This is a genomic window from Niastella yeongjuensis, assembly GCF_900110245.1.
GTDB classification, from domain to species: Bacteria; Bacteroidota; Bacteroidia; order Chitinophagales; family Chitinophagaceae; genus Niastella; species Niastella yeongjuensis.
The window spans coordinates 120,675-236,017 of the sequence record NZ_FOCZ01000006.1 but is presented as its reverse complement, the minus strand read 5'-3'; the positions used below and the strand labels follow the sequence as shown (position 1 = coordinate 236,017).

Sequence of the window (115,343 nt, the reverse complement as noted above, 5' to 3'; positions counted from 1 at the left end):
CATCCCGGAACTTTCATCCTTGTTGATTGTCCAGTAACGGCCAAACAGGATCTCGCTTTCCGCGCTTTTGTCAACGTCAGCGCTTTTACTACCGCCACCCATAGCCAGTGACACGTAATTCCTTTTGCCATCAGCGGCCGATACCGGCGCTGTGAGGTTCAACTTATATCCTTTTAATGGATTAGCATCCATCAGTGCTTTAGCGGCGTTCTTGGCGGCTGTCCACCGGGCAATGCGGTCGCCACCCGTATAGCCCAGTAATTCAGGCTTGGCATAACCACTGATTACCGCTGATTTTGACCTGGCGGTGGGCATATCGTGCAGGTCGCTGGCAGTGTATAACAACATGCGCGATTTCAATGCCATGGCGGCCAAATCACTGGCTCTTCCTAAAGCCACTGTTTTCCCTTTTAACAACAGGATGGCGCTATCACATTCCCTGAGTACAAAATTGACACACTCTTCCCATGTATTACGGGTTACACTATAGTCTTCACCAAGACCATAAGACCTGTCAATAATAGGTACCCCGCCGTAATAACGGATCAGCTGCTGATAAAAAAAAGCCCGCATAAAATGCGCTTCACCCTGTAACCGGTCGTTGAGGGTCTTATCTTCAAATGTAGCTATGCGCAAATTCTCCAATGCCAGGTTAGCCTGCCTGATCTTGGCATACATATCATTATTGCTGGCATCCTTTCCCCAACGATAGTTTACATTTACCCACCCTATATTCGATGGGTTCAATGTGCCTTCATTTACGATATTGATGCCGCGCCCCGGATGGGTAAAAACAGCTTCGTCTGACAGCACCGCCAGCATCTGCTCATCAAATCCGCCCTGCCCAAGACCGGCATATATCCCGGTGATAAATGATTCTGCCAGGGCACCGTCTTTCCACGCATCTGTTGAGGATACTTTATCGAGCGGTTTGGTATTAAGGAAATCTCGTTTGCAAGCTCCCGCTATCGCCAGGAGGAGAACACAAAACAGGATCTTTTTCATCTACTAATTATTTTATTGTTAGAAGGATACTCTGGCACCTACATTTAATATTCTTGATTGTGGATAGTATTGTCCATTGCCGCTGGTTGATTCCGGGTCCCAGATTTTCATTTTATCCAGCGTAACCAGATTAATACCATTTACATATAATCGAAAATTGTTAATACCTGCCTTCTGGCCAATTTTTGCCGGCAGGTTATAACCGAATTCAATATTCTTTAACCGCAGGTAATTGCTACTTCTTAACCAATAGGTATTGGTACCAAATGATCCGCCATTAAAATAAGTATTGCCCCGGTTGGCCAAACGGGGATCCGTAGCGCTGGGGTTTTCCACCGTCCAGCGATGATCGTATGAGTATTTTAGAAAGTTACCTATGGTGCCAGATTCGGTCCCTATAAAAAGTAACCCGCCTGTAGCACCCTGTACTAAAATGGAACAATCAAAATTCTTGTATTGCAGATTTATATTCATACCACCGGTAAACCAGGGGTCGCGGTTCTTTTCGAGGCGCACCCGGTCATCGGCATCTATCTTGCCATCGCCGCTTACATCTTTTAATTTCATGTCACCCGGAAGCAGCTTGTTGGTTGCGGCACTATAATCGATGGTGTTTTTGTTGATATCATCCTGGTCAACAAAAACACCATCGTATTCATATACCAGGAATGCAGCACCATCGGTTCCAAACGTATGTCCCTTTGAATACTGATAGGGTTTTAAGCCCGGCGTTTCTGGCAGGTTGATCACCTCATTTTTAGCATAGCCGCCATTTACACTCACCCTGAACTGGAAATCGCCAAAATGATCGCTGTACCCTATATTGAATTCAAATCCCCTGTTCTTTACTTTTCCCAAATTCTCGGGCGGCAGGGTCATGCCGGCAGAAGCGGGTGTTACAGCTGAGTTCTGCATCAATATTTTGGTGCGGATATTATTGAATACATCCAGTTCAAATGAAAGCCGGCTGTTTAATGCGGAACCCTCCAGTCCAATGTTGGCGTTGTTAGCCACCTCCCAGGTATAACCGGGGTTGGGCAAACCTGTTTCGGTAAGCGTTTTTACCAGGTTGCCATTCACTATATAAGTATTGAAACCGTAGGTAGACAGATACCGGTATTCCTGCAGTACGTTATTAAATAGGATGTTGTCATTACCCATTTGTCCCCAGGAAGCGCGTAGTTTCAGGTTATTGATGAAAGCTACCGGCTTAAAGAATTTTTCTTCCGATAAACGCCAGCCTAACAATATACCAGGAAAGAACCCAAAGCGATCATTTTCCGGAAACATGTAGGAGCCATCATAACGCCACAGGAATTCGGCCATATACCGTTCCTTGTAGTTATAGTTTGCCCGGCCAAAATAACTTAACCTTGCCCGGGTATAGGCGCTTCCGTTATTGTCTTTCTGCGACTCGCCACCGGCAAACAATTGATCAAGTGCCGTGGAAATATAATTGCGGCGGAAAGCATTGAAGTTCTGATTATCTATCGTTTCCCGGGTAACGGCAGCCATCAGGTTCAGGGTATGATCGCCAAACGTTCTGTCATAATTGATAAAGCCCGACAGGTTTATATTCAATTGGTTTTCCTGCGATTCGGTCAGGCGTGGATCGGTAAAAGTAGAACGCACCGATTTGGTTAGTTTGGGAGTAACCCCATCAGCTTCGTAGCTGCTTTTATCCCAGAAGTACAGATACCAGGGTGTTTCCCATCGTTTGGTACGGCGAAAGTATTTGTCAACGGCTGCAAAACCTGCAATCTTCAATCCTTCTACAAACGGTACCTGCAGATCAATTCTGCCATTGGTTTGAAAATAATCACGCCAGTCCTTATCGTAACCTGTTTGATTGGTGGTGATCACGATCGGGTTTTGGCCGTTCTCTATATCTGGCCCGGGTAAACCATTGGGCCATACTTCCTGTTCTGTGGGTTTACCACGCATAAGCATCCGGAATATTGGCCCGGCACCTACGGTTGGGAAAAACCGGGATTCTTCCCTGGCAGTTAATCCAAGGCTGGTATTTACATATTTGTTCACCTTTGCGTCCAGGTTAAACCGCATGTCATACTGCTTGTAACCGGTGGCCGAATTCTTATAGTAACCATCCTGGTTTTCATAACCCAGGGAGGCGAGGTATTTTGTATTGTCGGAACCGCCAGACAATTGCACATTATGGCTCGACTGTGGCGACCATGTTTTTAGTGTAGTACCAAACCAGTCGGTATTGGGATGACCCCAGGGATCGGAGCCATTGCTGAATTTGTTGATGTCTGTGGGTGAGTAAATGGCATCTACCTTTACGCCATTATCGGTTCGGGTATAGGTGCCGTTTTGTTTAAAGGCATTCCAGCCTGCGCTCCATTGATCAGCCGGCAAACCATCGAATAGCGTAAGCTCATTGATAATGGTCGCATATTCGATTGCATCAGACATTTCCGGGATGCGGGTTGGCTGAGCCCAGCCCTGATTGAAATCGTACGACAATTGCGACTTGCCGCTTTTGCCGCGTTTGGTGGTGATAAGTATAACGCCATTTGCAGCACGCGAACCATAAATGGCTGCTGCTGCATCTTTCAATATCGACATGCTTTCTATATCCTGTGGGTTCAGTCGTTCCAATCCACCGGCTCTGTCGGGAACCCCGTCAATAACAATTAATGCGCCACTGTTGTTGGGCGTATTGGAACCACGTATGCGGATGGTTGAACCGTCATACCCCGGCTCACCACTCGATTGAATTGCTGTAACCCCCGGCAACCTGCCTGCTAATGCATTGGATAGATTTACCGAAGGGGATTTTGCCAGTTCTGCACCCTTTACCTGGGCTACAGCACCGGTAACCGTTACTTTCTTCTGCGTGCCATAACCAACCACTACAATATCGCTTAGCTGTCCGGCTACACCAGTTACCATAACAATCGCCAGTGAAGTTTTTCCGGCAACATTCACTTCCTGCGTTTGAAAACCAACAGAAGATACAACCAGTATTGTTTTCCCTTCCGGAACGGTAATGGTAAAATTGCCATTCATATCTGTGTTGGTACCCGTTGCCGTGCCCTTTACAACAATGCTTACGCCGGCCAGCGGATTACCTTTATCATCTGATACCTGGCCTTTAATTTCCAGTGCCGTAACAGCTGATAATTGCAGGGTTAACTCATTTGTATTGATTGTATAATTAAAGGCATTCGGTTCTGTTTTGTATAATACAATCCGGTCCTTAATTAATTTAAAGGTGATCCCAAATGGGGCAAGCAGTTCTTCCAGCACCTCACCCAGCTTTTTCTGACTTGCTTTAATGGAAACCTTGCGCCCGGCTTCTATGGTCTTTGAACTGTATACAAAACGCGCCCCGGTTTGATTTTTTAGCACGTTGAATACATCTTTTAGCTGGCCTTTTTCTACAGAGACCGATACTATTTTATCAAGGATGCCTTGTGCTTCTGCATTGTTGTAATACGCGTAAGAGCCAAGGTAAACAATGAGTAGTGTTGGTAGTAATATTAACCGAATGGCAATAGAAATGATTGTAACCAATCGTTGATGTTTCATAAATAGAATTGAGGTGAATGGTTAATCCGTCCGTTTCCGCTGGCTGGCAGAACAGACGAGGTCAGTGGTAAAAAGGGGGCCTGAACAGGCAATAAATTCCCTGTTTCCCGATTTTCATCGAAAATTCATACGCCCCCGGCGTTCATTAAACAATATGCAGGTAATGGAATACCCGAAGCGGGTTTACGTGATGTAGGTTTTTATTCTCATGCGACAATCGTTTTGGATGTTTGAAAATGGTTGGGTATTATAGTGATGCTGATCTCTTGTTGGTTACTCGCAACCGGAACCTTTAATGAGAATGCGGGTACCGCGGATCTCATAGGTGGCCTGCACCGACTCACATATAATTTCCAGTTGGTCGTACAGATTTTGTCCTTTTATATCACCTGTAAACAAACATTTCGCCAGACTTTCATTCTCCATCACCATTTCAATGTGATAAGCCTGCTCCAGGTAATTCAGGACTTTCGCAATGGACGCCTCATCAAAAACAAAATTCAGTTCCGTTATTTTTTCTTCTGCGTTCTTATTGGCCAGTACCGGCAATGGTATTTCTACCAGGGTTGTTCTGAAATGGTGATCGATGCCGCTGTAGATCACCTTTTGGTTAGGTTTCAATATCACACCACTCGATTCTTCGATTTTCCTTTCCTGTACGGTTTCCCGGCCGGCTTCATAAACAGCCACTTTACCCGTTTGAACAGACACCTCGATGTTTTTGGTGAGGGCGTTCGTCTTTACAAAAAAGCTGGTACCCAATACCTGGGTCACAATATTTTTACTGTATACATAGAAAGGCGATTTGGGGTTACGGGTCACTTTAAAAAAAGCATTGCCTTCCAGGTATACTTCCCGTTTAGGTCCTTTAAACTGATCGTGATAACGAACCAGCGCCTTTGGTTCCAGCATAACCAGTGAACCATCGGGCAAGTGCACTGTATCTGTAGAGATCTTGTCATTTCTGACCTGGTGCAGCCCGGCCATTTCTTTTTCCTGCGGTGCTGTATAAGGCCTTTTATTATCCAGGTACCACCAGGCCGCTGTAATAATGCTCCCCGTAATCACAGCGGCGCTCAACCAGCGTATCCACACTGGTATGAACTTCGCCGGTGGTGATGCCTGCTCCCTGTTTTCTGTAAGCAGGGTTTGTTGATGAATTTTCGGCCAAAGGCGTTCCAGGGTTTCTTTTATTTCACCGGGTGGCAGGGTAGGGTCAATGCCTTCCTCATCACCCAATAATTCATACCATTGTTCAACCAGTTTTCTTTCCTCCTCAGTGCAATCGTTTTCTACATACCGTTTCAGCAAATGATAAAAGGCCTTTCGATTCATGTAGTTTTGTTTGGTGCTGATTTAATTATAAGTCGGATGTGCGGGATGGACCCCTAAAAAGAATTAAAAGAAGTTGCAGGGTACCGGTTGCCGGTTACCAGTTACCGGGAAAGCCGGATCTTAGTAATGTTGAAAATATTTATTATGCTTTTATATCAGCCCGGAAACCGGAGACTGGTAACCGGTAACAGCATGTGAAGGGTTTCTGCCTTCATCAAAGGTTCAACAGGAATAATTCAACAATAATGAAATCTTTCAAATGCAACCGCATAAACTTAAGCGATTGCGTTACATGGTATTCAACGGCTTTTTCTGAAAGATTCATGTATTGGGCGATCTCTTTGACAGAACGTTTTTCATACCGGCTTAACCGGAAAATTTCCTGTGTTTTCTGTGGCAGTTTTTTGATGGTATTATCAATGGCAATAGTTAATTCATGCAACAGTAACCTTGATTCTGAGAGATTTTCCTGCACAGTCATTTGCGCGGAGGCCGACTGGTAATATTTTTCGCGAATGAGTTGTGAACGAATGTAGTCGATGACCTGGTAACGAACGGCCGATTGCAGATATGCCTGCAGTTGTTGTATCTGGGCTGTTTCCCGCTTCACCCATAAACTGATAAAAATGTTTTGCACCAGTTCTTCGGCTATGGCTTTTGCTTTAACCTTTTTCAATGCAGCCAGAAATACCATTTCACTATAACGCGCATAAATCTCTTCCAAAGCAGATCCATCACCGGCTTTGAGTAGTTTTAGAAGTATCGCATCGTCAAATACCTTGTAATTCATATGGTGGCTATACAAATATAACTAAATAGAACGTGTGAAAATGTACATAGTTAAATTGTATGGTGAACACTAATTTTCGGTTGTACTAACAAGCTAATTGCCGATGCAAAATTGTTAATATAAGCTAAAGGTTCCGGCTGCCTTATTTTGCCAGCCTTTTAAAATTCAGACTACTTATTATAAATTTTATTAATTTTGAATCCTCCCTATAATGTCCCGCTCTGTAAAAACAAGCTAAACAAGTACCCTGGCTTTGTTAACCCATAAAACGATTGTATATGAAAAAAATGTTCTTATTGGCATCGTCCATACTGATGCTTTCCTTTCTGGTGTCAGATAACACCATTAGCAAAAAGGAAAGGAATTATGCCAGCAAATTGCTTAAAGACACTGAAAAAGGTGTTTTTGAACAGGTAAAAGGTTTGACCGAGGCCCAATTGACGTTTAAACCCGCACCCGACCGGTGGAGTGTTGAAGAATGTGTAAAGCATATTGCCGCCAGCGAAGAAATGATGTGGCAAATGGTGGATGGCACATTAAAACAACCAGCCAACCCCGAAAAGAAAACGGAAATAAAGTTTACCGATGAACAACTGGTTCAAAAAATTGAAGACCGCAGTAACAAAGTTAAGACCGTTGAAAAGCTGCAGCCGGAAAATATTCCTTTGAAAAATACAGAAGAGGCGCTGGATGCTTTTAAAAAGAACCGGGAAAAACTGATAGACTATGTAAAATCAACCAATGAAGACCTGCGTGCGCATATTGCCACCATGCCTTTTGGCTCCGCTGATAGTTATCAGTTATTGTTATTTATAGGCGCACATAGTAACCGGCATACACAACAGATCATGGAAGTAAAAGCTGATCCGAATTTTCCAAAATGATACCAGTTTTTAGTATAACAAAAGCCCCGACAGCTTAGGATCGTCGGGGCTTTTTATTATTGCACCGGTACAAGCTGTGCAATCTATCTCCGGTTTTTCACTGATTTAATTTTTAGTAATGCCAGTGTTGGCTTTTTCTAAAAGGTCATTCACTTTATATTTATTGGTATACCTGTCATAGTGCGCCAATTCTGCATCACTGCGGAATTGGGCATCCAGATAAATATGAAACAGGTCGTTATTGGGGAACGATCGTTTCAGGTTATGAACCGTTAAAGGCAGAATTTCTCCTTTTCCATAAGTAGAATAGAAATACTTCCGCACCCGTTGTGTTCCTTTTGGCTGAGAAACGTACACATCTCTGTAATAGATCCAGATATGTCCTTTTCCCAGGAAATAATACGGGGTGAAATTCCAGGTGCGAACAACGTCTTTCTTGTTCTTATAGGCATAAATCTCATCTTTAAACACATGCACCTTCTCGCCATTGTGTTTAACAATTAAATAGGGCTTTGCAATAAATTCATTAAACCTGATTTTGTTATCGGCCGATGGTTCATCGGTGGCATAAGTAAGCCGGTTGTTTTCAAAATCGTCGTACGTAAAATATACCCCGCTTTGTGCATTAACCATTATTCCGGCTACTAAAAAAGATAATGCCATAAATATCGTTCTCATGATCTTATGTTTTAATGGTGATTCTATAAAGCCGCAGGAACAGGTTATAGGAATCGGCAACAGTAAATGAAAACAGGAACAGCGTGATGCTATTCAGTAGGGGAGAAGAGAATTAAATCCGGTGAACGCAATTAAGTATAAAGAGAGGTATAGCTGCCTGTTGTGGCGGCGCATTGTTTATAGGATATGCTTCCGTTATGGTGGCAATGGCATGAAACGAATAAGCGGGGAAATCAGAAGCTAAGGTTGCAGGGCAGCTTTTCGCAACCCGGAAATGAGTATCGTTATGTTTTTGCTCGTGGCCTTGTTTCGCCTGATTGTGCTCGTCTTTGCAATCCTTGTTTTCAGTACTCCAGATCCCGGAGTGCTCGTTTGCGCTAAAACCCGTTGCAACCAGGTTTTCCAGGCAACAATCCAGTCGCAGCGTAGCACCCACCGTACTGGTGAGATAAACAAAGGCTAATATGGTAACCAAAAATTGCTTCATGTGTCCCTGCCGCAAAAATAACAATAGTTAGCCTGTATATGCCCTTCTGGATCAATTAGTTTTTAGGTTTTAATATCCTATTAACAAGGCGCAAATCAGTGCATTATATAAGTAAAATTGACTGTGAGAATTGGGAGTGAATTGATCGCAAATGGGGGCAGCAGGTTAATGAACCGCAATTGCTCACTTAGGCAGTGGCAATGATTTATTCATAAATGAAACTTTACTTAGGCCAATTTTTGATCTTTTTAAGATCCTTGTTTATTTCTTCCATTATTTTAGGTGGCCATGACATATCCTTAAATTTTTCAAGTTCAGGGTCATGAGTTAGGGTACATTCCTTTTTAAATAAATCACTATATACTTTTATCACTTTCTTTTCCATATGAAAAACTATTTAGGTAATGGCGTTTTTAGCTTTCTGAGCAACTTATTAGCTTCTTCCAGCTTTTTAGGTGCCAGTATCCTGCCTCTTAGCTTATCGAGTTCCTTATTATAATTATAGGTAACTTTTTGATCGAAAAAATCACTCGTTATCTTTAATTCTTTCATAAACATAAAATTAAACATTTTTACTAAATGCTAAATATATTAGTTGTCTAATTATCTGCCCTATCACCATAAACGCAATTGCGTGTAAGACTGCTTGATGCGTGACGGAGAGTTCTCTTTTTTAGGAAGGGAGATCGAATCTGTGGTTTGTTCCGCCGTTACCTGATAAACGGCCGTTTCTTCGAATCGGGAAGCTACAATGATCTGCGTATTGCCCGCATGTTCATTGAATAATTGTTTAACCAACTGAGGAGAATTATTATCTCTTGACAGGTGTGCCAAAAAGAGATGGCTCATATAAGAAGGCCGGTGTTTGGTAAATACTTCCAGTGCCTGTTTGTTGGAAAGATGCCCATGACCACCGCGGATGCGATTCTTTAAATGCCGTGGATAATTTCCTGTCTCCAGCATTTCTTCATCATAATTCGCTTCCAGGAAGGCGGCATGACAATGTTTAAAATGTAAGGCCAGATGATCGCAGGGCGAACCAATGTCTGTGAAGATGCCGATGTTCACATTGTTGCCGTTCACGATAAAACTATGCGGTTCAGCCGCATCATGAAATTTAGGAAAAGCCTGAATGGCCAGCCCGCCGATCTGAACGGGTTCATACGGTTTGAAAGCAACAACCTGTTCCTTTTTTATATCGATGTTTCCGTTGTACAAAGTAGCATCGGTGATATAAACCGGCAACTGGTATTTTTTAGCGAGTACCGGAATGCCGCTGATGTGATCCGTATGTTCGTGTGAAACAAAAATAGCTTTTACTGTTTGCATCGATAAGCCAATGCGGGCCATGCGTCGTTCAGTTTCGCGGCAGGAGATGCCCGCATCCACCAGGATGGCTTCCTGGCCGTTGCCCACATAATAACAGTTTCCATTACTTCCCGAGTTCAGCGATGCAATATAGAGCGACATGTTGCGTGCAAATATAGGTTATAATTCGTGATTGGCAGACTTGCTGAAAATCGATGCTATCGGTCTGCTGGTCTGCTATTTTATCCACAACAGCGAAAAATCAATTCTATATAGCGGATAAATGGTGAAATTGCCATGCATAACGGTTCGATGCTCCTATTATAATTTATCAGCATTTGTAATACACCTCGCCCGTAACCATCGAAATGATCAATATCCCGGTTAATAACCTTTGATACAAGAAAGCGAAAAGCTGTAAGTAATTCACCCTGTAACCTGTCCGCCGCTGCGGATGTAACCAGTAAGTCTTTATTGGCTCAGTCATCATATTTTATGAATAGATTATTCGTATTGCTATTATGTTTCACACTGTCCTCCTGTTCAAAGAGTAATTCATTTGCTCATTGTACAGACTGGGTAGGCGATTATTCTTATCACGAACTACCGGTGCCCACCGCTACCGGCATCAACAAGATCATGGAGTGGGAGTTGTCTGTTACACAACAACACGATACCTGCTTTGGCACATTGGAAATTACCGGATTAACTACTTACATAAAATTACTCACTACCTTATCGGGCGATTCATCACAGGTAGAGGTAGCCTACTATAAATACCTAGATGGGTCACAGGATTTCAAACCAGGTGAAGTATTGTTCAGTTTGAACAAAGACGGTGAGACATTGCTCACTGACTGGAAAACGTTGCAGCCCATGTTAGTAGAGTTTCCGGCAATGGAAGGGATTTGTTTCAATAAATTGAAGAAAAGAAAACCAAACGACCTCTAGGCAGGATGGGGTTAAAAAAAGCAGCATCCGTTTACGTTAATAAAAATCTTTTCCTATTTTAGTGTCGGAACACTGCCTGTTTAACCCAACCAACGACTGCTGCCATAATGAGATACGTGGAATTTACCAGTGAAGAGCTGTGGAAACAGTTTCTGCCCGGCGATCACCTCGCGTTCGATGCCATCGTAAAAAGGCATTACAATTTACTTTATCAATACGGCTGTAAATTTACCCGCGATGCGGCCCTGGTAAAGGATTGCATTCAGGATCTGTTTCTATACCTGTGGTATAAACGGAATACCATTAATGAAACCGCCTCGGTTGAACATTACCTCATGAAATCTTTGCGGCGCCGGTTGGCAAGGGCACTTACAAAAGCCGGTTCAACAGATGGCCTCAGCTTTCTGGAAGTGAAAGACACCAACGCTACGCCAGATGAACAGATCATTCAGCAGGAACAAAAAGCAGTCCTGGCCGAAAGAATAAAGAAATGCATTCTGCAACTCTCCAGGCGCCAGCAGGAGATCATATATTTGCGCTTCTACCTCAATGCCAGCGCAGCCGACATTGCCGACATTATGCAACTTAACCGCCAGTCGGTGTACAATCTGTTGAACGACGCACTCAATAAACTTCGCCAGCACACGGGTATTTATTTCAACCCCACGCAGGCCATTTCTATTATTTTGTTACTGGTGATCTGTCACCTGTAAAAAAGATCGTGGACTACTTCATTTTCCGTCCGTGGACTACAACGATGACTATAGTCAATATAATTTTGCGCGCAATTCCAATTCACAGTTGCCGTAAATTTTAAATATGAGTCATCCGCAAGCCTTAAAGTTTAATAACAAGAACAGCACATTTTACACCCTGCTGAAAAGCAGGGTAGATGGTTATTTCCGCGATAACCAGTTAAGCAAGAAGGGAAACGTTACCATGTATACAAAAACCTTATTTATGTTCCTGCTTTATTTTCTTGCTTTTACACTTTTGGCAACCCATACTTTTAATAGTAAATGGGTGTGGCTGATGTTATGTGTAGTGATGGGGTTTGCCATGTCGGGCATTGGCCTTTGTGTAATGCATGATGTGAATCATGGGTGCTTTAGCAAGAATAAGTTTTTAAATACGGTCCTCTGTTATTTTTCGATGCACCTGTTAGGCGGACATTCGTTAAACTGGCGCATACAGCATAATCATATACATCATAATTATACAAACGTTCACAATCATGATGAGGACATTGACACGCCGGGATTCCTGCGGTTTGAGCCGCATGTAACCAGAAGACCCATTCACCGGTTACAATATTTGTATGCCTGGTTCTTTTATGGACTGATGACAATAAACTGGTGTACAGTAAAGGATTTTAAGCAGATCTTTCATTACAATAAAAAGAACCTGTTAGGCGCCAAGACTAATATTTATAAAGAGCTGTTGGTGATCTTACTCTCAAAAGCTGCCTACTTTGGCTATATGCTGTTGCCATATTTCCTGATTAAGGAAATGAGTTTTCTGAATTGGGTACTGGGCTTTTTAGTAATTCACTATATCTGTGGATTTGGCCTGGCGGTTGTATTTCAGGTTGCGCATGTGGTAGAGGAAACACAATTTCCTTTACCAGATGAAGGGGGGCGCTTAAAAGACCATTGGGCCGAACTGCAATTGAAAACAACTATGAATTTTTCCATGAATAATAAATGGTTCTCCTGGCTCATCGGAGGGCTGAATTTTCAGGTAGAACACCACCTTTTCCCTACAATCTGCCATGTCCACTATCCAGCCATTTCGGGCATTGTAGAAAAAACTGCAAAAGAATTTGATCTTCCCTATAATTCGAAAAAGACATTTGTAGGGGCAATCAGGTCTCATGCGAAACTGCTTTACAAATTGGGGAGGGTCTGAATGATACCTGCAAGACTTACCACATTCTTCATAAAGTTTTCATTATTAACTGTTTTAAGATTTATTGATATTATTTTTCAAAATGTACAGTAGATATTCTTCATCGGTGTGTATTGGTTTTACAGGGAGTATAAAACCAGATGAAAAACCCGGATATCAAAAGCATAGATGACTTACTGGCCAACGAATTGTTCAGAAAATGGATCATTGAAAAAGACGAAGCCGCCGCCGTGTTCTGGAGTAAATGGATAGAACAGAACCCGGCCCGGCTGGAATGGGTAGCTGCAGCCAAAGCTATTATAGAAACGCTTACGGAAAACAACCATCAACTTACTAACCAGGAGATAAACCGGGAAGCCGATCTTATTCAGCAAAAGCTATTATCCCTAAACCCGGCAATATACAACGATGAAGAACCCGACGGATACCTGGAGAACAGAAACGACAACGGTAAGGAGCAGGGTTCAACAGGTATCCCTTTTTTCCGCACCCGGCACCTGGTGGGCATTGCCGCTTCATTGCTGATGATCGCGTGTGTGTACTTGTATTATACCAACAAGCCACGCCCATTGGCCTCCAATAATGCTTATAAAGCCTTTATGCAGGAAGCAAAGCATAAAAGCTTTGACTACAATAACAATTCAGATGGTGAGCAACACATTGTGTTGTCAGATGGAAGTGAAGTCGTATTGGAAAAGAACAGCCGGCTTACCTATTCCGCTAATTTTTCATCGGGAAAAAGAGAAGTATATCTCGAAGGTAATGCCTTCTTCAGCATAACCCGTAATCCCGAGCGGCCATTCATTGTATATACACAAACAATAGTAACCAAAGTACTGGGTACCAGCTTTTATGTAAAAGCCATGAGCAGTGCCGAAACAGCCAGCGTAGTAGTAAAAACAGGAAAAGTATCGGTTTTTAAGCGGGAGAACTTTACCAGTACCGATGCCGGCTCTGCTACTTTAAAAGGTATGGTAGTGACGCCCAACCAACAGGTGGTGTATGATATTTCAAATGCACAGATGAATAAATCGCTGGTGGAAAAACCGGTGATCCCCAACCAGGCAACTTACAATTTCGATTTTGATGATACCCCGGCCACAGAAGTATTCAGTCGCTTACAAACTGCTTATGGCGTGCCGGTACTGATTGATGAAGAAGTGCTGAAAACCTGCACCATTTCCGCCTCATTGGGCAATGAACCGTTCTATGAAAAACTGCGCATTATCTGTAAGATCATAAATGCCACTTACGAAGTGATTGATGGAACTGTGGTGATCAGTACGAAAGGATGTAAATAAAAAACAGCTTTACACTGTAAGCCGAAAAGCCGAAAGCAAATACACCCCGGCGCGGCAACCTGAACCTGGAACGCTGAACCTATTAGCAACCAATACTAACTGTTATGCTACGATCACTTGCCACACTCTCTGGTTCCTCCGCCGGCTGGCGGAGGCCAGGGGGTATTATGAAACTGTCTGCCATCCCGATACTGCTGCTGTTGACCTCATTTTGTAGCCTTGCCAAAGTCACCACGGGCCAGGAGATCCCGGCCAAAAATGTAACTATTTCGGTATCGAATAAAGAATTGAAAGCGGTACTGAAAGAGGTGAGTAAAATGACCGGCGCCCGGTTCCTGTACAGCCGGGAGATCATTCAGAGTGACCGCCGTGTCACCATTAGTGTAAAAGACAAACCATTGTCGGATTTTCTTTCCCTGGTGCTAACTCCTTTGCACATTAGTTTTGAAGTAGACAGGAACGGGTATATCTTTTTAAATACCATTGCTGCTTCCGGCGTGTTGCCAGGCAGCGATGGCAACGCCCTGGAGGATAATTCCGGAGAGGAAGTATTGCCGGTAATGCTGCCGGGAAAGATCACCGGGAAGATTGTGACCGAAGAAGGAAATGCCGTAGTAAGTGCCAATATCCAGATAAAAGGTACCAGCCGCGGCACCACCTCCAATAAGGAGGGTGTATTTGAACTGAATACAATAGAAGAAGACAAAGTATTGATCATTTCTGCAGTAGGCTATGAAAAGCAGGAAATAGTAATAGCCAAAGAAACCCGTTTCCTCATCATTCTGAAAGCACAGATCGTGAACCTCGATGATGTGGTGGTAATTGGTTACGGTACCCAGAAACGGAAAGACGTAAACAGTTCCATTGTATCTATAAAAGCCGAAGACTTAAAGAACCTGCCCCAAACAGGTATCGATCAAATGCTGCAAGGCAAAGCTTCGGGTGTAACGGTAACCCAAAACTCCGGTGCGCCCGGCGGTGGTGTATCGGTAAAGATCCGCGGTATCAGCACATTCGGCGGCACCGAGCCCTTGTATGTTATCGATGGCGTACCCCTGGAAGGTAATAATAACAAAGACGCTATTTCTTTTGTAGGCGATGGTGAAAGCAACATGAGTGCCCTGGCCTTTTTAAACCCCAACGACATTTTATCGGTAGACATTTTAAAAGATGCTTCCGCTACTTCTATTTATGGTAATCGTGGCGCAAATGGCGTAATCATCATCACCACCAAAAAAGGAAAAGCCGGCGATGGCAAAATAGCCTTCGACGCCTATTACGGCATTTCAAAGGTTAGCAGGTATCTCGATCTGATGGACCTGAAAGGCTATGCCGCCTACAAGAACAGTATTGCCGATTTCACCGGTACAGAACGGGCGCCCCAATTCGCCAATGCCGATCTGCTGGGGGCAGGCACCGACTGGCAACGCGAGATCTTTAAATCTGCAGCCATTCAAAACTACCAGCTGGCATTGTCGGGTGGTAAACTGGGCACTACTTATTATATCTCCGGAAATTATTTTAACCAGGAAGGCACCATCATAGGCTCGGGATTAAAACGTAAAACCATTCGCATCAACCTCGATAACCAGGTAAAGCCCTGGTTAAAACTAGGTATCAATGGCAGCTATAGCAGCACCGGCCAAACCATTACATTGACCAACAACAGCAATAACAATTATGGAAATGTGATTGCTATGGCTATTCAACAGTCACCCGATGTGCCTGTCTATAATGTCAACGGTACCTTTGGCGGCCCAAGCGATATAGAAGGCCTGGGTGCAGTGAGTGGCGGTAACCCGGTTGCCCAGGCAACAACCTGGCACACCCTGCTTAATAAAAACAAACTGCAGAGCAACCTGTATGTGCAAACTACATTCCTGAAAGACTTCACTTTCCGCTCCGATTTCGGCAGTGATCTTAACTGGAACAACAGCGATGCCTGGATGCCAACGTTTGCCTGGGGCCGCAGTATCAACAACCTGAACAGTTATAAAGTACAAACCAATAAAACAACTTTCTGGAACTGGCGTAATGTACTCACCTGGCAAAAAAGAATAAAAGAACATGACCTCACCGTAATGCTGGGACAGGAATCGCAGAAGTATGAATCGAACAGTATAACAGCTTCCCGGTCGAAATTTGTTTCCAACGACCTGTATTCGCTGAACCTGGGAGATCCATCAACGGCCAGTTCTACCCAAAATCTGGGACAAAGCACGCAGGAGTCTTACTTCAGCCGGATCATTTATTCATTCGATAACCGCTATTCTTTCACCGCCAATATCAGAAGGGACCGTACCAGCAAATTTGCGCCTGGTAAACAAATAGGCTGGTTTCCCGGTATCTCCGCTTCCTGGACGATTTCGAATGAGGAGTTTTTCAAATCATTTTCATCTGTCAATCACCTGAAGTTAAGAGTAGGGTATGGCGAAATAGGCAACCAGAATGTACCTAACTATGTATACGGTTCAGCCCTGAGCCCGGTGTTCATCAATTCATCGGCCTTTGGCAGCGGGTTAGGGCAATACATCAGTAATTATGCAAACCCCGATGTAACCTGGGAACACCAGGCGCAAACCAACCTGGGCATCGATCTGGGTATTGCACGCAGATGGGATGTTACCATCGATCTGTACAACAAGCTTTCCGACAAATTCCTGTTCTCTGCCACTTACCCCGCGTTTACAGGAATCGGTATACCCAATAGCGGCACCCTTGGAATGGCTGCCCCCTATGTGAACTATGGTAAAATGCAAAACAAGGGCTACGACATTTCCCTTGTATACCACTCTGGCAAGAATCCAAAAGTAGACTGGAAGAGTACCCTGATCTTCTCCCATTACCGAAATACGGTAAAAGAACTGAACAGCCAAACCAGTAACATTATACAAACCCTTTCGGTGAATGGTAACCCGCCAATCACTAAAACACTGGTAGGGCAACCCGTAGGATTATTTTATGGGTATGAAACGGTTGGACTGTTCCAGAATATAGATCAGCTGAATGCCGCCGCCATTCGGGCCGGTAACGACAGGAATCCTAAGAACGGTACTTATCTGGGCGATATTCAGTTCAGGGACCAGGATAAAAGCGGTGCAATCGATGGCGATGACCGGGTGATCATCGGGAACCCCAACCCTAAATTCACCTTTGGTTTTACCAACAACCTCTCGTACGCGAATTTCGACGCCTCTATCTTCCTTACCGGTACCTATGGAAATGATATTTTCAACTATACCCGCGTATGGGGCGAAGGTATGACGGCCACCGCCGGCAACCAGATGGCCTCTGTAAGAGACCGCTGGACGTATGAGAATACCAATACGTCCATGCCCCGCTATGTGAATGGCGACCCTAACGAAAACTCAGGGATCTCTAACCGGTTTATTGAAGATGGCTCCTACCTGCGTATACAAAATATAACGCTGGGTTACAACTTCACTCCGTTATTGCAACGGCGCGTGAAAGCCATAACAGGAATACGGGCCTATATCTCCATACAAAACCTGTACACCTTTACCAACTATTCCGGTTATGATCCGGAAGTAGGGCCGGTAAATGGCAATGTATTCCTGAACGGGATCGATCTGGGCCGTTACCCGGTTCCCAGAACAGTGACCGGCGGTATAAACCTAGAGTTTTAAAATATCCTGAACCAGCCAAAATATTATAAACGATGAAGCCAATATGTAAAAATATAATAGGAATAATGGGGATGACCCTGGCGGTATCGGCTATGGTTGCCTGTAAAAAATCATTCTTCGACGGAACACCACCCGGACAATATACAGAAGTAACTTATTTCAAAACGCCCGCAGAAGTGCAGGCAGCTACCGCGGCCCTATATGGCGCACCCTGGTTTAATTTTAACTGTACCTATAGCATGAGTATTGGTGATGTGTACTCCGGCAATTCTACCGGCGATGCCAATCCTGCTATGGTACAGTTTCAAAACATGAATGTAACGCAGTCGAACGAATACCTGTACAAAGGCTGGGCTTCCCTGTACAGTGTGGTAGGGCAAACCAATGCCATCATGATGAATCTGGCCAATAACCCCCATGCAGTTAGCCTGGACGCAGGTACAGTTAATACAGCTATGGGTGAATGTTATTTTATGCGGGCCGCCGCTTATTTTTACCTGGTAAGAAATTATGGCGCAGTGCCCATTGTTACCGATACCAATAATTTCAAGGTAAATTACCAGTTACCCCGCCATATGGTTTCGGATGTTTACAAGTTCATCATCAATGACCTGAAACAGGCGGAAACCAGGCTGCCTGTTAAAGGTGCTACGCCTGGCCGCGTTTCAGCCGGCGCAGCCAAGGCCCTGCTGGCAAAAGTGTATCTGACTATTGATGATTTTGCCAGTGCCAAAACCAAGGCCTGGGAATTGATCAGTAATGAAAGCACGTACGGGTACGGGTTAATGGAAAAGTTTGAAGACTTGTTCTACACCCGCAATAACAATAATATGGAATCGGTCTGGGCCCTGCAATGGACGGCCAGCAATGCCGATGGCGCTTATGGTACCGGCAATGTTACCCAGGCTTATTGCGCCGCTTATGGACAGGAGCTCACTGGCGGAACCGATGGCTGGGGCAGCTTTAAACCAAGCATTGATCTGCAACGTGATTCTATTGCAGGTGACCTGCGTAGAAAGCCTACTTATATGCGGGCAAATGACCGCTATCCCGAATTATTACAGGCAAGGGGCGGTTATCTCTATCCCTCCTGTAAATCAAGAACAGGCGCTAATGTTAAAAAATACGTAGTGGGCAATTATGAAGACAATGCTTCTACCGGTGGCGCTTATAGTATGTCAACCGGTATCAACACTTATATGATCCGTTATGCCGATGTACTGCTTACTTATGTTGAAGCAGTAATGGGTAACAATACATCAACCAGCGATCCCATTGCCATTGCTGAGTTTTTACGGGTAAGGACCCGTGCCGGTTTGGCCGGCATTCCAATAACCAGTATTACAGCCGATGACCTGTTGCGCGAAAGACGGCTGGAGTTTGCCTTTGAAGGCCAGTACTGGTACGATATCCTTCGCCTGCCTCAGGACAAAGCCCTGCAGAAATTGACCAATACCGAAAGAGGCATGTTCGAAGGCTGGTGTGGTGAAGGCGCCGTTGTATCCAACAAAATTGCGGTTACTGCCAACATGCTGTTGTTCCCGTTGCCCCAATCGGAAATAGACATCGATCCCAAACTGGCAGAAACTCCGGTACCTTATTATTAAACACAAAATCTGGCCAACAAATGAAAATACAGATGTTGCGTTGTGCAGTGTTTTGTATACTGGCAACTACATTATATACAGGTTGCAAAAAAGACGATGTACATACACCCGGCAATTTATCGGTAAACCCGGCTGCTGCATTGCCTGAAACCTTTATTACCATCTCCGGCAACGATATGCAGGATATTGTATCAATAAAATTCGATACGGCTATCGCTTCCTTCAGTTCTGTGTTCAATACCGGGTCTGCCATTTTTACCAATGTGCCCACCAATCCTAAATTCGGGCCGCAGCAGATTGCCATTACCAACCGGGAAGGTAAAACCGCCATGGTTGACTTTACGGTATTACAACCTGCACCAGTGATCAACAGCTTTACCCCCGGTAACGCGCCGGTAGGCGATACAGTGACGATAACAGGTACCATGTTCACAAATATCAATGGAGTATATATCGGTAATGTAAAAGCCATTGTAGTGGATTCATCGAGCCGCACCCAACTGAAAGTAAAAGTGCCTGCAGGCGCCACCTCCGGATTACTTTCTGTAGTAACCTGGGGCGGTACAACGTATAGCACCGGCAATATTATAATAGGGGAGCGGGCCTTCCTGATTTCCGATTTTGATGGAGCCGGACCTGCCGCAGATGGTGATGGGTGGTACCTGATCGGTCAAATGACTTCGAAAACAATGACCAGGAGTGATCCTGATTCTATATCAGGCAGGTTTTTAAAAATTATCCCACAACAGCCGGCGACCAAAACATATGCCGGGGTTTCTACACCCGTTCTTGGTACTGCCAATCAAACTTTTGGCATGACCTCTACTACAGCCGCCACTACCTTAAAATTCGATGTAAACAACAATGGCAAAACCGCTACCGTGCTGCAGGTAATTGTGCAGGAAACCACTAATGATGTCGATGCTACCAATTATGCCATAGATATTTCCATAAATAATACCGGCTGGAATACAGTTGCGGTCCCTTTAACCCAATTATTCAATTTTTATGGCAGCGGTACGCAGAACCCTGACCCGGTAAAAATCACCAAAGTGAAATTCTTTTTTCAGAACTATCACTTAAATCCGATGGAAGCGAATATTGACAATGTGCGGTTTGCTTATTAGAACAACACAAACTAAACAACAATGAAACTTATCAATATATTGCCCGGCCTGTTAGCGCTTGTTTATTTAACCGGTTGTAATAAAAAGATCAACAACGATCCGGATGTACTTAAACCCGATCTGGAATTGTCGCTGAAAGACGCCGCCACCTTTCCAATAGGCGTGGGCGTAGATTATGATCCCTTCATGGCCAATGGCAACTATACCAATATTATTAAAGCACAATTTGACAATGCTACCGCCGGGTATGTAATGAAACATGGGGCTATCGTTCAGGGCAATGGCGCGTTAAACTTTAACAGGGCCGATGCCTTTGTAAATGCAGTTACAGGTGCAGGCATGAGTGTACACGGACATACACTGTGCTGGTACCAAAACAACAATGGCAACTATTTACGGGATCTGATAACGGTTCCCTCAAATCCCAACCTGGTCACAGATGGCTCTTTTGAAGTGGCAGGCAGCGGGTCGGCACCCTTTGCCAACTGGAGTGTTTATAATGGCCCTGCTTTGATCAGTGCTGGTAGTGGAACAAATGAGACCTATGGCGGCTCCCGTTCCCTCAAAGCAGCGCCTGTTACTGCCAGTGATGCCTGGAGGGTACAGATTGCGAGCAATCCCATGCCCCTTACTATTGGAGCTGGTTATAAGGTGCGCTTTTACGCTAAAGCAGCCACCGCAGGAGGGAAGTTCAGGTTGTCAAACAGCGGCGGTCAACAATTCGCACAGTATTCAAACGATTATCCCATAACAACAAGTTGGGCACCCTATGAATGGACGTTTACAACAAATGAAGCCAGCAAACAGATCCTGTTCGATATGGGGGCATCACCCAATACTTATTATGTTGACAGCGTGAGCGTAACACTGGCCGCTCAGACTAATTTTTCCGAATTACAACTCCGGGTAGATACAACGCTGAAGAATTTCATCACCAGCATGGTTACGCGGTATAAAGACAGGGTACATGCCTGGGATGTGATCAATGAACCCTTTGATGACAATGGTGTGGTTAGAAGCGGCACAAGCGTTAGCGATGCTTTCTATTGGGGCGATTACCTGGGCGACCGGGATGGCTCCAAAAAATTACTTACGAACGGGGATAGCATGATAGCAAAAGCTTTCCGGTATGCGCGTGCCGCCGACCCCACCGCCAAATTATTTTTGAACGATTATGCCCATGAGACCAATAATGTGAAGATGGACAGCCTTATTGCTCTTATAACGCGGTTAAAAGCAAAGGGCGTTCCTATTGACGGGGTAGGGCTGCAGTTTCACATGACCTACCTGGTGTCGAATACCGCCATCGACAATGCATTGATGAAAATGGCCAAACTGGGGCTATTGGTAAAGATCACCGAACTGGATATCAGTGTAAACCTCGGCGACCAGCAGAACCCGCAAACGGCCAATTTTGTATTGTCGCCCACTATGCTGCCGCAGCAGGCTGCCAAATACAGGTATGTCGCGGAATCGTATCTCCGCAATGTGCCCGAGGCGCAACGAGCCGGTATCACAATTTGGGGAGTAGGTGATGCAGACTCCTGGTTACGCAACCGCACGCCGTATCATACAAAAGATTATCCGCTGTTGTGGGATGACAATTATAACAGAAAAGAGGCCTTTAACGAATTCCTCACCGGCCTGCAACTAAAATAAATCAGTAGAGACCGCCTGTTAGGGCTGGGCGCTTAATCGTGCTCAGTTCTGACAGGTTTGGATCGTCTCACTAAGGCGAGATCCGCTTTTATATTGCTCTTTTTAAAACCTCCGGAAGGTAACTGATAAACCAATCCGGAAGTTTATCTTTTGATGCAAATAGCTCTAATTTGGAGTTTATCATTTTGGCCAGAAGAAATGGCGTAGTAGTAGAAGTGTCGAAAACTAATAAAGAATCTAAAAGATTGAGGTTCCGGTCAAGCTGTTTTAAATTTCCATAAAAGTTATTTTCAATCATCAAACGAGGAACGAAATGTCCTCCATCTTTAACTCTCTCCAGCACACGAAGTTCTGATTGGTCCGTGTTGCTTAAGCCAAAGAAGATCAAATGCACAGTATACCCGTCTTTTTTAAAAAATCTGGGTATATTCCAGGAACTATCCTCTGTAAAATGACCCTCGTATGCAAAATGCTTATTGGAGCCAATTGCTTTATCAACCAATTGGCTGAACGTTTCTACCACAAAATCATTTGCTACTTCTCTTATTTTCTTGTCAACTCGCGTTCCTGACTTCCAAAGCTCCAAATGTTTTTGCATGTAAAGCTTGTCACCATCAAAAAATGAGGAATCATCTAAAACATGTGCGGGAACGTAATCCTGGCCAATTGTAGATTTATCAGCTCCGTTTGATCCGGAAATTATATAAAGGTCAGGCATGGAAGGGTGTTAGACCTAATGCAACCCGAAGTTGAGCCGCCTCATCTAATGATAATTCGCGAATAGCTTTAAAATCATTGCCGGATTCGTTTATTTGTTCGATGGTGATTTTTCCGTCGGCATATTCCATATAGCATTGATAAGAAGGCAAATCCGGTGAATTAATCATAAAAGGTTTACCTCTTTTTAACTTATTCAATCGAACCTTCATTATGGCATTATGCCCAATTTGTTCTAATTTCTGCGCCTGTGTCACTGTATTGCATTTAAATACACGAATATAATAAGAAAAGTTTAAATAGGGCTGGGCGCTTAATCGTGCTCAGTTCTGACAGGTTTATTATTTAAACCTCGTTAATGACAAAACGAGATCAAATCAAGGTTATGGGCAACACAATAATTGATGTTCAGAATTAGCCCCTGCAGATTTTCATACCCGAATTCCCTATCATCCGGAATTCTGGCCAGTTCCTGAATTTTTTCGTCGGAGATTTGAACAGAAGACAGCTTGTCTTTAATAGCTGTTAGCTCTTCCTGTTTTATGACACCGGTACCGGGGTCAAGTGTCTTGGAAATTGGAAAAGTATGGCTATTCCTGAATAGTGTCCGCTCTGTATCAAAATCTTTAATGCCAAAATCATCAGACAGTATTTTATTTATCAAATTTGTGTCATTGCCAAGTTTAATATCCTGATGAAATGGAAGTTCTTTTCCTAACGATGCACAAATACACAGAAATGCATAGCCAAAGACGTCATCATTCTTAATGCTAACTGGCCGGCCTTCAATAATTTCAACTAAAGCGCTGGAAAGGCTGATTGAAGATCCATTTATTTCAGATTCGTAGTGCTTAAAAGTTTTATCTGATTGAACCTGATTCAATATTGCCTGATCTTTTGATCCAAATACCTTTTGTATTTCTACAGTGTTGATGCCGTACGAAAAAATGTAGTATCCCATAGAATCGAAACTTTTTCTTTATAAGAATCGCGGTTAAGACGGACAGAATGTGAAATGTATTGTGCCCTTAGTGAAAATATTCCTTATTTTAATTTCAGGCACCTATGCCGATCTCCCATTATCTCAACATACTTCTTTTTTGCCTCATTGCTTAAGAAGCTACGTTCCACTAACTCCATCGCTTTCAACGTGCCTTGCATTACCTCATCTACAACCTTACCCGCCAGGGTTGGGTTAATGCCAATCAATTCAGCAAATGCAATGAATGAGGTCTTTGTATACGTGCCAAAATTCAAATAAGACTTTTCATTATAGTCACCTTCATATAGTCCGCCATGTAACGCCAGCCGGCTATCGTCTATATGTAACGCAGTGCATAAGAGATCGTAAGCTGGTGACAAAATATAGTCGCCCTGTTCAGTTTCCATAAGGGAGAAATTTTTTAAATGGGCATCACCATTTGCAATAAGATAGTTGAATACAAGAATCCGGAAAAACTCAAGCATTACAACTGGTACCGCCGAAGCATATAGCTGAATTAACCTGGCTATATCAAGATAGGATCCATTGTACTTAAAATTTTCTCCTTCTATCTCTGGCGTTTTTTCAAGCAGTGTGGCAAAGTCTTCCAATTGATATTTGTTTACACCATCGGGTTTGTAATCAAAACGGCGGGCGATGTAGGCCGGGGAGCCATCTTCAAAGAAGATCATACCACAGGCAGTAGTTTTAATTCCCATTACCTGGCGGGCAATCAACATACTTACGTGTTCGTTGGCAGGCAAATCGTTGACCATAATAAGTCTCTCTGCCGGAACTGGTTTCAAAATATGCGATCCTTCTGTATCGGTAAGGAGTAGACTGTTTTTCTGAAGTCGCAGACTGTATTTTTCCTGTACACCACTTATGCTGAGACGCTTAAGTTTTTCCTTATATTCACGGCTTTGTTCATTGTATTTTCCTGGTGAAGCAAAAGGGAGGACATGGGATACCTTTTTTGAACGGCTGCCAAACAATGCTTGCTGTGCAACCGGACTATATGTATGATGTCCCGGTTGAAGTGTAGATGGGCAATAGTTAATTTCCTGTAGGCTCATGAATTTCTTTTATACTAAGGGGGCCGATTCTATCACCACCGGCAGTGGCGAGTAACAAACCGAAATAATCATTTTCGTCAATTTTTAATAAGCGGTTCTGCATCGCTTTATTAGATCCCTCACTTAATCCATTTACGAATGCCGGGAATAGAACATTACTCTCATAAGGAGCTTCTCTGAGCGGCAACGTAAGACTAACTGGTTGTGTGGCTGTGGTGAGATAGTTTTTGTCGTATACAAAACGGTAAATCCTTGCATCTTTAGATAAGATACCTGCAAGCTGACCATTGTAAAATATTTGAGCCGCTCTCATACATTACTATTTTGGAAGGGAGTTTTTAATACAAGTTCCAGATTCAATCCAAGCGGCTCAATCAACCGGAGAAGCGTTTCAAGCGAAGGATTTCCTTTTCCCTGTTCAACCAATTGGATTGTGCGTGTATTAACACCCGATAAATCAGCAAGTTTGGGCTGCACCAGGCCTAATAATTCCCGTCGTTGCCGGATCCTGTCTCCAATTTTGACCATTAAATCACGCATTATAATTCGCTTTTCAGTGTAAGTTACGAAAAAACAGGCCATATTAACGGCAAATAGCGTATTATAATTTGCTTTTTACTGTTATTTATTGAATACTTATGGTTTCAAAGGAAAGGGTGAAAAAATTGGGAATTAATAAATGATTTGGCTTTGTCCAACTGCATAAAACAAATTCCTCCAGTTTCCTGATTTGGTCATTGTCCAGCTCATGGTTTATGCTGTCTAAAAATGCTCTTAATATAGTATATCCAACAATCGTAGGATTTGTATCAGAAGTCAGGCCTTCTATTTTATTTATTTGTACCGTCGAATACCTGTCTACTAAGGAAAATCCATACTTCAAACCAGACCGTGCTCCAGCCTTCCAATCGTCATAGCCCTTTGCTGATACTTCTTCAATGTAGCCCTGACTGGTAAAGCCTATCCCGTTATAATGTTCATTTATTTCGTTGGTTCCCTCCAAATTTGGAAACACCTCAATGTTTACTATGGCAACATACCCAATGCCATTTTTTATTTTTGTCCACTTATAAGATTTTGGATCCTCTGTCATGTGCTTGAGGGATTGATATTGTCCATGCAAATCTCCAATTACATAGGTGCTCATAGGGTCTTAATTAGGCACTTACAACTTTATTGATTTTTACCAGCTTACCATCCTGACGAATGATTTTCACTTCCTTGTACTCCCTTAAATAAACAATATAATCATCAGGCTGAAAGAAACTCATTACGATTATATTTTCATAATAGGTTACGAATTGTTCATAATCACTCAGGTTAAAGCTGAAGGCCTTTCCCTTACTTAGAGATTCGCCAGAAATAAATAACACCTCTGTAGATTCAGCATACTCATTATTAAATACCAGGTCTCGAAAATCATTTTCATCAAAATCAATTCTGCCGAATTCGAAATCTTCCCATTTCTCAATTTTGTTGTCACTTATTGTACACTCAGATAGTAAAGCCCAGTCATATAATTCTTTTGGCAAAAAACGGAAGGGTTTATTCCATTTTGAAGTCAGGATTTCCTGTTCCAGGATGTTTTTTACTTCGGTAGGATCTATTGTTTTAATCATTTTGCAATAATATGAAATTGCGGATACTGTCCCATACCAGTTATACCCCATTCTCCCATCTTTTGTATATTTGACTAACAGCACCCAACCTGTACCTTCAACAAACGATGCACCAATGAGAAAATTAAAGATTCTTGCAGCAATTGCCTGCCTGTCCCTTATTAGCCATTTTTCCACCGCACAAACAGCCAAAGTAAACAATCCCATCCTGGCCGGTTTTTATCCCGATCCATCCATTTGCCGGGCCGGTAATGATTATTACCTGGTTAATTCCACTTTTGCCTATTATCCCGGATTGCCCATCTTCCACAGTACCGATCTCGCCAATTGGGAACAGATCGGTTTTGCCATGGACCGCCCCGAACAACTGAACCTGGACGGCACCCATGTGTCGGGCGGACTGTTTGCACCCACCATCCGTTTTTATAAGGGCACTTTCTATATAACCTGTACCAACACCAGCCATGGCGGCAACTTTATCATTACCGCAAAAAATCCCAGGGGCCCGTGGAGCAATCCTGTTTTCCTGCCGAATGTAAAAGACATCGACCCTTCGTTGTTTTTTGATGACAACGGAAAAGCCTACATCGTTTACAATAGTTATGCACCTGGAAACAAACCACAATATGATGGCCACCGTACCATCAGGATGTACGAAGTAGACCTCCCCACCCTGCAAACAAAAGGGGAGGAGATCACCCTGGTAAACGGCGGTTCCGATATTTCGCAAAAACCGGTTTGGATTGAAGGGCCGCATATTTTTAAATACAACAAAAGCTATTATTTAATGTGCGCAGAAGGCGGCACAGGGTACAATCATTCAGAAGTGATCTTTAGAAGTAAAAAAGCAGAAGGGCCTTATGAGCCATATGCAGGCAATCCGATCCTTACCCAACGGCAGCTGAATGTAAACAGAAAGAAATCAGTGACCTCAACCGGTCATGCAGACCTGGTAACGGCCCCCGATGGCAGCTGGTACGCTGTATTCCTGGGCTGCCGTCCGGTAAATGATGACAATTACAATACGGGCCGCGAAACTTTTATGGCCCCGGTGCAGTGGAAGGAAGACTGGCCAATCATTCTGCCGGCTAATGAACCGGTACCCGATAAAGTAAGCATCACCGGCGCTACCGCTAAAAATCCCCTGCCATTCAGCAGTGATTTTCTATTCCGGGATAACTTCAAAACCACCGCTTTGAATTACCGCTACCAATTTCTGCGAACCGTACGTGAACCCTGGTATCAGGTCAACAGTCTTACCGGAACGCTCACCATACAATTAAAACCGGCTACCATTGCCGAAAAGGTAAATCCGGCATTTATTGGATACCGCCAGGCGCACCAGCGGGGGTATGCGTCTACGGCGCTCACCTTTACACCAGCCAGTTCACAGGAGAAAGCCGGTTTGCTGGTCTTTCAAAACGAAACCCATTATTTCTATCTGTGCCAGTCGGTAGACAACAACCAGCCTGTGTTGCAATTGTACAGAGGACCTGGTCAAAATGGGGGCGAACCTTTACTGCTGAGCACGTTAAAAATTCAGTCAGATGGCCGGCAGCCGATTCAATTAAAAATACAAACCAACGGCAATGCCTATTCCTTCTACTATGCAGAAAAAGGCAGCAACAGCTGGCGCGCATTTAAAGAAGGCATCGATGCCAGCTTTTTAAGCACACATACCGCCGGCGGATTTGTAGGTTGTATGTATGCCATGTATGCCACCTCAAATGGAGCGCCTACTAACAACAAAGCGGTGTTCAATTATTTTGAAAGCAGGGGCAATGACGACTAGCTTACTGTGTCACATACATAATCTTAATATAAGTTAATAAAACACTATTTCTGGTAGTTATAGGGCGCTGGGTTTGTAAAACATGCGTATAGAACATACTTTTGATTTGTTAACCCAGCAACCCTTATGTACCCAGTATGGCCGGTCACCAGAACATGGCTGCTTATAGCAGTATGTTATTTTTTTTGTATACCAGCATTTGCCCAAAAGTCTAATATGATCAGGGGCAGGATCATAGACACCACTGAGAAAAAGGACCTCCATAATTCAATTGTTGCACTCATTGACCTGGCAGATACAACGCTGTACAGATCCGTGCGCACCAATGAATCCGGCTATTTTGAATTGACTCAAATACCGGCAGGCAGGTACACGCTGCTGATTGCCTATCCCAAAATGGCCGATTACCTGCAGGACTTAACCATCGCCGACACCTCTATTATAGACCTGAAAACCATTCCCATGGTTTCCAAGGCCGACCTGCTACAGGAAGTAGTGGTACGGGCCGGTTATGCAATACGTATGCGTGGCGACACGCTGGAGTATAATGCAGATAGTTTTGCCGTAAAACCAGGCGCCAATGTAGAAGAAATGCTGAAACGCCTGCCGGGTATCCTGATTGATAAAGATGGAAAGATCATTGCACAGGGCAAGGAGGTACAAAAGATATTGGTAGATGGTGATGAGTTCTTTTCTGCCGACCCTAAATTCGCTTCCCGGTATCTGCAAGCCGATGCTATTGACAAAGTACAGGTGTTCGACGACAAAAGCGAACGGGCCAAATTCACGGGTATCGACGATGGACAACGTACCAAAACCATAAACCTGAAACTGAAGAAAGACCGGAAGAATGGTGTTTTTGGCAAGCTGTCAACCGGCAGTAATGGTGATGATTACTACCAGCACGAAGCCATGGGCGCCTTGTTCAATGGCGCCCGTAAGATCTCGCTCTTTGGCCTGTCGTCAAAAACCGGTAAGCAGGACCTTAACTATGGCGACCTTAACCAGTATGTTACAGAAGACTACGAGATCATCAATGATGGCGTGGGCGGCTTCAGCGTCCAGGGCGGAGGAAGCAGGTTTGGCGGAGAAAATACAGCGAGTGGATTGCCTTCCGTTCAATCGGGTGGCGCCCATTATTCCGATAAATGGAACGAGGGGAAACAAAAACTAAATACCAATTACCGCGTTAAACAGGTAAACGCAACCGGGTGGAGCAATGGCACTTCTACCAATGTATTAGTAGATGGTACTTCTTTTACCAATAAAAATGAAAGCCAGGACAACTCCTACAGCTTTACGCAAAAGGGAAGCGGCAGTTTTATTTTTGCAGTAGACTCCTTTTCCACGGTAAAAGTTTCTGCCAATGGCAGCCTGGGCAACAACAACAGTTTCCAAAGCAATCTCACCAGTTCCACCAATGAAAAAGATATCCTGGTAAACAATACCGCACAAACCACCCGAAGCAACGGTACCAATAAAGCTTTTGGCAGTAACATCAGTTACCAGCGGAAATTCAGAAAGGAGGGGAGGACCCTTTCCTTTAACTTGCAGCAGGAATACAAAAACGCGCTGGGCGATGCCTATAATTTTTCAGCCAACAATTATTACGATCCTTCATCGGGTTTATTCAAAAATGCCGATACACTCGATCAGTTGCAACAAAGCAACAACCAAAACGAATCTTATGCAGGACGTTTGATCTATTCCGACGCCCTGAGCAATAAATTGCGCATGGGTGTTGAATACGGATTTAAAAATAATATTGCCAGCAATGTGTTCAGCACGCTGAATAAGACTAATGAAAAGTTCAGCGAACGCGTGGATTCACTCAGCAATAATTACATCTTTGGCGCCACTACCCACATTACCGGCGCCACGCTGGCATTTATACAAAAAAAGATAAACATTACATTGGGAGGAAGGGCCTTGTTTACCCATTATAACCAGGAAGACAATGACCTGCATAATCGAACTACCCGGCGTTTTATAAATCTGTCACCCCAGATGACGCTTTATTATAATCTCAAATCAAACCTGAATGTTGGGTTAAATTATAACGGACAAACGGTACAGCCAACGCTCGATCAATTGCAGCCCTTACAAAAAAGCAGCAACAAATTGAATGTAGTGGTGGGCAATCCTGATCTGCGTCCTGCCTTCCAGCACAATGCCAATGTAAACTTTTTTAGTGCCAATATGAAGAAGGGTAGCTTCCTCTCCACAAACTTCGGCGTTAATTATACCAGTAACAGTATCACCACCAGTATCCTTATCGATTCACAAAACCGTACCACTACCCGGTATATAAACATGAATAGTATTCCGGCGTTGAACATAAATACTGCTTACAACTGGATGTTAAAAAAGTATCATGTGAATGCATCGGTCAGTTTGGGGGCGAATAAAAATGCCAGCTATACTATTCAGAACGATCAAAAATTAAAGAATGAAAATCTTAATTTGAATGCAGGCCTTACGCTTAGTCATGAATGGAAAAATGTAATGTACTGGATATACCGCGGAAATGTAAATAAAAGTATTGGCTGGTCAGACATTGCCGGCAGTACCAATACCCGTACTCTGTTCCATACGCACACCATTAACGCAACCAATTATCTGCCCTGGCATATGGAGCTGGCCAATGAATGCACCTTCAACTTTCAGCCAAAGAACGGATCCTTCAACACCCATTTCAATACCATCCAATGGAATGCTTTTATAAGAAAGAAATTCCTGCGAAACGACCAGGCGGTCATTCAGCTGGCTGCAAACGATATCCTGAATAATAACACCGGTTATACCCGCAGTGTAACCGGCAGCAACGTTTCCGAATCGAACCGGTTTGTGATAAAACGGTACTGGCTGCTTTCGCTGACCTGGAATTTTTCAAAAAGCTTAAAACAATAAGGATGAAACAACTGCTAATATTATTGATTTGTGGCGTGGTGATAACGGAAGCAATGCATGCGCAGGACTTCATCACCCGGGGTAAAATTGAATTTGAAATAAAAAAGAATTATAAAAGAATGCTGATGGACCGCCACCCAGAAATGGAATGGAGTGGCGCCATGCCTGAGTTTGATATCGTTTACCGCGACCTGGTATTTTCGGGGAACCAGTTGTTGTATTCACCTGCCCGTAAAGGCACGGCTAAATCGCCAATCAATGAAACTACCCTGTACACCAACCTCGATACCCGGCAGATCGTTTCAAAACAGGGTTTCATGACTGAGGCATTTCTTCTGGAAGACAGTGTGCACCCCATAAAATGGAAAATGGAAAATGAAGTGAGAAAGATCGCCGGTTTTGAATGCCGCAAAGCAGTTGGCCGTTATCACGACAGTGTATACGTGGTAGCTTTTTATTGTCCGGAAATAGTGCCGCAGGGCGGTCCTGAATTCTTTGCCGGTTTGCCCGGCATGATCCTCGGTTTGGCCATTCCCCGTTTGTATACCACCTGGTTTGCCACGCACGTTGAACTGGCCACCTTCGATGAAGCCAGAATAGCGCCGCCCACTATAAAGAACAGCCAGCCCTATAAAAAACAGGAGCTGGCAACCATGCTTTATAAAAAGTACAAAGATTCAGCGTGGGGCGGGGAGCTTACCCTTGAAAAAGTATTATCGGCTCTGGATGCCTATACGTTTAACTAAAAGCAACTATAAGCTGTAAGCCCTAAGCTTTAAGACATCGCGCAGACAATTGCGTCCATATGCTATATGCTGGAGGTTATAAGCTTTCGCGGCAGCAAAATGCTGCATAAATATGTATTCGCTTACAGCTTACAGCTTGAGGCTTATAGCTGTATCCTATTTTTCGTTTAGCGTTTTTTTAATACATTCGCATAGTGAACTACAGCGTAAAAATATTCTACTCATACCTCGCCTTCCTGAGAAGCGCCTGCGCCAACGTGCCATAGTATTTGCCGCGTCTTCTACACACATCTTATTGTTTACTTTCTCAATCAAAATAAATTATGAAACATATTGCCGTTGTCGGACTGGGCAAGGTGGGTTCACTGGTAGCCACCTTGCTGAACGATATTTTTACTGTTACCGGAATTGATCAAAAGGCCCCTGCCGACGTACCATTTAAAGTAGTCACAGGAAACATTACCGATGCTAAATTTTTAGAAGATATATTATCAAAACAGGATGCTGTAGTGTCTTGTTTACCCTATAACCTGAATTTGCCGGTGGCCGAGGCTGCTTTCAAAACCGGTATTCATTATTTCGATCTCACGGAAGATGTGCCCACTACCAGCGCTATCCGTAAAATGGCTGAAACCTCCAAAGGAGTCATGGCGCCGCAATGCGGACTGGCACCCGGTTTTATTGGTATTGTTGGAGCCGATCTTTGTCACCGGTTCACCAAATTGCGCGATGTGGAGTTACGGGTAGGTGCCCTGCCCCGTTATCCTAACGGGTTGATGGCGTACTCTTTCACCTGGTCGCCGGCCGGGGTGATCAACGAATACATCAACGATGCGGAGGTAATTCATAACGGTGCCCGAAAAATGGTACCCTCATTAGATGGCATAGAACATATCAATATAGAAGGACAGGAGTTTGAAGCCTTCAGCACGAGCGGTGGTTTGGGTACTTTGTGTGAAACCCTGGAAGGAAAGGTTGATACCCTGAATTACAAAACCATCCGCTACCCGGGCCACGCAAAGCTGATGCGCTTTTTATTATATGAGCTGATCCTCAAAGATAAGCGCGAGTTAACTGAACAAATACTAACAGAAGCGAAACCCCCGGTACGGGAAGATGTGGTGTATGTATATGCCGTAGTGGAAGGCTGGAAAGGGCAGGAACTGGCCCGCGAAGAATTCTATCAGGCATACCATCCCATTACCATCAATGGAAAAGAATGGCGCGCCATCTCGTGGACAACAGCCGCCTCCGTAGCCGCCGTGGTGGAAATGGTCGCCAATAAAGAACTGCCCCAAAAAGGATTTATAAAGCAGGAAGAGATACCTTTCGAAAAGTTCCTGAAGACTAAGAATGGGTCTTTGTACGGAAAAAAACAATAAGTAATCTGTGTATAGTAACTGGTAACCTGCAATCAGTAATTATTAAATGAATTTTCTATTATGTCCACAATTCTCGATAAAGTTCTGAACGGCCTCATGTCCCGCTACAAACAACGCGTACCCGATGTATCGGCGATCATCGATGCTATGATAAAGGAAAATATCATACAACAGCCGGATAATATTGAAAATGACCATATTGCGTTTCGCACTATGGGTGTGCCACAGCTTGGCGTACAGTCGTTGGAGAAGATCTTTTTGCAGTACGGTTACGTAAAAAGGGACTTCTATCATTTCCCCGAAAAGAAGCTCGACGCATACTGGTATGCACCGCCATCACCGCAATACCCCCGGATTTTTATTAGTGAATTGCGCGTGAAAGACCTGTCGCCCGAAGCGCAACAGATCATCACCAGTTATACCAATGAGGTAACAGCCGATCCTGTTTCTACCTTGAACCTCGATGATGCGGGTGCGGTAGACCAGTTCCTGCACAGTGGTTTGTGGCGGCTGCCCACCTGGGCCGATTTTCAAACCCTGGCAGCCCAAAGCGAATATGCAGCCTGGGTTATTTACAACCGCTATTACCTTAACCATTTTACCATCAGCGTACATAACCTGAAAGATGGCTATAATACCATTGTCCAATTCAACGAGTTTCTGGAGCGCAATGGGTTTAAACTGAACAATGCCGGCGGCAAAATTAAGACCAGTCCCGATGGCGGTTTATTACAAAGCTCTACTGTGGCCGAAATGATCGATGCGGAGTTTGCCGGGGGCGAAGTACACGCCATTTCAGGTTCTTATATAGAATTTGCTGAAAGACGCGTATTGCCGCAATTTGCACATTTGCCTAAAGACCAGATCCAACGGATCCATCGCCGGGAAGGTTTTGAGGCAGGCAATGCGGATAAAATTTTTGAAAGCACTTACACTTCGCAAACGAATAGATAACTGTTGCCGGTTACCGGTTACCAGGTCCCGGAATCCGGAAACTGGTAACCGGTAACTTACTGTTCATGCAACTTTTCCAACACCATTAGCATCTTCTTTGTATCTTTCTATTATTGCATTCATATGCTATAAATTAATTACAACATGAAGAAAACGATAGCGCCTGCCCGCATGAAATTTGTATTGACCGCATTCTGTTTGTTATCCTTCACCATTGTTTCCCTGGCAAAAGACAAAATACTGGTATTTTCAAAAACAGCCGGTTATCACCACAAATCCATCGATGCAGGTATCAAAGCCATTCAGGAATTGGGCTTGAAATATCATTTTGAGGTAGATACCACTACCGATTCCACAAAGTTTGTATACGCCAACCTGAAGCAGTATACTACTATTGTTTTCTTAAGCACCACGGGCGATGTATTGAATGAGGAGCAGCAAAATGCTTTTCAGCAATACATCAAGGCCGGCGGTGGTTTTCTGGGCGTACATGCGGCTACCGATACCGAATACGGCTGGCCCTGGTATGGTAAACTGGTAGGTGCTTACTTTATAAAACATCCCAAGATCCAGGAAGCGGTGCTGATCATAAACGACAGCAACAACATTGCCACCAAACATTTACCCCGTCCCTGGAAACGTACCGACGAGTGGTATAATTTCAAAGACATTCAGCCCGATCTGCATGTGCTGGTATCCATCGACGAAAGTTCTTACCAGGGTGGAAGCAACGGCGCCAGTCACCCGATGGCCTGGTACCACAACTTCGAAGGCGGCCGTGCCTTTTACACCGAATTGGGGCATACCGACGAATCCTTTGCCGATCCTTTGTACCTGCAACATTTATGGGGCGGTTTACAATATACTATGGGCAAAGTGAAAATGAAGAAGTAGGGTAGTAGCAAGATATTTAAAAAGGCGGTCTGTTATCAGTCCGCCTTTTTTCTTTACTTATAGTATGTAATGAAGGTCATTCAGTACGCAATGATTTCACCGGATTGGCCATGGCCGCCTTCATCGCCTGTAAACCCACGGTAAGCAATCCTATTCCAATGGCCGCAGCGCCAGCAGCAATAAACATCAGAATACTCAATGGCGAACGGTAGGCATAATTTTCCAGCCAGTTATACATCAGGAACGAAGCCAGCGGTGTAACGATCAACAATGCGAGCACGATCAGCCGAACGATCTCCTTACAAAGCATCACCATAATATTCTGCACCGTAGCTCCTAACACCTTCCGAATGCCGATTTCCCGGCCTCTTCTTTCCGTAGACAAAATGGTAAGACCGAGCAGGCCTAAACAAGAGATAAGGACAGTTATGTACATCGCCACATTGATCACCCTTTCGGCCCTGAGATCGTCTGCATACATTCCGGCGACAATCTCGTCCAGGAAGGAATACTCAAACGGCTTCCCGGGGAAGACAGCCTTCCAGTCCTTTTCAAAATGGCCAATGAGGGTCTTCAATTCACCGGCGGTCATCTGTTGAGCGGCGATCTTCACCCCAAGGACCGTCTCCTGCTCGATATCGTGACGGATGATGATCGGCCTGGCCGCACGATGAAAAGAGCGATCATAAAAATCGGTTACCACACCGGCTACGGGACAGGCTACATTATCCCCTACGAGTACCTCCCGGCCAATGGCCTTGCTTACATCGGCAAAACCCAATGCATGGGCACATTGCTCACTGATCAGCACTTCCCTGCTGCTGTCGCCTGGGAGCAGGTTTCGCCCCGCGATCAGCTTCAGTCCATAAAAAGGAACATATGCTTCGTTGCTATAATGCAAGGATACCTCCATCTCCTCATAACTGTTTTTCAGCGCGAAGCCGAAAAAGCTCCGACGCATAAAACCAACTGGCGGCGCTCCCTCTTTGATCACCTGCACTACGCCGGTATGCTGCCTGATCTTATCAGCCAGTATCGCCATCTTACCCGGTATCGGGGAAGGCTCCCGCTTCGTTCCTGACGGATTCATAGTTATTCCGCCACGACCCTGGTTGAGCGGAAAAGTGATCGTAATGATCGCATCCGTTTTGATGCCTACGTTTTTATGCAGGATATACCGCATCTGCGAACCCATAACGAAGGACATGATGATAAATAACAGGGAGATGATAAATTGAAAGACGATCAATCCTTTGCGCAGTTCCCCTTTTCCGCCATCTGGCACTGCCGCGATCCCTTTCAGGGTCACTGTAGGTAGATATCTTCCCAGCACTTTCGCAGGATAAAACCCCGCCAGACCGGTAGTCGCCGCAACAACCAATAACAAAAACAACAACGTACCCCCATCCATCCGGAAATGGACACCCGCTGGTATCAAATCGGCAAACAGGAGGAATACCGGCCTTATCATCAACACTGCAAGCACCGCAGCTCCTATTGTCACCAACAGGGTTTCGGTAAAAAATTGAACCGCAATGCCCGACTTACTGCCGCCCAGCACCTTTCGAACGCCGATCTCTCTCGCTCTCCGCATGGATTGCGCGGTAGATAAATTGACAAAATTGATGATGGCAAGAATAAGGATAAAAAGGGCCGCGGCCAGCAACACTTTCAAAACCCCCATATTGGCCTTTCTAACCACCCAACCTCCATAATGCTCATAAAAATGGATGACCCATAAGGGTTTCAAAATGGCACTGAACTCCGTTCTTTTGCCTAAGTGTTGTTTAATCAGGGCATCCAATTGCGTATCGATCTGCGAGGGCGTTACGCCGGCTGCCAGTTTGACCATCATCTGGCTGGAACCGTCTATTTTATTCCAGTCATCTAATTTTATCTTACGATTCAGCCAACTTAAGGGGATCGTAGCATATGAGATCCATTGGCTAAAATTAAGATCCGTGTTACCTGCAACATCAGCAACAACACCTGTTACCCGCACCATCAGCGAATCCTGGTAAAAGATGGTGCGGCCAATGACCTTGTCCGGCTCAAGATTGCCGAAGTATTTTCTGGCCTTTTCCGCAGTAAGCACTACGGAATTAGGCAGGCTCAGGGACGTTGCGGCATTTCCGCTTAACCACTGGTATTGAAAGATGTCGAAATATTGTGGTTCCGCGATAACGAGGCTGCCGTCGTCGTTGAATTGCTGCGGTGCTTCATTCCGGTTACCTGGTACCGTCACATCGGCCGAATAGTTATAAAAAGCAGCCACTGTTTGAAGGCCGGTTATCTCCCGGCGCATGGCGGCCGGCATGGGGAGAGGTACCATTCTATAATGAGCTTCTTTTGCCAGTGCCCCGTAGTCCACGCAAAAGATGCGGTCATGGTCCGGATGAAAGGTATCAAAACTATATTCGTACCGGTTAATCAGAAAAATAACCAAACAGGCACAAATGCCGAATGCCAGACCCAGTACATTGACGATACTATAAACTCTATTGCGAACGAGGGTACGCCACGCAACCATCCAATAATTTTTAAACATAGCAATCATTTAGGTTAAGGGAGCCGGAAAGATCGAACAAATAAAGTACCGGGTTGAAACCAGATTAATAATTAATAGTTTATATATGACATTACGCCGATGACTGTCCGATTCCGATACAGGAAGTGTCTGAATTGTGACAGTGGATGCGTAATCATAATAATTAACATTGAATACCAATTCCTTATAATTCTTGTCCATACTTTATCTACGCTCATTTTTAGGCAGTAGGACTGGTTCTGAATTGTTTTGCAGCAAAATCGTCTTATGCGCTCAAAACTGTTACAAGCAGCGCTGATCCTGCTGCTTACCCTTTCTTTTCATTCAATGGCCCATGCTCAATGCACCTGGTTTACCAAATTAGCCGCCAGTGGTACAAGCTGGCATTCCCTGGGTATAAAAAACGATGGTACCCTATGGGCATGGGGCTACAATCTGTATGGAGAATTAGGCAATGGTACCAATACGAATAGTTCTACTCCCATTCAAATAGGAACGGCAGCCGATTGGGCATCGGTTGCTGCCGGCTGGACCTATAGTTTGGGTATAAAAAGCGATGGTACCTTATGGGCCTGGGGGGATAATTCCTCCGGACAATTGGGTATTAATTCATTGACCTCAAAAAATACGCCCACTCAAATAGGGACCGATAACAACTGGGTTTCGGTAACTGCCGGAAACGTATTCAGTCTGGGTATAAAAAGCGACGGCACCCTGTGGGCGTGGGGAGAAAATCTTGACGGGGAACTGGGTACGGGCACAAGTCCAAACAAATTGCTCGTTAATCCAACCCAGGTGGGTACTGCCAATAACTGGGTGTCGGTATCTGCCGGCTGGTATTTTAGTGTAGCCTTAAAAAACGATGGTACCATCTGGGGCTGGGGAAGTAACAGCAATGGACAACTGGGAGATGGCACAACTACCAAAAGAGCTCTGCCTGCTCAAATAGGCACTGCCAGCAATTGGGCTTCTATAACCGCAGGGTCCAGTCATTGTGTAGCCTTACAAAGTGATGGTACCATCTGGAACTGGGGAGGTGTTGTTACGATGCTGCTAACGCCCACTCAGGTGGGCACCGCCACCGATTGGGAATCGGCGATTGCCAGCGGTGGTACTGACCTGGCTATAAAAAAGGACGGCACCCGGTGGGCCTGGGGTGATAACAGCTATGGACAATTGGCCGATGGAACCAGGGTTGCCAAAGCAACCCCCATTCAAATAGGTACCGCCAATTGGGCCCTGGTAGGGTCAGGATCTGGTCATTTTATCCAGGTAAAATCTGATGGCCGCGTGTTTGCCTGGGGATTTGATACCTACGGACAACTCGGCGATGGCGGTACGGCCAATGTATATACAGGACCAAAACAAACACTCCCTTCCAGCTTTAATTTAACTTCGAACAACAACAGCAGTACACAAACACAAACCGGCTTTACCATTTACAATGCTAATTGTGAACTTATAGCCAGTGTAGTACAAACAGGCGGCAATACTGCCATAACGGGTACTACCACCGCCAAAGTATGGCCAACTCTTGCATCACCTGCTGGTTATGTAAAACGCCATTTTGAAATAAACCCTGTTACCAATGCGACTACCGCAACAGGCAGGGTAACCTTATATTTTACCCAACAGGATTTTACCGATTACAACCTCGTAAATCCGCAAAAGCTGCCCCTCGATGCTACTGATGCAGCCAATAATAAAAGGAATTTACGCATAGAAAAACGAAGCGGCACCAGCAGCGATGGCTTACCGGGTTCTTATAGTGGTGCTGTAACAATCATTGATCCCGACGATGCCAATATAATCTGGAACAGTGCCAACAGCCGTTGGGAAGTGACGTTTAAAACAACAGGTTTCGGTGGCTTTTTTGTTAAATCATCATTGAATATCCTGGATAAAGTGGACCTTACTGCTGCTTATGCTACCGCGGCGCCCGCCTGGTCATTGCGGTTATTAAGCAGTACTTATACCGGTTATGCCATCACGGTACGCCGCAGTAGCGATGATGCCATACAGGATATTGGATTTACCACCAGGGGCGACCTGGATACCACCGCCTTAAAAACATTCGTGGGCGCCGGTGATGGATATGTAACGCAGTGGTACGATCAAAGCGGTAATGCATTGAATGCTGTACAAACTACTGCCACCAGTCAGCCCTATATTGTAAAAGCAGGTGTTGTAGAACGAATAAACAACCGGCCTGCCATTTATTTTGGTGCTGCTAATCTGGCAACTGCCAGGCAAACGATCTTTACCAATGGCGCATCCATGGTTGGGGTGGCCTTGGGTAATAGCACAGTATCCTCCGCATTTATTACAAAAACAGGCTACTCAACCGGCCAAAACTTAAACTATCCCGGCCCCTTTGATTTTACTAATAACAGCGGGCAGTTTACTGTAGGTAGTGCGATCACCACCGCATTTAACCTGTTACAACCCGGTGCCGCTACACCAAGAGGTGATGTGAATGCCCTGACGCCCGAATCGGTCTATAGTTTTGTTATCCCGACTACAGGCACTTATTTTACTTATGCAAATAGCGTTGAAACAGGTACGCAAACTGTAACCGCTTTTTCCGATGGCGGCAATGCGATCAGGATCGGCAACCGGAACGATTTGGCCAGTTCTGGCAATTTATGGACACCGGAGATAATCCTCCTTGATGCGGTGCTGTCTGCCACTGCCCGTAATAGTGTAGAAGCTTCCCAAACCGCCTATTATTTATCCAGCTCGCCATTGCCATTAAACTGGCTGTCGGTAAAAGGGTACTTAACAAATGATAATACGGCCCGTATCACCTGGCAGGTAGACGAACACCAGGTTCAAAATTACCAGGTAGAAAAGAGTAAGGATGGCGTAACGTTCAACCCTATTGGTTATGTGTTTTCTGCAGGGGACGGCACACATACATATACATTTATAGAATCGCAAAAGTTGTCGGGCACCGGTTTTTACCGCCTCAAGCAAATCGATATCAATGGCCGGTTTACCTGGTCGCCGGTTATAAAGCTCATGAGCGAGGTTGTCAATATGGTTACAGTGTTCCCTAACCCGGCAGAAGAGCTTGTTACAGTAACAACAGGCAGTAATTTATTGAACACGAAAGCAACGCTATATGATGTAAACGGAAAAAGAATGCAGTCAATTACTATTACGGCAACAGCTTTTACCATTAATCTGGCGAATTACCCTGCCGGTATGTACTATTTAAAAACTGTAGATGGAAATGTAGCAACAATCATAAAGAAATAAGGAGTAGTCATAAAAACAACGGCCGTCCCGGAATTAATTTTGGGGCGGCTTTTTTATTCTAACGGTTTTACACAAGTTTATCATCAGCAGATCAGTATCTCTTGTTAAGTTAAGGGAACATCCTCCTTTTGGAAATCAATAAAATATAGTAAATTTGTTAAAAGTAAATGTATTTATGAATGCTGCAACTAAAATAGACAAGCAAATTAATGATTACCTGGTTCAGCTTAATGATAGGCAAAAAAAAGCGGTTTTGACGGTTGTAAAGACATTTGCTGAAGAGCAGGAGAGTGAAATATGGGGAGATGCCGCATTTATTGCTGAATTAGACCGTAGAACTGCTGAATATGAAAGTGGAAAAGCAAAGGTGCTTACATTAGACGAATTGGAAGCCAAAGTAAGAAAGGGGCATAAATCCAAAGGAAACTCTAAACGATGAGTTTTAGATTAGATTTCCATGAAGAAGTTGCCGGCGATTATCAGGAAGCATATACCTTTTATGAGAATGCTAAAGGAGGCTTAGGTGATCGATTTCTAAAAATGGTTAGAGTCAAATTAGAACAAATAGCAAAGAACCCTGAAGCATTTAGCCAGAAAACCAAAAGTGGCTACAGAGAAGCTGCAATAGAAATATTTCCCTATATTATAGTTTATAAGCTATATAAGAAGAAAAAGATTGTTTTTGTTAATTCTGTTATCCATCAAAAGAAACATCCTCGCAAAAGAACCCGTAAATAGCTTATTGAGAATACTCAAACAATGAGCGTTCCATATTCGTGTTGAAAAACTATATAGTCCGAAATTACCCCCTTTTTATAGGCATTTCGTTTACGCCCAGCCCTCCGGGGTAACCGGATATCGTTTTTTACAAAATTCACTTCTATTCTTTCGCCGGATTTGTTTAGACTCAAAGTGCAAGCGTCTGTTGTTAATGTGATATTTTCAATTACACTTCCTGAAATATACGTTGTCAGGTCGTCCCAGGTTTCGTTACCGCCGAAGTTAGACATCCAGGGTCTGGTTTTTTTATATAAATCCGTACTACACTCAACAACCCGGTCATTGATGATAACATAATTCCCCGCTCCCCAAACCGCATAGGTTAAAAATTCAGCATTACTAAGTAGCAGACCGAAAAATCCGGGTCCCCCCATTCCATACGTTCCTAAATAGGTTACAACATCTTTGACTTTAAGTCCAATTACCTGGTGAACTGGCGTGTCTCTTAACAAAATTGGCTTGTTAAAAATCAGCGTTTCATCTTCGTCCATCTCACCATAAACCAGGTCGGCTTCTTCGTCCCCTTCTGGCAAACCAACTTCGGTATAGGTCAGCCACCCCAGATTCTTCCAATTCCCCAGGTCATTCCTTTTTATAACCATTGAATATTGATCAATGATACCCATTTTCAAATCGAGGTATTCGTGTTTTTTCATTTGATTATCGATCAATGTTAGCTGTAAACGAAAAAAGGCCGTCTCATAAGACGGCCTTTGCTGGGATATTAAGTTAATATACCTATGGGGTAAATGAAAATATTCTCAAATGTCCGCTCGCAATGGCCGCTACAAAAAATCGTCCCCCATCATAAGCTGTTCTAAATTGGGGGACTCCCTCCTCCATTTCGAATTGCTTATCGCTGGGCTTACATCCTTTTATCGAAAAAGATTTATAAACCTGATTAGGGAAATCATTTTTCGAAACTAAATATATTACATTTCTGGCGACATAAGGAATGACAACAAAATACTTATCGGAAACATAAGATACAAATGGTTCCTTAACTGTTTTCATGTCTGCAACCGGTGCGTATCTATTTAAACTTATGCCATTTTTTTCTGTAGCCTCAAGCGCGCTAATGCTATCTTCAGCTATTGCATTGTAATGTAATCCATCTGTTGAAGGTATCCATCCATTACTGGAAGTCAAAGGAAACTGAAAGACAGACAGACTTTGCCCACTTTTAGAAATCAACTCTACAGAATCCTGTGTTGCCGCCAATAATTTATCATTGACAGGATTTAACGATAGAAAAAAACCATAGGTATGATATATGGGTTTAACAATACCTGTGTTGGAAATAAAATACAGGTCATTGAAAACAGTGGCAAAAAAACCATCATGAGAATAAATATATTGTTCAAAAATCAAAGCCTTCAGCTTTGAGCATTTAAATTATGTGTAAAATCCTGAATTTCCAACAAATCGCTTAACAGCAGGTTCGACATTTGTCCAGCCGGCCCCGACCAGAACAAAAAACCTTGAAATTGTTATTTCTGGTCAACTTTCCCACGCAATATGCACCAACTCGCCCAATTCATTTAATCGAACTACCAGCAGTTGCGAATGCAATTCAGTCAGTTTAATATAGTAATCAAATTGCGCAAAAGGGTCTTCGCTGTCGGGGAACAGACAGATCTCCATCAACTCTACTTTTTCCAGCAATTGCAACTCAATTGGTCTGCCATCATTGGGGTCAATAACTTCGCCCAACAGCTTCTTTGATATTTGTTTTGAAAAATATTGTATGTACTCAGCCGCATCTCCTGCATTCTCAAAATCACTTTTTATCAATGTGCTGTTTTGAGCTGCATACACAATCAGGTTATTCAGAAAGAAAATGATCTTTTCAGTAGTGCGCTCATCAACCGTATCGCCTTCAAAGCTGAGGTAAATACTCACGTCCTGGCCATCTAATTCGACTTCCGACTGGTAATAATCTTCCAGTTCAGCGGTGTTAATTTGACCAAAATAGGGCAATTGATAATTCATTGTTATTACTTAATGTGGATACAAATTACAATTATAGATTAACTTCCATATATTATCGCTACCAGCGTCCCTACAGAAACGATCAGCCACAATAATAATCCCTGTAACACAGGTTTCCAGCCTACCGACATAACCGTTTTGCCCGACAACCCGCATCCAATAAGAAAAAGCGTAACAGTAAGCGCGCCTTTTGATATATGTACAATGGTATTACTGAACGGCTGTATGCCCGGCACATAGGTATTTAAACAGATGGCCACCACAAACAACCCGATAAAATAAGGGATCTTGATCTTAGCGCCTTTGTTTCTAAAGATCAGCGTACTGAGAAACGCTACAGGAATGATCCATAAGGCCCGTACCAGTTTTACCGTAGTGGCTATTTCCAGGGCTTCGTTGCCATATTTACTGGCGGCGCCTACCACAGAACTGGTATCGTGGATGGCCAAAGCGCTCCAAAGTCCAAACCGGGTTTGATCGAGCTGTAAATAATGCCCTACCATGGGAAACAAAACCAGGGCACTGGCGTTTAAAATAAAGATGGTGCCCAGCGACACACTTATTTGTTTTTCTTCTGCTTTTATCACCGGTGAAATGGCTGCAATAGCACTGCCGCCGCAAATGGCCGTCCCGGCTGCAATAAGATAAGCTGTTTTTTTATTGATCCTGAAAAGCCGGCCGATAAGAGTGCCAAGGATCAGCGTGCCAATAATAGAGCCCACAGTAAGCCACAGCCCATCTTTTCCGGCATGAAGGGCTGTTGTTACGTTCATGTTGAAACCCAACCCAACAACGGAGGCCTGTAGTAAAATATGAGTAGCTTTATGGTTCAAATGCAGGTAGGGGTGGCCGATAAACTGGGCAATCACCAAACCCAGCAATAAAGCCACCGGCGGAGAAATAAGCGGGGATACACAAAATACCAGGGCCAGTAAAAAGATCAGTTCGCGGGTGCTGATCGTTCTGTCTAAAAAAGTTCTTTTTCGCTGCGGGGTCACATTATCTGTTTCCATTGTTCTGCTAGTTATTTGCAGAACAAAGGTCAATAACTATCTGCTGGCCGGGAAATGACTAGATGTAATGTCTTATAACTTTAAGTTATTAGAAGTAATGAATTTCATAAACAGCTCTGGCAGCGGCTGGTTGTCGCCCTGTTGTTTTACGAAGTAAAAATACCGTTCTATAGCCAGTTCTTTGATATCGATAATGGCCAGCTCATTGCTTTTTAATTCTTTCAGAATGGAGTGCACGGATAGGAAAGCAAAACTGTCTGAATTACCCAGGTACGATTTGATGCTTTCCGTACTTTCCAGCACCATCTCAATATTTAACTGGGCGATCTTTATACCTGCTTTTTTTAAAGCGGCAGCAATCACTTCCTGCGAACCGGAACCCTGCTCACGCATCAGCAAGGGCAGTTCCTTTAAGGCAGACAGAGAAATGGTTTGCTTTTTAATGGCCGGGTTGCCCGTGCGGGTACACAGTACCATTTCATCTTTCAGAAAGCTGGTGTATTTAAGCTGCGGACGTTTCGATTGTCCTTCAATAATACCAAAGTCGATCTTATTGGCAGTAAGGGCATTTTCAATATGTTCTGTATTGCTGGCCGTTAAGGCAATGTTGATGTCGGGAAATTTTTGTTTGAACAGGGCCAGGTATTTAGGCAATACATATTGCGCCACGGTAGTACTAGCGCCCAGGCGAATGGTACCCTGCACATGTTCATTCATGGCAGCCAGGTCAAACTCTATATTCCTGTATATGGTAAATAGCTGTTCAGCATGTTCAAGCAGAACGGCACCAGCCGGTGTTAACTTTATCCTGGTACCGTTCCGCTCAAACAACTGGGTTTTATAATAAGACTCAATTTCATGAATGTGTTTGGTTACCGCCGGCTGGGTAATAAACAATTCTTCCGCCGCTTTGGTGAAATTCAATCTGCGTGCAACGGTGTAAAATACTTTTAGTCTGAAGTCAAACATTTGTCAATGATACAGAAAATATGCCTATCTCACTGCTCAAATGCTTATTCAGCCCCAATTATCCGCGCTGCACCTACATATTTTACGGGTTCAATATAGGTGCCAATTTGGGTACCTACGGATATGCCCAGCGTAACCAGCCTGGTATAGCCATCACGCTTTTCTCCAGGCACATCTATGATGAGTTGTGTAGCTGCTGCACGGTTGTTTACCGGTAACCAGTCCGTGTCGGTAAAAGCTGTATAAGGTTCGCCTACAGGCTCGTACTTTTTCTTTAGCGTTTCATTATACATAACGTCAGGCACCATACTTGTTATAGCAATAAACTGGTAAAAAGGATAATTGTCTGGTGGCAAAAAGTTAATACCTGGGATCAGCTCTGGTATTTCAACAATCACTTGTTGATTCTGTATATTATATTTAACCGGTGTTCTTACAATAGATTCAAGCATCGAACGGCGGTTCAGTTGAAACCCTTCCAGGAGCTTTGGATACCTGGTAATTCGAACCTCTCTTTCCCCCTTTTCACTAACGGTATCCAGTTCCTGAATAGGTTTTAATAAAGCATTGAGTGGTCCTATAATATTATGATCTGCCAGATAACGCATCGGAAACATGGATGATTTAATCTGTTTTGCAGTCATGGACCTTCCGCCAAATTCCTTGTTATTGAGCCGCGTTTGTTCAAATTGATCTGAATTCTTTACCTGGTTCTTAGAAGGACCGCCTTTTCTGCGAACGATGATCTTGTCAGACCCACGCATTTTGTAATAGCTCAGGTTGTCCAGGGTGCCGGTGATCTGAAGAGTACTGATAAGTGTAGCCATACATAAGGTTTTAATAGTTAATTAATAGGAAGAAGCTGTGGGAACTTCCTTCATAATATAACAGCAACTTATAGGCCACTTTATTTTGTTCCAGAGATATTCCGCCTGTAAAAAGAGGTGAGATATCTATAACTCATCTTCAGAACATCTATGGAATATCTATGGGATATCTATTACAGTGGCCTGAATGTGAGATGCTTTTAACAGGGCTTTTAATAGGCAAAAAAAAGACCCTGACATACCGTTTAAGCGGTAGTCAGGGCCACACTTTATACTTGACCTCTGGAGTGTTAGAACTTATAGCTCAGTGTAGCAACGAATTGCGTAGGCGGAATAGGATTCACGCTGTAATTTTCGTGTACACTAACGTTATAGGTGTTGGTAAGGTTAGAAACCTTGGCCAGTAATGAAATTTTCTTTCTAAACGTATAACCGGCTGTTATATCGATTGTGGTATACCCACTTACCGCAATCAGGCGGTCGCGATAGGTAACGGGGCTGGTTTTTGTTACATCGGTGTTCCAGCCGCCAAAACGTTTGCCCAGGTATACGATAGTGGTGCCTATTTTGAAACCTTCGAGGCGGCCATTGCCAAACGTATAGAAAATGCTTCCGTTGGCTGTGTGCGCCGGGTTGTTTACCAGGCGTTCGCCGGTTTTAAAGCTGCCCACGGTGGTATCGGTTTTGGTATACCGCATGTAGTTGTAGCTATAACCGGCGGTGATGTTCAGTCCGGGAATGGGAGAGGCGGCCACGTCTACTTCCACACCATCGCTGGTGGTTTCGCCACTCAGCAGTTTGATGTTGGGGTTCACATTTATAGACCCGTCTCTTAAGTTAGAAGCCATCTGCGCCAGGTTATTGTTTATAATACGGTACAGCGTAACGTTAGTTGATAACAATCCATTCAGGAACTGGTTTTTAACCCCCACTTCGTATTGATCTATAATGGAAGGTTTTATGGCCTTGCCATCCAGGTCCTGGCCGGTATTGGTAGTGAACGAATTGGAATAACTTACAAAAAAGGATGTGGTCTGGAAGGGTTTATACACCAGGCCGAAGCGCGGTGAGAATGCATTGTCGTACCGGGTAGCGCCGGTTGTTTTTTTACCGTCGGTAAGACTGGTAGAATCAATACCGCGGGTTTCTACATACGCCCATCTTACGCCAGCCAGTACATTGAATTTGTCAGACAACTTTATCAGGTCCTGCACATACCCGCCGAAGCGGTTTACCGGTGCCAGTCTTTCCCTAATGCCGTTTGCTTCAGGTATATCAGTACGTTGTTTGTATTGTGAGGCATCCAGGATGTTAATGGTGTCGTACGTTTTACCATTAATGTCATAGTCCTTATTGTAAGTTTCCGTGCGGTCTGCATCTATACCTGTAAGCAAATTGTGCTCCAGTTTCGCTGTATTGAACTTGCCGATCAGGTTTATTTGACCTGCATAAAACTTTTCGTTTGAATTGATCCTGCCCAGCGGTCTGGCCCATTTGCCGGTAGCATCGGCCTGTACACGTTCTACGGAATAATAATCTCTTTTGTAATACTGGTCAGAGAAGGAAGCGTTGAGTTTCCAGTTAGTAGACAGCTGGTGCCTTACCGTAAGGGTAGTAGTGGTTTGCTGGGTTTTATTGTATTGCCAGGGCGTACCAAAAAAGGTAGAACGGCCCACATTGGGTATTTGTTTGCCATCGAGTGAACCGATGCCAAAATCAGGGGTGAAGTTATCGTTCAGATAATCGCCTTCAGCAATCAGCTCGGTACGTTTGCCCAGTTTGAACAACAGCGAAGGATTTACGTAGTACCGCTCGGAGCTTACCTGGTCGCGGAAGCTGTTGGCCTTCATATAAGTGCCATTAATGCGATAGGCAATTGATTTCGAAATGGGGCCGTATACATCGAAAGCGGGTTTAATTAAACCATAACTACCAGCTCCCAGCGATACTTCACCGCCGAAGTTGAATTTGGGTTGTTTGGTGACCATATTCACTACGCCGCCTGGTGCTACCTGTCCGTACAGGATGGCGCCGCTTCCTTTCAACACTTCTACTTTTTCGAGCGAGCTCATTTCGGGGATCACGCCGGAGTTGATGCGGAAACCGTTTTTAAACAGGTTGGTGCTGCCCAGGGCATATCCACGGGCACCAAAGCTTTCCTGCACATTACCGCGTGTTGTAGTGAGGTAAACACCGTTTACGTTCCTGATCACATCGCTCAATTTTAATGCCTGTTGTTCGCGGATCTGGCCCTGGCCGATTACGCTCAGCGCCTGGGGCACATCCATCGGGTTCAAACTGATCTTGCCCACATTGACCGGCTGATCGTTTAAAGTCTTGTGCTGGGTAACCACAATTTCTTCCAGTTGTTTGCGGTCTTCGGCCAGCTTAAAATCCAACACCGTGGTTTCGTTGGCTTTTACTACAATCGTTTCTTCTTTCGATTGCAAACCGGCCATGGTCACCTTCAGGACGTACTGACCGGGTTTTATGTTTTTTAAAGAGTAGGTACCATATTCGTCGGTAAAAGTGGCCCGGCCCGCATCTTTCAGGGTAACGGTAACATAGGCGGCGGGTTGGTTATCAGTGGTTTGAATGGTCCCTTTTACGATGCCCGTTTCTTTTTCCACGGGCGTTTCGGTGGTGTTGGCTGCGGGGGCGGCCAGGTTGGCCGTTTGGGCAGTCAGTTGGTTATTAATTAATAGTATGACAAGAGCCAGGGTGGTTAGTCGGTTCACTGTAAGGAATTTTTTGCAAAACAAAGAAAGATCGGCCACTGGCTTGTGCCGGATCAGGAAAACGGGTTACGCGATGCGGAAAAATACCAGTTACCGGATGCCAGGCAAGACCTGTAAGGTCCGCCATCTGAGTTTTGAAAATCAGGTGGCTAATGCGGCCCTGACAGGTTTTGTTCCCTTCGCTTTAAACACGACCTGTCAGGTGCAAATCAACACACTGTTAAGGCAAGCTCAAACGATGCACCTGACAGGTCATTCTGGCAAATGCCTGTCATAAACTGATCATAATTACTTACTTTTGTTTCAATATAATGGATCAGTATGCAGGAGAACATCATTGACCTACAGCACGTAAATATCTATCAGGGAAATAACCTGGTTTTACAGGATGTGAACTTCAGGGTTCAAAAGGGTGAATTTGTGTACCTGGTTGGTAAAACCGGCACCGGCAAAAGCAGCCTGTTAAAAACCATGTATGGCGATCTTCGCCTCAAAGAAGGGGATGGCACCGTGGTTGGTTTTAACCTGCGTGATATGGACTGGAAAAAGGTACCGTTCCTGCGTCGTAACCTGGGGGTGGTTTTCCAGGATTTCCAACTGCTTACCGACCGTAATGTAAACGACAACCTGCGTTTTGTACTTCGGGCCACCGGCTGGAAGGACGAAAAGCTGATGGATGAAAAGATCATCGACGTACTGGATAAAGTTGGCCTGAAAGCCAAAGGGTTTAAAATGCCTTTTGAGTTAAGCGGCGGCGAACAACAACGTATCGATATTGCCCGCGCCCTGCTCAATTCGCCCAAACTGATTTTGGCCGATGAGCCCACCGGGAACCTCGATCCCGAAACTTCCGATGAGATCATGCAGCTGCTGTTTCATATCTCGCGCGATTACGGTACTGCCATCGTAATGGCTACCCACGATTACATCGTGATCAATAAATACCCAGCCCGTACGGTTCGTACCGAAAGAGGCCGGGTTATAGACAACGCTAAAATATCCATTGAATAAGACGCTGGGCGTTTTGCTTATTATCGAATGTGGAAAGCAGTAATGACTTCCGCAAACGGATTTCTTCTTCTGCAAACGGCTGCCGGTACAATTGTACAATCTGGCTTTTAAATGCCGTGGCATTCGTCCCGATATGACACGCCGGTTCCAACCCGGTGCTTTGCACGGTGGCTTCATTTACCAGGCAATGCCGGCCATTGAACAGTGCGTTCAATAATTTCAGCTTTACACCAGTTACGTTAAATGAGGGGAGGATGTTTATCTGCGCTTTCCCGATCATGTCCTGCATTTCCTGTTCAGACGGGTCGGCCACCACGCAGGCATTCTTTGTTTTGCCGGCAATACGTTGCAAGCGGGATGAAGGAGACTTACCGGCAATTACCAATGGGATCCGCAGGTCGTTAAACACTTTTTTCATTAACCAGATGGCTGCGGCCTCGTTTTCCGGCACGGAGAGGTTTCCATGGTACAAACAAAAACAACCCACGCCTTCGGGGGCCGAAATTTGTGTATAGGGCAAAAACACCGGCAGGGTAGCTACCTGTTTGGCGCCAAATTCCTTACGGTAAGTATTGGTGTCCTGATCACTCAGGGTGAGGATCAGACTTTTGTTGGCGATGCTTTCTTCATACCGTTTCAACAGCCTGCTTTCGTTCAGGTAATACATTTTATGGAACAGGGAGTTGCTGGAATGGAATAACTGTTTATAATACTTGTACTCTACATTGAACAGCCGTAAGATCATTTTGCGGTTGTTGAACCGCTCGTCGTGTAACAGGTACGTACACTGTACGCCTTCCAGTAAAATAGGATGACTGTCCTTTAATAACCGGTCTTCGAGAGTGGCATTGGTACGGGAAGAAACTATGTAGGGTAGTTTATGCGAAAAGCCTTTGTGGCCGCACTGGCGTGGATAGTAATTTACTTCCACGCAATATTGTTCCAGTTCGGACTGCTGTGGCCGTTTGTGTTCAAAACAATGTAAATGGATACGGATTCCCTGCTGATGCAGTGCTACCAGTTTATAGAACAGGTCAAAATAGCCACCATGATCAACCGGGTAGGGTACGTCGAAACAAATGATATGTAAGTGTTTTTCCACTGGCTAGAAAATATTTTTATAGAACGCTAATAACTTTTTTTCTTCCTGCTGCCAGTTGATGGCCTCGCGTGCCTGTAAGCAATTTTGTTGCAATTGGTAGTATAAATTTTTGTTATTCAATAGTTCATTTAACCGCCCGGCCAGTGATTCCGACCGCAGGTCACTAGTTAAAACAGCAATATTGTACTTATTGTTTATTTCTTTATAAGCCGGGTAATCCACACACAATTGTGGCAATGCGGCATGTATATAATCAAAGAACCGATTGCCGAGGGAATGGTAGTTATTCATGCCATTGTTTTCAAACAGCGTAACTCCCACCCAGGCCTGCCGGGTGTACTCCCTGAGTGCTGCCGGCAGTATCCGGCCTTTAAAGATCACTTTATCGGTTAGGCCATGTTCTTTTACCAGCTGCCGGGCTGTTTGCATAAAGTTTCCATCGCCACAGATCACCAGCCGGGCGTTTACGTATTTCATAGCCGGGATCAGCGTTTCAAAACTGCGGCCTTCATTTACGGCACCCTGGTATAATATGTATTTTTCCGGTTTATCGGGTATGGTAATGGGATGTAATACCGGTACGTTGCGCACCACTTCATATGATACCTGGTACATGCGGTAAAACTCTGCGGCTATCGCATCGTTTACGGTATATCCCTTTGTAAAATGGGGCACGGTAAACCGTTCTATCCATTTCCACATTTTATATACCCGCGGGCGGGTAACCACCTCCTTCATTTCGCAAAACAGCTCATGGGCATCATAAACGCGGGGAATGCGTTTTAGTTTGGAAATAAAATAAAAGGGGAGAATGGTATCGAGGTCGATGGCGCAAACGGCATCGGCTTTTTTAAACAATAAGTAAAAAAACAGGCGCAGGTTGTATTCGACGTAGCTCAATTTACCGGTGCGAAAAAAGCAGCTCAATCTTTTTTGCTGAAAAGGGCGGGGTACCAGGGCAGGGGAGGCCGACCAGCGCCGGCCTATGAGGGTTATGGCATAACCGGCTTCGGCCAGGGATGTACAGATACGGATCATCCTTTGGTCGTAGTTTAAGTCATTGGTTACCGCGAAAACAAGTTTCTTCATGGGTAGCTGGGGTATATGCCGTTCTAAGTCAATTAATTATATGAGTTACCGGTTGCCGGGTGCCAGTTACCGGGAAAACCCGTAATATTACACCCGGAAACCGGAAACTGGTAACCGGTAACGGTTGCGCGTCAAAAATAGTTCTTTTGGCAAAAAAAATTTCCCCATACTATCCACTCAATTAGAATTTATTATATACCTTTGCCGCCAAATTAAGAAGATAATTTTTGGATGTTTTTAAAAAAATTGAGATGCCTTATTTAACAAAAGAGAAGATTTCAAACGTATTTGCTCAATATGGTGGTGCTGCAACAAACACTGGCTCCACTGAAGGTCAAATTGCTTTGATTACAGAGCGTATCAACAGCATTTCTGCACACCTGCAACAAAACAAAAAGGATTTCTCTACTCACCGTGGTTTGATGCAAATGGTGGGTAAACGTAAACGCCTGCTCACTTACCTGAGCAAACACAACCTGCAGGGTTACCGTGCTTTAATTGAAAAACTTGGTATCAGAAAATAAGTGTATATTATAATAACAAACTATTCCCAACTGTTTTTTCGGTTGGGAATAGTTGTTTTTACTATACTTTTTCAGACCATGTTGCTTTAATAACCGGTTGCTGATTACCTTCCGCTTTAATTCCCACCTACTTGCGGATGTGATAGTGGCCACTAAACTACATTTTAGACTATGCTCTCTCAACCAATTAGCGTAACTTTTGATATAGGGGGCGGACGCGAGGTTTCTATTGAAACCGGCCGCCTGGCCCGTCAGGCCGACGGAGCCGTTACGGTTCGCCAGGGCAATTGTATTATCCTGGCTACTGTTGTTGCCAATAAAGAGCCCAAAGAAGGACAAAGTTTCTTCCCACTGGTAGTAGATTACAACGAAAAATTTGCGGCTGCAGGCCGTATCCCCGGTTCATTCTTCAAACGCGAAGGTAAACTGAGCGATTATGAAGTACTGGTTAGCCGGTTGATCGACCGTGCGTTGCGCCCATTGTTCCCTGAAGATTACCTGTGTGATGTTCAGGTACTTATAACGCTTGTTTCAAGCGATAAAGAAGTGATGCCCGATGCGCTGGCCTGTTTGGCCGCATCAGCAGCCCTGGCTGTTTCTGATGTTCCCATCAAGGAAATCATTTCTGAAGTTCGTATTGGCCGTGTTGATGGTCAATTTATCGTAAACCCCAGCCGTACAGAACTGGCTAAGGCCGATCTGGATTTCATCATTGGTGCTACCGACAAGAACCTGATGATGGTGGAAGGGGAAGCAGATGAGTGCAGTGAAGAAGACATGGTGAAAGCCCTGGAAATTGCACACGAAGCGATTCGCCTGCAAATTAAAGCGCAGGAAGAACTGCGTGCGAAAAAGGGTGTTGCCGGCAAACGCGATTACACCAAACCAGTGCAAAACCCCGAGCTGCAACAAAAAGTGGCTGATTTTGCAAAAGATAAAATTTACCAGATCTCCCGTTCTGCTTCTGCTAAACACGACCGGTCTGATGCCATCGATACGTTGAAAGACGAGTTGATCACCAGCCTGGGCGAAGAAGCCGAAGACGACGTGAAAAAACTGGCTAAAAAATATTTCGACGACCTGCAATGGGAAGTGGTGCGTAATATGATCCTTGACGATCGTATCCGCCTCGATGGCCGCCAGCTCGACCAGGTTCGTCCGTTGAACATGGAGATCGATATTCTTCCTTCTCCCCACGGTTCAGCCCTGTTCACCCGTGGTGAAACGCAATCACTGACAACCGTTACTTTAGGTACGCCTTTAGATGAGCTGCTGGTAGAAAGCGCTGCTGTTTCCGATTACACCAAATTCATTTTACACTATAACTTCCCTCCGTTCTCAACCGGGGAAGTGAAAATGATGCGTGCCCCAGGCCGCCGCGAAGTTGGTCACGGTAACCTGGCCATGCGTTCGCTGAAAAAGATGATGCCGGGCAACGAATATCCTTACACCGTACGTATTGTAAGTGATATCCTGGAGTCGAATGGTTCTTCATCGATGGCTACCGTTTGTGCCGGTTCACTGGCATTAATGGATGCAGGTGTGCCATTTCCTAAACACGTAGGTGGTGTGGCCATGGGTTTAATTACCCGCGGCTCTGATGGTAAATACGCCATCCTTACCGACATCCTCGGTGATGAAGATCACCTGGGCGATATGGACTTTAAAGTAACCGGTACCCGCGATGGTATTTGCGGTGTACAAATGGATATCAAAATAGACGGTTTGGCGATGAGCACTATGCGCGAAGCACTGGAGCAAGCCCGCAAAGGCCGTTTACACATTTTGGATGCGATGTATGAGTGTACCGCAGAAGCCCGTTCTGAGGTGAAACCACACGCTCCAAGAATGGAGAAACTGTTCATCGACAAAGAATTCATTGGCGCAGTGATCGGGCCCCAGGGTAAGATCATTCAGGAAATTCAACGCGAAACCGGTACTACCATCAACATCGAAGAAGTTGGTAACTATGGTGAGGTTAGCGTGTTTAGTCCGGCCAAAGAAGGTTTGGAAAAAGCCGTTGCCTGGATCAAAGGTATCGTTGCTGTGCCTGAAGTAGGTTCAGTATACGAAGCCACTGTTAAAGGCATCAAAGAATTCGGCGCATTCGTTGAATTCTTACCTGGCAAACAAGGTTTGTTGCACATCAGTGAAATCAGCTGGAAACGTTTGGAAACTATGGAAGGCGTGCTGAAAGAAGGCGATGTGGTAAAAGTAAAACTCATCGGTATCGATCACAAAACCGGTAAGTTTAAACTGAGCCGCAAGATCCTGATGCCAAAACCAGAAGGTAAGCGTCCGGAAAATCCAGCATAAGATTTTTTAGTTTATACTATTAAAAGAGGGTCTGTAGCTACAATTACAGACCCTCTTTTTTAGTTAACCAGTCAACTTTTTCAACTACATGCAGAACTATATTCATATCAAATTTCAACCGGTATCAAAAGAACAACAGGAAATACTGGTAGCTCAATTAAATGAACTGGGTTTTGAAGGATTTGAAGAAGGGTTTAATTATATCTCCGCATACATACCCGAAGACCAATACCACGAAACCGACACCTACAATTTAACAGCAGGCACCGATACCGTCATTACCAAAGAAGTGATTGCGCCCCGTAACTGGAATGCAGAATGGGAGCAGAACTTTCAACCCGTTATCATCGATGGTTTTTGCGGCATAAGGGCGCATTTTCATGAACCATTAAAAAATGTACAGCACGAAATAATCATTACGCCTAAAATGAGTTTCGGCACCGGGCACCATGCTACTACACATTTGATGATCCAAAACATGCAGCAGCTATCCTTTGCCGGTAAAAAAGTGCTTGACTTTGGAACGGGCACCGGAGTGCTGGCGATATTGGCAGAGAAACTGGGCGCCGCTTCTGTTACGGCCATCGACAACGATGAATGGAGTATCAATAATGCGCAGGAGAACATTGCGCTTAATCACTGTTCGAACATTGCGCTTTCCCAGGCAGATTACTTACAAATGTCAACAGAATTCGACATTATTTTAGCAAATATCAATAAACATGTGCTTATTGCAAATATGGCTGGAATTAAACAACATTTAACATTGGGCGGCGTTGTAATAATGAGTGGGCTTTTAGGCGGGGACAGACCCGATATCGAGAAGTCTGCAACAAACAATGGATTATCAGTTGTTGATTGTAAAATGAGAGGAGATTGGATGTGTTTACTGTTTAAAAAATAATAACCACAAGAACCTCATAGTTATCAATTAATTAACTTTTTTTCCATATTTTCGTCATCTAACTTTCAACCAACTATTCAATGAAAGAGGCTTTACTCATTGTAATAGCATATTTGATCGGCTCTATTCCAACAGCTGTTTGGGTTAGTAAAGCTTTTTTTGGAATCGATATCCGTGATTACGGCAGTGGAAATGCCGGTGCTACCAATACTTTTCGGGTCTTAGGCTCCAAATGGGGCACTTTTGTCATGATTATTGACATGCTTAAAGGAGTGGCCGCCACCAGTTTGTACATTTTACTTCCTCATTATATGGGTGCAGCAAGCGAATTGGAACGTACCAACTTTATGGTTGGATTAGGTCTGGCTGCCGTTCTGGGTCATATTTTCCCGATCTGGGCCGATTTCAGGGGTGGGAAAGGGGTTGCCACTTTGTTTGGAATGATCCTCGCCATTCAACCCGTAGTAGCGGTTTTATGTGTAGGCATTTTTCTGTTGGTATTGTATCTGACACGTTTTGTATCTCTTAGTTCTATATTAGCCAGTGTAGCTTTTGCTGTCTTCATTCTGGTTATCTTCAACGAAAAAGAACTTTTATACCGCGGTTTTGCCATTGCGGTAGCGCTGCTGGTATTGTTGACACACCAAAAGAACATCACCCGTTTATTACGCGGCAGTGAAAGCAAAGTTCCCATCTTAAAATATCGCGACCGTCGTAAAGAACGCAGAAGAAGACAATAAGCCTCCCCCCGGCTCCGCCAGCTGGCGGAAGGGGGAGAAATACCACCTCGCGAAATTTATTCAACTTAAAAATATTACTAGTAAAGGGCAGGGTTAATCTCTGCCCTTTGCTTCGCCCGCCGAAGCATTAGCGAAGGAGGGCCTATGTGGTAATTTATTCCCACATGTGTCTATTACTTAATTTGATGGTGATGCGTTCATTTTATAAGTTTGTTGCTCAGGTTGGTATAAGGATTGTTTAATTAAACTGAAGTAAACACCCAAGAAATGAAACAAGTCATGCACAAAGCAATTATGGCTGCTGTTGTGGCAACAGGAATAACATCCTGCTCCCAGAATGCGATCACGGGCAGGAGCCAATTGTCCCTTTACAATGAAACGGATATTCAATCAATGGCAGCCCAGCAATACACCCAGTTTTTAACTGAGAACAAGGTGGTAAGCACCAGCGCCAATAAAGATGCTGAAATGGTGCGCAGGGTAGGCACCAGGCTTACCAATGCCATCAATCAATATTATACCCAAAAAGGCCTTACACAGGAACTGGAAGGCTATAAATGGGAATACAACCTGGTTGACTCCAAAGAAGTAAACGCCTGGTGTATGCCCGGTGGTAAAATAGTAGTGTATACCGGTTTATTGCCTATTAGTCAGAACGAAGCCGCGCTGGCGGTGGTATTGGGCCATGAAATTGCGCACGCACTGGCGCACCACGGTAACGAGCGGATGAGCCAGCAGGCCGTGGCAGGTATAGGACAACAGGCTTTACAGGTGGCCATTGCCAATAAAAGCGCTGCTGCCCAGAACATCTTCATGAGCGCTTATGGGATTGGTTCAAACGTTGGTGCGTTGTTGCCTTTCTCCCGCAAACAGGAGCTGGAAGCCGACCATTATGGATTGATCTTTGCCGCCATGGCCGGTTATAACCCACAGGAAGCAATTCCTTTATGGGAAAGAATGAAGGCCGCTTCCGGTGGCGCTGCACCTCCACAGATCTTAAGTACCCACCCGGCAGAAGATACCCGTATTGAAAAGCTGAAGGAATTGATGCCTGAAGCAATGCAGTATTATAAGCCAGTGAAGTAGTAAATAGTTGATCAATGATATTTGGAAAGGCTGTCTCATTAGGGGCAGCCTTTTTCTGTTTTGGTGATGAAGTAAGAATCCCGTTAAAAGTCTGCGCACCCAATGATTTTGAAGTATTATTACGATAAGCTACCGTAATAACCGAACAAATGTGTATAACCAGTGCTGGCATTAACGATTTTTATGATCTCCATCGTAAAAGTGGCACATAGCTTGTTTTTATACTGCGTGTAAAAAGCACCCCATCTCCCTAAAAATGCTATTATGCGGTAGCGTGGTTAAGGCCAACCCACTCGCCATTTCCGGTTTCTTCCCACTCCGGTTGTTTAGTATAGCAGGACCGTGTTAAATCCACTACCTATTCGTGATTATTTCGTCACGAAAATATCTTTTCATTTAACCCGGATAAATATGCGAAAGAGAAAATTGCTTGTCCTGATTGCCGTGGGAATATTGTGGCACCTTAACCTAAAGGCACAAACTATTCTAGGTTTGGAATCTTATTTTGAAGAAGCTTACTGGCGGTACCCGAATGTGCCACGTGGGTTGCTGGAAGCTACGGCTTACGCGGCCTCACATTTTAAGAACCTGCAACCTTCGCCCAGCGACGTCGATAACAGTGCCGGTAAACCGCAACGCTATGGGCTGTTTGCCCTGATAGCAAATAACAACGGCCATTATAAAAACAACCTGCAGCTGGTTTGCAACAGCAGCGGCATCACACCTGATCAATACAATAAAGATGTTCGGTTACAGATACTGTCTGTTGCCAAATTCCTGAGCCGGGAAGCCAGTTTTAAACAACTGGATGGTCGCATCAGCGCAGAAGGATTTGCGGAGATGCTGAATAAACTGGCGGCTGTTCCCGATGATAGTACTGACAATAGTCACTATGCCCTGGCCCTGTTCAAATATGAGATATATGATCAGCTACAAAAGGGGATCAATACCCCTTCGCTGAAAAGAGCGCCGGTAAATGTACAAATGGACCAACTATTTCCGGCGCCTTTATTACAACAATTACAATCGGAAAAACATACGGCGGATGTTGAAAGGGGCATAAACTTCATCACCATCGAAAATGGCGTTTACCGCATTACCAATGTGAACAGTAATAAGGTAATGAACACGCGCGATTGTTCGGGTAAATCACTGGCTGTTGTAACGCAGGGCACCTGGGCCGGAAAGGCCTGTCAGCGCTGGCGTTTTGAGTACGCAGGTGATGGCTGGTACAAGATCACCAGCCTGGTAAGCGGTCGTGCACTGGAAGTACCCGGCGGATCAAAAGATAATGTGCAGCTGCTTTTAAAAACAGCCAAAGAAAACGATAACCAACTCTGGCGGTTACTCGAAGCAGGTAGTAATAAGGAATTACGGCTGGTAAACAAAGCGAGTGAGAAAGTGGTGGACGTGTTTGCCGGTTCGGCCAATAATGGGGCAGCTGTGCTGCAAACCGCCTGGACGGGCAAAAACCGCCAAAAGTGGCTATTAACGGCGGAAAACGAATCGGCAGGGGATGAGGCAAATCGTTTTAGGAAGGTGCAATGGTGAGTAGTGAGTAGTGAGTGGGTTTACTATTCTAATTGACCTCCGTCAATTAGCGGGATGCTTGTTTTAAGGATCCCCTCCCGGGAGGGGTAGGGGTGGGTTTACAAAGTTGAGCGCGCCCGCTATTATTTCGAATTCCAAAATTTCGTGAACCCACTCACTACTCACTACTCACCACTCACAAGAACTTTCCAATTGACGGAGGTCAATAAGAATAGTGAACCAACTCACTACTGACTACTCACTACTGACTACTCACTACTCACAGGATTTGTCACGCCGACACATATTCATAATCTACTATATCAAGTGGTGAAAGCCTTGCCCGGAGCTGGTTTAACAAAATTTTACTATATGCTTACAGGCTGATGCTTACTGGCTTATAATACAAAATGAACAAAACGTTGCATGATCGTTAAATAATTTTTTCCCACGTGCATATCTTTTCATAACTTTGCAATCCCGTCTATTTTTTATAACCTGAAAAGCTTATTACAAAAACCTTCGGCATGTCGCAAAATTTGTTAGAAAAGCTTCAATTAGCGGAAGAGAAAAACGTTTTGATTCAGGGTTTACCTTCCTCAATTGAGAAGCAATTTGTCAAATTATCGTTTGCCAAAAATGTAACACCACTGTTAAAAACCCGAAAGATCGACTTTGCATTGGTGTTTGCAGTAAACGAAAATCAGTTAAACGGTATTTTAAGGGATGTACTTCCCTGCCTCAAGGAAGGCGGTAAATTCTGGATTGCTTATCCAAAAAGCACATCCAAAATAGCTACTGACCTGAACAGAGGTTGCAGCTGGGATGGCGTAAGAAACGCCGGTTTTGATAGTTCTGAAGAAGTGGCTTTAGACCATGTATGGACCGCCGTTCGGTTCGACAAGGCTGTAGCTCAAGTTAAAGCTGGTGGCAGAAAAAGAGTGGTTACTGCTCCTGCCCCTGCAATGGTAGACTAATTTCCCGTGCATTATTTCAACAGCATGTAACTGTCTCATCACGACAGCTAATTTATTTAAATTATTAAACCCCGATAGGATCAACTCCTCATCGGGGTTTATTCGTTTGGGGGAGGCTGCAAGAGAAGATGCTCATTAGTTACTGCTTTTTAATTACAATGCCTGTCATCTTTGCCAGCTCTATCTCCATGTCTTTAATATGCATATGTGGCGGCAACAGCTCCAATAATCGTTCGTAGGTATTATTGGTTTCCAGGTCAGCCTGGTTTTGCTCCATCAGCTGTTTTATCTTTTTTAGTTTCAGGAACTGGATCGTGGAAATCACATCATCCTTAAAGCCTTTTTCTTCCTTCATTATGGCTTTGTGTTTGTATTCGATGTTCATATACTTCCTGAAACCTTGTTCCAATACAGAGAATACCTGTTTCTCGGCTTCCCAGTGCGCACTCAATTCGTACGGCGTGTTGAGAATAGACACCACCAAAGTACTCACATCATTTTCCTGAGAGAATACAAAATCTTTATCGGTAGGTTCGTGATTTTCGGCCAGCATATCGCGGTACATGTGCAGCACCTTCACCACCGTTTGGTTCTCGATCATTTCTTCCACAATATCCTGTTCCAGGATATATTGCGCAATCTTCTGGGTACGGTCCCATTCTTTGGCGCCATGTTCCAGCAGCACCCTGATCAATTGTTTTTCCTGTAATTCATCTTTGAAGATCAGGTTAAAGGTATCTTCACTGTAACCTGATTCTTCCCCACGCATGGCATTATCATCATAAAACTGTGTAGGATCGATGCCCTGGGCGGCAGCCTGTTTGGCTTCTTCCTTGGCCAGTTTTTCGCGAATGTGTTTGTTCACCAGGTTTACCAAACCACCTTCTTCAATCTTCAGTAATTCAGCGCATTGTTTTATGTAATCCTGCTGTTTGGTAAAATCTTCCAGCTTGTTGATTTTGGCAATCGTTTCAGCCACCTGGTTTACGAGGCCAGCTTTTTTGGCCGAGTCGTTGCCCACATCTTTCATTTGCACTTCCAGCTGGAACAGGATGAAGTCTTTTTTATTTTGGTCGATGAACTCGCGGAAAGCGGTGGCGCCTATTTTATTTACGTAGCTATCCGGGTCTTCTTTATCGGGGATCAGCACCAGTTTTACGTTCAGTCCTTCTTCCAGCGCCATATCCAAACCACGCAGCGCGGCTTTTACCCCGGCCGAATCACCATCGTAAATGATAGTCAGGTTTTTGGTGTATTTCTTTATAAGCCGCAGCTGGTCCATAGTTAAGGATGTACCGCCCGAGGCCACTACGTTCTCGATACCGGCCTGATGCAGGGACACCACATCGGTATACCCTTCCACCAGTAAACATTCATCGAATTTATCGATGGCCTGCCGGGCAAAATAAGTACCGTACAGGATCTTGCTTTTGATGTATACTTCGTTCTCCGGTGTATTGATGTACTTGGGCGCTTTGTCGTTTTTACCAATAATACGGGCGCCAAAACCGATCACCTTACCGGATTGGTTGTGCACGGGGAATATGATACGGCCGCGGTAGTTGTCGAACGGTTTTTCATCGCGCACCACTACCAGACCGCTTTTTTGTAAATACTCCAGGCTGTAATGTGCCGCCAGGGCGGTTTGTGAAAATGAATCGCGGGTGGCGAGGCAATAACCCAGCTGAAAGCGGTTCATGATCTCTTCACGAAAACCGCGTTCTTTCAAATAGCTTAAACCGATGGCCTGGCCTTCTTCGCTTTCCATCAGGTTCTGGGAAAAATATTTCTGGGCAAAACCATTCAGGATAAATAAGCTGTCGGCGGTTTGTTGTTGCGCCAGCCTTTCGGGGCTCATCTGTGTTTCTTCTACCTCAACATTGTATTTGGCGGCGAGCCAGCGCAATGCTTCCACATAAGAATATTTCTCATGCTCCATAATGAAGCTGATGGTATTGCCACTGCGGCCACAGCCAAAACATTTATAAATTTCCTTGGCGGGTGAAACGGTAAAGGAAGGTGATTTTTCGCCATGGAACGGACAAAGCCCCAGGTAGTTGGCGCCTCGTTTTTTTAATTTTATAAAGCTGCCTACGATTTCAATAATGTCTATGCGGCTAAGTATCTGCTGTATCGATTGCTGACTGATCATTGCGGCAAATTTAGAGAATTAACGGGAACCGTAAAGGCCTGTTGATAACAAGCAAGTAGATGACTTACAATTTTTTGTACATATTCGATTCAATCATAGACCTAACATTGATCACATATATAAAGCATTATTTATTAACGAAAGGTTTATAATTTTTATCTTATTTATCCTGTTTTTCCGACAAATGTTTCTTAAATTAGATTAACTACTCACAACGCACCACATTAAGCCTTACTTCCAACTTAAGAAGCTCTTTATATTTCTTCATTTATAAATTTTCTCCCATGGTAACAACAGATATCGCACAGCTGTCAAGAGAATGCAATGCCTGGCGGGAGACATTGCGTTCTTACCGAGATGAGTTCGGTCAATTAAAAATCCGTCTCCAGGACCTTGCAGGACATCAAACAAACAGAGACGTACTTCTGGAGATAGAGCACCTCGACAATCAGTTCCACATTCAGCTTATTAACATTCACGACCTCAAGCAAGCCATCAAACTCCACGACCGTAAGCTTCACGACGAAATGGCTGAAACAAACAACGGGAACCTGACAGACGATACCACCACCGACCACGAAAGACTTTACAACGATTATCAGCAGTTGGAAAGCACCCTGACGGAAGTTAAACAGGAGTTTTCGCATTTTGCCAATCATATAGGTTAGCCATGAATGAATGTCTGCTTTTGTTACATCAGCAGACTTTTAAGTTTTTAAACGGTAGAAGCCGGAAGTAAGAAGTAGGAGGTAGGAAGCAGGAAGTAAGAAGCTCGCCAATTTTGAGCATTTTGAATAATTCTCATGAGTGCTGAAATTTCAGCCTCTTCATACTTCTTAATTCGAATTTCATACTTCTTACTTCATACTTCGGATTTCGTAAGCACCCCTCATGTCAAATGCTTATGGCAATTGACATTATCCTCCCTATATCAGCCGCATCCCTATCTATTCTTCACTTTAAAAAATTGTTTGCTATGGCTGAATTTGATACCTCACACGTAAAAAATGTAGTCTTGCTGGGCCATGCCGGCTGCGGTAAGACCACATTGGCGGAGTGCATGCTATTTGAAGCAGGCCTTATTACCCGCCGCGGCACCATTGCCGAAAAAAATACCATCGGTGATTACCATGAACTGGAACAGGAACGTGGTAATTCCATCTTCTCCAAATTAATGCATACCAAATGGCGGGGTTACAAGATCAACCTCATAGATACACCCGGTTACGACGATTTTGTGGGTGAAGTGATCTCCGCCCTGCGGGTAGCCGATACCGGTGTAATGTTGCTCAATGCCGTTATGGGCGTTGAAGTAGGCACCGATATCATCTGGGATTATACCGAGCAGTTTAAAACGCCTATGATCTTCGCCGTTAATAAGATCGACGAAGACAATGCGGATTTCGACAGAACCGTTCGCGAAGCAAAAGCCCACTTTGGCGCTAAAGTGGTTGTAGTGCAATATCCCCGGCAACAGGGCGCCGGCTTTCATGAGATCATCGACGTGCTGCGCATGACGATGTATAAATTTAAAGACACCGGCGGCAAACCCGAGAAACTGCCTATACCAGATGATGAACGCGCCCGGGCCGACGAATTACACAAAGAACTGATAGAGGCGGTGGCCAGCAATGATGAATCCATGATGGAAAAATACTTCGACAAGGGCGAGCTGGATGAAGATGAAATGAAGAACGGCCTGAAAAAGGCGATGATCAACCACGACATCTTTCCCTTATTCTGCCTCTCGGCCGAACGGAATATGGGCAGTGGCCGGTTGATGGGCTTCATTGATAATGTTTGTCCCAGTGCCAATGAAATGCCGCCACAGACCACCCGGAACGGACAATCATTGCCCTGTGAGGCCAGCGGTCCGGCCTGCATTTTTGTTTTTAAAACCATCAGCGAACCGCATGTAGGCGAAATGTCGTTCTTTAAAGTATATTCCGGTACCGTGCAAAGTGGTATGGAGCTGGAAAATGAGTCAACCGGCGTTACGGAAAAAATAAACCAGCTGTTTTTGGCAGAAGGGAATAAACGCACCAATACTACCGAACTGGTTGCAGGTGATATTGGCGCCACCCTGAAATTAAAGAACACACACGTTAATAATACCCTTCATGTAAGGGGAAGAAATTATGAACTGCAACCCATTGAATTTCCGCCGCCCAATATGACGGTGGCCATCGAAACCCTGAAAAAAGGGGAAGAGGAAAAACTATCGCAGGCATTGCACCAGCTGCGGGAAGAAGATCCCACCCTGATTGTGGAAGTTTCCCAGGAATTAAAACAAACGCTCCTCCATTGCCAGGGCGATATGCATTTGGCAGTGGCAAAATGGAAAATAGAACACCTGCATAAAGTTGACGTAAAATTCATCAAACCCCGCATTCCTTACCGCGAAACCATTCGCCGGATGGCCGAGGCCAATTACCGGCATAAAAAGCAGAGTGGGGGCGCCGGTCAGTTTGGAGAAGTTTTCTTACGCATTGAGCCCTGGTACGATGGCATGCCCGACCCCAATGGGCTGAACGTTCGTGGCCGGGATGTGCATGAACTGGACTGGGGCGGTAAACTGGTTTATTTTAACTGTATTGTGGGCGGCGCGATAGACACGCGCTTTCAACCCTCGATCTTAAAAGGTGTTATGGAAAAAATGCAAACAGGCCCGTTAACCGGGTCATATGTTCGTGATGTGCGGGTATCGGTTTATGACGGCAAAATGCACCCGGTGGACAGTAATGACATTTCCTTCAAGATAGCCGGTTTAATGGCCTTTAAACAGGCTTTCCAGCAGGCAGACCCACAGATACTGGAACCGGTGTACCAGGTAGATGTGTTGTGCCCCGATGATCTTACCGGTGCCGTTATGGGCGACCTGCAAAGCCGCCGGGCCGTAGTAGAGGGCATCGACACCCAGGGCCATTTTCAGAAAGTGATCGCCAAGGTGCCGCTGGCCGAAATGGACGGGTATTCTTCCTCGCTTCGTTCCATTACGCAGGGACGCGCTAAATTCACCATGAAGTTTTTTGACTATGTTCCGGTGCCTTTTGAGGAACAACGCCGGTTGATAGATGATTATTCGAAGACGGCGAAGGAGGAATTAGTGTAAACAAAGAACCAACTGGCCCTAGCATAAAGAATAGCTACCTACGGGTGGCTATTCTTCTTAATACCCGGTAAACTATGCACGTTCACCTAAAAATTTCATTCGAAGTCGTGAATATCAAATATTTTTAACAGGCACAACCAGTGTTCAAATTATCAGTATTGTATGGAGGTGAATGTCCTGGATAAAAAGGAGTTTGTATTCAACATTATTAGCCAATCACATGTTCCTATGTTCCTGGCCTGGGGAACTTCGGGAGTGCTGTACTATAACGACGCCTGTCAACCGCTTATAGGCCTGTCGCGCGGGGAAGCAAGCGGGTTGTCGCTGCAACAGGTATTTGCCGGCAACTGGCACAAACTGGGACCAGCCTTTGACCAGGTAATGCAGGGCGGTTCCCTGACCATTCCGGACATACAGCTTTTTATAAACCGGCAAAACCATTCCGAACCGGTGAGTTTTACGTTTTCCTGTATACCCATTCCATTGTCAACCGGCAAAACCGGGGGTATGCTGGTCACCGCCACCGAAAACGTAGCCATTCAACAGGCCACGCAAAAAAAGATCTACGAGATCTTATTACAGCTGCCTATAGGCATTTTAACGCTGCGGATGCCCGATTACCGCATCGAGCTCGCCAATCACTCCTTTTTACAGATCACCAGTAAAGATATCAGCGAAGTGACCGGCCGGTCGCTTTTTGAAGTGAACCCGGACCTGAAAGGGCAACGGGCCGAGGAACTGATCAACCAAGTGGTGCAAAGCAGAACGCCCCACATCGAAAACGGGATGCCCCTCCGTATAGAAAGAAATGGCGGACACGTAACGGCTTATTTCAATCTGCTTTTTTACCCACTGCTGGAACCGGGCGGCATTTGCAGCGGCATTATGCTGGTAGGCCGTGAGGTGACCGATATTGTGCTGGAAAGAAAGCGCATGGAAAACAGCGAGCATTATTTCCGTCGCCTGGCAGACACAGTGCCCGTTATGTTGTGGATCACCCGTCCTGACGGCAGTTGTACCTATGTAAACCAGAAGTGGTACGATTATACCGGTCAGCCGCCTGAAAACACCCTGGGGCAACGCTGGCTTTCCGTAGTGCACCCCGATGATCTGGAATTGATGACAACCTGTTTTGCTGAAGCCAATGCGCACCAGGTGCCTTTTAACTTCGAATACCGCATCCAGGGTGCCGATGGCAATTACCGCTGGATCCTCGATTCCGGTTCGCCCATGTTCGACAACAAAGGCGTATTTGAAGGGTTCATCGGTTCTGTAGTAGATATCGACAACCGCAAACTGGCTGAAGACGCCGTGCGCGAAAGCGAAGTAAGGTTCCGCCAGCTGGCCGATTCCATGCCACAGATCGTTTGGACGGCCAATGCCGATGGTTATGTTGATTACTACAACAAACAATGGTACCTGCTGATCAGTGATGAGGAACGGTTTGGCGATGAAAGCTTCCTGGTGCATGTTCATCCCGATGACCGGGAACGGTGTTTAGAGTCGTGGCATGATGTTGTACGAACAGGAGAACAGCTGGAAATTGAATTCCGTTTCTTTGTAAAATATCCGGTAGCCGGGTACCGGTGGTTCCTGGTGCGGGCCCGCCCCATCAAAAACGACGATGGACAGATCATCAAATGGTTTGGCACCTGTACAGATATCGATGAAGTGAAAAACATTCACCTCGACCTGGAGAACAGGGTAGCCGAACGCACGCATGAAATTTCACACAAGAACAACGCGCTGGAAGAAACAACCCGCGAATTAAAAGAGATCAATCAACAGCTGGAACTGCGGCATGAAGAATTACGCCAGAGTGAAGAACGCTATTTGCGCATGACCAACGAGGTGGAAGATTACTCCATTATTCTGCTGAGCAAAGATGGCTATATAGAAAACTGGAATAAAGGGGCGGAGAAAATAAAAGGATATACCGCTGACGAAATCATCGGGATGCACTTCCGGCTTTTTTATACCTATAGCGACCAGCAGCATGGCCTGGCGGAAAAGCTGTTAGAAGAAGCTAAACAGGACGGTAAGTCAACTTTTGAAGGTTTACGGGTACGTAAGGATGGTTCTACCTTTTGGGCTTATACCGTGCTTACTGCCCTGCACAATGATAAAAACGACATCATCGGTTTTTCAAAAGTAACCCGTGATCTCACCAAACAAAAACTGACCGAAGACCAGTTGAAAATGTATGCCGAACAACTGGAACAAAAGAACCGGGAGCTGGAACGCAGTAACAGTGAGTTGTCGTCGTTTAGTTATGTGGCCAGCCATGACCTGCAGGAACCGCTGCGCAAGATCCAGGCCTTTGGCAATCTGATACAGGCCCGTGATGTGGCTAACTTAAGCGATACCAGCAAAGATTACTTCGACCGGATGGTGAAAGCAGCGGTACGTATGCAAAACCTCATCGACTCCTTGCTGGAGTTCTCCCGTACCACTACCGCCCGTAAGAATTTTGAATCGACCGACCTGAACGCCCTGCTCGATGAAGTAAAAAAAGAACTGGCACACCGCATCGATGAAAAAAAAGCCACCATCATCTCCGCGCACCTGCCTACCATGACCATCATTCCCTTTCAGTTCAGGCAATTGCTGTCAAACCTGATCAGCAATTCACTGAAGTATTCGCGTGAGGACGTTACACCTGTAATTGAAATCACCTCAGCTTATGTAAAAGCAAGGCAGCTGCATGAAAAAGGGGCCATCCCGGGCAAGGACTATTTCCGTTTTACCATAAATGACAATGGAATTGGGTTTGAGCAGGAGTATGCCGAGAAAATATTTGAATTATTCCAACGGCTGCATGGCCGCAATGAATATACCGGTTCGGGTATTGGCCTGGCTATTTGTAAGAAAATAGTAGAGAACCATCATGGATTTATACGGGCAGAAAGTGAAGTAGGGGCGGGGGCTACGTTTTATATTTTTATTCCGGTTAAATAGTTCAAAGTTTCAAGTTTAAAGTTCAAAGTTTTAAGTTTAAGGTTTAAATACAAAGTCCGCAAATTGTGTAGTAACACAACTTGCGGACTTTTCTTATTTCTTAATTTCTATTTCTTACTTCCTACTGCTGATATCAGTATTTAGCGCACTCCTTCATTTCTTTCTCCGTGTATGCCAGTCCATATTGTTTCAGCACCTCATCGGGCACACCATTCCATTTATTAGGTGTATTACCGGCATAACCAAGGTCTTTTACACCGATCTCGCTGGTATAAAAACCGGAAGCGGTTAAATCGCGCATGAGGTTAAAGAAGGCAACGCCCTGCGCCATGTCGGGTTTGGCTTTATTGGGCCACGCAATTTCATCTACCATTGCCATGCGTTCCTTTTCAGTACCATCTACAAATGATTTATTGAAACGCTTCAGGCACTGTACATCCAGCCAGCGCAAACCACCCCGCATAGGGATCTGGTTTTCGGGTTTATCCTTTACAATGTATTCGATAAAATCAGGCACTTTAGCATCAGATGCACTGCCGCTTACTTCATCTTTAGGGATGATGATATCAGCCAGCACGGTGATGGTGGCCATTTCATGTGGCGTGAAAAACGTTTTTGACGTTATTTCCTTTTCCCGTTCCTGTTCTTCTACGGCACGGTCTAAGGTAAATTCGCCGGAAGCCTCTGCGCTTTTGGCGGCTTCTTTTTTATTATCTGTTTTGCAGGCATCCAGCAAGATACCGGCCGACAGGGTGCCTACTGCTATCGCTTTTAAGGATTTTCTTCTGTCCATTAGTTCTTAGTTTTTTGTTCTAAGTTCTTAGTTATAGGTTTTGTTGCCACGGAATTATATATTCCTCTTCTTCATTTCGTCTATAATATATTCCGAAGCACGCATTGAAAGCGCCAGGATGGTCCAGGTGATGTTTTTATCGGCCTGGGAAACAAATGGGCCGCCATCTACACAGAACAGGTTCTTTACATCATGGGCCTGGTTGTATTTGTTCAACACAGAGTTTTTAGGATCGCTGCCCATACGAACGGTACCGGCTTCGTGAATGATGTTACCGGGTGCATGCAGGCCATAATTATTTTCAGGACCGTCGTTATCACCATAGGTAATAACAGCGCCCATTTCATGCATGATCTCCTTGAAGGTTTCCTTCATGTGTTTGGCCTGTTTGATATCGTATTCGTGCGGTTTTACATCGAAACGTAAAACAGGGATACCATATTTATCAACCACCTTCGGATCTATTTCACACTTGTTTTCGCGAACAGCAAGGGCTTCCCCACGACCGGCCATACCCACGCGGGCACCATAAAAGTACCGGTAATCTTCTTTTAATGATTTACCATAACCACCGGCTTCTTTTTGTTGTCCTTTTACCTGGAACTTGCCATTCATATTCTGGATACCACCGCCAAAGCCATAAGCAGGCTGGCCAAAACCACCCCAGTATTCAATATGATAACCACGGGGGAAATCGAGTTTTTTGTTATCGCCCCACCAGGGTGAATATATATGTGCACCGCCTACGCCGTCTTCATTATAACGTTTGCGATCGAACAGTTCAGGGATTACACCACCCATATCGGCGCCTGTAGAGTCGTGCAGGTATTTACCTACCACATCACTGCTGTTGGCCAGTCCGTTAGGGAAGCGGGCCGATTTTGAGTTCAGCAGCAAACGCGCCGATTCGCAGGCGCTGGCAGCCAGGATCACTGTGCGGCCCATAACCTGGTATTCCTGCAGGTCCATTTTATTTACATATGACACACCTGTAGCCAATCCTTCTGTATTGGTGAGCACTTCCCGCGCCATGGCGTTGGTGATCACATCTACATTACCGGTTTCCATAGCAGGTTTTACCAGTACGGAAGATGAGGAGAAATCGGCATATGCTACAGAGCAGGCCCGGTTACACTGACCGCAAAAGATACATTCCCCGCGGGAGTCATTGAGCTTTTTGGTCAGAATGGAAAGGCGGGAAGGGATCACCGGAACGCCGATGCCGGTAGCTGCTTTTTTGATCATCAGCTCGTGCAAACGGGGTTTGGGGGGAGGCAGGAAGATACCATCGGGGTCATTTTCCAGGCCTTCATTACTGCCAAATACACCAATGAGCCGGTCAACTTTATCATAGAAAGGTTTTACGTCGTCATAACCAATCGGCCAGTCGTCGCCCATGCCATCGATACTGCGGCGTTTAAAGTCTTTAGGGCCGAAACGCAGGGAGATACGGCCCCAGTGATTGGTACGGCCGCCGATCATGCGGGCGCGCCACCATTCCCATTTGGTATTGTCGGCGTGAGTATAGGGTTCACCATCAATCTCCCAACCCCAGTAGCAGGCATCGAAATCACCAAATGGTCTGAATTTGGTGCTGGCGCCACGACGGGGAGAGTCCCATGGATTTTTGAACTGGGTAACATTTTTCCTCGGATCATACATTGGTCCGGCTTCAATCAAACAAACTTTCAAACCAGCATGTGACAGCACGTAAGCAGCCATGCCGCCACCGGCACCAGAGCCTACGATGATAGCATCGTATTGCTTGGCATTTTTTTTCACCTGAAGATCTCCCATTAGAGAAGTAAGTTTTATAAATGAAGAATCGTTGGTTTAGAATCATAAATGTAAAGTTTTAGCAATCCTTACCAATTATTTGCAATCTCTTTTTTATATGAGGCAGAAAACAGCTTTAAGCTGTAAGCAGTAAGCCTTAAGCAATACACCACTGCGCGGTTTGTTGAAAGGAGTTGTAGGGGCGAGGTGGTACAACCTGGCCTTGTCGGCTTACAACTTATGGCTCAGCGCTTAAAGCTATATTTTTAGCAACGCTATGATTTTTACCAAGTTACCCGTATTATTGTAATACCAACACTTTAAATGGTGTATTATTGAATATTATACAACATTATGTATGAGTTATTGAATAATATTCAAAGAACAGCCTTTTTATTTAAAATATTAGTATAGGATGGTATAGATAAACCCTTATTTGCGAAAAAATTGGTTTACGGGCTGCAGAATTTATGTTTTATTCACGCAATTTTACGTATCAAAATTCGTTAAACAGATGTCCATTATTTTTGAAAAAGCCTATAATCACATTACCCTATGACCCCATACATCCAAAATGAAACGGATTACCTGGCCGAGAAATTCATGATATTGGAATATCATATTGCCCATGCCAGCAAGATTGCCCTACTGAAGATTCAGAGTTGGAAATTTGCCGTTAAGAATCCAGAAGTAGGAACTCGTTATCAAATGGCAGCAGAGGATATGGTACGCCAGTCATTGATGAGTTTTGTACCCGCTTCTCATATTTTAAATGAAGAGGGTTTCTATTTCCGACCAATCCAGAATTAATTAGTTTTAAATAATCACAGCAAGTCGCTTCTTCACCGGAGCGACTTTTTTTTGGCCGGCCTCCCCCCAGCCCCCTCCGGTGGAGGGGGAGAAATGCGACCTCGTAATAAAACTCAGTCCGCTTAGCTTCTTAGACTCTATTTTGAGGTTTTACTTTTCCCTTATCAGCTCCATTAACCCAATCAACCCCATCAACTCCCTCCTTTATTTCGCCTTACCTATTTCTTTCTCGTTAACTTGTCAACTTGTTAACTTATTAACCTGTTAACTTATCAACCTGTCAACTAACCAACTCACCTTTACCATCTATCAATATTTATTTCCGGAATATATAACAGAAACCCATAAATGATAATTTCTTAAGAAATAGTTTATAATGCGGTAATAACAGCGGCGGCACCGATCTATCATTAATGGTTAACCTGTATAGTAATTCACTAACGGTGTCTAAATATTTTATTTTGAAAATAAATAGTCAAAAAGACCTCCTATCTTTGTTTCGGCAACACTAATCAGCGACGTGAGAAAGAAATGGTGAGACGAGTAATGTAGCCGATGCACAAACCTTATCTGATGGACCGGATTCAACTATTTACGCCACTTCTTTTCTTTTTATCTCTTTTAATTATCTCATATGCCTACGGGCATCTTTGGTGTGCCTTCACATACTTTTCAGATTCAGTCAATCCGTACAAAAGAAACATTTCAAAAAAACTGTTCAATCTGCCTCCCGGAGGAACAGCCTGCAAGCAGGTAAGCTGGCTGGGCTGGTACCGTGTGTGCAAACGGAGCACTGAATATGTACCGGAGTGGTTTCTTTCATCACGAAGGTGACAACTCAACAATAAAAGTGATCGATAGCAGATAGCCCGTCTCAATGAACACGCAATAAAACGGATAGCAACAACTCCAGGGTTTCAATCATGGGTCTACCGGTATACAGTAGATGCCATACAGTTAATTATTGTTTAATAGCAACACAGTAATCCAGGTGATTTCAGCAAGTCGCGTACCACTTGCTGAAACCTGCCCTTTATTTACGTGAGCAGTAAGTAAAGAGTTCATGTCAACTACTTTTGTTATTTGTTATAAACCTTTTCTTATGAAATTGAAAAAAGAGGACATTGAAAGGATCAGGCTCGCAAAAGATTTATTAACAAAAAACAGGCGTTATCATATTACCATCAATGATCTAAGTCAACAAACCCAACTCAACCGTACCAAATTGCAATTTGGATTTAAACAGCTGTTTGGGGTTAGCATAGATGATTACCGGATATTATTAAGAATGGAGAAAGCAAAGGAGTTGTTGGAGCAAACTGAGAAAAGTGTAAAAGAGATATCTGTACTGGTAGGATACAAAAGCATGGGGAGTTTCAGTACCATGTTTAAAAAAATATACAGCAAATCGCCCACCGAATGGCGGAACGGGCTTCATGGATAAACCGGCAATGACGATATGAAAACAACAGCACAGGGTGAACACCACCCTGAGACGCCTGTATTGCCATGCAATAATGGCAAATCAGTTCTTTATATAACTATAACAGTATGGCACATGTTATTTTGTGAATAAAAGATTTGAAATTGTGCAAATACAAGAAATTAATCTTCGTATATTGCATATAGATATTTGACAAGGACGGTTTTCAATACATACATAGTCAGCAGGCAGTAGCTGCGGTACAAAATTATTTCTTTGGAGCTCTATGATTAGCCCTCAAAGCACCTTTTGAAAACAAAGCTAAACGGCCATAGTACCGCACTACTTCTTCTGACGAGCTTTTACAACATTTGGCTATAGAATGATGATCCGGGTTGCCGGAAGCGTTTATGAATGTGGTGAAAGATATTTGCAGGAGGGTCAGTAAAAACACCCGCTCATAAATGCAGGGATGAAGGCCGAGTCGCTCCCGGGTTTCGCCCAATGACCAGGATATAACCCCGGCATAGCCGGCTCCCGGATTCATTTTACATATTTGGTTTCACTTTCTAATTGGCCTTTCTTGATCTATTATAGAAGGTTTTTAACAGTGGCTTGCTTGTACTGCCTTTTCTGTCCAGTAAGGGCACTATAGGTAAGCATTTTTAGGAGTAGGAGAAGGCTATTTACCCCGCACACCCTGCCTCATCTACGATTAATCAATAACACTTAAGCAATGAAAAAAACCTTCCTGTTCCATGCCACAAAGCATGCTGCCGCACAACTGCTGCTGGCCGTGCTTTTCGTTGTTATAGGACATGCCACTCCCAACTTATCACCCGTTCCCATTACCGGTAAAATAACCAATACAAAAGGAGAACCCTTATCGGGTGTAAGTATTGTAGTAAAAAATAAACCCGGTGGCACGGCTACCAATGCCAATGGCGTTTTTACCATCAATGCCGAAGATGGTGATGTACTGGTTATTTCCAACATTGGTTTTAAAAGCCAGGAAATAACAATAGGCGGCCAGCATGAGTTAACCATAAGACTCGAAGAAACAGTGGCCGAATTAACCACGGTAGTAATTGGCTCGCGTTCCTTACGGCCAAGAACCAATGTGGAGTCACCCGTTCCGGTTGATGTAATTTCATCCAAAGACCTGCTGGCAACCGGACAAATAGAACCTGCCCAACAGATCCAATATACCGCCCCCAGTTTTGTTTCGAACCGACAAACTATTGCCGATGGTACCGATCATATTGACCCTGCCAGTTTACGGGGTTTAGGCCCCGACCAGGTGCTGGTGTTGGTAAATGGTAAACGCCGTTATAATACAGCCCTGGTCAATATAAACGGTACGGTAGGCAAGGGGTCTGTTGGCACCGATATGAATGCCATTCCCGCCAGCAGCATCGAACGCATAGAAGTATTGCGTGATGGCGCTGCTTCCCAATACGGCTCTGATGCCATTGCCGGCGTTATCAATGTGGTACTGAAAAAGAAAACCGGCACACAGGTGTTTGCACATTCCGGTGCACAATATGCCGGCGATGGCGCCAATTTACAAGTAGGTATAAACGAAGGATTCAAGCTGGGTAAAAAAGGCGGTGTATTAAACCTTACCGGCGAGGTACGCCATCGCCAGCCCACCAACCGCGCCGGTGATTACCTGGGCACTGTTTATAATGCCAATGTTACCCAGGACGAGCTACTGATTGCCCAAAACGGCGGCTGGAACAGAAAGAACAATATGTATATCGGCAATTCAAAACAACTGAATGCATATGGTGAGGCCAACCTGGAACTGCCCATTTCTGACAAAAGCAAATTCTATGCAATGGGTATGTACAGTTACCGCAAAGGAAAAGCGGCTGGGTTTTACCGGTATCCCAAACAAACCACCCAGGTAGTGGCACAATTGTTTCCTCGTGGTTTTCTGCCCTATATTGGTTCCGAGATCAACGACCGGTCGGTAATGGCCGGCTTTAAAGGTAAAACTGCCAGCGCCTGGAACTGGGATGTAAGTTCTACATATGGCGGCAACCAGTTTCGTTTCGATGTAACCAATTCAAACAATGCCAGCATGGGCACGACAACTCCTACCTCCTTTTATTGCGGCAAACTGGGTTTTCAGCAAAGCACCACCAATGTAGATTTCTCAAAAGACCTGGGTTCAAAAATGAACCTGTCGTCGTTTAACGTAGCCCTTGGCGCAGAAATGCGCCTTGATTTCTTCAAAATAACACCCGGGCAGGAAGAATCGTGGAAGAACTATGACCCCAATGGTGGCAAAGCCGGTGGCGCCCAGGTTTTCCCGGGTTACCAGCCCGCCAATGCGGTCAATGAAAACCGCAGTGTGTTCAGCACTTATGTGGATGTGGAATCGGATATAACAGAAAAATTCCTGGTGAATGTAGCCGGCCGGTTTGAACATTACAGTGATTTTGGCAATGCCTTAGCCGGTAAGCTGGCCATGCGGTATAAACTACTCGATGCCTTATCTATTCGCGGAGCCATCAGCAATGGCTTTAGAGCACCTTCCATTCACCAGTATTTCTTTAACAATACCAGCACCCAGTTCCAGCTCGTAAATGGAACATTGTCGCCCAGCAATACGTTAACGGTACGCAACAGCGACCCCATTGCCAAAGCCCTTGGTATTCCTGATCTGAAAGAAGAAACTTCTGTAAACTATAGTTTGGGCATCACTGCCAAGCCGGGGCATAATACTTCCCTTACCATCGATGCCTATCGCATCGATATTAAAAACCGGATCTTACTGGCAGGTCCATTCAGGAGAACGGCGGCCGGTACTTCCATAGTAGACCAGGTGTTGAACAATGCCGGTATCGGCGCCGACGTGCAGGTGGTACAGGCGTTCAGCAATTTTGTAGATACCAAAACGCAGGGGATCGATATTATCTTTTCTGTTAGTCCGCAGCTGGGCAAAGGCAATCTCGACATTACCCTGGCAGCAAACTTCAATGAAACAAAAATTAAAAAGGTAAAGGGCACGGAGAAGATCCCTGCAGTGCCGGACTCCCTTGGCAATTACTTTTATTTTGACCGGGCCGAACAATCGCGTGTAGAGCTGGCCAATCCAAAGAATAAAGTATCGTTGTCGGCCAATTACCAGTATAAAAAAATAGGGTTGCTGGTGCGGGCAACGCGTTTTGGTAAAGTATCTTCCTGGAATGCCGATCCACGGCTCGATGAGACCTATGACCCCAAAGTAGTAACCGACGCCAGTATCAGTTACAGTATTATACCTCAGGTGCGGGTAACTATCGGCGCCAATAATTTATTTGATGTATATCCTGATAAACTAAAATGGTTTCAGGATGGCAATGGTGATAAATCGAATATTTATTACGGAAATACTTCCGATGGACGTTTTCAATACAGCCGTAATGCTACCCAGTTTGGAATGAACGGCGGTTATTACTACATCAGTTTGTCGGCCAATTTCTAATGCAGCGCACATGCACCATAAAAAAAAGGTCGTCCAGATTAACCGGACGACCTTTTATATCCCATCTAAATAATCTCTACATTATTTTGCAGTGGTACTTACAGGCAACATTGCGTTGTAAGTTTCATTTGCGCTGCCATATTTAATATCATCGAAATACAACACTCTCAGATTAGTTGAAGTGGTTTTTGTACCATTCCAGTCTGATTTGTAGATACCCATTTTCCAGTTAGGAAGGTGGAAATCGCCAGTGATTTTGTACATGCTGGCACCTTTACGGCTTACCAGTTTTTGACCATCTTTCCAGATCTCGATCAAACCATCAGAACCTGATGAGTGAATGATATGATATACATAAGTATGCCATCTGTCTTTTTCAATTGTGCCAAGGTCAGTCTTAGCGTTATCTGGTGTTCTCATAACCAGACGGCCATTTGTTACACGAATAGAAATAGCCGGGGTGATGCCACCGCCACCATGCCACTGGCTGATAACTTCATCAGCAGCTTCATCTTTATACTGAGCGCTGGGCATATATAACGAATAAGAATACCAGAAGTTGTTAGTAGTAGGCGTTGGGAAAGATATTTCAGCCCTTGTACCACTGTGACTTTCAGGGTCGGTATCTCTTAACTCGAAACGAGCTGATTTGGTGCCGCTGAAAGCATGGGTTGTAGACTGAGTAATACCATAGGAAGTAGCAGTTTGAATAGTACACAGGGAATTTAAAAAGCTGCTGCCATCTGCATTTTCAGACCAGATTATATTTCCGCCTGATGTTGACTCTGTTGACACGGCTTCATCGTTTGCATTTGCAGTAGGATCTACCGGCCTGTCAACGTTTTTTTGACAAGCAGCCAATGTTGCTAATACCAGGGAAACAGACAGCACGCGCTGATTTCTACGGAACCAATTACCTCTTTTGTGCATCGTTGTTTTCATTTTTACGTTGTTAATTTCTAGATTTTAAAAAAGTGTTTTCAATTGCCGGTAACGTCTTGCTTACGGCACAATTCTCCCCCGCATACATCACAGGTGCGTTTTTTTTACCTGTGATGCATAACATATCCTTCATGCCGCATTCTGCTGCATGTAAAAATTTTGTGCTGATGCGAATAGTACTATTTACAGATTGTCACATTGACTGCATTGCAAATAATTACTTATTCACTCAGATAATGAACCCTGAAGAACAGATTAAAACAGACCGCTTTTTGAGGCGATGACTGTTCTTCGTTCAAGCTGTGTAGTTGAGATTTTTACTGACCGCGCGTAGCTAAATTTCAGTACGCTTTTTGGAGCAATAGCACGGAGTATTTGTTTTCTTATTTCTGGTACGGATGAAAAGATGTTTGATACATCTTTGAGGAATTTTCTGATAGTGTTCATCATATGGATATTTTCGTTTTCAAAAAAGGTATTTGCACTATTCAACAAACATGGTGCCTGTTTTACCAGGCTACAGTTCTTACAGGACCGGACATCTATCAATTTGCTTTCATTCAGTACGACGTTGCAAAGTTGGCGCCATTTTCATTCAATTGCGCCTTTCAATAGTAAAAATGACAAGAATGTAGTCGATTTAATATAAGCCGTAATAAGAGTTTTTGCTTAAAAAAAATGGCCCTGAAAAATTAGTGTCCAGAAAACAATTGCATGCCAATTGTATCGGTTTAGCAAGTATCTGTAAAGGGCATCCCTGCAAAAAAATCATTATCTTGCTAACATATTGATTTTGTATGATTGTTGTAATTCAATGTAAAGACCAGGTTGGATTGGTGGCCGGCATTACAGGTGTGCTGGCTAAGGAACAATTGAATATTGTTTCGTTACGGGAGCACGTTGACAAGATAGAGAACCGCTTTTTTATCAGGGTACATTTGGAAGAGGATGCCGATTCACAGGCGCTGGAGGCCAGGCTGAAACAGGTATTACCGGCCGATGCAGTAATAAAAGTGAACCCTTTGCCGGAGAAAAAAGTAGTGGTACTGGTAACCAAAGAATACCATTGCCTGGGTGATATTCTTATCCGTCATTATTTTAAAACCCTGGGTGCCCAGGTGCAATGTGTGATTGGGAATCACGATACGTTGGAGAATATCTGTCAGCGGTTCGATATTCCGTTTTACCTGGTATCGCACGACCAAAAAGATAAAGCTGATTTTGAAGCACAGGTAAGCAGTTTGATTGACAAGCATGCCCCTGATTATATTATCCTGGCCAAGTTCATGCGTATTTTATCGCCGGAGTTTGTGGCCAGGTATACCGGACGGATCATCAACATACATCATTCCTTTCTGCCGGCCTTTGTAGGTGCCAGTCCTTACCGACAGGCTTTTGAGCGCGGGGTGAAGCTGATTGGAGCTACGGCCCATTTTGTTACCAACGAGCTCGATGAAGGGCCTATTATCGCGCAACAGATCATTCCGGTGACGCACTCACACACCGCAGGCGATATGATGAAGGCTGGTAAAGAGATTGAAACAGCGGTGCTGGCGAAAGCGCTGCATCTGGTGTTTGAGGACAGGGTTTTGGTATATAGGAATAAGACGGTGGTGTTTGAGTAGGAGTTAACAGGTTAACAAGTTGACGGGTTGACAAGGCTGGTACGCGGCCGTCGGGAAGTTAACAGGTTAACAGGTTGACGGGTTGACAAGGCTGGTACGCAGCCGTCGGGAAGTTAACAGGTTAACAGGTTGACGGGTTGACAAGGCTGGTACGCAGCCGTCGGGTTTTCCCTGTTAACTTTTTAACTTGTTAACTTTTCAACTTGTTAACGTATCAGCTTAAAGGCACTTCCTTATTTCATGAGCTGTTTATCAAAGCCCATTTTAACTAACTCTTCGTAAGCCGTCCATACTTCAACCGGAATTTCCTGATAGATCTGGAAACCTTTTTCAGGATACAATTTTATCCGTTGCAGATCGCCCACCATCATATTGATGAGCTTTTCTATAGATATATCGTTGGTGGGATATTCTTCAAATGAAAGGCGGGGAGAAGTGACCAGTAGTTTTTTATCGGGCCAGTGTTTTTTGAACGTAGCATAACTGCGGCGTTCCATATAGGGCTTCTGTACCACTATAAAGCTGTCGAGATTCAGGTTTTTCTCCTGCAGCAACTGTTGTGTGAACAGAATATTTTCGCCCGTATTGGTGCTTTTATTTTCAATAAAGATGGCTTCGCGCGGTACGCCCCTGTCGAGGGCAATAGTGGCAAACAGATCGGCTTCCGTTTCTGCCCACATATCTTTGGTGATTTTTCCCAGGCCGCCGGAGAAAATGATAATGGGAGCATACCCCTGCAGGTACACATCAGCACCCCGTTCGGCGGTGCGGGTGTCCATACTGCCCAGTACGAGAATACAATCAGCCGGTTCCAGTGTATGGTGTAACTGATGATAATTCCACAATATTTTAGCGAGCGCGATGGCTTCCGGGTTTATCATTGTTTTGTACGGTTAGGTTTCTACAGGTAAGCAAGAAATTTGCCAGGAATACAAAAGGCAGAAGGCAGAGGGCAGAAGACAGAAAGGCCGCGACGCGGAATGCTCAACCTGACCAGAGCCCCGTAACCCAATAACTTAAAACTTTCAACTTAAAACTATGAACTTTTAACTGCTTCATGTTTGCTGAGTTTGTTCAATTCAAGCACGGTGCCATTGGCGGTTTCATGATACATGGGAATGAATTTGCGGTTATAAAGGATTTCATGGTAAGTATAAGAGGTTCGCTGCTGCACGGTATTGCCATATACGTCATTGAAACCGCGGATCAGGACATAGATCTCCACATCATTTGCGGCCAGGTCTTCGCTGGTAAAGCCAGCCAGGGGGCTTTGGTCATCGATGGGGTGTACCACTGTCCAGTTCATGGGCATGCTTTCAATTTTACTGCGTTCCAGGTTCAGGGTATAATACCGGTACCTCGGTTCGCCATTTTCATTGACCATCATGGCCAGGTTTACCTGAACGGTTACATCGGAGAGTGCGTGGTGTTGTTTGAAACACACAAACCGGAACATTAAGGCTGTTATATCTTTAAAGGGCGCTATTAATGCCTCGTTACTAAAAGCCACGTGTGCGCGCGGACGGGCAAAACGACCATAAATAAGACCGGTTGCCAAAGCGAACGATAAAAAGCCGCTCATAGCCTCTACAGCTGCCACCAGGTTGGCCAGGTCGCCTATAGGGTTAACCCGGCCATAACCTACTGTTGTAAATGTTTCCGTACTGAAAAAATACAGTTCTTTAAAAGTGTTCCCGGGGGTGGTAGAAAGAAAACCTGTGAACTGGCCGGCGCCTATCAACCAGTAAATACCGGTATACACCAGGTTGATACTAAAAAAGAAAAGCACGAGGACACAGATGAATTGCCACAGCGGCAGATTGATCATGGTATAGAAAATGCTGAAGCGTTCCCAGAAAGGTCCTCTTTTATGCAGGTTGAAGGTTCCGTCTTTGTTTATAAACCGGCTGCCGTTTATTACGCCGGTATTACTAAAACCGGTGTCGTCGTTTAACTTAGGTACAGGATTTACTTGCTTGACTAAAGGCATGTTTATTAGTATTACCCTGCAAATGTAAATACTATATCTTCAAAACCATTTTCCATTCCTCCTGTCCCAGGAAGTGATGCCTATTTTAAAATGTACGGGGTTATTGAATTTATTGGCTGCGGAACCTACCACATACACGCCGAGCTTGAATTTACTGAGGGGGTTAAACGGCCATTTGAAAACCCGCTCAATGCCTGCAAAGGTTTCTACATAGCGCAAGGAGCGTTCAGGTGCTATCAAAAAGCCGCCACCCGCCACTTCGCGTAACTGTAATTTTTTCAGCAGGGGAATTTTATTGATCAGGGCACCATTGAACTGATGCAGGTAATGGCCCTGGTAAAACCGTTTGAAAACGGGGAAGGTAGAATCCAGGGACTGAAACGCTTCCTGTGGGTTCATAAAGAGCAGCGGATCGCCCCGGCGCTGGTATTTATAATCAATCAGCCGCAGGTCTTTTGTATTAAAGAAACTACCGGTACGTACGCTGTAGTTCGAGATGCCTGCCAGTCCGAGTTTTAATTCCTGTTCCAGCCCAAACTCCAGGTAATCGAAATTCACTTTGCTCCCCATGAGGCCGGGAATACCTTTGCGCAGGGAAACATAAAAGGTTGGCCAGGCAGAACCGAGAATGATCTTTTCCCGTGGTTCCCTGATATACCGTTGCCGGGGCGTATATGCCAGCCTGATCTTTCCATATGTAGCATTGTAGGGTTCAAAATCCACCGCCTTGTTATTAGCCAGCAGATCGATGTCGCCGAATAAACTATCCACCTGCGAATTGGTTTTATAATCACTCACCGAGCGGCGAAAAGCAAACTCCAGGTCGGTGTATAAGAATAAGCCATTTACCAGCTCTACTTCATGGCCAATGCCCAACCCATTCTCCAAATATACACTGCTGCGTTTGAGCTGATTGATCCAGGCATCGCCCTGAAAGATGAGTTTGAACTCGCGGCCGGCACTAACTCTTAGTATACCCCGGTTAAAGGGATTGTACAAATATCTTACCCTCAGGCTGCCGTTGATATCGTGGTTGCGGATGCCATAACTGAGGTTGGGATCTATCCAAATACCTCTGCGCGAAGGAAATCGCTTACTGTAAAAGACCATGGCCATTATGCGTGTACCGCCATATTGAAGCGGCTGGTACAAACCGGGAAGGGGTGGTAACATCCAGTGCCGTTCCTTTTCATGGTTATTGAACTGCTGACCACTCCAAAGCCATTTTTTCCAGGTTAGATTATTGGTCACCCGGTCAAGTGAATCGAGGTATTCCCTGGTATGAATGGCGCGGTAAATACTGTCTTTATACTGAATAAAGCGTACTTCTTTTTCCGTGAGGGGTTCCGTTCTGTTGGCCTGCCAGAAGGTGCTGTCTTTTTCATAGGCTTCCTGGGCAGTGGCGCTTACTTCCACTCCGAAATGTTTTTTATCGAACTGTTTATGCAGTTCAAAATTCGTATAGGTGGCTACCGTTACACCAGATTTCGTTGCCTTATTGCTTTTTGAATAATAGGTAAACTGTTGCCGGGTGATCATCCATGCGGTATCTTTTACTAACTCATACTGTTGGTTTACCTCAAAGTAATCGTATTCCGGCAAATGATACGTGGGAAATTTCAATTGCGTATGCGTGATCACCCATAAACTATCGGCGATGGTTATTTCGCCTTCTACAGTGGCATTACTTACCTGTCGTGGCTTTACACTGATCACAAATAATTTGCGGGTACCCTGGTGTTCGGTCCGGATCAACCTGAACCGGTAGGCAAGCAGCCCGCTGTAACTGACTGGTGAAAGAAAAGGTGTTTCCGACAACGAGCGTGTTTTGATGAGGTTGTTATAGAAATTGAAATCGCCCTGTGTAGTCGATAAATAAAACAATCCCGTTGTATTGCCGCGACGGGTTACACCCAGTCGTTCTTCCTTACTGCCCTGGGGCGATCGATCGAGCTGCAATACAATTTCAGCCATGGCCATTCTATCCAGATCCGGATTGGTATTTGTGGGAATTACCGGCAGGGTGTCATTCTTTACCGGCTTTTTCTTTCCCTTTATCTTTAATGAATCTTCCTGGACGGCTTTTATGTACACCATACAGGAGTAGGGGCCTGCAGCGGACTGGATGGTATCTTTCCGTCGGATCACATTTCGGATGATCTCTTCTGACCGGTCGCGCGATTTTCCTTTTACCACCACTTCAGAAAGCCCCCTGGAGTTATCTACTTCCATGATAATATTCTGTATATAATCCGCTTTTTGAATAATGATGGTGATCACCTGGGTCTTGTACCCGATCATGCTAACTACCAGGTCGTATTTGCCTGGTTCTAACTGCAATTCGTACGTGCCATTTTCTTTGGTAACCACGCCGTGTTTCCATTCCTTTACCTGAACGGAAGCAAATGCCAGCGGTTCCAGCCGGGTGTTTGTTATTTTTCCATGAACTTTATACGATTGTCCTAACGTATAGGAATAGAAGAGAGTAATGAAGAAAAGCAATAGTATGGCTCGGCTCATGCAGGTGTTAGGGTTATGCCCTTAAAATACAGCCTTCTGCCAGGAAAGAGGAATTTGATTAACGAGTTTAAATTGAATTTAACAGTTTAGTTTTTTAGTTCATAGGTTATTAAGTTCGTAGGTTATCAGGTTTGTAAGTTATTGGGTTATTGAGTTTTTAAACCCAATAACCTGCGAACCTGATCATATTACTGGTTACCAGTTACCGGTTGCCGGGCTTATATTGCATACAACTGACTTTTTTTTGTTTTTCCCGGTAACCGGAAACAGGCGACCGGCGACCGCCAATCAGCTAACGGGTATCCCATACTTTTTCGCTTGTGTCCTAATAAATAAATCAGCCTCCGAACTGCCATCTGCACACACCTGGTCCATTTTTTTTCCGAATTGTTTTACCAGGGCGGGGTTATTGATCAGTTGCAGGGGACCTTCTTCCGTTTGTACGTCAATGACAGGCAAACAGGAAGAGTCGCCAAACATAGACACTTCATTTGCTTTAGTTACAAATGAGCCGCCTATGCCGCCATGCGAAGTATAAAAGAAACGTTCTTCGGCATGATCAACACCAATGTATTTGAGTGAGGTATTGCCAAAATAAGTGCGGGATTTCACATCTGGATGACGACGCGCATGCGCCACGAATTTTACATTCTCTACATTCATGCCATCCAGGCAACCTTCGCGGTCAACAGAATCGTACAAGCCCATAAAATACACGCGAACAAGCGGACTTAACATTCTGGCCAAAGCAGTTACGGCCAGGCCGCCACGGCTGTGACCGATCAACACTACGCGTACATCATCGGTAGTCAGCGGTTGATGCGCAAGCATGTTCTGCGTAACGGCTACCGGTTTGCGGTAAGACACTGAATAGCCACGGCTGGCCATATAGTTCTGGGTAGTGCGTTCCTGGTTCTGCATACAGCTGTTTACATCAAACATCTCCAGGGGTTTGATGGCCTGGCTGCGAATAGCAGGGAAAAGCGAATTAATGCGTTGATAAATAAAATCGAGTGCTTCCTGTAGAATGGGTTCGGTATCGGTGCCGGTAATTACATTGGAGGGGCCGTTATACCAGCGCCGGTCAATATCCATAGCGCCATAATGAACATCGCGAATAAACTTATAAGTGCTGCTGTTGCTTCCATCTTTGTACATCCATTCACGGGAGCCTGTGCCATCTATACCAACTACGATATATTTGTTATTCATGAGAAAGGTTTGATTAATGGTGATTGGGTATTCCGGGAAAAGGGTAGTGACGTGACCAACGAGGGTTATAACGTCAACCCCTGACTGGCAACAAATTTTACACCAATTTCAGAAAATTATTTTAATTTAAACATCTGAATATTCAACCGGCACGTAAATTGGTTATAAATATTTTGTGCATTGAATATTTTTTTGTCCTAATTTCGTTTTGCTGCACTGAGAGCATGATCAAGACATTCCCCTTTTGACACGCTTCCCTGGTTGCGTTGAATCGTACACCCGATACATTAATCTTTAAGATCATGCGGCTAAAGTATTATACGTTACCATTGGATCCTGAATTATTGATGCAAAAGAAAGAGCATCCTGGTTGTACCTTAAAACAATCGGTAGGCCATCACCTGCACCTGATCATTACCACCGCGTTTGGTGAAATGCAGAGTGATGTTGACTTTGGTAATTCCATCTGGGACCATGATTTCGATAATCTTACAGCCCGCACCCGGCAACAGGAATGGATGAAAGAATCGCTGATACAGGCCATTCGCAAACATGAAAAAAGACTGGATGCCATTAAGGTAGATGTATTGGTTAAACAGGAAGAAGTAAACGCACTTACCACAGAACGACGCGTAAAGAAACGCCTCGATATTAATATTACCGCCCGACTCACGGCTACCAGCGAAGACATTACTTTCCGCGACAGCTTTTTTGTGAGCCCGTTATCATATAGTTAATTGTTGATACAGGCCCTGATCACTAGCACCCCTGGTTAGATACTTTAACCAGTAACATAGTTATTATACAATGGAAAATCGGGAACAAATAAAGAACCGGATGATGAAAACGGCTGCGCGCCTGTGGGGGTATCCGGAAGATGAAACCGAATCATCTTTCGACCCGCTGGTGAATGTGCTGTTTGCAGCCACTGCCCTGGAACTGGAAAAGATCTCTAATGAGATCCATGCTTCGCGTGCCCGTTTGCTGGAACGGATGGTGCAGTTGTTGTCGCCGGAAGTGTTGTGTGGCCCATTGCCGGCTCATGGCATTTTACACGCGCGGTCAATTGATGAAACAGCCTGGCTGAAGGGAAACGATCAGTTCTACAGTTCACAAAAAAGAGGCGGACAGTATGAGGACATTGCAGGCGCCTCCGGCTACAGGGATTTCTATTTTACACCCACGGGTAACTTTCAATTAAATACTGCAGCTGTTACTTATCTCGCTACCGGCCATCAGTTATTCCGGTATCGGGAGATGATCTCGAAAGAGGTGATCACTCATTGTTTGCCCGGCAAAGAACTTGAGCAACGGGTGTTGTGGATCGGTCTTACCGGTCATCAGATAAAGCTGCACAATACACAATACTACTTTGAGATCAGGAATGAAGTAAACAAAGAATTGTTCTATAAAAACCTGGCCGATGCCCGCTGGTTTTATGGCGCCCAGGAAATGGAGGTAGTGGCCGGGTATAACCAGGAAAACATCAGTGGTGAACACCTGGATATCGAGCAATTGTTAATCAGAAAAAATACTGCCAGCTGGAAACTAAAAGAGTTTGTAAACGCTTATTACAAACCCAAATTCATTACCATTCGCCATCGCAGCAAAACAGCTGCAACGCACGAAGGCTGGCCGCCTGAATTACAACAGGCATTTGACAAAAAGGAATTGCAAACTTTACAGGCCGATAACATCCACTGGCTGAAAATTCAATTCCCTGAAAACGTTGCTACGTCGGTACTACAGGATGTACTCTGTCATATCAACTGTTTTCCCGTTATCAATGGCAGGCTGCATGAAACCCTGCACCACATGCACGACATCCTGAATATTGTACCTCTGTATTCAAACGACATCTTCTTTGATCTGAATGAGATCTCAGACCAGGATGGGCATATATATAATCTCCGTGCATTGGAGAAAAATGCACAGGAAAAGTTATCGGTGATCCTGCGGCAGGGTGGAATAGGGCGTTTTGATGAACGCGACGCCACCATGATCATCGACAACATTGTACAGCTGTTGAGTGATGAAAGTGCTGCGTTTTCTGTATTGGGCCGGGATTTTCTTTCAGGCGAACTGAAACAGTTGCAAACGATCATTTACAAACTGGAACAACAAATGATCACCCGCGAACTCAACCGCGAATACACGCCTTTCCTGGTGGTGAGAAAAGAAAAAAATGCCCGGTTGAACAACCTGACTATATCCTACTGGAGTACCGCCGGGGAACAGGGAAATGATATAAAAGCAGGTACCCCACTGCAATCGTATAAAACAAACAGTTTGTATAATACCAACTGTACACTGATCACCACCACCATTGGCGGCCGTAACCGCCTGAGTGCTTCAGAAAGCATTACAGCGTATAAATCGGCGCTATTATCGCGTGACAGGCTGATCAGTCTGGAAGACATAAGGATCTTTTGCCGCCTGCAACTGGGCAATTTGGCCAAACATATAGAGGTAACAAAAGGCGTGATGGTTCCCCGGCAGGTATCGCAGGGGTTTACCCGCACCATTGACGTTACCATTAAACTGAACCGGAAAGATTATATGGATGCGCAGGAGAAAAACCAGCTTCCATACTGGAAGGATAGTTTAGTACTGAAGCTTTCTTCAAAATCAGCCGGACTGACTCCATTTAGAGTGTTTATTGAACAGGAGAATTAAATCGTGAGTTGAGAGCAGTGAGCAGTGAGTAGTGAGTACGAATACATCTTTAACAATGACAAGACAAGACGCTATAGAAAAATTCTTTAACGAGCTGTCGGGCAACCTGCACGATATAAAAGCGGAGGTGATGGCCAATCACGCATTGCAAAACAATGTACACCCCGATGATTTTGTTGTGTTGCACGATGGCCGTTTTTACCGGGAATACCGGGCGGATGTATATGCCATCAATAAGATCGACGATGCCTGGCTGCACCAATTATTACAGCTTCGGTTATCACGCAGTGGTTTATACGACCTGGTACCCGAAGGGCTTTTTCACCAGTCGCATACGGGTACCAAATCAAACTCAGCTACCGAACTGGCAGCCCAAAGCCGAATAGACCGCAAGAAGGAACTGGCTGCCCGTAAGTTCTTTCAACCCATCGAGAATAGTTTGTTCAGACAACGGGTACTGCTGGAACAGGAAGAAGAGAACCTGCTGGCCGGCATGGACAATGGCCTGCTGAACGATTATTTCTTCACCTTCTGGGAGTTTCCGGAAGCGCTGAATAAAACCTCGGCCATGTTGCTGGTATTGCTGTTGCCTTATGCACATGCTATTGCCGGTGACCGGGAACTGATGCAAAACTGTCTGGAGATCCTGTTACAGGAAAAGGTAACAATCGAATTAATCCCTCCGGCAGGCTGCACTGCGCCCGGTAAAGACAATAGCCTGGGTTTGGGTGAACTGGGTAATGATTTTGTATGCGGACAAACCTTTTCAGAGGACTATCCATGTTTGCAATACAATATTGGACCCCTACAACAATCGAAACCCGTTGACTATGTAACAGGCGGCGACAATGAGCTGTTGCTGCAGGTATTCAATAATTATTTCGCACCGGCAGAAGCCGATATTATTATAAATGTAGAAGTTGATCGTACCCGTGCTTTAGTAGAACTGAATGCTGACGAAAGCCCCATTCTTGGTTTCTCGGCTATTTAGTAACCATAAAAAATTGAACCTTATAATATGATGACACCCGAACTTAACAGATTGTTATTGTACCTGGGTATAGGCCTGATCAGCTTTGGAGCCATCATAGGCATATTCGCCCAAAAAATACGTAACAGTTTTAAACCATTCAGCAAAAGAGCTCTCTGGTATCTGTTGATTGCTGTGGCGGTATTTGCATTGACTGGTTTATTCATTGCCGGCGGCGTATTTTCCAACTACAACAGGTACTTTATATTCTTCCAGGTATTATTCCTGCTGTATGGCGGTTTGCACATTTATATGATGCAACGAAAAATGGATTGGGGGAGAGACAAACAATCTTTTTTACCTGATCTCATTTTTACGCTCCTGATCGCCCTGGCCGGGGCCATTTGTTTTATACTCGCCTACCGGTGGGTAAACCGGGAAGGGTTGGAGATCGCCATGATGTGGTCGACCCTGTTTTTCATTATTCCCTTATTTGTATGGCATACCTTCTTAACCGCCCTGGCCATTCCACCCAAAATATTGAATCAATGGTATTACCCGGTACACGAACCTATGGAGGACCCGGAAGAAAGCAAACTGAGAAATATGCTGCTCATCAGTTTTGAATTTCAAAAGAACGGACAAGACACATACTTCACCAACTTCAGGGCAAAAGCCCCTGTAGATATGGAGCTGGGTGAACTGTTCTATTATTTCATAAACGATTACAATGAACGACACCCGCAGGGACAGATACTTTACTCAAGCGGCATAGGCAAACCACACGGCTGGATGTTTTACAAAAAGCCAAAATGGTATACCATATTGACCACTTATATGGATGCAGATAAAACCATTTACCTGAATCGCATCAGGGAAAATGATGTTATCGTATGCAGCCGCATTATTGAAAACTGAGGATAGAACATACTAAACTAATCAAGCATGCAGTCAACAACTGAATACTTACCGGTAAACTGGGTAGATGGGATGAAGATCAACAAAACCCATTTTATTGCCCAGGACAATGCATTCACTTACCGGCAGGCCCATACCGTTAGCAGTTTTTTAAACGAACACAATTATGGATTATTACCGGTATTTGACCGGCATCATACCTCGGCGAAATTATTCTTATCGCTCGATAATGAGCAAACCGTACACCTGCGTATACAACGGGCCCGCGCTATTTCCCGCGGCGGGTATGTAATGGAATTCGACACTGATACTGCGCTTACGGGTCAGCAGTTATCGGCAGGTATTCCCGGATTGCAGGTACCCTTCAGTGAGTTGAAAGACCGGTCTGCTTTTTACTATGTTGTATTAAGCATCGATCCGTATAAGCGGGTACCTTTTGGAACTGCCGATCCCAAAGAGACACCACCACGCATGCCATACACCATGCCGGGATATTCCCTTACCTTATTGCCAGCCAATGAAACCAGCGCGCTTTCACTGGGTGAATTTCAGGTGCCGGTAGGGAAGGTGATGGTAGAAGACCAGGCGGTTCGGTTGGTGGAGAATTATATTCCACCCTGTACAGCGGTAAACAGTCATTATGAATTGCTGGAAGTACATGCCGGTCTGGAACAGTTCTTTGGCCAAATGGAATTGTATGCGCTGCAGATCATTCAAAAGATCTTACAAAAAAAACAACAGAACGAACTGGCTGATGCCATTTACAAGATCAGTGAGAACCTGACCCAGTTCACCGCCACCCAATACAGCAATTTCAAATTATCTTACCTCTACCAGCCACCGGTATTTATGATAACCGCTGTAACCGGCATGGCGCGCCTGATAAAAAACACCATGGACTTCTATACAGGCACCAGTAAAGACGAACTGATCAGCTATTGTACCGAATGGTGTGGCGTAAGCCAGGGTGAACTGGAATCATCCATCACCAGCCTGTGCAGTTACCAGTACAACCACCTCGACATCAATGATGCGCTGGACAAAGTATTACAGTTCACCCAGATCATTTCATCCTTATTCAACAACCTGTCGCGGCTGGAATACATCGGCAAAAAGAAAGAGACCGGCATTTTTGTGAAGGAGCAAGTATTGTTGCCGCAAACCGAGGCTACGCCGGTAAAGAAAAGAAGAAGTTTCCTGGCAGATTAATCAACGAACCATCAATCAATAAACCAATAAAAAATGCCCAGCGTATTAAACCATAAGGAAAGGAATCGCGCATTTTTAAAGTTCTTGTTCTTTTTCATCATTGCTGTTTGGCTGATAGTAGGAGCCATTTATTTCGATATACGCATTCCTTACAAGGAAAACGATGTATTGCGCGAACAGGTTACCCGCTACCGCAACCAAAGCATTGCCCAGGAGAAATTTGTAAGCAGCATGGACCAGGCTAAGATCCTGATCGATTCATTAAAACAACCGGGGGTAAACAGCATGTACCTGAACCAGCAGATAGCCGCCAAACTGCGTGAGCTAACCGATCTGCAGTATAAGGACAGCAGCATGTACAGTCGCATGAATAAGAACGTGCTCGATCTGTACCTGCGTTACCAGGATGCTACCAACAAAGTAGTGAGTATGGGTGATCTTCCCAAACAACTGGAAGATTACAAAGGCAGATTTGAACAAACCCAGCGCGATCTGGACCAGGCCCGCCGCGATATCGATCTGTTGAGAAGGGCAAGTACTGCGGGAGGGTTTTAAGTTTTAAGTTCTTTGGCCTTGGGCCGTACTCCTTTTTACGGTTTACTACTCTTTGCGGATGAAGTTTTAGTGGTTGTTGCAGGTTTTGTGGTGGTAACAGCTGCCGGTTTGGTAACGATCCTCACTCTTCCTGCGGAAACAAAACGTTTTTTCCAGTAGGGATCATCGAGGCTGGCAATACTCACTCCACTGGAAGTAGAGGCGTTGATAAAGTACCGGTTTTGCAAATACATGCCAACATGTGAGATCGTTTGACCGGGAACTGTACAAAAGAAAACCAGGTCGCCTTCGGAAAAAAAATTTTTACCATGAAAAGGCTCCACATTTTTTGTAAAGAACTGTTGCGAAGAGGTGCGTGGGACCTGGATGTTGTACACGTCATTCAACAGGCGTTGAATAAAACCGGAACAATCGATGCCTTTTTCATCGTTTCCACCGTATTTGTAAGGCGTTTTCATCCATTTATCGATGAAAGCGTACAAAGTATAGTTGGAAAGACTGTCGGGATCGACTTTCAGGTAAGCACCGTATTTAATAAACATTTCGCTTTCGGTAAGTTCATTGGTGGGCGCCAGAGAGTGGTCAGCTGGCTTTACCACTATGGTCTGATACTGATTGGTCGATTTACGCGAGCTGGAGCAGGAAGCCAGTAAAACCACCAGTGAAAAGCAGGCCACCACAGTGAGCCGGAAAATAGGAAAACTATATTGAAATGTGTGCATTCGATTCATAGTTAACAGAATAATGTAAAAGTATGGAAAATAAAAAAATACAGCTGGCATATCTCGACGAAAGGGTCATTCTTACAATGATCATTACGGCTTTGCTGGGTTTGGTGATCACCGGGTTTAAATACAAGAATTATGAACATTGTTTCGATTTTCATATAAAAGCAAAAGCGAACTTCTACCGCACTGACGAACCTATTCATTTTGAGACCGACGCCTTGTACGCCAAAGAGTTTCAGTGGGATTTTGGCGATAATGAGAACAGTCAGACCAATATCAGCTCGGTAGTGCATGCTTACAACCTGCCTGGCGAATACACGGTAGCTTTAACCGTTAACGGAACCTGTACCGAATACAAAACTGTTTATATTACCCGGGCGCCCAAACTTGAAAATCCACTGTTGCAGCCCCGGTTTATTTGTCCGCAGCAGGCTGAAGTGGGCAAAGCAGTAACCTTTCAGGACACTACACCCGGCGCTCATAGCTGGGAATGGCGTTTTGGCGAAACCGCTGTGATTGACGCTACCGCCTCCACCGCCAGTTATGTATATAAAACTCCGGGATTAAAAACCATTTCCCTGGTATTGAACAACGATCCCAAACAACTCGGGGTTTGTAAAGTGTATGTGAACGATAAAACAGTGGCACCCTCGCGGTCAAATGCCCGCACGCCAGCACGTTCTTCCGGGCCTTCCTTTGTAATAGTACCGGCCAAACCACAAACGCCTACACTGGAAGAACAAAGCCGTCCACAACCTGCAATTACGGAGCCGCCCAAACCACAGGGCGTAAACATCAGCAAACAGGATCTTGAAAGCAAATTGCGCGGTGTGGTGAACAACTATTTAACCGCCGAAAACTTCTCCCAATATTTCTGTAACAACCTGAATGTACCGGTTAGCCTGAATGGGACCGAGATCACCTTTAACCAATTCTGTACAAAACTCAGTTCCATCAAGAATGATAAAAAGATAAAACAACTGAACGTACAACAAATAAAAAGCAGTGAAACCAATTGTCTCATTGGGTTAAATGTAAGTCTGAAAATGAAGCAAGGCTTCCTGGGAATATTTTAAACCATTAATCAATGACAGAAACACTATTAGGCACCCCCATATCTGATTCATTCAAAAAAATGAACCATATAGCCCAGGCTATTGCCCGGGAGAATATGCACCCGCATATTGCCCCGCCACATTTACTAAAAGCATTGCTGCATAAAGACGCCGGACTGCAATCGTTGTTAAAACAACTGGATAAAGACATTTATTACCTGGAAGAGTGGGCTGAGGTACGTATGGAGTCATTGCCCAAAGCAACCCGCCTCGATGATACCCTTACCGCAGATGAACCGGTAAAAGCAGTCATGGAAGAAGCCGACACCATACGGGTAATGACAGGCAGTGACGAATTGGAAAACCTGCACGTACTGGCCGCCTTAAGCACACCAGGTGTTGGGTTCAGTTATGAACAGTTAAAAACATTCCCCATACAACGGCAGGAGTTGTTGCTGCAATCCATTGCCGATAACACCCTTAATAAAATAACAGGTATTGGTAATACCAATGGCACTGCAAAGCCTGCCAATCACCAGGCGCTGTTAAAATATTGCACCCATAAAAACGAACGTGCCAAAGCCGGAAGGATCGATCCGATTACCGGTCGCGATAAAGAGATCAGGGCGATGGCCGAAATACTGGGCCGCCGGTCGAAACCAAATGTGCTGATCATTGGCGAACCCGGTGTTGGTAAATCGGCATTGGTAGACGGATTTACGCTGGCTATTGAAGAAAAGAAAGTGCCGCGTTTCCTGGAGCATGCCCAGGTATTTGAACTGGACAATGGCGCCCTCGCCGCCGGCGCCTCGTACAAGGGAGAAGTAGAAGAGCGGTTGAAGAACATTATTCAGGAAGTAAAACAATTTGACAAAGCCATCCTGTTTATCGACGAAATGCACGTACTGATGGATAAACAGGGTGCTATGGCCGGCGCTGCCAATTTATTAAAGCCAGAACTGGCCCGTGGTGAGCTCACCGTTATAGGAGCTACCACCTTGGAGGAATACCGAAAGCACATTGAAAAGGATGAAGCATTTGCCCGGCGCTTTGATGTAATACAGGTAGAAGAACCCGACGTGGCCACTACCTTTCGCATGATGCAAACGATTATGCCGCATTACAGCAAACACCATGCGATATCAATAGAAGATGACACCCTGCAGGATGCCATCCGGCTGGCGAAACGTTATGTAAAAGACCGCCGGTTGCCCGATGCGGCTATAGACCTGGCCGATCACGCCATGGCAGCGCTTCGCCTGGTAAGGGATACTGGCAAACAGGTAGTGGCAGACATGAAGTTGGTGTTTGATGCTATGCAAAAAGACTCAGTTACTATCGATGACTGGAAATGGCATTATAGTCAATTGCGCAATAAGATCAGTCCTATTTTATGGGCCGCGGTTGAAGCTGAAACTGATCCAATACAAATGAAAGATGCCGGTGAAATTATAAACTATTTAAACCACGCTTACGTGGCGTTGTCTCAAATGGCAACCGATGAGCGGTTGATGCTTAATCAATCAGACGTAGCTGCTATAGTAGCGCATAAAACAGGTATTCCCATAGGGAAAGTGCAGGCGCAGGAAAAAGAGCGGCTGTTGAAAATGGAAGAGATCCTGAAGCAACGGGTAGTAGGGCAGGACCATGCCATTCGCTCTGTCAGTGAAGCCATTCTGGAGTCAAGAGCCGGTTTGGGTAAAGCTGGTCAGCCAATAGGTTCCTTCTTTTTCCTGGGGCCAACGGGTACGGGTAAAACAGAATTAGCCAAAGCACTGGCCGATTTCCTGTTCCAGGATGAAAGCTCGATGATCCGGTTCGATATGTCGGAGTTTAAAGAAGAACACAGCGCCGCCTTATTAATAGGAGCACCGCCGGGATATGTGGGTTATGAAGAAGGCGGATTGCTTATTAACAAGATCAGGCAGCAACCCTATTCGGTAGTGTTGTTCGATGAAATTGAAAAGGCGCACCAATCGGTCTTTGATATTTTTTTACAGATCATGGATGAAGGCAAGCTGCACGATAAGTTGGGGAAGGAGGGAGATTTCTCCAATGCGCTTATCATTTTTACTTCCAACATCGGCAGCCAGTATGTGGTGGACTCATTCAACAAAAAAGAGGTGCCTTCAGGTACCCGGTTAATGGAGATCATGAGCAATTATTTCCGGCCCGAGTTCTTAGGCCGGTTAACGGAGATCTGCCCGTTTGCACCGATGACCAGTGAAATGGTTGAACGCATTCTTAACATTCAATTGAAGGGGTTATACGATTCACTCGAAAAACAAGGTATAACCTTACAACTAACCGATGCGGCTAAAAAACAATTAGCAGCGTTAGGGTTTGCACCCCAATATGGGGCGCGGCCATTGGCAGGTGTTGTTCGTAATAACCTGCGCCGGCCTCTGTCGCGAAAGATCATAAGTGGTGAAGCAGGAGCGGGCGGTACTTCGTTATTAAAATTAGATGCAGATGAAAATGGTAATTTCTTATGGAATAGCGCGACTCATGTGTTATAACTATAACAGACATGTAAATGTCAGAGTTAGTCACGGTGCAACATTAATTCTATATGAATTGTCCGATTGACTAACGGAAATATGTAAATTTAATAGTCCATATTAAGGGCAGATTAAAAACAAGTTCGCTGAGTATTTTTACGATGTGGTTACTGGGGATTTTTGACAATTAGTGCTGGCGTATTAATATTTAGGAATGAAATTTGTAAAATCGACTCGGGACTTTTTCTTCTGATATCCAATCCGTCAAACCACTTTGTTCGTAAATTAATTCGACTAATCATCGCTGAAAGCGGGTCTTAATCTGAAAACCTAAAATATCTATCATGAGCATTGAGCCATACGGAATTGGCGGCACGGAAGTAAAACAAGATGCCTTCGAAGCCTTTGCAGACATCCCACAAAACCGGGTATTACTGGCCGAAAAACTCACACATGACCCACCAGTTAAACCTGTTATCACAGAAGGCTTAACAAGTATCGACGAGGTGTTTGAACACTTCAAACCCAAAGTTGATATGACCTTTGAAACAGAAGACGGCGGCATGCGCCGGGAAACACTTCACTTTAAAGGGCTGTCAGATTTTGGCGCCAAAGGCATTATTGCCCAAAGTGAGTACCTGGGGGATGTGAACATGCAGCAATTGCAATACCAGAAAATAATAAAGCAGTTGAAGACCAATAAGCTGCTGAAACAGGCACTCGCCAATCCGGAAACAAAAGAGCACATTATAAAAGCTTTGCAGTCACTTATACAGGAACTTGACTCAGCCAGGTAACATCCATACTATTTAATTTTTCCTTTACCATTAATTTGTAACCATGAGTTCTGAATCCATTAAACCCGCCCAGCAAACGGCGCTTAAAGAAGAAAAATCGCTGGCACTCCAACCGGTTGAACAACTGGAAAACAGTGTGCAGGGGCTTGCTAAATTCGGCGGTTTCGATTTGTTGGAGTCAGCTATAGACGCTGTACAAAATATCAATCCCGAAAGAAAAGCAAGGAAAAAGATCTTCCTCGAAGAGAACAGCAAAAAAGACGAACGTACTGCGCTTAAAAAAACGCTGAAGCTGTGGCTGGATATACTGCAAACTTCCGATGAGCCTGCAGAGATGATCCAAACCTGTAACGAGCGCTCAGAAATTGCGGGTCAGGTGCTGAGAAAGAACCTGAAAGAAGCCGTAAAAGAAACCGGGCAGCTCGAAAGATCATATCGCTCTGTAGCCCTTTTCTTCAAGAATACAGAAAGCCTCAAAGTAAAAAATGTATCGGTGATCAATGCTGACCCGGATCAGGTAAGAGATCTGGACAATACGCGTTTCATCGATGCCATCCATAATGAACTGACCGATAACTACGACCGCCTCGATCTGCGCAACAATTATAGCTTACTCATACTGCCCGGTTACCTTGGCAGCAACAAAGTGGTAGAGAAATGGGCAAAGATCGCTTACGAAAACAAGGTGATGCTGGTGACCGATTTTGAAGACCTGGATTCACCAGACGATGTAATGGAATTGTTTGAAGCCGCTAACCTTACTGGTGGCGATCCTTATCGTTCCAACGTGATCATGGCTTGTAACTGGCTGGTTGGCCGCGGTCGTTTTGCAGAAATTGGCGAAGAAGAAGACCTGCTGATACCACCATCGAGCGCACTCGCCGGAAAGATCTACAACACCCTGATGTCGCAGGTTACAGCCGGTAAAAAATTTGGTGGCATCAATGAAGTAGATGGCGTTCGGTTCGACCTGAAGAAAAGCGAAATTGCCAGTCTGGAAAAATTGGGGTTGATCCCAATGGTAAAAGAATATGGCAAGGTGATGGCCTTCTCTGCCAAAACATTATTCAATGGCGACAACCTGGGTTTACAGACATATTCAGTGGTGCGGGTATTTGATTATGTAACCAAAGTGATGATGGACTTTTTAAACCGTCGCGCTTTTGAGAACTTCAATGCAAGCACCCGTAAAGAACTGAACGGCCAGATCGTGAAGTTCCTCGACGGTATTACCGGACCCAATAAATTGATTGAAAACTTTACTATCAAGCGGTTTGAACAGGATCCAAATCAAAAAGACCGCATTTACCTCGACATTCATCTGAAACCGTATTTCCCCGCAAAAACTTTCATGATCAAGTTGGAAGGGCAAAAAGGAGACGATTCTGAAGTGGATTGGTCTTCTAAATACGAGCAGGATAAATAGACGCTCATGCTTGCCATCTAAAATCCATATCTACACCATCCCCAAACGGCAACCTAACTGTAGTATTCGTCAACAGTGTTATTAACCCATAACGCTGACAGGAGTCTTTTGCTCCATTGTATAACACCAGAAGATCCGGCAACATTAACTGTTAGTATTTATTGGCCCGCTTAAGTGGGCCAACAGGGATCGTTTTTTATAAATTGGTCTATATACCATTATTTTTTAATCATTCAAAACCATTAATTATGTCATTTAAGGCAAAACTTAAAGTGGCTGGCAAGGAAGTTAATGTCCTGGCATGTAACTATCAATTGAAACAGGAGACAGATGCAACTGGTCGTCCTTCATCTATCACCCGTGGCGGCAAGATCCAGCTGACAATAGAGTCTACTGGCGACACCACTTTCCTGGAGTGGATGACAAACAACTTCGAGCGTAAAGATGGCTCTATCGTTTTCATCAAACGCGATGACAACGCTACGCTGAAAGAATTGAAATTCGGTGAAGCATACCTGGTTGAGTACCGCGAAAACTTCGACGGGGCAGACACCAGCCCATTAACTGAAAGCTTCACGCTGAGCGCCAAATCAATTGAACTGGGCAGCGGTAAACATGAAAATGAGTGGGTATAATCAAAAGTATCATCAGTAGTGAGTAAAGGGTCCGCCATTCATTCCGGAGCAATCGGGGTGAATGGCTCCTTTTAATAAACACCATGTGATCATCCTAAAACACTAATCATTATTCCATGTCATTTATAGCAAAACTAAAGTTGGATGGCGAAGAGATGAACATCCTGCATTGTGCTTACCGTTTTACGCAGGCAACCGACGGTACCGGCAAACCAACTGCCATTCCACAAGGCGGCGCTGTTACGCTGGTCGTAGAAAGCAATGGTGAAACTGCTTTGTTCGACTGGATGATAAGTCCAACCCAAACAAAAAGCGGTACAATTACTTTTTATCGTCGCGATAACATGAGTAAACTAAAAAGCCTGCAGTTCAACGATGCACACTGTGTTGATTATTACGAAACCTATGATCACAACAGTGACAGTCCGATGCGGGTGCAAATAACGCTCAGTGCCAAAGAAGTAAAACTGAATGAATCAAAATTCAAAAACAACTGGCCGCAGTAATTCCCGACTAACCGACCATTTACGGAATCAATAACCATAAACGACATAACATTTTTTATGGCCCAACTAATTAGTAGCAATATAACCATTGCCGGTACTCCTATTAAACAAATTACCTCTTTTCAGCTAACCCAAAATATTTTCGATCACCATTACTTCCGCCTGGTATGTCCCGCAGAATCGCTGGAAGGATTGGAAGGCGGTATGCTGCAATCCTCCCGTAACCTGATAGGAGGTGTTTTACAGGCATCTTTCAGCACCCCCACAACCGGAAGCGGCTTACAATTCAGGGGCATCGTAATGCAGGTAGAAGCCGACCGGTTCAGCGGTCACACCGGTAACATTATCATCTCCGGAACCAGTCCCACCATTGTACTTGACAACGGCCCGCACTGCAAAAGCTGGGAGAAAAAAGCGATCAAGAACATTGCACAGGATGTACTGAAACATTTTCCGCAAGATTTACTGCAGGCGCAGGTTTCCCCATCGTATCCTGAAACACTGGCCTATACTGTGCAATACAAACAAACTGCCTGGCAGTTCCTCAATTTTCTTTGCTCCAGTTATGGCGAATGGTTGTACTACGATGGCAACCAGTTACAAATAGGCGCGCCTAAAGCGTCAGAAGCAACTGCCCTGACATTTGGCAGCAATATCAGCCGGTTTAGTATGGCGTTACAGGTACAACCTGCCAACAGCCAAATGATGGCTTACGATTACCTGAATCACGATGTATATACCAGCACACCGCAAAGCATTGAAAGCAAAGCCGGTCTTAATGATCTGGGCCGTCATGTATTTCAGGCAAGTAACAACGTATACGCCACCCAGCCCAAAGTGTGGAACAACCAGTTTGTGAGTAATAAAAAACAACTGGATGATGCCATCAATATCCGCATGGCCATGCAAAGCAGTAATACGGTTCGCTTCTCAGGCAGCAGTGCACATCCGGGTGTTAAAATTGGGGGCAACATAAATATACAGGGAAACAATCTTTATAACATGGCAGGCGAAAGTTATGGTGAATACACCGTTCTTTCCATTAGCCATTATTTCGACGGACAAGGGAATTACAACAACGACTTTACCGCAGTTCCTTCTACTATAAAATTACCACCGGTGAAAGCAGGCTCCATGCCGCATTCCGAAACACAAAGCGCCATGGTAACCGATAACCACGATCCTAAAGGATTGGGACGGGTACGTGTTAAATTCCATTGGATGAATGGGACGGAAAAAACACCCTGGATCCGCGTTACCAGTCCGCATGGCGGCGGTGGCAAGGGTATGTTCTTTATTCCCGAAGTAGGCGAAGAAGTTATTGTAGGTTTTGAAGGCGACAGCCCAATAAAACCATATATCATCGGCACTGTGTACCATGGCAAAGCCAGCAATACCTACAGCAACAGCGCCAATGATGTAAAAGCCCTGCAAACCCGCAGCGGCAATAAAGTAATTATGAACGACAAAGACGGCAGTGTGTTTGTGGAAGATAAAGACGGCAACAGTATGCTTATCGACGGGGCCGGCAATATAACGGTTAAATCCAATAAAACGGTTTTGATCGATGCTACCGACGAGATCACATTAAAGACCAAAAAGATTACCATGGTGGCGGAAGATGAAATAACCATGACCTCTAAGAAGTTCGATGGACAATTATCTGAAACGTCAACGCTGTTCGGCAAAAATGAAAACAATGTGATGTCTGCAAAAGAAGTGAATGTAGGTTCCGAAAATAAAGTCTCCATTGGTGGCAAGAAGCAGGTAGAAGTGTATGGCGGAAGAAAACTGGCGCTGGATTCAGAAGGCACAATAGAAGCCAATGGCGCAGTGACTACCTCCATTGCCGGCGGACAGGTGAAGCTGAATTGCTGATAAAGGCTTTTCACATGATATGACTCTGAAAACTAAGCGACCTTAACTATGAATGAACATAACCCAATTACTGTCAGAATAGACGAGATGGTGCAGGTTTGGAAAAAGAACGTCCAGCCTCATCACCAGCTTATCCGCTGGATGCTGAAACCGGAAGAACATCGTATGTACGAAGGGTTTTGCCGGCTGGAAGCTTCCCCATACGGAAAAATCGACAACCTGTTTGTATTCTTTTATACCCATTCCAACCAGGCAAATACTTACAGTCATGCCCTCTTACAAAACTGGTTGCATGAATATGACGACGATCAAAATCAACAGCTGCTGGCAAAAGCTGGTAAAGGTGTTTGGGATGTTACACCCTTCAGAAAGGCCGTAACCGAAAACGACTATGCTGCCTGTGACCAGTTGTTGCCTGCAATGATCCAATCTTACAGAGACTTTAGCGGACAACCGGATGCGTTGTTTGTGCTTGGATTATTGCCCAAACAAATGAGCAGCCCGCAGCAATTCCTGCTTTGGATGCAACGGTGGATGGAACAACCCAAACACCCGGGCATACAACTGCTGGTATTTGATCATGTGCAGGAAAACTTTTGGGGCGAGGTGTTTGAAAACTATTCCGATCATTCGGTAACGTTGAAACACGATCTGCGGATGCAGGACGCCATCAGGCAAATTGCTACGGCAGGCGCGGCCACTGACCCCTATGCATTTTTTAGAAAATGTATGTTTGAAATGGGCGAGGCCACCAACAAAAAGAACAAATCCCTGCTTAATGAATGGGGAGCAAAAGCTATTGAAAGCGGCAAAAAGACCGGAGATAAAAGTTTACTCGCTACAGCCTACATCACTTATGCCGGCATGTTGTTCAATTTTAAAGACCATGAAATGATCAATACCCTGCTGGATACCGGCATCCGTTTGTGTAAACAGGAAATTGCCGGTGGCAATGAATCACTAAAACCCCTGCTGTTGCAATATTATACTTACAAAGGGGCCGATTGCCAGATCCAGAAAGAAAGAAAAGAAGCGCTGGAGTGGTTTATGAAAGCCGGTGATGAAGCTGTAGGATTTGAATTTACCACCCAGGCCGTTTCTGCTTATTATAAAGCCTGGGTATTTGCCGATTACAAAGGCTGGCGCGAAGAAAAACTACAGGCAGCGAAAAAGGCCTTACAACTCACCAATCGTTTAACGGAGGAAGAAATACAGGCTTCGGAGTATCCATTTATGGCTTATGATTATGTGCAGCTACAACAGCGGGAGGAAGACAGTCTTGCAGCGGAAGTGTCTGCGAAAATGACCGGTGCGTATGGTGATGACTGGCAAAAAAGTATTGAAGAACTGAAACATAATTATACCAGGAAGAAGATAAGGGAGGCCAACAAAGGAGAAATAATGGTTTCATAAAAACCACATCAATAAACCAGTAAACATTATCCTTAAAATCAGCAGTATGGAAAACATGAGTTCTCTTAGGTCGAAAATTGAAATGATAGATGAGGAGATAACACTCAAGTATGTGGATGAATTGCGGGCAAAAGAAAACCGTATCGACTTTACCAAAGACAACTGGGTAGAAGAAATACGCGCCATTGAATCGGAATACCGGAAAAAGATAGCGCCGGAACTGACCTATATCCGCCGAACGATAGGGGAATCGCTGGCCGAAAATTCATTTAAAGACCTGCAGGCAATAGACGCCATATTGAATGATACCAACCGATTGAAAAATTACATTACTCCCACCTTCGATGAACTGGAAGAAAATATACAAAGCGGCAGCCATGAATATTTAGTGCTAAGCCTGTTATTGTTTGAAGCCAGAAACCTGGGATCTGATGCCCGGGATGAAATGGTTTATTTCGGCGACCTGGTACGGTTCTGCGAATCGAAAAGCGTAGACGTAAAATCCATCTTGCGGCAACTGCTTCCTTTTGCATCTAATGAAATTAAGTACGGTACCAATTCCGTACGAACGTTATTTCAGCATGTAATAGAACCGGCCGCCAACATCTCTGAAAACAGCAATCAGTAAATAGAAACAAGAAACTTTTTCTATGTACGTAGCCAACACGCACCTGAAACCGGTAATAGGGATCGATATTCACTTTGTGAACACCCCCATACCGTTTATTCCGCTTCCTCACCCATATATAGGTCTGGTAATAGATCCATTCGATTATCTTCCCTTTATTGGCGCTACCGTAAAAGTAAATCACGTGCCGCGTGGCAATACCGATACAGGCGGTATGATCATCACGTTTGTACATATTCCCTTCGGCATCGGGTTTTCACTGATGCCCATCATCGGGCACGACAGCCAGAACTTCTTTGGCAGTAAAACTGTATCGGTTGATGGTGCTCCAATGAGTGGGGCAGGGTATATGCTGATGACGTGTAACGATATTGGTATACCCTTGTCATTCCGCCCGGGGAAAAAATTCATCCCCATTCCTTCACTCTATCTTCCCACCTCATTTTGTATTCCCCTGCAATGGGGTAAACCGGTAATGGTGGGTGGTCCACTGGTACCGAATTTCAGCCTGATGGCTTTATTAAAAGCCTTTGCCTTTGGTTCCCTGCTGAAAATATTTGGTAAACTGGGCGGTAAGTTGCTGAAAGTACTCAATCATAAGGTGCTGAAGAAATTCCCCTCTACCAAAAAGCTCGGTAATATGTTGTGTAAAATGGGTTTTGAACCGGTAGACCTGATCACTGGCCGGGTAAATTATGAATACACCGATTTTGAATTGCCTGGTCCTATTCCTTTAAAGTGGACACGCAACTGGGACAGCGATTCAGCTATTCAGGGCCAGCTGGGCCATGGCGTACATCTTTGTTATGATCGTTGTATACAGCTGTGGCCGGAAGAAGGCTGTTTGTCGGTAACCATGGAAGATGGCCGCCTGGTTGTATTCCCTTTGCTGTATTATGGAGAAACCTATTATCATCCGCAGGAAAAAATATTGCTCCGCCGTAAACAAAATGGTCATTTTTTACTGGAAGATTATGACCAGTCCCTGTATTATCATTTCAATCATCAGCAACAGTCACAAAGCTGGCAGTTGTCGTTTATTGAAAACTACAGCGGCAATCGCATACAGTTGCATTACACCGGCGGATACATCTCAGCCATAACAGATTCCGCCGGCCGGCAACTGCTTTTACAGTTGGATAAAAAGCACCGCATCAACTCCGTTGAGGTAAACCATCGCGCTACGCAACAGAAGCTGGTGAGCTATGAATATAACGATGAGGGAGATTTGATCTCTGTCAGCGATGCGCTGAACCAGCTGTTAACCATCGAATACCAGGACCATCTGATGGCGAAAAAGACCGATCGCAACGGTCAAAGCTTCTATTGGGAATACGATACCAAACAACGGTGCGTACATACCTGGGGTGACGGCGGTATTCTGGAAGGGTTTATTGAATATTACAAAGGTTATAACCTGGTTACCAATTCACTGGGGGAAACCACCACTTATCATTTCGATGAAAATAATTTATGTGTTCAGGAAACCGATCACTACGGCAATAGCCGGTACACAGAATATACCGAAGACTTTGACATTTACCGGGAGATAGACGAGGCCGGTAATATTACCGGTTATGCCTATGACGAGAAATACAGGCTGAAAGAACAGATGGACCCCGATGGCTCCGTTATCCAGTACCATTATAACGATCACAACCAGATTGAGCTTGTGATATTTCCCAATGGCAATAGTGAAACCTATGGTTACGATGTTATGCGGCGCCTGACCTTCATCAATCGCTCTAACGGGCTTACATTAGCCTATGAGTACAATGTTGACGGACAAATGGAGGCTATTGTTCAAAAAGGCAGCACCAAAACATTATTGAGGTATGACGAAGATGAGAACCTGGCCGCCATACAATTGCCCGATGGCACCACCGCCACCTGGAAGTATGACGCTCTGGGCCGTTGTATACAAACCAGTAATGCTGCAGGTGAAGTACGTTTCCTTGAATACGATGCCCTTAACCGCATACGCACCATTAACCTGCCAAATGGCAAGCTGATAAAAAGAGAATATAATGCGTATGACGAAGTAATTCGTGAGACTGATAACCATGGCACCGTACAGTATGAATACACCGCGCTCGGTAATGTCAAAAAACGCATTGAGCAAAATAAGGAACTGAGTTTTTTGTACGATACAGAAGAACAGTTGCAGGCTGTTGTAAACGAGGCAGGCCGGCGCTATATTTTCGATTACAATAAACGGGGCGAAGTGATTGCCGAAAAAGGTTTTGATGGCTTACACCGGCAATACGATCGGGATACTACCGGTAAAGTGATCAGGGTGAACCGTCCGGGCGACCGTTATACAAAATACGAATACGATGCCAACAGCCGCATAACCCGGGCAGACTATTATGATGGAAGCTGGTGCCTGTATGCGTACGAACCCAATGGAGAATTAAAGGAAGCAAGTAATGAACATTGCAACATTCGATTTACCAGGAACAAACAGGATCAACTGGTAATAGAAGAACAGGATGGTTATAAAGTATTCAGCGAGTTCAATACACTGGGTAATAGAACCCGGGTATACACAAGCCTGGGCGCCAACATCCAATTCGACCTGAACAACGTTGGGCTGCCCACCCGAATGCAGGCGGCTGTTACTTCGAATGGCGGAGCTCCCGCACAATGGCAGGCACAAATGAAATACAATCAAACAGGCAATGAACTGGAAAGAATATTGCCCGGCGATTTGATCAGTGAATGGAAGTATGACCAGTCTGGCAGACCGAATGAACATAAAGTAAGCAGACGGGGTGTAGTACAGCGTTGGAAAAAATATACCTGGGTAGCCGATGAGCGGCTTACCGGTATTTTTGATGCCATGGCACAAGCCAACACCAGTTTTAAACAGGATGCGGCCGGCAACCTCATCTTTGCCCAATACGCAGATAGCCAGAAGCAGCATCGGGCAGTTGATGACACTGGTAATATTTATGAAACCGCCGCAAAAACTGACCGTAAGTACAACGCTGCCGGCGCCCTGCAGGAAAGCGAAAAGTATCTATATAAATACGATGAAGAAGGCAACCTGATAAGTAAAACAGAAAAAGCAACCCAACAAAAAACCACCTATGAATGGGATGCCGCCGGCCTATTGAAAAGGGTGATTCGTGCGGATAAAAAGGCCGTCACATTTACCTATGATGCACTGGGCAGGCGTATATCCAAAACCTTTGATGGAAAAATTACACGCTGGTTATGGGATGATGAAGTGGCGATTCAGGAGTGGACCTACAATGAACAGGAAAAGCCAATAGCTGTAGTAAATGAATGGGGTGATATACTCTATGATAAAGAAGAACCCAACCCGCTCCATACAGCCGGCGTAAAAGGAATTACCTGGGTATACGAACACGAAGGATTTGTGCCCTGTGCAAAAATTGAAGACGGGGAAACATACAGCATCATCAGCGATTTTCTGGGAACGCCTGCAGTAGCCTATAATGAAAAGGGGGAAAAAATATGGGAAGGGGTAATGGATATTTACGGGCGGGCCAAAACGTTGATCGGAAACAAAAATTTTATACCTTTCCGGTATCAGGGACAGTATGAAGATGTAGAAACGGGTTTGTATTACAACCGGTTCAGGTATTATAGCCCGGAAGAAGGCCTTTACATCAGCGAGGACCCTGTTGGGTTACATGCAGGTGCTAATTTTTATGCGTATGTGCCCGATGTGAATTTCTGGGTTGACGTGTTTGGATTGATCAAGGGTGGATCCTATTACCGGGTAAGAAAATACAATACCGGTGGCGAGGTGAATCACTTTCCGGCATGGGCTTCTTATAAGAATTTACGAAGGACCACACCCAGCCTGCCCGGTCATGGGTCAGCGCCTACTGTATGGATGACTTATGCTGATCACCGGCTTACAGCCAGTTGTGGTTCTGGTCACGGTGCTGCTGCCTGGCGGCTAAGACAAAACCGGCATATTCGTGCGGGTAACTGGTCAGCTGCTATGGAAATGGACATTGACGATATAATGCATAACTTCGGAAGAAAGTACAAAAGAGGATTAAGGGAAGGTATAGGACATGCCTATAAACTGGGCCTGATCACAAAAGCAGATAAAACAAGATTGAAAGCTAAATGTAAATAACAGATGAAAAAAGTTATCAAACCCTTCAAAGGACTCGACGATATCGAATTCGGATTGCCACTGAAAAAGGTGCAGGAGATGGTTAATATTCACGAGAGTACAGAAACCGATAAATACCTCAAAGAGACGAAGATCTTTGGTGACAAAATCAATTACGTGTTCAACAAAGACATTCTGGTAACCTTTGAAATGCATTACCAGGAAGGCGTGTTCTTCAATGATATTGATATTTTCAATGCTAAAGACATTGACGCCCTCCTGAGAGGTTTTAAGTATGAAACCAAAAAAGATTACATCCACATACAGGAAATAGGAATGATCCTGATGAGCTTTAAAAAGAAAGACCTCACCAAAAGGGAATTGTGGTTCTATTCAAAAGAAATGATCACTGAACTGGAAACCTTCCTTGATGTAGTATAACTATGAGTACTGAAATCGCTTTAAAAGATAAAGTAAGAAGAGGATTCCCTGAGGGGTTTCCTTTTCCTTTAGAACTGGAACAGTTATGTGATTGGGCAGATGCAAATGGTTTTCCCATCAGCGGCTATTTCAGGATCTTTTCCAATGACGACAAGGAAGCCATCACCTATTGGATGGGCTTCAATGATGTGAACGACTACTTTGGCATTTTTGGTAAAAGCGCAGATGGATCAATGTATGCACTCTGGCGCGACGATGCCAACCATACTTATAAAGTCGTTCATATGGGCTCTGAAGGGGGTGAGCGATTGATATTGGCCAATAATTTTACCGACTTTCTTCGTCTGCTTTCTATTGGTTACGACGAAATCGGTTTTTGCGACCTCAGCCTGCCGCCCGAAGAAAACGAGGGATACGATCCCGACACCATTAATCCCCGCTTCAGGGAATGGGTTCAAAGAACCTTTAACGTTGCCATTCCCCGAACAGGCGATGACATAGTGAACGTTTATGATAAATCATTCGATAACTGGGTGGAAGACCAGCTGGACGAATATTCATAACCTACCTCTCTATCTTTTTCTTCTCATCAAAATATTTGTCAACCGACCAGGGCCCATTACCAGCTATCAGAAAATAAATAAGACCGGCTAAACAAATTAAGGTAACAGTCATTTCCTGAAACGGCCGGAACATAGACTGGTTTATAAAGAAAATGGCACCGAGTAAAATAGGTATCTGCATGATACAGGCAGCGCGGGTAAGTAAACCCACTGCCAGCATAAGTCCGCCAACCAGGTGCGCAAAAACAATATAGTGCCCTAATAAGCTTAAAGAAAAATAGCTGTTTGGCAGGAAGGAGCCCATACGGCCGATCATACCACTCATGTTCTCGAGAAATTCAATCCCTTTGTATACCAGAAAGAGGCCAAGGGCGCAGCGTAAGATGTCTGCCCATTTGGGATGGTGCCTGTCACCCCAAAACTCAAGTCGTTGTAGGAGGTTCATATGGCAAAATTTAGATTAATAAAGAAAGAGCCTTATAAAGGTAGTACTATTTTACCATCCGCTTCTGAAGCGTCTGAAACGCCCTAAAACGACAATCCTCCTCACAGCTCAGCCGGAGGAGGATTGTTATAACTATTTAATCAATGTTTAAACGGAAACTGTTGCTCCTTTATGCGAGAACAGCGAATCAAAAATTTGCATACCTGCCATTTTCAGTTTGCTTGGGAATGAACTGTTGATATTACCAGTGTAATCAACATACTTCACCACTACTTTCACCATGATCATCGGTTCATTCTTTGCTTTTTCCTGGCGGGTAGGGGAAGCGCTCAACCAATTATCCAGTGCGGCAGCATCTTCAATGATAAACCCTTTACCCTGAATTCTCAGGCGATAGGCAATTCCCTTTTTGAAAAACTCCATGCGAACGGGGAATTCCTTGTCAAATGCTTCAAGATCCTGGGCGGGTTTAGGGATAGCAAACCTGATCTCATCCCCATCATCGTTCAGCTCCATTTCAGTAACCAGGTGATTCGGTAATTTGAACAAAGAGTCATTTTCAGCAAAAAACAAAGCGCTGTTTAATTCCATCAATTTCCTCTTTAACAATTTACCGGGTAAATTAGAATTCATAGTATCCGTTTTATATTATAAATAGAAAACTCGGTATAGATTATACACTAAAGCGTATTGAGTAGTTATGTAAAATACCCAATTGCCATACCATATTCCTGATGAATGATTCTTAATGAATTAGTGCAGGCATATCAGTAATTACCGTCCCATAATTGGACAGGTTTTTCCAAATTTGACATTCCTTACACGCGCACCGTTGGATTACCCGGTTAATAAAAAAAATGTAGATAGAATAAACTGGATTTATCAGACCTGTGAACCTTTTATCAGAACAACAGATTTTACAGATTGTTCTTTAAGATGTAGATAGCTTTTTCGCGTTTCGTCCTGTTGATACTGCTCAAGACCCTGCTCATTTTCAAAAGCTACCAGGTGGATTTCGAATGGCGGTTCAATTGAACTATCTACAAATGTACTACTTGTTGGCCGAATTCGTAAAAGAAGTTGTCCGTTATATTTCCACAAAAGCGGAAGAACCATTTTCTCAAACTCAAAAAAGGCTTCTTCCTGTCCTTCTTTTATATAAATCAGCTGTGTTAAGTGTATCATGTCAGGGTTTTCTGCACTTTACTGTCAAATGCGACATCCAAATTGCGTATTTTTCACCTAACCTCAGACTAGTATTTTGTTAATTTAAAAATATTATGCCAGCCAATAAACATTGTAGCTGGCCGGTAGTCTATGTACAATGAACCCGCTATGACTGCCAATCCAAAATATATTGTATCATCACGTATAAACCTGGTACTGCTCACTTCACTGGCCATTACCGTTTTAATTTCATTGCCCCGCTTATTACTATGGCAACGGTTAACACCTGGAAGATATTCAGTGGAAACCAATGTAACTGAGCTTTCATTAAGAGCGCTTTACATATTTCTTACTTCCATTGTGTATTTTATTATACACTTGCAAACGCACACAGGAAAAATTGGTTTTATAACCATAAACTATAACAGATTTTGGCAACGCACCTTAATAAGTATCCTTACTTTTTTTATCCTCAACACATTGCTGTTTCGCTTTCACGTATTTTTATTTTCTCCCCGAACAAATGCACCGCTATTTAAATTCCTTTTCAATATTAACATGGTGATCACTGTTATACTCACCATATTGTTTGCGCAGGTCTTTCGGCTGCTTTTATATAATTACCAAATGCGCTTAACGAATGCTTCTTTATTAAAAGCAAATGCCGAAACTAAATATGAAGTACTGAAGAACCAGGTAAACCCACACTTCTTATTCAACTCACTAAACACCATCAATGCATTGATCACAACTAACCAACAGGCAGCAGTAGACTTCGTGAATAACATGTCTGACGTATATCGTTATGCTTTAAAAAGTCATGAGTTGAATTCAATACCACTACAGGAAGAACTACAATTCATTGCCGCTTATACCGAAGTGCTGAAAGGCAGGTATGGAAATAAAATGCAGATTGAAGTACAGGTTATACCTGCCAGTAAACAATACCGCATTCCACCTATGGCTTTACAGATCTTAGTGGAAAATGCGGTAAAGCACAATATAGCCTCGCATAACAAACCATTGCATATTCGCATCTTTAACAATGAGGCCGCAGAATTGGTAGTAACAAATAACCGGCAACAGCGACATCGGCCGGAACCTTCAACCGGAGTGGGGCTTCAGAATTTAAACCAGCGATGCCAGTATCTGTCAAATCACTCATTGATCATTCAACAAACCGAAAGCAGCTTTTCAGTAACCATTCCTTTAATGAACCAGATATGAAAATTGCAATTATTGAAGATGAAGAAAATGCCGTGCAACAAATAAATAATTTGTTGCCCGACATTATACCAGCCGCCCATGTAGCAGCAGTTATTGATACGGTGGAAGAATCGGTAGCCTGGCTGAGCACCCAACCCCTGGTTGATCTCATCTTCCTCGATATCCATCTGGCCGATGGTCCCTGCTTTGCCATATTTCAACAGTGTAAGATCGATGTTCCGGTGATCTTTACTACCGCTTATGATCAATATGCCATTAAGGCCTTTGAAGTGAACAGCATCGATTATTTATTAAAACCGGTACGAAAGGAAAAATTACAGCAAGCGCTTGACAAGTTTCAACGTCTTACTACCCGCAATCAGCCGGTGGTTCCTGAACAACAATTACAATTAATAACCCGTGAAATAACAAAAGCAAGCAGTTATAAACGCCATTTCCTTATCCCACATAAAGACCGCCTTATTCCGGTTCAGGCTGATGCATTTGCCTTTTTTGAAATAAAGGGTGGGGTCGTACGCGGCATTACATTCGATAAAAAGCACTGGCTGCTCGAAGAAAGCCTGGATGAATTAACAGATGAATTGTGCCCCGAAGCATTTTACCGGGCCAACAGACAGTTCCTGGTAAGCCGTAAAGCCATTAAGGAAATCGAACATTACTTCAATGGACGGTTTTGCCTCCATTTGCTACCCAACCCCGAAGAACCCGTTCTGGTAAGTAAAGCAAAGGCCGGTAAGTTTCGCGAATGGATGGCAGGCTGAAGTGTTGAATCGGTCATTTTACAGTTAAATATGTCAGCTTAAGATACATAACCTGATCTATGCTATACGCATGGTGTACTTTGTATTAAAATGGAAACTAAAAATATGAAAAGGATCATTAAAATCACTGCTATGCTGGTATTGGTAATACTGGCAACTAATGTCTCAGCTCAATCAAAGATGTCAGAAGAACAAAAGACGGAAGCAAAAGCCAAATACCAGGAGCTAAAACAAAAATTGAATTTATCTGAAGACCAATCAAAAAAAGTAGATGCCATCAACACCACCTGGTTTGAAGGAGTCACTGAATTAAAGAAATCGAATGAGCCCAAAATGGTCAAGCGCAATAAACTCAAGTCGTTAAATGATACCAGAAACAGGCAAATGAAGGATGTATTAACAAAAGAGCAGTTTAAGATCTACAAGGAACAGCAAAAAGAAATGAAAGAAGAGTTTAAACAACGAAGAGCGAACCGGGAATAACATGGTATCTGGGTAATATACCAGACAATGATTATCGTGAAACCAGCACCCAGACTCACAAATGTTTTAAAAACACTTATTCTTAACAATATTTAACATTAAGGAAATACAACTGTAAAACTATTAACCTTACATTTGCACTTTCATATGGCAAGCAATCGTTTGAGCCCCGTGTTTCTACATAGGGCTTCTTTTTTTTAATAAGGTCCCAGCCTTTTGTTAACAAACACCCGCTCGTAAAAACACGCACACTATACATGTATATTTAACGATAAGTTATTCTATAATAAGATCGAAGTAATAGGCAGAACAACAGCTGTTACAGTAATTGAAAAGAACGCGGGATAAGCTGCTTACGTACGAAGTATTGAATGCGGATATAATAGCGAGATAAGAGAGAGTTGACAAGCTAACCTGTTAACGGATTAACTTGTCAACTGATTAGCTCTAATATTGTTCTTTATCATTAGGGAAGTCCTTAGCCTTCACATCATGCACATAGTTCTTTACGGCGCCAATGATCTGTTCGTACAGGTTCAGGTATTGCCGTAAAAACCGGGGCTTAAACTCGGTATTAATGCCCAGCATATCGTGCATTACCAGCACCTGGCCATCACAATGCATACCAGCGCCAATACCAATAGTGGGTATTATGAGCGATTCTGATACTTCCCTGGCCAGTTGCGCCGGGATCTTCTCCAGCACAACGCCAAAACAGCCTGCTTCCTCTAATAATTTGGCATCTGCACGCAGTTTGTTCGCTTCGGCTTCTTCGCGTGCCCGTACGGTATAGGTACCAAATTTATAAATTGACTGGGGTGTTAAACCCAGGTGGCCCATTACCGGGATACCGGCAGCCACAATGCGTTTTACCGATTCCAGCACTTCTTCACCGCCTTCCAGTTTAACGGCATGAGCACCCGTTTCCTTCATGATGCGGATGGCTGAAGCCAGTGCTTCCTTGGAGTTGGCCTGGTAAGTACCAAACGGCAGATCAACCACTACAAAACAACGGTTAATACCGCGAATAACCGAAGATGCATGGTAGATCATCTGATCGAGCGTAATAGGTAAGGTAGTTTCATGCCCTGCCATTACATTGGAAGCAGAGTCGCCTACCAGTATTACATCAATACCGGCTTCATCAAACAACCGGGCAAAAGAATAATCGTAAGCTGTTATCATGGAGATCTTTTCTCCAACAGACTTCATTTTTTGTAACGTATGGGTCGTTACTTTTTTTACTTCCTTGTTAGCGTGTACCGACATACCTGGGAGTTTTTACTGTGTGTGTATGGGCGGGAGGGAATATGGCTCTGCATTAGAATAAAACACATTTAATGCTCCACGCAGTTATTAGCGCCTGCTAAGGTAGGGAATTTGAAATGAGAAATTACGTTTGTAAAAGGGAGAATTGTAAAAGTTTGGGATAAACTTCTAGAAATGAGCAGGTTGACAGGGGCAGCAGGGTTAACAAGTTGACAGGTTAGCCAATTAACCCGTCAACCTGTTAACTGAAAATGACTTTCCCCTTTTCCTTCAACTCGTCATATAAATGTTGAATAAGTCCGTCGGCCAACCCAATTTTGGGCACATAAATTTCTTCAATACCGGCCCAGCGCATCACATTTACATAAATGAACAGGGCAGGAACGATCACATCGGCCCGGTCTTCCCGTAATTTGTAAATGCGTATTCTGTCGGCGACAGAAAAACTGCTGAATTCTTTATAATAATCCTTCAACAGCTGCAAAGGCAGGGATTTGCCTTCTTTTCGTTTGGAGAGGGAAAATATCTTATTGATGTTGCCACCGCTGCCAATGGCCATAATATCGTGATAGGGCTTGGTTTCGCGCTTCACAAAATCTTTCATTTCACTCCATAAATAATCATCAACCTGGTTTTTCAGCAGGCGAATAGTGCCAATATCAAAAGACCGTTTGAAGATAAGCCGGCCATTGGCAAAAAAGGTCAGTTCGGTACTGCCGCCACCTACATCTATATATAAGTAGGTGTGATTTTTATCGAGATTTTCTGCAATATGATTTTCGTAAATAAGGGAAGCCTCTGCATCACCGGTGATCACCTCAATGGGAATGCCCGTTTCCTTCTTAACCCGTTCCAGGATAGCTATTGCATTAGATGCATGGCGCATGGCCGAAGTGGCAGCAGCTTTACAATGTTTTACCCCATAGGCATCTATCAACAGCTTATAAGCCTTGATAGTGTTCAGGATCATGTCTTCTTTTTCTTCCGAGATCTTCCCCTGGTCAAATACATCGAAGCCCAACCGTAAAGGCACCCGTACCAGGTTCACCTTTTGAAATTGAGGTCTTCTGTTACTGGAAAGAATAACTTCCGAAATCAGCAATCGTGCCGCATTACTTCCGATATCTATGGCCGCCAGTTTCATGTGTCGTTTTATACCGCCGATTTTTCACCCACTGCTACAATTTCTGAAACCTCTGCATTGGATGAATCGGGTATTCCATTGCTTTTTTGATGTAAGTAATTATATATCTCCACCTGTGACCGTACCTTTTTTATCTTCCGGTCCCGCACATACCGGTTACTTAATTCGTTATCCAAAATTCTGGCTTTTACATTATCACTAAGTTGTATTTCCAGGATATTTTTCAACACTTTTTTAATATTCTCGTCAAAGATAGGACAGGTTGCCTCAACACGGTGATCAAGATTGCGTACCATCCAGTCGGCAGACGAAATAAATGCCTTTTCATTGCCATTATTGT

At 44.4% G+C, this 115,343-nt stretch carries 96 protein-coding genes (2 of these 96 cut by a window edge); 54 read left to right on the top strand and 42 right to left on the bottom strand.

The features are described from left to right. From BMX95_RS17875 to BMX95_RS17860, 4 genes are all read right to left on the bottom strand, one after another. Window positions 1-1,005: the 5' portion of a RagB/SusD family nutrient uptake outer membrane protein gene (locus tag BMX95_RS17875; protein ID WP_081202673.1), read on the bottom strand. It extends 876 nt beyond the left edge of the window; only the first 1,005 of its 1,881 coding nucleotides appear in the window; the start codon lies at window positions 1,003-1,005; its stop codon lies off the left edge, out of view. Window positions 1,006-1,023: 18 nt separating this feature from the next. Further along, window positions 1,024-4,560 (bottom strand): TonB-dependent receptor, encoded by a 3,537-nt coding sequence (locus tag BMX95_RS17870; protein ID WP_081202674.1) that lies wholly within the window; start codon window positions 4,558-4,560, stop codon window positions 1,024-1,026. Between the two features lie 273 nt (window positions 4,561-4,833). After that, a complete protein-coding gene (locus BMX95_RS17865; protein ID WP_081202675.1) occupies window positions 4,834-5,895 on the bottom strand; it encodes a FecR family protein in 1,062 nt (353 codons plus the stop codon). Window positions 5,896-6,109: 214 nt separating this feature from the next. After that, window positions 6,110-6,685 (bottom strand): RNA polymerase sigma factor, encoded by a 576-nt coding sequence (locus tag BMX95_RS17860; RefSeq protein WP_081202676.1) that lies wholly within the window; start codon window positions 6,683-6,685, stop codon window positions 6,110-6,112. 278 nt (window positions 6,686-6,963) lie between these two features. Here BMX95_RS17860 and BMX95_RS17855 point away from each other — a divergent pair, with 278 nt between their 5' ends. Next, window positions 6,964-7,569, top strand: a complete 606-nt coding sequence (locus BMX95_RS17855) for a DinB family protein (RefSeq protein ID WP_081202677.1) — start codon at window positions 6,964-6,966, stop codon at window positions 7,567-7,569. A 105-nt stretch (window positions 7,570-7,674) separates the two neighbouring features. Here BMX95_RS17855 and BMX95_RS17850 read toward each other — a convergent pair whose 3' ends face one another. From BMX95_RS17850 to BMX95_RS17840, 5 genes are all read right to left on the bottom strand, one after another. Continuing rightward, entirely contained in the window at window positions 7,675-8,247 is a 573-nt protein-coding gene (locus tag BMX95_RS17850) for a hypothetical protein (protein ID WP_133053989.1), read from the bottom strand. 112 nt (window positions 8,248-8,359) lie between these two features. Then, window positions 8,360-8,734, bottom strand: a complete 375-nt coding sequence (locus tag BMX95_RS17845; RefSeq protein ID WP_081202679.1) for an HYC_CC_PP family protein — start codon at window positions 8,732-8,734, stop codon at window positions 8,360-8,362. 223 nt (window positions 8,735-8,957) lie between these two features. Then, entirely contained in the window at window positions 8,958-9,119 is a 162-nt protein-coding gene (locus BMX95_RS34995) for a hypothetical protein (RefSeq protein WP_165759024.1), read from the bottom strand. 8 nt (window positions 9,120-9,127) lie between these two features. Beyond that, window positions 9,128-9,286: a hypothetical protein gene (locus tag BMX95_RS34990; protein WP_165759025.1), complete on the bottom strand. Its 159-nt coding sequence runs from the start codon at window positions 9,284-9,286 to the stop codon at window positions 9,128-9,130. Window positions 9,287-9,349: 63 nt separating this feature from the next. Next, on the bottom strand, window positions 9,350-10,204 hold the full coding sequence (locus tag BMX95_RS17840) for an MBL fold metallo-hydrolase (protein ID WP_081202680.1): 855 nt from the start codon (window positions 10,202-10,204) through the stop codon (window positions 9,350-9,352). A gap of 333 nt (window positions 10,205-10,537) precedes the next feature. On the opposite strand from BMX95_RS17840, the gene BMX95_RS17835 reads away from it, so the two are divergent. The 8 genes from BMX95_RS17835 to BMX95_RS17800 all read left to right on the top strand — a co-directional run bounded on the left by BMX95_RS17835 (window position 10,538) and on the right by BMX95_RS17800 (window position 22,242). After that, a complete protein-coding gene (locus BMX95_RS17835; RefSeq protein ID WP_090519499.1) occupies window positions 10,538-10,993 on the top strand; it encodes a DUF5991 domain-containing protein in 456 nt (151 codons plus the stop codon). Between the two features lie 107 nt (window positions 10,994-11,100). Continuing rightward, window positions 11,101-11,706, top strand: a complete 606-nt coding sequence (locus tag BMX95_RS17830) for an RNA polymerase sigma factor (RefSeq protein WP_081202682.1) — start codon at window positions 11,101-11,103, stop codon at window positions 11,704-11,706. A 106-nt stretch (window positions 11,707-11,812) separates the two neighbouring features. Beyond that, the gene (locus BMX95_RS17825; protein WP_081202683.1) at window positions 11,813-12,901 is read left to right on the top strand and encodes a fatty acid desaturase family protein; all 1,089 of its coding nucleotides are present in this window, start codon (window positions 11,813-11,815) and stop codon (window positions 12,899-12,901) included. A 140-nt stretch (window positions 12,902-13,041) separates the two neighbouring features. Beyond that, the gene (locus BMX95_RS17820; protein WP_081202684.1) at window positions 13,042-14,202 is read left to right on the top strand and encodes a FecR family protein; all 1,161 of its coding nucleotides are present in this window, start codon (window positions 13,042-13,044) and stop codon (window positions 14,200-14,202) included. A gap of 104 nt (window positions 14,203-14,306) precedes the next feature. Beyond that, window positions 14,307-17,849 carry a TonB-dependent receptor gene (locus BMX95_RS17815; protein WP_081202685.1) on the top strand — a complete coding sequence of 1,181 codons (3,543 nt, stop codon included), beginning with the start codon at window positions 14,307-14,309 and terminating at the stop codon, window positions 17,847-17,849. A 32-nt stretch (window positions 17,850-17,881) separates the two neighbouring features. After that, window positions 17,882-19,456 carry a RagB/SusD family nutrient uptake outer membrane protein gene (locus BMX95_RS17810; RefSeq protein WP_081202686.1) on the top strand — a complete coding sequence of 525 codons (1,575 nt, stop codon included), beginning with the start codon at window positions 17,882-17,884 and terminating at the stop codon, window positions 19,454-19,456. A gap of 20 nt (window positions 19,457-19,476) precedes the next feature. Next, window positions 19,477-20,583: an IPT/TIG domain-containing protein gene (locus BMX95_RS17805; protein ID WP_081202687.1), complete on the top strand. Its 1,107-nt coding sequence runs from the start codon at window positions 19,477-19,479 to the stop codon at window positions 20,581-20,583. A 21-nt stretch (window positions 20,584-20,604) separates the two neighbouring features. After that, window positions 20,605-22,242 (top strand): endo-1,4-beta-xylanase, encoded by a 1,638-nt coding sequence (locus BMX95_RS17800; protein ID WP_081202688.1) that lies wholly within the window; start codon window positions 20,605-20,607, stop codon window positions 22,240-22,242. 88 nt (window positions 22,243-22,330) lie between these two features. Here the strand turns inward: BMX95_RS17800 and BMX95_RS17795 are convergent, their stop codons facing one another. The 8 genes from BMX95_RS17795 to BMX95_RS17760 all read right to left on the bottom strand — a co-directional run bounded on the left by BMX95_RS17795 (window position 22,331) and on the right by BMX95_RS17760 (window position 26,636). Beyond that, window positions 22,331-22,960 carry an ATPase gene (locus BMX95_RS17795; RefSeq protein WP_081202689.1) on the bottom strand — a complete coding sequence of 210 codons (630 nt, stop codon included), beginning with the start codon at window positions 22,958-22,960 and terminating at the stop codon, window positions 22,331-22,333. Further along, window positions 22,953-23,216: a lipocalin/fatty acid-binding family protein gene (locus BMX95_RS17790; RefSeq protein ID WP_081202690.1), complete on the bottom strand. Its 264-nt coding sequence runs from the start codon at window positions 23,214-23,216 to the stop codon at window positions 22,953-22,955. Before BMX95_RS17790 ends, BMX95_RS17795 begins: the two co-directional genes overlap by 8 nt. Window positions 23,217-23,314: 98 nt before the next feature. After that, entirely contained in the window at window positions 23,315-23,920 is a 606-nt protein-coding gene (locus BMX95_RS17785) for a DUF7691 family protein (RefSeq protein ID WP_081202691.1), read from the bottom strand. Window positions 23,921-24,003: 83 nt separating this feature from the next. Then, window positions 24,004-25,017 carry a type II toxin-antitoxin system HipA family toxin gene (locus tag BMX95_RS17780; RefSeq protein WP_081202692.1) on the bottom strand — a complete coding sequence of 338 codons (1,014 nt, stop codon included), beginning with the start codon at window positions 25,015-25,017 and terminating at the stop codon, window positions 24,004-24,006. After that, window positions 24,998-25,330, bottom strand: coding sequence for a HipA N-terminal domain-containing protein (locus BMX95_RS17775; RefSeq protein ID WP_081202693.1), 333 nt, complete (start codon window positions 25,328-25,330; stop codon window positions 24,998-25,000). The genes BMX95_RS17780 and BMX95_RS17775 overlap by 20 nt, the downstream gene beginning before the upstream one ends. Next, window positions 25,327-25,557, bottom strand: a complete 231-nt coding sequence (locus tag BMX95_RS17770; RefSeq protein WP_081202944.1) for a helix-turn-helix domain-containing protein — start codon at window positions 25,555-25,557, stop codon at window positions 25,327-25,329. Before BMX95_RS17770 ends, BMX95_RS17775 begins: the two co-directional genes overlap by 4 nt. Before the next feature lie 85 nt (window positions 25,558-25,642). Continuing rightward, complete coding sequence (locus BMX95_RS17765) at window positions 25,643-26,164, bottom strand: hypothetical protein (protein ID WP_081202694.1); 522 nt, start codon at window positions 26,162-26,164, stop codon at window positions 25,643-25,645. Between the two features lie 10 nt (window positions 26,165-26,174). Beyond that, a complete protein-coding gene (locus BMX95_RS17760) occupies window positions 26,175-26,636 on the bottom strand; it encodes a hypothetical protein (RefSeq protein WP_081202695.1) in 462 nt (153 codons plus the stop codon). 115 nt (window positions 26,637-26,751) lie between these two features. Here BMX95_RS17760 and BMX95_RS17755 point away from each other — a divergent pair, with 115 nt between their 5' ends. From BMX95_RS17755 to BMX95_RS17730, 6 genes are all read left to right on the top strand, one after another. Continuing rightward, window positions 26,752-28,428, top strand: coding sequence for a glycoside hydrolase family 43 protein (locus tag BMX95_RS17755; RefSeq protein ID WP_081202696.1), 1,677 nt, complete (start codon window positions 26,752-26,754; stop codon window positions 28,426-28,428). Window positions 28,429-28,644: 216 nt separating this feature from the next. Continuing rightward, on the top strand, window positions 28,645-31,338 hold the full coding sequence (locus tag BMX95_RS17750; RefSeq protein WP_165759026.1) for an outer membrane beta-barrel protein: 2,694 nt from the start codon (window positions 28,645-28,647) through the stop codon (window positions 31,336-31,338). A gap of 2 nt (window positions 31,339-31,340) precedes the next feature. Beyond that, entirely contained in the window at window positions 31,341-32,084 is a 744-nt protein-coding gene (locus tag BMX95_RS17745; protein WP_081202698.1) for a GLPGLI family protein, read from the top strand. A gap of 323 nt (window positions 32,085-32,407) precedes the next feature. Continuing rightward, the gene (locus BMX95_RS17740) at window positions 32,408-33,466 is read left to right on the top strand and encodes a saccharopine dehydrogenase family protein (protein ID WP_081202699.1); all 1,059 of its coding nucleotides are present in this window, start codon (window positions 32,408-32,410) and stop codon (window positions 33,464-33,466) included. Between the two features lie 60 nt (window positions 33,467-33,526). Continuing rightward, complete coding sequence (locus tag BMX95_RS17735; RefSeq protein ID WP_081202700.1) at window positions 33,527-34,420, top strand: DUF1338 domain-containing protein; 894 nt, start codon at window positions 33,527-33,529, stop codon at window positions 34,418-34,420. Window positions 34,421-34,564: 144 nt separating this feature from the next. Next, window positions 34,565-35,314, top strand: coding sequence for a ThuA domain-containing protein (locus BMX95_RS17730; RefSeq protein ID WP_081202701.1), 750 nt, complete (start codon window positions 34,565-34,567; stop codon window positions 35,312-35,314). A gap of 76 nt (window positions 35,315-35,390) precedes the next feature. Here the strand turns inward: BMX95_RS17730 and BMX95_RS17725 are convergent, their stop codons facing one another. Next, window positions 35,391-37,862: an ABC transporter permease gene (locus BMX95_RS17725; protein WP_165759027.1), complete on the bottom strand. Its 2,472-nt coding sequence runs from the start codon at window positions 37,860-37,862 to the stop codon at window positions 35,391-35,393. A gap of 267 nt (window positions 37,863-38,129) precedes the next feature. Between BMX95_RS17725 and BMX95_RS17720 the strand changes: the two genes are divergently transcribed. The 3 genes from BMX95_RS17720 (at window position 38,130) to BMX95_RS17710 (ending at window position 41,861) form a co-directional block, all read left to right on the top strand. Further along, window positions 38,130-41,123: an RCC1 domain-containing protein gene (locus tag BMX95_RS17720; RefSeq protein WP_081202703.1), complete on the top strand. Its 2,994-nt coding sequence runs from the start codon at window positions 38,130-38,132 to the stop codon at window positions 41,121-41,123. 154 nt (window positions 41,124-41,277) lie between these two features. Beyond that, complete coding sequence (locus BMX95_RS17715; protein WP_133053990.1) at window positions 41,278-41,562, top strand: hypothetical protein; 285 nt, start codon at window positions 41,278-41,280, stop codon at window positions 41,560-41,562. Further along, window positions 41,559-41,861, top strand: a complete 303-nt coding sequence (locus BMX95_RS17710) for a type II toxin-antitoxin system RelE/ParE family toxin (RefSeq protein ID WP_081202705.1) — start codon at window positions 41,559-41,561, stop codon at window positions 41,859-41,861. Before BMX95_RS17715 ends, BMX95_RS17710 begins: the two co-directional genes overlap by 4 nt. Window positions 41,862-41,875: 14 nt before the next feature. Here the strand turns inward: BMX95_RS17710 and BMX95_RS17705 are convergent, their stop codons facing one another. The 7 genes from BMX95_RS17705 to BMX95_RS17675 all read right to left on the bottom strand — a co-directional run bounded on the left by BMX95_RS17705 (window position 41,876) and on the right by BMX95_RS17675 (window position 49,442). Continuing rightward, window positions 41,876-42,559, bottom strand: coding sequence for a hypothetical protein (locus BMX95_RS17705; protein ID WP_081202706.1), 684 nt, complete (start codon window positions 42,557-42,559; stop codon window positions 41,876-41,878). Between the two features lie 82 nt (window positions 42,560-42,641). After that, window positions 42,642-43,274, bottom strand: coding sequence for a hypothetical protein (locus BMX95_RS17700; RefSeq protein ID WP_081202707.1), 633 nt, complete (start codon window positions 43,272-43,274; stop codon window positions 42,642-42,644). A gap of 129 nt (window positions 43,275-43,403) precedes the next feature. Continuing rightward, window positions 43,404-43,895 (bottom strand): DUF2004 domain-containing protein, encoded by a 492-nt coding sequence (locus BMX95_RS17695; RefSeq protein ID WP_081202708.1) that lies wholly within the window; start codon window positions 43,893-43,895, stop codon window positions 43,404-43,406. Between the two features lie 38 nt (window positions 43,896-43,933). Beyond that, a complete protein-coding gene (locus tag BMX95_RS17690) occupies window positions 43,934-44,908 on the bottom strand; it encodes a YeiH family protein (protein WP_081202709.1) in 975 nt (324 codons plus the stop codon). Window positions 44,909-44,980: 72 nt separating this feature from the next. Then, the gene (locus BMX95_RS17685; protein ID WP_081202710.1) at window positions 44,981-45,877 is read right to left on the bottom strand and encodes a LysR family transcriptional regulator; all 897 of its coding nucleotides are present in this window, start codon (window positions 45,875-45,877) and stop codon (window positions 44,981-44,983) included. 44 nt (window positions 45,878-45,921) lie between these two features. After that, the gene (locus tag BMX95_RS17680) at window positions 45,922-46,704 is read right to left on the bottom strand and encodes a hypothetical protein (protein ID WP_081202711.1); all 783 of its coding nucleotides are present in this window, start codon (window positions 46,702-46,704) and stop codon (window positions 45,922-45,924) included. Window positions 46,705-46,994: 290 nt separating this feature from the next. Then, the gene (locus BMX95_RS17675; protein WP_242673196.1) at window positions 46,995-49,442 is read right to left on the bottom strand and encodes a TonB-dependent receptor; all 2,448 of its coding nucleotides are present in this window, start codon (window positions 49,440-49,442) and stop codon (window positions 46,995-46,997) included. Between the two features lie 321 nt (window positions 49,443-49,763). On the opposite strand from BMX95_RS17675, the gene BMX95_RS17665 reads away from it, so the two are divergent. Continuing rightward, entirely contained in the window at window positions 49,764-50,453 is a 690-nt protein-coding gene (locus BMX95_RS17665) for a cell division ATP-binding protein FtsE (protein WP_081202714.1), read from the top strand. Here the strand turns inward: BMX95_RS17665 and BMX95_RS17660 are convergent. Further along, a complete protein-coding gene (locus BMX95_RS17660) occupies window positions 50,434-51,555 on the bottom strand; it encodes a glycosyltransferase family protein (RefSeq protein WP_081202715.1) in 1,122 nt (373 codons plus the stop codon). The two genes, BMX95_RS17665 and BMX95_RS17660, sit on opposite strands and share 20 nt — an antisense overlap. A 3-nt stretch (window positions 51,556-51,558) precedes the next feature. Then, window positions 51,559-52,644 (bottom strand): glycosyltransferase, encoded by a 1,086-nt coding sequence (locus tag BMX95_RS17655; RefSeq protein ID WP_242673197.1) that lies wholly within the window; start codon window positions 52,642-52,644, stop codon window positions 51,559-51,561. Between the two features lie 227 nt (window positions 52,645-52,871). Between BMX95_RS17655 and rpsO the strand changes: the two genes are divergently transcribed. The 7 genes from rpsO (at window position 52,872) to BMX95_RS17620 (ending at window position 60,721) form a co-directional block, all read left to right on the top strand. After that, window positions 52,872-53,168, top strand: a complete 297-nt coding sequence (rpsO, locus tag BMX95_RS17650) for a 30S ribosomal protein S15 (RefSeq protein ID WP_242673198.1) — start codon at window positions 52,872-52,874, stop codon at window positions 53,166-53,168. 171 nt (window positions 53,169-53,339) lie between these two features. Beyond that, complete coding sequence (gene pnp / locus BMX95_RS17645; protein ID WP_081202717.1) at window positions 53,340-55,484, top strand: polyribonucleotide nucleotidyltransferase; 2,145 nt, start codon at window positions 53,340-53,342, stop codon at window positions 55,482-55,484. A gap of 88 nt (window positions 55,485-55,572) precedes the next feature. After that, window positions 55,573-56,388: a 50S ribosomal protein L11 methyltransferase gene (prmA, locus tag BMX95_RS17640; protein WP_081202718.1), complete on the top strand. Its 816-nt coding sequence runs from the start codon at window positions 55,573-55,575 to the stop codon at window positions 56,386-56,388. Between the two features lie 80 nt (window positions 56,389-56,468). After that, a complete protein-coding gene (gene plsY, locus BMX95_RS17635; RefSeq protein ID WP_081202719.1) occupies window positions 56,469-57,128 on the top strand; it encodes a glycerol-3-phosphate 1-O-acyltransferase PlsY in 660 nt (219 codons plus the stop codon). Window positions 57,129-57,395: 267 nt separating this feature from the next. Then, window positions 57,396-58,214 (top strand): M48 family metallopeptidase, encoded by an 819-nt coding sequence (locus BMX95_RS17630; protein WP_081202720.1) that lies wholly within the window; start codon window positions 57,396-57,398, stop codon window positions 58,212-58,214. Between the two features lie 411 nt (window positions 58,215-58,625). Next, window positions 58,626-59,765: an RICIN domain-containing protein gene (locus BMX95_RS17625; protein ID WP_081202721.1), complete on the top strand. Its 1,140-nt coding sequence runs from the start codon at window positions 58,626-58,628 to the stop codon at window positions 59,763-59,765. 506 nt (window positions 59,766-60,271) lie between these two features. Further along, window positions 60,272-60,721: a hypothetical protein gene (locus BMX95_RS17620; RefSeq protein WP_177193702.1), complete on the top strand. Its 450-nt coding sequence runs from the start codon at window positions 60,272-60,274 to the stop codon at window positions 60,719-60,721. A gap of 139 nt (window positions 60,722-60,860) precedes the next feature. On the opposite strand, the gene dnaG is transcribed toward BMX95_RS17620, so the two are convergent. Further along, on the bottom strand, window positions 60,861-62,873 hold the full coding sequence (dnaG, locus tag BMX95_RS17615) for a DNA primase (protein WP_081202722.1): 2,013 nt from the start codon (window positions 62,871-62,873) through the stop codon (window positions 60,861-60,863). Window positions 62,874-63,157: 284 nt separating this feature from the next. Between dnaG and BMX95_RS17610 the strand changes: the two genes are divergently transcribed. From BMX95_RS17610 to BMX95_RS17600, 3 genes are all read left to right on the top strand, one after another. Next, the gene (locus tag BMX95_RS17610) at window positions 63,158-63,541 is read left to right on the top strand and encodes a hypothetical protein (RefSeq protein ID WP_081202723.1); all 384 of its coding nucleotides are present in this window, start codon (window positions 63,158-63,160) and stop codon (window positions 63,539-63,541) included. A 308-nt stretch (window positions 63,542-63,849) separates the two neighbouring features. Continuing rightward, window positions 63,850-65,985, top strand: coding sequence for an elongation factor G (locus BMX95_RS17605; RefSeq protein WP_081202724.1), 2,136 nt, complete (start codon window positions 63,850-63,852; stop codon window positions 65,983-65,985). 162 nt (window positions 65,986-66,147) lie between these two features. Beyond that, entirely contained in the window at window positions 66,148-68,943 is a 2,796-nt protein-coding gene (locus tag BMX95_RS17600; protein ID WP_081202725.1) for a PAS domain S-box protein, read from the top strand. 133 nt (window positions 68,944-69,076) lie between these two features. Here BMX95_RS17600 and BMX95_RS17595 read toward each other — a convergent pair whose 3' ends face one another. Further along, the gene (locus BMX95_RS17595; protein ID WP_081202726.1) at window positions 69,077-69,736 is read right to left on the bottom strand and encodes a gluconate 2-dehydrogenase subunit 3 family protein; all 660 of its coding nucleotides are present in this window, start codon (window positions 69,734-69,736) and stop codon (window positions 69,077-69,079) included. A 54-nt stretch (window positions 69,737-69,790) separates the two neighbouring features. Beyond that, window positions 69,791-71,533, bottom strand: coding sequence for a GMC family oxidoreductase (locus BMX95_RS17590; protein ID WP_081202727.1), 1,743 nt, complete (start codon window positions 71,531-71,533; stop codon window positions 69,791-69,793). A gap of 534 nt (window positions 71,534-72,067) precedes the next feature. On the opposite strand from BMX95_RS17590, the gene BMX95_RS17585 reads away from it, so the two are divergent. From BMX95_RS17585 to BMX95_RS17570, 3 genes are all read left to right on the top strand, one after another. Beyond that, the gene (locus tag BMX95_RS17585) at window positions 72,068-72,322 is read left to right on the top strand and encodes a hypothetical protein (protein ID WP_014218877.1); all 255 of its coding nucleotides are present in this window, start codon (window positions 72,068-72,070) and stop codon (window positions 72,320-72,322) included. Between the two features lie 1,102 nt (window positions 72,323-73,424). After that, entirely contained in the window at window positions 73,425-73,766 is a 342-nt protein-coding gene (locus BMX95_RS17580; protein WP_165759028.1) for a helix-turn-helix domain-containing protein, read from the top strand. A gap of 715 nt (window positions 73,767-74,481) precedes the next feature. Then, a complete protein-coding gene (locus tag BMX95_RS17570) occupies window positions 74,482-77,220 on the top strand; it encodes a TonB-dependent receptor (RefSeq protein WP_081202730.1) in 2,739 nt (912 codons plus the stop codon). A gap of 81 nt (window positions 77,221-77,301) precedes the next feature. On the opposite strand, the gene BMX95_RS17565 is transcribed toward BMX95_RS17570, so the two are convergent. Then, a complete protein-coding gene (locus BMX95_RS17565) occupies window positions 77,302-78,162 on the bottom strand; it encodes a polysaccharide lyase family 20 protein (protein ID WP_081202731.1) in 861 nt (286 codons plus the stop codon). A gap of 797 nt (window positions 78,163-78,959) precedes the next feature. Here BMX95_RS17565 and purU point away from each other — a divergent pair. After that, the gene (purU, locus tag BMX95_RS17560) at window positions 78,960-79,787 is read left to right on the top strand and encodes a formyltetrahydrofolate deformylase (protein WP_081202732.1); all 828 of its coding nucleotides are present in this window, start codon (window positions 78,960-78,962) and stop codon (window positions 79,785-79,787) included. A gap of 233 nt (window positions 79,788-80,020) precedes the next feature. Here purU and BMX95_RS17555 read toward each other — a convergent pair whose 3' ends face one another. The 4 genes from BMX95_RS17555 to BMX95_RS17540 form a co-directional block, all read right to left on the bottom strand. Continuing rightward, window positions 80,021-80,668, bottom strand: coding sequence for a YdcF family protein (locus BMX95_RS17555; protein ID WP_081202733.1), 648 nt, complete (start codon window positions 80,666-80,668; stop codon window positions 80,021-80,023). 155 nt (window positions 80,669-80,823) lie between these two features. Next, window positions 80,824-81,777 (bottom strand): ion channel, encoded by a 954-nt coding sequence (locus BMX95_RS17550; RefSeq protein ID WP_081202734.1) that lies wholly within the window; start codon window positions 81,775-81,777, stop codon window positions 80,824-80,826. A 39-nt stretch (window positions 81,778-81,816) separates the two neighbouring features. Next, the gene (locus BMX95_RS17545; RefSeq protein WP_081202735.1) at window positions 81,817-84,297 is read right to left on the bottom strand and encodes a DUF5686 and carboxypeptidase regulatory-like domain-containing protein; all 2,481 of its coding nucleotides are present in this window, start codon (window positions 84,295-84,297) and stop codon (window positions 81,817-81,819) included. 288 nt (window positions 84,298-84,585) lie between these two features. Then, entirely contained in the window at window positions 84,586-85,509 is a 924-nt protein-coding gene (locus tag BMX95_RS17540; protein ID WP_081202736.1) for a hypothetical protein, read from the bottom strand. Between the two features lie 302 nt (window positions 85,510-85,811). Here BMX95_RS17540 and BMX95_RS17535 point away from each other — a divergent pair, with 302 nt between their 5' ends. The 6 genes from BMX95_RS17535 to tssO all read left to right on the top strand — a co-directional run bounded on the left by BMX95_RS17535 (window position 85,812) and on the right by tssO (window position 91,837). After that, window positions 85,812-86,246, top strand: coding sequence for a GPW/gp25 family protein (locus tag BMX95_RS17535; protein ID WP_081202737.1), 435 nt, complete (start codon window positions 85,812-85,814; stop codon window positions 86,244-86,246). Between the two features lie 70 nt (window positions 86,247-86,316). Further along, complete coding sequence (locus BMX95_RS17530; protein ID WP_081202738.1) at window positions 86,317-88,185, top strand: type VI secretion system baseplate subunit TssF; 1,869 nt, start codon at window positions 86,317-86,319, stop codon at window positions 88,183-88,185. Window positions 88,186-88,240: 55 nt separating this feature from the next. After that, the gene (locus BMX95_RS17525) at window positions 88,241-89,176 is read left to right on the top strand and encodes a hypothetical protein (protein WP_081202739.1); all 936 of its coding nucleotides are present in this window, start codon (window positions 88,241-88,243) and stop codon (window positions 89,174-89,176) included. 27 nt (window positions 89,177-89,203) lie between these two features. Beyond that, window positions 89,204-90,073 carry a TssN family type VI secretion system protein gene (locus BMX95_RS17520; protein ID WP_081202740.1) on the top strand — a complete coding sequence of 290 codons (870 nt, stop codon included), beginning with the start codon at window positions 89,204-89,206 and terminating at the stop codon, window positions 90,071-90,073. 27 nt (window positions 90,074-90,100) lie between these two features. Beyond that, a complete protein-coding gene (locus BMX95_RS17515; protein WP_081202741.1) occupies window positions 90,101-91,282 on the top strand; it encodes a hypothetical protein in 1,182 nt (393 codons plus the stop codon). 33 nt (window positions 91,283-91,315) lie between these two features. Further along, window positions 91,316-91,837, top strand: a complete 522-nt coding sequence (gene tssO, locus BMX95_RS17510) for a type VI secretion system TssO (RefSeq protein WP_081202742.1) — start codon at window positions 91,316-91,318, stop codon at window positions 91,835-91,837. 35 nt (window positions 91,838-91,872) lie between these two features. Here tssO and BMX95_RS17505 read toward each other — a convergent pair whose 3' ends face one another. After that, complete coding sequence (locus tag BMX95_RS17505) at window positions 91,873-92,559, bottom strand: C40 family peptidase (RefSeq protein ID WP_081202743.1); 687 nt, start codon at window positions 92,557-92,559, stop codon at window positions 91,873-91,875. Window positions 92,560-92,591: 32 nt separating this feature from the next. On the opposite strand from BMX95_RS17505, the gene BMX95_RS17500 reads away from it, so the two are divergent. From BMX95_RS17500 to BMX95_RS17445, 12 genes are all read left to right on the top strand, one after another. Beyond that, entirely contained in the window at window positions 92,592-93,641 is a 1,050-nt protein-coding gene (locus BMX95_RS17500) for a PKD domain-containing protein (protein WP_081202744.1), read from the top strand. A gap of 11 nt (window positions 93,642-93,652) precedes the next feature. Next, window positions 93,653-96,139, top strand: a complete 2,487-nt coding sequence (locus tag BMX95_RS17495; RefSeq protein WP_081202745.1) for an ATP-dependent Clp protease ATP-binding subunit — start codon at window positions 93,653-93,655, stop codon at window positions 96,137-96,139. A gap of 326 nt (window positions 96,140-96,465) precedes the next feature. Then, window positions 96,466-96,918 carry a hypothetical protein gene (locus BMX95_RS17490; RefSeq protein WP_081202746.1) on the top strand — a complete coding sequence of 151 codons (453 nt, stop codon included), beginning with the start codon at window positions 96,466-96,468 and terminating at the stop codon, window positions 96,916-96,918. 43 nt (window positions 96,919-96,961) lie between these two features. Then, on the top strand, window positions 96,962-98,344 hold the full coding sequence (locus tag BMX95_RS17485; protein WP_081202747.1) for a DUF5458 family protein: 1,383 nt from the start codon (window positions 96,962-96,964) through the stop codon (window positions 98,342-98,344). Window positions 98,345-98,592: 248 nt separating this feature from the next. After that, window positions 98,593-98,979, top strand: coding sequence for a type VI secretion system tube protein TssD (tssD, locus tag BMX95_RS17480; RefSeq protein WP_081202748.1), 387 nt, complete (start codon window positions 98,593-98,595; stop codon window positions 98,977-98,979). Between the two features lie 116 nt (window positions 98,980-99,095). Further along, on the top strand, window positions 99,096-99,485 hold the full coding sequence (gene tssD, locus BMX95_RS17475) for a type VI secretion system tube protein TssD (RefSeq protein WP_081202749.1): 390 nt from the start codon (window positions 99,096-99,098) through the stop codon (window positions 99,483-99,485). A gap of 57 nt (window positions 99,486-99,542) precedes the next feature. Next, window positions 99,543-101,363, top strand: a complete 1,821-nt coding sequence (locus BMX95_RS17470; protein ID WP_081202750.1) for a type VI secretion system Vgr family protein — start codon at window positions 99,543-99,545, stop codon at window positions 101,361-101,363. Between the two features lie 48 nt (window positions 101,364-101,411). Next, window positions 101,412-102,776 (top strand): hypothetical protein, encoded by a 1,365-nt coding sequence (locus tag BMX95_RS17465; RefSeq protein WP_133053991.1) that lies wholly within the window; start codon window positions 101,412-101,414, stop codon window positions 102,774-102,776. 46 nt (window positions 102,777-102,822) lie between these two features. Continuing rightward, entirely contained in the window at window positions 102,823-103,404 is a 582-nt protein-coding gene (locus BMX95_RS17460; RefSeq protein ID WP_090519495.1) for a nucleotide exchange factor GrpE, read from the top strand. A 22-nt stretch (window positions 103,405-103,426) separates the two neighbouring features. Next, a complete protein-coding gene (locus tag BMX95_RS17455) occupies window positions 103,427-107,524 on the top strand; it encodes an RHS repeat-associated core domain-containing protein (protein WP_081202753.1) in 4,098 nt (1,365 codons plus the stop codon). Window positions 107,525-107,527: 3 nt separating this feature from the next. Then, on the top strand, window positions 107,528-107,944 hold the full coding sequence (locus BMX95_RS17450) for a hypothetical protein (protein WP_081202754.1): 417 nt from the start codon (window positions 107,528-107,530) through the stop codon (window positions 107,942-107,944). A 2-nt stretch (window positions 107,945-107,946) separates the two neighbouring features. Next, a complete protein-coding gene (locus BMX95_RS17445) occupies window positions 107,947-108,507 on the top strand; it encodes an SMI1/KNR4 family protein (protein WP_081202755.1) in 561 nt (186 codons plus the stop codon). 1 nt (window position 108,508) lies between these two features. Here BMX95_RS17445 and BMX95_RS17440 read toward each other — a convergent pair whose 3' ends face one another. The 3 genes from BMX95_RS17440 to BMX95_RS17430 form a co-directional block, all read right to left on the bottom strand. Beyond that, the gene (locus BMX95_RS17440; RefSeq protein ID WP_081202756.1) at window positions 108,509-108,952 is read right to left on the bottom strand and encodes a DoxX family protein; all 444 of its coding nucleotides are present in this window, start codon (window positions 108,950-108,952) and stop codon (window positions 108,509-108,511) included. Between the two features lie 147 nt (window positions 108,953-109,099). Then, the gene (locus BMX95_RS17435; protein ID WP_081202757.1) at window positions 109,100-109,585 is read right to left on the bottom strand and encodes a hypothetical protein; all 486 of its coding nucleotides are present in this window, start codon (window positions 109,583-109,585) and stop codon (window positions 109,100-109,102) included. Window positions 109,586-109,834: 249 nt separating this feature from the next. Next, a complete protein-coding gene (locus BMX95_RS17430) occupies window positions 109,835-110,137 on the bottom strand; it encodes a DUF1330 domain-containing protein (RefSeq protein ID WP_081202758.1) in 303 nt (100 codons plus the stop codon). A 150-nt stretch (window positions 110,138-110,287) separates the two neighbouring features. Here BMX95_RS17430 and BMX95_RS17425 point away from each other — a divergent pair, with 150 nt between their 5' ends. The 3 genes from BMX95_RS17425 (at window position 110,288) to BMX95_RS17415 (ending at window position 112,590) form a co-directional block, all read left to right on the top strand. Then, window positions 110,288-111,346 (top strand): sensor histidine kinase, encoded by a 1,059-nt coding sequence (locus BMX95_RS17425; protein WP_165759029.1) that lies wholly within the window; start codon window positions 110,288-110,290, stop codon window positions 111,344-111,346. Continuing rightward, the gene (locus tag BMX95_RS17420) at window positions 111,343-112,107 is read left to right on the top strand and encodes a LytR/AlgR family response regulator transcription factor (RefSeq protein WP_165759030.1); all 765 of its coding nucleotides are present in this window, start codon (window positions 111,343-111,345) and stop codon (window positions 112,105-112,107) included. The genes BMX95_RS17425 and BMX95_RS17420 overlap by 4 nt, the downstream gene beginning before the upstream one ends. 105 nt (window positions 112,108-112,212) lie before the next feature. Then, window positions 112,213-112,590, top strand: coding sequence for a hypothetical protein (locus BMX95_RS17415; RefSeq protein WP_090519493.1), 378 nt, complete (start codon window positions 112,213-112,215; stop codon window positions 112,588-112,590). Between the two features lie 447 nt (window positions 112,591-113,037). Here BMX95_RS17415 and panB read toward each other — a convergent pair whose 3' ends face one another. The 3 genes from panB to ppk1 form a co-directional block, all read right to left on the bottom strand. After that, a complete protein-coding gene (gene panB, locus BMX95_RS17410) occupies window positions 113,038-113,859 on the bottom strand; it encodes a 3-methyl-2-oxobutanoate hydroxymethyltransferase (RefSeq protein ID WP_081202762.1) in 822 nt (273 codons plus the stop codon). A gap of 241 nt (window positions 113,860-114,100) precedes the next feature. Beyond that, complete coding sequence (locus BMX95_RS17405) at window positions 114,101-115,003, bottom strand: Ppx/GppA phosphatase family protein (protein ID WP_081202763.1); 903 nt, start codon at window positions 115,001-115,003, stop codon at window positions 114,101-114,103. Between the two features lie 8 nt (window positions 115,004-115,011). After that, window positions 115,012-115,343, bottom strand: the final stretch of a protein-coding gene (ppk1, locus tag BMX95_RS17400; protein ID WP_081202946.1) for a polyphosphate kinase 1. 1,789 nt of this gene lie beyond the right edge of the window; the window shows 332 of its 2,121 coding nt (coding positions 1,790-2,121); its start codon lies off the right edge, out of view; its stop codon occupies window positions 115,012-115,014.

Excerpts from the sequence above, each read along its gene's own strand:
- BMX95_RS17545 (WP_081202735.1), bottom strand. The coding sequence starts at position 84,297 with ATGAGCCGAGCCATACTATTGCTTTTCTTCATTACTCTCTTCTATTCC.
- BMX95_RS17870 (WP_081202674.1), bottom strand. The coding sequence starts at position 4,560 with ATGAAACATCAACGATTGGTTACAATCATTTCTATTGCCATTCGGTTA.
- BMX95_RS34990 (WP_165759025.1), bottom strand. The coding sequence starts at position 9,286 with ATGAAAGAATTAAAGATAACGAGTGATTTTTTCGATCAAAAAGTTACC.
- BMX95_RS17540 (WP_081202736.1), bottom strand. The coding sequence starts at position 85,509 with ATGAATAACAAATATATCGTAGTTGGTATAGATGGCACAGGCTCCCGT.
- BMX95_RS17690 (WP_081202709.1), bottom strand. The coding sequence starts at position 44,908 with ATGGAAACAGATAATGTGACCCCGCAGCGAAAAAGAACTTTTTTAGAC.
- BMX95_RS17495 (WP_081202745.1), top strand. The coding sequence starts at position 93,653 with ATGACAGAAACACTATTAGGCACCCCCATATCTGATTCATTCAAAAAA.
- pnp (WP_081202717.1), top strand. The coding sequence starts at position 53,340 with ATGCTCTCTCAACCAATTAGCGTAACTTTTGATATAGGGGGCGGACGC.
- BMX95_RS17655 (WP_242673197.1), bottom strand. The coding sequence starts at position 52,644 with ATGAAGAAACTTGTTTTCGCGGTAACCAATGACTTAAACTACGACCAA.
- BMX95_RS17630 (WP_081202720.1), top strand. The coding sequence starts at position 57,396 with ATGAAACAAGTCATGCACAAAGCAATTATGGCTGCTGTTGTGGCAACA.
- tssD (WP_081202749.1), top strand. The coding sequence starts at position 99,096 with ATGTCATTTATAGCAAAACTAAAGTTGGATGGCGAAGAGATGAACATC.
- BMX95_RS17430 (WP_081202758.1), bottom strand. The coding sequence starts at position 110,137 with ATGATACACTTAACACAGCTGATTTATATAAAAGAAGGACAGGAAGAA.
- BMX95_RS17490 (WP_081202746.1), top strand. The coding sequence starts at position 96,466 with ATGAGCATTGAGCCATACGGAATTGGCGGCACGGAAGTAAAACAAGAT.
- BMX95_RS17665 (WP_081202714.1), top strand. The coding sequence starts at position 49,764 with ATGCAGGAGAACATCATTGACCTACAGCACGTAAATATCTATCAGGGA.
- BMX95_RS17780 (WP_081202692.1), bottom strand. The coding sequence starts at position 25,017 with ATGAGCCTACAGGAAATTAACTATTGCCCATCTACACTTCAACCGGGA.
- BMX95_RS17860 (WP_081202676.1), bottom strand. The coding sequence starts at position 6,685 with ATGAATTACAAGGTATTTGACGATGCGATACTTCTAAAACTACTCAAA.
- BMX95_RS17525 (WP_081202739.1), top strand. The coding sequence starts at position 88,241 with ATGACAAGACAAGACGCTATAGAAAAATTCTTTAACGAGCTGTCGGGC.
- BMX95_RS17530 (WP_081202738.1), top strand. The coding sequence starts at position 86,317 with ATGGAAAATCGGGAACAAATAAAGAACCGGATGATGAAAACGGCTGCG.
- BMX95_RS17785 (WP_081202691.1), bottom strand. The coding sequence starts at position 23,920 with ATGGGATACTACATTTTTTCGTACGGCATCAACACTGTAGAAATACAA.
- tssD (WP_081202748.1), top strand. The coding sequence starts at position 98,593 with ATGTCATTTAAGGCAAAACTTAAAGTGGCTGGCAAGGAAGTTAATGTC.
- BMX95_RS17840 (WP_081202680.1), bottom strand. The coding sequence starts at position 10,204 with ATGTCGCTCTATATTGCATCGCTGAACTCGGGAAGTAATGGAAACTGT.
- BMX95_RS17420 (WP_165759030.1), top strand. The coding sequence starts at position 111,343 with ATGAAAATTGCAATTATTGAAGATGAAGAAAATGCCGTGCAACAAATA.
- BMX95_RS17555 (WP_081202733.1), bottom strand. The coding sequence starts at position 80,668 with ATGATAAACCCGGAAGCCATCGCGCTCGCTAAAATATTGTGGAATTAT.
- BMX95_RS17455 (WP_081202753.1), top strand. The coding sequence starts at position 103,427 with ATGTACGTAGCCAACACGCACCTGAAACCGGTAATAGGGATCGATATT.
- BMX95_RS17550 (WP_081202734.1), bottom strand. The coding sequence starts at position 81,777 with ATGCCTTTAGTCAAGCAAGTAAATCCTGTACCTAAGTTAAACGACGAC.
- dnaG (WP_081202722.1), bottom strand. The coding sequence starts at position 62,873 with ATGATCAGTCAGCAATCGATACAGCAGATACTTAGCCGCATAGACATT.
- BMX95_RS17735 (WP_081202700.1), top strand. The coding sequence starts at position 33,527 with ATGTCCACAATTCTCGATAAAGTTCTGAACGGCCTCATGTCCCGCTAC.
- BMX95_RS17685 (WP_081202710.1), bottom strand. The coding sequence starts at position 45,877 with ATGTTTGACTTCAGACTAAAAGTATTTTACACCGTTGCACGCAGATTG.
- panB (WP_081202762.1), bottom strand. The coding sequence starts at position 113,859 with ATGTCGGTACACGCTAACAAGGAAGTAAAAAAAGTAACGACCCATACG.
- BMX95_RS17820 (WP_081202684.1), top strand. The coding sequence starts at position 13,042 with ATGAAAAACCCGGATATCAAAAGCATAGATGACTTACTGGCCAACGAA.
- BMX95_RS17750 (WP_165759026.1), top strand. The coding sequence starts at position 28,645 with ATGATCAGGGGCAGGATCATAGACACCACTGAGAAAAAGGACCTCCAT.
- BMX95_RS17425 (WP_165759029.1), top strand. The coding sequence starts at position 110,288 with ATGACTGCCAATCCAAAATATATTGTATCATCACGTATAAACCTGGTA.
- BMX95_RS17405 (WP_081202763.1), bottom strand. The coding sequence starts at position 115,003 with ATGAAACTGGCGGCCATAGATATCGGAAGTAATGCGGCACGATTGCTG.
- BMX95_RS17760 (WP_081202695.1), bottom strand. The coding sequence starts at position 26,636 with ATGATTAAAACAATAGATCCTACCGAAGTAAAAAACATCCTGGAACAG.
- BMX95_RS17515 (WP_081202741.1), top strand. The coding sequence starts at position 90,101 with ATGCAGTCAACAACTGAATACTTACCGGTAAACTGGGTAGATGGGATG.
- BMX95_RS17505 (WP_081202743.1), bottom strand. The coding sequence starts at position 92,559 with ATGCACACATTTCAATATAGTTTTCCTATTTTCCGGCTCACTGTGGTG.
- BMX95_RS17415 (WP_090519493.1), top strand. The coding sequence starts at position 112,213 with ATGAAAAGGATCATTAAAATCACTGCTATGCTGGTATTGGTAATACTG.
- BMX95_RS17835 (WP_090519499.1), top strand. The coding sequence starts at position 10,538 with ATGAATAGATTATTCGTATTGCTATTATGTTTCACACTGTCCTCCTGT.
- BMX95_RS17460 (WP_090519495.1), top strand. The coding sequence starts at position 102,823 with ATGGAAAACATGAGTTCTCTTAGGTCGAAAATTGAAATGATAGATGAG.
- BMX95_RS17815 (WP_081202685.1), top strand. The coding sequence starts at position 14,307 with ATGCTACGATCACTTGCCACACTCTCTGGTTCCTCCGCCGGCTGGCGG.
- BMX95_RS17800 (WP_081202688.1), top strand. The coding sequence starts at position 20,605 with ATGAAACTTATCAATATATTGCCCGGCCTGTTAGCGCTTGTTTATTTA.
- BMX95_RS17705 (WP_081202706.1), bottom strand. The coding sequence starts at position 42,559 with ATGAAAAAACACGAATACCTCGATTTGAAAATGGGTATCATTGATCAA.
- BMX95_RS17845 (WP_081202679.1), bottom strand. The coding sequence starts at position 8,734 with ATGAAGCAATTTTTGGTTACCATATTAGCCTTTGTTTATCTCACCAGT.
- BMX95_RS17710 (WP_081202705.1), top strand. The coding sequence starts at position 41,559 with ATGAGTTTTAGATTAGATTTCCATGAAGAAGTTGCCGGCGATTATCAG.
- BMX95_RS17435 (WP_081202757.1), bottom strand. The coding sequence starts at position 109,585 with ATGAATTCTAATTTACCCGGTAAATTGTTAAAGAGGAAATTGATGGAA.
- BMX95_RS17765 (WP_081202694.1), bottom strand. The coding sequence starts at position 26,164 with ATGAGCACCTATGTAATTGGAGATTTGCATGGACAATATCAATCCCTC.
- prmA (WP_081202718.1), top strand. The coding sequence starts at position 55,573 with ATGCAGAACTATATTCATATCAAATTTCAACCGGTATCAAAAGAACAA.
- BMX95_RS17500 (WP_081202744.1), top strand. The coding sequence starts at position 92,592 with ATGGAAAATAAAAAAATACAGCTGGCATATCTCGACGAAAGGGTCATT.
- BMX95_RS17605 (WP_081202724.1), top strand. The coding sequence starts at position 63,850 with ATGGCTGAATTTGATACCTCACACGTAAAAAATGTAGTCTTGCTGGGC.
- BMX95_RS17725 (WP_165759027.1), bottom strand. The coding sequence starts at position 37,862 with ATGTTTAAAAATTATTGGATGGTTGCGTGGCGTACCCTCGTTCGCAAT.
- BMX95_RS17590 (WP_081202727.1), bottom strand. The coding sequence starts at position 71,533 with ATGGGAGATCTTCAGGTGAAAAAAAATGCCAAGCAATACGATGCTATC.
- tssO (WP_081202742.1), top strand. The coding sequence starts at position 91,316 with ATGCCCAGCGTATTAAACCATAAGGAAAGGAATCGCGCATTTTTAAAG.
- BMX95_RS17465 (WP_133053991.1), top strand. The coding sequence starts at position 101,412 with ATGAATGAACATAACCCAATTACTGTCAGAATAGACGAGATGGTGCAG.
- BMX95_RS17745 (WP_081202698.1), top strand. The coding sequence starts at position 31,341 with ATGAAACAACTGCTAATATTATTGATTTGTGGCGTGGTGATAACGGAA.
- BMX95_RS17810 (WP_081202686.1), top strand. The coding sequence starts at position 17,882 with ATGAAGCCAATATGTAAAAATATAATAGGAATAATGGGGATGACCCTG.
- BMX95_RS17470 (WP_081202750.1), top strand. The coding sequence starts at position 99,543 with ATGGCCCAACTAATTAGTAGCAATATAACCATTGCCGGTACTCCTATT.
- BMX95_RS17865 (WP_081202675.1), bottom strand. The coding sequence starts at position 5,895 with ATGAATCGAAAGGCCTTTTATCATTTGCTGAAACGGTATGTAGAAAAC.
- BMX95_RS17485 (WP_081202747.1), top strand. The coding sequence starts at position 96,962 with ATGAGTTCTGAATCCATTAAACCCGCCCAGCAAACGGCGCTTAAAGAA.
- BMX95_RS17795 (WP_081202689.1), bottom strand. The coding sequence starts at position 22,960 with ATGCCTGACCTTTATATAATTTCCGGATCAAACGGAGCTGATAAATCT.
- BMX95_RS17610 (WP_081202723.1), top strand. The coding sequence starts at position 63,158 with ATGGTAACAACAGATATCGCACAGCTGTCAAGAGAATGCAATGCCTGG.
- BMX95_RS34995 (WP_165759024.1), bottom strand. The coding sequence starts at position 9,119 with ATGGAAAAGAAAGTGATAAAAGTATATAGTGATTTATTTAAAAAGGAA.
- BMX95_RS17620 (WP_177193702.1), top strand. The coding sequence starts at position 60,272 with ATGTCGCAAAATTTGTTAGAAAAGCTTCAATTAGCGGAAGAGAAAAAC.
- BMX95_RS17755 (WP_081202696.1), top strand. The coding sequence starts at position 26,752 with ATGAGAAAATTAAAGATTCTTGCAGCAATTGCCTGCCTGTCCCTTATT.
- BMX95_RS17695 (WP_081202708.1), bottom strand. The coding sequence starts at position 43,895 with ATGAATTATCAATTGCCCTATTTTGGTCAAATTAACACCGCTGAACTG.
- BMX95_RS17520 (WP_081202740.1), top strand. The coding sequence starts at position 89,204 with ATGATGACACCCGAACTTAACAGATTGTTATTGTACCTGGGTATAGGC.
- BMX95_RS17855 (WP_081202677.1), top strand. The coding sequence starts at position 6,964 with ATGAAAAAAATGTTCTTATTGGCATCGTCCATACTGATGCTTTCCTTT.
- BMX95_RS17450 (WP_081202754.1), top strand. The coding sequence starts at position 107,528 with ATGAAAAAAGTTATCAAACCCTTCAAAGGACTCGACGATATCGAATTC.
- BMX95_RS17730 (WP_081202701.1), top strand. The coding sequence starts at position 34,565 with ATGAAGAAAACGATAGCGCCTGCCCGCATGAAATTTGTATTGACCGCA.
- BMX95_RS17850 (WP_133053989.1), bottom strand. The coding sequence starts at position 8,247 with ATGAGAACGATATTTATGGCATTATCTTTTTTAGTAGCCGGAATAATG.
- BMX95_RS17445 (WP_081202755.1), top strand. The coding sequence starts at position 107,947 with ATGAGTACTGAAATCGCTTTAAAAGATAAAGTAAGAAGAGGATTCCCT.
- BMX95_RS17680 (WP_081202711.1), bottom strand. The coding sequence starts at position 46,704 with ATGGCTACACTTATCAGTACTCTTCAGATCACCGGCACCCTGGACAAC.
- BMX95_RS17625 (WP_081202721.1), top strand. The coding sequence starts at position 58,626 with ATGCGAAAGAGAAAATTGCTTGTCCTGATTGCCGTGGGAATATTGTGG.
- BMX95_RS17585 (WP_014218877.1), top strand. The coding sequence starts at position 72,068 with ATGACCCCATACATCCAAAATGAAACGGATTACCTGGCCGAGAAATTC.
- BMX95_RS17570 (WP_081202730.1), top strand. The coding sequence starts at position 74,482 with ATGAAAAAAACCTTCCTGTTCCATGCCACAAAGCATGCTGCCGCACAA.
- BMX95_RS17825 (WP_081202683.1), top strand. The coding sequence starts at position 11,813 with ATGAGTCATCCGCAAGCCTTAAAGTTTAATAACAAGAACAGCACATTT.
- BMX95_RS17775 (WP_081202693.1), bottom strand. The coding sequence starts at position 25,330 with ATGAGAGCGGCTCAAATATTTTACAATGGTCAGCTTGCAGGTATCTTA.
- BMX95_RS17720 (WP_081202703.1), top strand. The coding sequence starts at position 38,130 with ATGCGCTCAAAACTGTTACAAGCAGCGCTGATCCTGCTGCTTACCCTT.
- BMX95_RS17600 (WP_081202725.1), top strand. The coding sequence starts at position 66,148 with ATGGAGGTGAATGTCCTGGATAAAAAGGAGTTTGTATTCAACATTATT.
- BMX95_RS17595 (WP_081202726.1), bottom strand. The coding sequence starts at position 69,736 with ATGGACAGAAGAAAATCCTTAAAAGCGATAGCAGTAGGCACCCTGTCG.
- plsY (WP_081202719.1), top strand. The coding sequence starts at position 56,469 with ATGAAAGAGGCTTTACTCATTGTAATAGCATATTTGATCGGCTCTATT.
- BMX95_RS17770 (WP_081202944.1), bottom strand. The coding sequence starts at position 25,557 with ATGCGTGATTTAATGGTCAAAATTGGAGACAGGATCCGGCAACGACGG.
- BMX95_RS17535 (WP_081202737.1), top strand. The coding sequence starts at position 85,812 with ATGCGGCTAAAGTATTATACGTTACCATTGGATCCTGAATTATTGATG.
- BMX95_RS17440 (WP_081202756.1), bottom strand. The coding sequence starts at position 108,952 with ATGAACCTCCTACAACGACTTGAGTTTTGGGGTGACAGGCACCATCCC.
- BMX95_RS17740 (WP_081202699.1), top strand. The coding sequence starts at position 32,408 with ATGAAACATATTGCCGTTGTCGGACTGGGCAAGGTGGGTTCACTGGTA.
- BMX95_RS17805 (WP_081202687.1), top strand. The coding sequence starts at position 19,477 with ATGAAAATACAGATGTTGCGTTGTGCAGTGTTTTGTATACTGGCAACT.
- BMX95_RS17580 (WP_165759028.1), top strand. The coding sequence starts at position 73,425 with ATGAAATTGAAAAAAGAGGACATTGAAAGGATCAGGCTCGCAAAAGAT.
- BMX95_RS17830 (WP_081202682.1), top strand. The coding sequence starts at position 11,101 with ATGAGATACGTGGAATTTACCAGTGAAGAGCTGTGGAAACAGTTTCTG.
- BMX95_RS17565 (WP_081202731.1), bottom strand. The coding sequence starts at position 78,162 with ATGAAAACAACGATGCACAAAAGAGGTAATTGGTTCCGTAGAAATCAG.
- purU (WP_081202732.1), top strand. The coding sequence starts at position 78,960 with ATGATTGTTGTAATTCAATGTAAAGACCAGGTTGGATTGGTGGCCGGC.